Here is a 111,312-nt window from a genome sequence, read left to right on the forward strand (position 1 = left end):
GCACCAACGCCACCGCGTCGGCCTTAAACTCGGGCGGGTAGTTCTTCATCACCATCAGGGACATCTCTTCCCCTGGACCTCAAGATCCAGTCTCCGAGGTGTCCACGTTCAAGGGGAAAGACCCGACTGCCCGAACGAGGCCGTCTTGCGCCAGCGCCTGGCACAGGCGCTGGCCGAGCACCCCGGCGCGATCGTCCCCTCTCGCGTGATCGACGATGCCGCAGAGGCGGCCCGGTGGGGGATGCACGGCTCCCCGACCCTGCTGATCAACGGCGTCGACGTGTTCACCGCGCCGGGCTCCGCCGGCGGCGCGCCCTCGGTGGCGGCGCTGCGCGAGGCGCTGCGCCGCACGACCGGGCCCGCCTGACAACGGAGAGGGATTCCCGACGTCCCCGGTGAAGGCCCTCTGCAGGTCAGGACCGGGGCGCCGCGGTGAGCGTGTCGATGCCGGGGGCGTAGGCGGTCATCCAGTGCGGATGCAGCCGGTAGTAGACCACGTCGTTGTCCCAGTCGAAGAAGTCGTCGCCGTAGAAGTCCTTGAAGTAGGCGAGCAGGTACGGCCAGTCGGCGGCCGGTTGGCCGTTGTGGGGGTTGAGGATTTCCACCGTGCCGTGCGTGAACACGCCCAGGTCCTCACCGCGCATGTGCGCGACGCTGATGGCGGGGCGGGCGGCGAGATGGCGGGCCTTGGCGGCGCTGCGTGCCGTGCCGAAGTGCCACTTTCCGTGCAGGAAGTGCCCGTCCGCACCGCTGATCCGCGGCTCGCCCTTCGCCGTCACGGTGGACAGGGCGAGGGTGCACATGCCGGTCAGGATTCGGGTGACCTGGTCCGCGGTCAGCGTGTTCGCGCTGACGATCGAGCGGAGGTGCGAGGTGGAGCGGGAGAGGGAGGCATCGAGGAGAGTCTGAAGCTCCTTGAGCTCTTCGGGCGTTTCGCGCATTGAGTTCCTTGTCCATCTGTGAGGATCCCGGTCCACGCCCACGTCGGCGCCGGCCGGTGAGCCGATGATCGCGCTGAAACCCGACGCCCTGTGTCATGTTTTCGGGACTTCCGGACGCAGCGCTTTGACACCTCCTACGGATAACCGCTATCTATTGGCTAACCGTTAGGGGGCAATCGTGCAAGACGCGGTGCTGGCGATGCTCGCCAAGGAGCCGTCGCATGGGTACGGCCTGCGTGCCCGGCTGCGCCAGAGCCTGGGCCCGCTGGGCGAGTCCATGAACCCCGGCCAGATCTACGTGACCCTGTCCCGCCTGGAGAAGGCCGGGCTGGTGGTCTGCGAGCGCGCGGACGGCCTGCCCGAGCGGCCGGACCGCAAGGTCTACGCGCTGACGCCGGCCGGGCAGCAGCGGGTGGCCACGTGGCTGGCCGAGGTGGGCTGGCCCAAGCCGGACATGGCGGAGTTCCATCTCAAGCTCGTCGCGGCGGCCGCGGCCTGGCTCGCCGACCCGGTCGAGCTGATCGCGGCGCAGCGCCGCGAGCTGCTGCGCCGCCTGCGTGAGGCGCAGCAGGCGATCCTGGCCGAGCCGGCGGGTTCGAAGGCCACGCTGCTGCTGGAAGGGGTGGTGCTGCGGCTGCAGGCGGACCTGCGCTGGCTGGAAGTTTGCGAGCGGGCCTGGTCCAGGGGCGGCGCCTCGCGGGCCGATGACAGAGTTGAGGGTGTGTGAGCGAGTCGAGTGCCGTGGTCCAGGTCCGCGACCTGGTGAAGGAGCACGGTCACGGGGAGAGCCGGGTCCGCGCGGTCGACGAGGTCGACCTGGTGGTGCCCGAGGGGCAGACGCTGGCGGTGATGGGCCCGAGCGGCTGCGGGAAGTCGACCCTGCTGCACCTCATGGGCGGCCTGGAGCGACCGTCCCGAGGGGAGGTGTGGCTGGCCGGGCAGCGCATCGACGGCTTGAGCGAGCGAGCTCTGGCGCGCATGCGGCGCCGGTCGGTGGGGTTCGTCTTCCAGGCGTTCCACCTGGTGGAGGAGCTGTCGGCGGTGGAGAACGTGGAGCTGCCCGCGCTGCTGGCAGGCCGTTCGCCGCGCCAGGCCAGGCGGCGCGCGGGCGCCCTGCTCGAACGGGTGGGGCTCACGGCGCGCGCCCGGCACCTGCCTTCCCAGCTGTCCGGCGGGCAACGGCAGCGGGTCGCCATCGCCCGCGCGCTGGCCAACGAGCCACTGGTGGTCCTGGCCGACGAGCCGACGGGCAACCTTGACAGCGCGGCGACCCTCGACGTGCTGCGGATCTTCGAGGAGCTGCGTTCCGCGGGGCAGACCCTGGTGATCGTCACGCACGACGAGCGGGTCGCGGCCACCGCGGACCGGCTGGTCTCGATGCGCGACGGGATGTTCGTCGACGACACCAGGCTGGCCGGTTTCCACCCGCGCGGGCTCGGCGGGCTGATCGGGCTGGAGGGCTGACCGGCATGGGCTCCATCGTGCTCGTCGTCCGCCTGGTGCTCGCCGACGTGCGCCGGCATCCGTCCCAGGTCGCGATGCTCTTGTTCGCGGTGACCGTCGCCACCGCCACTCTGGCTCTGGGCCTGTCCCTGGGCGGGACGAGCCGGACGCTGTACGAGCAGACCCGCGCGGCCACCGCCGGGCCGGACGTGGTGGCGCTCTCCGGCGACACGGGCCCTGCCGTGACCTCGGCCCTGGCCGAACTGGCGGCCGACCCCGACGTGGTCGCCCACCATGGCCCGTACCGCATCGTCTACGCCGATCTCACCACCCGCGGCTCCGTGACGTCCCCGGTGGTGGTGCACGGCTTCGCCGAGAAGCCCGGCGCGCTCAACCGTCCGCTGGTGACTTCCGGCCAGTGGGTGCGCTCGGGCGGCGCCGTCGTCGAACGCGGCTTCGCCACCGCGCTGGGCGTCGGCGTCGGCGACCGCGTCACCATCGCCGGCCGGCCGTACCCCGTCGTCGGGATCGCCGTGACCGCGGCCACCTCCATCTACCCCTGGGCCGCCCAGATCGGCCCCGGCGGCGGCCCCAGCGACTACACCGGCCTGGCCTGGATGACCCGATCGGACGCCCGCGAGCTCGCGTCGTCCGAGGATCTCCCGGTGACGACGGCCGTGGACGTCAAGCTGCGCGACCCCGCCGCCACCGAGGCGTTCCGCGAGGCCCACCGCGGCTCCGACGTCACGGTCGACTTCCACTCCTGGCAGCGCAAGGCCGAGCAGGACGCCGTCATCCTCCGGGGCACCCAGCCGATCCTGGTCCTCGGAAGCTGGCTGCTCAGCTTCCTGGTCGTCGCCGGGGTGGCGGCGCTGGCCGCGGGCCGCGCCGTCCAGCAAACCCGGCGGGCCGGGCTGCTCAAGGCCGTCGGCGCCACCCCCGGCCTGATCGCCGCCGTCCTGCTCACGGAGTACCTGGCCGTGGCGCTGCTGGCCGACGTACTGGGGCTGGTGATCGCGCGCCTGACCGTGCCCGTCATCGCCAGCCCCACCGCCAGCAGGATCGGCGACATCGGCGGCCCGACCGGCCCCGTCATCGCCGCGGCGACCGTTCTGGCCGTGGCGGTGGCGGTGCTGTCGGCGCTGCGTCCCACGCTGCGGGCCCTGCGCACCGCGACCGTCACGGCGCTGGCCGACACCGCCCACCGGCCCCGCCACCGTCCCCGGCTGACCGCGCTGTCCGCGCGGTTGCCCACGCCGTTCCTGCTCGGCCTCAGGCTGACCGCCCGCCGGCCGGGCCGGGTGGTGCTGCAGGCGTGCTCCACCGCCACCACGCTGATCGCGCTCACCGGCCTGCTGTCCCTGTCCGTCCAGACGTCGAGGGGCTACGGCCTGAACGGCTCCACCGCCCTGCCGAACCTGCGGGCCGAGAACACCGGCCACCTGCTGATCGCGGTCTCCGCCCTGCTGATCGCGCTTGCCGTGGTGAACATCATCGCGTTCACCTGGACCACGGCGATGGAAGCCCGGCCGAGCCTGGCCGTCGCCCGTGCGCTCGGCGCCACCCCCGGGCAGGTCTCCGCGGGGTTGTCCATCGCCCAGCTCCTGCCCTGCGTGCCCGGCGCCCTCATCGGCGTCCCCCTGGGCATCGGCGTGTTCTCCGTCCTCAGCCCCGGGAACGCGGCCCTCGCGCCGGTCTCCTCGATGCTCATCGCCGCGCTCGCGACCCTCCTGGTGACGGTGGCGCTCACCGCCCTGCCCGCTCACCTGGCGGCCCGCCGTCCCGTGGTACCTGTGCTCAGCGCCGACACACCGTGATCGGCCGGCAGCAGTTGAAATCGGCCGACGCAAAGGAATCTCGAAGTGGTATCTGACGCCGCCGGCACCCGGCGCCTCATAGCCGGCACGCAAGAGCCCCGCGTGTGGGTGTCTCCCCGGGCAGATCTGGTGACGGCGCTGCTCGGGGTATGGTTCGGGGTCGGCCTGATGATCGACGCCTGGGCGCACGCCAACCTGGCCGAGCTGGAGACGTTCTTCACTCCCTGGCACGCGGTGTTCTACTCCGGGTTCGTCGTGGTCTCCGGATGGATCATCTGGCAGGTGTGGCGCAACGTGCGCGCCGGACGGCACGGACTGGCAGCCGTCCCCATGGGCTATCTCGCCGGGCTGGTGGCGATCCCGGCGTTCGCCGCCTTCGGACTCGCCGACCTGCTGTGGCACACCGTCCTCGGCATCGAGACCACCCTGGACATCTTCTTCAGCCCGTCCCACCTCGGCCTCATCGTGACGATGACGCTCATCATCACGACACCGCTGCGCTCGGCGTGGAACGCCCCCGGCGTCACTGCCCGCCCGCGGCTCGGCCGGCTGCTGCCCGCCCTGATCGGGCTCGCGTTCGCGACCGCCCTGGTGTCGCTGTTCCTGTCGTACGGCGACGCCCTGCAGTACCGGCCGCAGGCGATCGTGCAGGCGTTGTCCATGGGACAAGGCTCGGGCGTCGCGCCACGGGGAGCCGGTCCCCGGCCTGTCGCCCTCGGCGCCGATCGAGTGGCTCTCGCTATGGTCGTCACCAACGTCGTCGTGCTCAGCCCGGTGCTGTTCCTGCTGCGCCGCTGGCCGTTGCCGTTCGGGTCGGTGACCATCATGTACGCCGTCATCGCGCTCATGCCGGGCGTCCGGACGAGCTTCGGCAACCCGCCGATCCTGCTGTCGTTCCTGGCCGCCGGGCTCGTGAGCGACCTGCTGATCCGCCGGCTGCGCCCGTCGGCCGGGCGGCGCGCCGCCTACTGGACCTTCGCCGGGTTGTCGGCGTTCGTCACCTGGTCGCTGTACATCGCGGTCGCCTCGGCCACCGGCGGAGGGCTGCCCGCCGTGCCCGAGCTGTGGACCGGCGCGCCGATCGTCGCCGGACTGATCGGACTGGCGCTCGGGGCGCTGTTCCTGCCGAACGCGGACACCGATTGAGCTTCTCAAACAGACAGAGTGTTTTCTTCGTTCCGGACCACAATCTGTAGCCCTGGGGCCGGCCCGTAAATCGCTCGCTAAAATTGCACGCCTTTCCCTATGGATCTCCACCAATGCTGTGACTAACATCAAGCCAGTAAACATCGACACCGAAGGAGGTAACTAATGGGCCGTATCAAGAAGTTCGGCGTTTCGGCGGCCGCGGTGGCCGCGATCGCCGCCGCGACAACCCTGATGTCACCGACCGTTGCCGCCCAGGCGGCGACCTGCAGCACCAACGCGCAGATCGGCACTGTCGGCGGCTCCGGCTGGGCGCTGTGCAGCGGCGCCGGAGTGACTCAGACGCGGGTCGTGCTCTTCTGTCAGAACAGCAGCGGCAGCTACTCCACGGTATACGGTCCATGGGTTGCTAATTCCGTTAAATCAAATGCCCGATGCAGCAGCACCTCATGGCCGATATCGGTCGGATATCAAACGATGTGAGCCGTCACAAGCTCATCCGATAGCGCCATCAATTCCGGCTCGATAGTGATCCGGATGTTCAAGTCTTCGTCTTCAGTTGTACGGTCCTGGCCGTGGGGGACACGGCCGGGCCGGACTCGGTGACCCGGCGGCGTTCATCGCCGATCCGGCCGCGCCGGCTCTTGCCGCACCCGGCCGGACACCCTCTGGCGGACCTAGCCGAAGTCGACCTCCTTGTAGTTGCCCACCTTGCGCTTGGTGTACAGGTAGGTGCCGCCGGCGGGCACGTTGCGCTCCTCGACGACCCCGGATTTGTTGAGCTCGGCCAGCACCTGCAGCTGCTTGGCGGTGTCGCCGCTCTGGGTGCCGAACCCGATGGGCAGGAACGGGTGCCGCCACCCCTGCTGGGAGGCGGCGTCGGTCACGGTGTCGCCGCCGCGCTGCGCGGGTCGGAAGCTGTAGTCGATCTTGTAGTGGTCGAGCACCACCTTGCAGAAGTCGCAGACCGGCGCGCAGCACTTCAGGTACTTGATGGACGACAGCTTCTCCTCGCCCACCGCGGCCAGGATGCACATCTCGGCGTGGTTGCTGACGTTGTCGCAGAACGCGCCCGCGACGCACACGAGCCGGTCGGTGTTGAGGCCCCGGGACTCGATCTCGTCGACGATGGCGCCAGGGCCCTCCCCGGTGACGCCGCCGAGGCCGTTGGACTTGGTGAACCACAGGTCGTCGCCGACGATGGCGAGCGTGTAGTTGGTGGTCGTGCCGAACTTCTTGCCCGCGATCCACTCGACCAGGGAGTCGATGTCGGACTTCTGAAGTGCCATGGGGGGCCTCCTCGTCGTGGCTGTCCACTGAGTCAGAGGGCGTACGAGCGCGGAAAATACCCCGGATCCACGGGATGCGACGGGACACAGGGCTCCGCGATCACGGTGTCGCAGGTCTCGCCGGCGCATCGCGGTGCGGGCGGTGGACGACCTTTTCCGCCGAGCGGCCGGGATAGACGACGAGCAGGTGCTCCTCCAGTGACAGCGTGCGGGCGTAGATGCGCAGGCGGTAGTGGCCGGGACCGGCGGCGGCCAGGTCTGGCAGCGGCCCGGCCGCCCCGCCGCCGCTCCCCTCGGGGTACGGCGGCACGACCAGGTGGCCGCTGCGGCTGGTGATGCCCACCTCGACCACCTGGTCCCAGCCGGTGAGCCGGAGCGGCGGAGCGCGGTTGAACACCTTGACCGTCAAGCACATCGCCGCATCCCCGTTGGTCACGATGGCGGCGCTGCTGCCCACGACGTCGATGAAGCCGTCCTCAGCGGCGTCGAAAATGTCGGCGACCTCATCGCCGTCGCCGTAGATGTTCCCAGGATCGCCCGCGCTGTCGTCCCGGTCGTCGAAGACGGCATAGCCGCCGCCCTCGGGCAGCATGTACGCGGCCGTGCCCTGCCGCCTGGCCCGCGCCCTGGGCCACGGGTCCGCGCACCGGGCGTTCGCCTCGGCCTTCCACGTGGCCTCCTGCAGATCGCGCTCGGCCTGACGGCGGCCGGCCTCGGCGTTCTGCCGGGCGACGATGCCGGGGCACACGTACTCCAGTGCCGCGGCCAGCTCGATGGTGTCCGCCGTGCCGCCCGCCCGCGAGTGCAGCGCGTTCCGTCCCTGGTCGCCGGGCAGCGCGCACAACTGCGCGCCGTGGATGAGGATGCGCTGGTCGGCCAGGTCCTCGGGGAACATCGCGTCCGCGGCCAAGGTCTCGCCCCTGGCCAGGCAGAGGAACGAGCGCCGCCGCTCCTCGGGCCCGAGGCCGGCCGCGGGCCGAAGCCGGTCGCGGCAGCCCTCATCGGCGACCGTGTAGGTGAGCCAGGCGTCCTTCTCGGCGCCGACGAGAACCATCGGCAGCACGAGCACGGCGGCGGCGGCGAGCAGTCGCGGGGTCCGGCCGGTTCCGGGTGCGGCGACGGCCCGGCCGGGGGCGGCGGCGAGCTCGTGCGCGGTGCGCGCTGCCCACACGACGATCAGCACGTCGAGCGCCTGCACGGCGAGCGACAGGCTGTCGAACGGCCCCTGGCCGACCCGGAGCAGCGGGTGGACCTGCGGGATGAGAAGGGCGATCCAGCCGATGGCGACCGTGGCGGCGCTGAACCGCTTGTCGCGTCCCTGCCCGGCGATGATCATCGCCTTGCAGCCGAGGGTCGCCATCGCCAGCAGGAGCCACCACGTCAGCAGCGGGGCCTCGGTGATCGGCCGCACTGCCGCGGCCAGGACACCGATCAGGCCGAGCGCGAGGGCGAAGATCCGGAACCGTGCCGACACCCCGGCCAGGGCCCGCACCAGCAGGATCATGGTGGCGGTCCACACGGCCCAGCTCGCGGAGTACTCCGCGACGTCGGACAGTGCGCCGAGAAGCTCCCAGAGCAGCAGTTCGCCGGCCACGTCCGCGTAGAGCAGGCGCCGTAGCCACACCACATCACGCGGCAGTGCCCCGCCGCGCGGCGACGCGGGGCCGCGCAGGATCTGCCACAGCGCCCAAGCGTTGAGCGCGCAGATCGCCATGGACAGGAGCCGCGTTCCGTCGTCCCACGGCCGGAGACCTGTCATCGCGACGACCGCGAGCCATCGCCCGCCGTCGTGCACGGCGGCGACGGCGGCGGCGGTCAGGTAGAGCGCGACGGCGACAGCGGCCGGACGCCCGAACCGGTGACGGGCGACAGCGGCCCGGAGTAAGGAGACGATGCGGATGATCTTATTGGACCGGCCGGGCCACCCCGCCGGTCATCTGCGCGAGGATGGCCCCGTGCGCTTGGTAACCGATGAGGAGCGCCGCGCCCGGCTGGGCGTGCGGCACGCTCTCGCACCCATGGCCAAGGCGGCTTCTGCCGAGGAGGCCGCCCGTGCCGTGGTGTGCCTGCACGCCACCGACCCGCCGAGCGTGCATCTGTCCTGTTGGGCGCGGGCCGACGCGCTCGGCATCGACGACGTCGAACGGGCGCTGTACGAGACACGTTCCCTCATGCGGCAGCAGTCGATGCGCGAGACCCTGTTCGTGTTCCCCCGCGATCTCGTGCCTGCGGTGTGGGGAAGTGCCTCGGCCCGGGTGGCCGCGGTCCATCGCAACCGGCTGGTCAGGGACCTCCAGCGCGGCGGGCCGGCCGCTGAGGGGCAGGGAGCCGCCTGGCTCGCGGCTGCGGAGGAGGCGGTGCTGGCGCACCTGGCCGACGGCGTGCCCCGGACGTCGAAGCGGATACGCGAGGAAGTGCCCGAGGCCACCGGCTTCATCGAGCAGGCTCCGGACAAGTCCTGGGGAGGACGGGTCGCGATCGCTCCGCGAGTGCTCACCCAGCTGAGCCTGGACGGCGCGGTGGCGCGCGCGGCCAACGCCGGAGCCTGGTACACGAGCCGCCCGACCTGGACGACGACACAGGTGTGGTGGGGGGACGAGGTGCCCGAGGCGCTGGCGATGCGGCAGGGCTATGCCGAGCTGGTGTCCCGGTGGCTGTGGTCCTACGGCCCCGGCACCGTCGACGACCTCGCTTGGTGGCTCGGCGGCACCAAGTCCGCGGTCCGCACCGCGCTGGAGGACATCGGCGCGCAGCGGGTGTCCCTGGAGGACGGTTCGGCCGGGTGGCTGCGTGCGGACGATCTCGCCCCGGTCGTCGCCGCCGAGCCGTGGGTCGCGCTCCTGCCGTTGCTCGATCCGACCGTGATGGGCTGGAAGTCACGCGCCTTCTACCTCGGTGCGCACGCACCTCAGCTGTTCGACAGTGCGGGCAACGCCGGGACCACCGCCTGGGTCGACGGACGCGTCGTCGGCGCGTGGGTGCAGGATCCCGACGGTGTGGTCGAGTTGCGCCTGCTTGATGACGATGTCACCCCGCGGGCCCGCGAGGCGTTGGTGGCCGAAGCGCGGCGGCTCACCACGTGGCTCGACGGCCAGCGGGTGTTCACCGTCTACCCCTCACCGGTCATGCAGCCCGGCTTCGGGCGTTGACGCGCATGTAGGCGATGGCTTCCGCTGCGGGTGGACCACAACGGGGGTGCGCGCGAGCGCGCGGTGCGGCCGACCCCATCGCGCCGGCGTTCCGGTCCTCCGCTCTTCGAAGCGGCCTCAGCGGCTCAGTCGTGCGCTGCCGGTGTCAGCGAAGCATTCCAGAAGTCGGCGTAGCGGCCGCCGCGGCGGAGCAGCTCGTCGTGGCGTCCTTCTTCCACGATCCGGCCGCCGTCGAGAAAGGCGATGCGGTCGGCGCGCTGGACGGTTCGCATCCGATGGGCGACCATCACGACCGTTCGGCCGGCCATCAGGCGTTCGATGCCCGCGTGGACGGCCGCCTCGTTCACCGGGTCCAGGGCGGAGGTCACCTCGTCCAGGAGCACGATGGGCGCGTCCTTCAGCAGAGCCCGCGCGATCGAGACGCGCTGGCGTTCGCCTCCCGACAGCAGCGTGCCCCCCTCGCCGACATCTGCCGCCCAGCCGCCGGGCAGCCGCTCGATCACCTCGTCCAGCCGCGCGGCGCTCGCCGCCGTCCGCAGCTCGGCCTCGGTGGCCTCGGGGCGGCCCAGCCGTACGTTGTCCTCGATCGTGCCGTCGAAGAGGTAGACGTCCTGGAAGACGATGGCGATCCGGGCCATCAGCTCCTCGGTGCCGATGGCGCGCACGTCCACGCCGCCCACGCGCACCGTGCCCGCGTCGACGTCGTGGAAGCGCGCGAGCAACTGCAGCAGTGTGCTCTTGCCCGCGCCCGAGGGGCCGACCACGGCGAGCCGCCGCCCCTCGGGAACGGACAGCGACAGGTCGTCGAACACCGTGCGGTCGCCATGCCGGAAGGCGACGGACTCCATGCGCAGGCCGTGGCCCGCCGGCTGGATCGGTTCCGGTGCTTCCGGCAGCGGCTCGGTGCGCAGCACCGCGTCGAGCCTGGCCAGCTCGGCGCGCGCGGCACGGAGTTTGCCGCCGATGTCGGCCAGCGACAGGACCGGATCGGCGCAGCGGGCGGCCAGCACCAGGATCGTCAGCACCTCCGCGACGCCGATGCCCCCGCCGAGCGCGAGGTAGGCGCCCAGAACCAGCAACACGGTGAACATCGCCTGCACCACGAGCGTCAAGCCGATCATGCCGGGCAACACCGACAACACGGTGCGGCGGGACGCGCGCTGGAGTTCCCGCAGCGAGTCGTCGAGAAGGGTGAAGCGTTGGCCGCTCCGGCCGCCGGCGCGCAGCACCGGCTGAGCCTGGAGGAACTCGATGACCCGCCCGGTGGCCTCGGTGTCGCGTTCGTGACGGTCGGCGTCGCCCGCGGTTATCGAGCGGCCGGTCCAGATCTGGATCGCCGCCACGAGCGGTACGGCGACCAGGGCGGCCAGCCCGAGCTGCCAGTTGAGGGCGAGCATCACGCCAACGATCGTCACAGGGGTGACGAAGGCGGAGATGTAGGGCGCCAGCAGATGCGCGATCACGCCCATCGTCTCCAGCACGCCCTGGCTGGCCAGGACGGACACCTCCCCGACCCGGCCGGTGCCGTACCAGCCGAGGGGCAGCCGGGCCAGATGATCGCCGAGGCGGTGGTACATGCCACGCAACAGCGTGGTTCCGGCACGGAAGCCGAACAGATCGCTGACATAGCGCAGCATCGCGTAGATCGCGACGGCGCCGCCGAACGCGATCAGCCAGGGCAGCGCGTCCGCGGGGTTGCCGCCGAACAGGGCCCGCAGCACGGGAACCAGCAGGGCGTAGGACAGACCTTCGACGATCGCGGTCATCGTCGTCAAGACCACGGTGCGACGCACCGGCCGGGCATGATCACGGCCCAGGACGCGCAGCAGCATGCGAATCATCGGTACTCCTCGGATTGCCAGAAGGCCGCGAACTTTCCGTTCTCTGCCAGGAGGTCGGCGGGCCTGCCCTGCTCGACGATCGACCCGTTGTCCAGCATCACGACGGTGTCGGCGTCGGCGACCGTCTCCAGGCGGTGGGCGATGACCAGGATCGTGCGATCGCCCTCCAACGCCGTCAGTGCCCGCCGTACCGCCTGCTCGGTCTGCGGGTCGGCGAACGCGGTCGCCTCATCCAGCACCAGCACAGGTGTGGCGGCGAGCAGGGCCCGGGCGAGGGAGATCCGCTGCGCCTCGCCACCCGACAGCCCGGCCTCCTGCCCGAGCACCGTGTCGTAGCCGCGTGGCAGATCGAGGATCCGGTCATGGATGTTCGCCGTCCGGGCGGCGTGCATCACCGCGTCGAGGTCGGCATGCGGTACGGCAAGCGCGATGTTGTCCGCGACCGATGCGCGCAGCAGGCGCACGTCCTGGAAGACGAAGGAGACCATCCGGTAGAGGTCACGGCCGCTGAGGTCGCGCAGATCGACGCCGCCCAGGGTGACCGAACCGTGAGTCGGGTCGAAGAAGCGCGGCAGCAACTGGACCAGCGTGGACTTGCCGCTGCCCGAGGGCCCGACGATCGCGGTGACCGTACCCGGTTCGAGCGTCAGGTCGATCCCGCGCAGCACCTCGCGACCGTCTTCGTAGCCGAAGCGGACGTCACGCAGTTCCACCCGGTGGCCCTGCGGCGCGATCGGGTGCGCGGGCTCCGGCAGCGGCGCCACCTCGAGCACGTCCCGGATCCGGCCGACCGCGCGCCGGGCGGCCTGCAGGTCGTCGAAACTGTGGGCGATGAGGGCTTCGACCGGAGCGGTCAGGCCCAGTCCCAGCAGCAGGAAGGGCAGCAGGTCGGCCGGGGGCAGGCCGCCGGCCGTGATCAGGATGGTGCCGCCGATCAGGACGGTCAGCAGCACGAACGGCGGTGACAGCACCAGTTGCATCCCGGCGGCGATCACCGAGAGGCCGCGCACGAAGCGGTGGTAGATGCCGACGAAGTCGTCGGTGGCCGTGCGGAACTTGCGGTGGGCGCGCCTGGAACCGCCGAAGACCTTGACCACCGAGATGCCCTGGACGAACTCGACGACGGAATCGGCGATCTGCCCCATGGCCGCATCGAACTGCTTCTCCTCACGCAGCCGGGTCGGGGTCATCATCAGCGGGACGTGCGCCAGGGCCAGCACCACCGGGATCAGCGTGATCAACGTGAGCCGCCAGTCGATGGCGAACAGGTAGACCAGCGAGAGCACCGGCACCACGAAAGCGGCGATGAGCTCGCCGGGGGCGTGGGCGATGAACGGGTGCACGGCACTGACGTCCTGGCCCACCACCTTGGTCAGCTCGCCGGTCCGGCGCCGGGAGAACCAGCCGATCGGCACGCGTCCCAGCCGCGCGGCCAGGTGCCGGCGAAGGGCCAGTTGCACCCGGCCGTCGAGCAGGTGCCCGAGCCCGGATGACGTGGCCGTGAACAGCAGCCGGACGAGCAGGCCGACCGCCCCGGCGATCACGACGAACCAGACGTGATCGTGATCGATCGGGCGAGGCGCCAGCAGGCCGCGCCCCAGTTCGACGACCGCCAGCAGTGGTGCCAGACCCGCGACGGCGCCGATCACCTGCGAGCCGACAACGGCGGCGAAGCTCCACCGGTAGGGGCGCAGCAGCCCTGCCACGGACTGTCCCGCCGCGTCATCGGCGTCCGGTGAGGGCGGGGACTGCTCCCTCGTCGGCGCGAAGTCGGTCGTGGTCATCGCTCTCCTGTCTTCGTGGCGGGGATCTTCTCCGGCACGGTCAGCCGTGCATCGCCATGCCGTACAGAGCCGTGAGCGCTTCGTCGATGGGATGGGGCTGCGGCCTGCCCGAGGAGTCGAGCCTGTTCCACCTCTGCATGTTCACCGCGACGGCCATCTGCCGCTTGCCGTCGGCGCTGGTCATGGCCAGTGCTCCGGCGCCCCAGACGGTGCCGCCATGCCCCCAGAAGGTGCCGCCGGGCATCTCCATCGGGTACAGGCCCAGCCCGTAGTCGATGATCTTGCTTTCCTGGGAGACGACGCGGACGGTGCGCCGCATCTCCGCCAGCGACGACGGGCTGACGATCTCACCGGCGAACAACAGGCCGAAGAACCGGTTGAGATCCGCGACGGTCGAGATCAGCGAAGCCGCCGGCCCCGCGAAGGACATGTCGAAGACGCTGAAGTCGCGCGGCGGCTCGATCATGCCGAACCACGCCTCGTAGATCTGCGACTGCGGCCCGCTGAACGTCGGTCCATCGGGAAGCTCGGTGTCCCGCAGCCCGGCGCGCTCGATGACGTTCCGGGTGATGTACGTCTCGGCCTTCGTGCCGGTGACCTGCTCCAGAAGCCGGCCGAGCAGGAGGTAGTTGGTGTTGGAGTACAACCCCGGAGTGCCGCCGGGCGCGCTGAAGGCGGGTGCGGAGACGCCCTTCTCGATCAGCTCGATGGCGTCGAACCGGGTGAGCCGGTGGTCGTCCAGGCTCTGCGGCCTCGTGTCGGCCACGGCCGGGAAGGCCTTGAGCGAGGGATAGACGTACGGAAGGTATTCGGCGAGACCGCTCGTGTGGTTGATCAACATCCGGACGGTGATCGCGTCGCCGCGTTCTCCGGGAACCAGCTTCGGCAGGTAGCGGCCGATCGGCGCGTCGAGGCCGATCTGACCGCCTTCGACCAGTTGCATCACCGCGGCGGCGGTGAAGGTCTTGGTGATGCTGCCGACGCGGTGCCGCATGCCGGCGGAGACAGGGCGGCCGGTGGCGAGGTCGGCGACCCCGGCGGCGCCGCGCCAGACCTCGTCGCCCTCACGTACCTCGGCGAACAGGCCCGGCATTCCGGCGCGGTGGACGTTCTCCAGGGCGGTGTTCAGATCTTCGGGGCTTCTCATGACATGCGGCCTTCCATCGGCGCCGGGGCTGATGCACCCATTATGCACGCGGTGCGTGCAACACCAAGTGCATCGGTATGCTGATCTCCGACGAGAGGGATGAGATGGCAGGTAGAAGGCGCTGGTCGACCGAAGAGATCCTCGACACGGCCGAGGAGTTGCTGCGCACGAGCGACGCCGAGTCGTTCAGCGTGCGCAAGCTCGCGGCAGTGCTCGGCACCGATTCCTCCAGCCTCTACCGGCACTTCCGCAACAAGACCGAGCTGCTGCGCGCGGTCGCCGACCGAATCATCCTGGCCGCCATGGACGGCTACAGGCCCGAAGGCGACTGGAAGCAGCGCATCACCACCCTGGCCCTGCGCGTGAGAGAGGCCTTCGGCCAGCACCCCCAGCTCGCCGCGGTCTGGGGACGCTACGCGTCAGGCGGCACCGGTTCGCGGCTGGTCATGGAGGAGGTGCTGCAGGCCCTGCGCGCGTCGGGACTGCCTGACGCGCAGATCCCCGCGCACCTCCACCGGATCACGGTCCTCGTCGCCGCGTTGATCGCCTCCGAGGCCGGGATCAGCACCCTCACTCCCGAAGAGTACGAACAGGGCATGGAACTGTTCCGCGTCGCGGTACTCGGCGCCGACCCCGAACGCTTCCCCGCTCTGACCCACTTCGCCCGCGACGTCCGCCCTCTCGGGGCGGACCGCCGTGCCGCGTTCGAAGAGATCCTCGCCGTCCAGCTCGCCCACGTCGAGGCCGTCATCCACTGAGCCGGCCGCCGGGCCGGGCTCGCGGCAGCCTGGATCAGGCGAGCAGCCGGTCGACCAGCCGGTCGAGGTAGTCGGGAGTGAGCGGGTCCGCGCCGAACAGGACGCGCATGTAGATCGGCGCCAGGAGGTGGTCCAGCACCTCCAGCACGTCGGGCGGGTTCTCGCCGCGGTCGCGGGCGCGGTCGAGCATGGCCTGCAACTGCTTGGTGCGGTCGGCCAGGAGTTCGTCGCGCGCCCGGAGGCCCTGCTGCCCCTCGCCCGACAGCGCGATGGTCAGCCGCACCAGCGCCAGGCCGTCGGGTCCGGTGACCTCGCGGGCCACGTTGGCGGCGTGGGTCCGCAGGTCGCCGGCCAGGCTGCCGGTGTCAGGCATCGGCGACCGCGTGTTGAGCCGGGTCAGCAGCACATCGCTGAGCAGGGCCTGGAGGTTGCCCCACCGGCGGTAGAGGCTGGTGTCGGCCACGCCCGCGCGGGCCGCGATGTCGCCGACGGTGAAGTTCCCGTAGCCGCGCTCGCTGACCAGGTCGGTAACGGCCTGGTGCACCGCGGCGCGGACCCGGGCGCTGCGCCCGCCGGGCCGCCTGGCCCGCCCCTGCTCGTCCATACCCCATCTTAACGCAGTCGCGACCTGCGTTAGACTCTCCGCTAAACGCAGTGAATGACTGCTTTTAGGAGGATGTGCGTGAGAGCGTTGCTCACCCTGACCTGCGCAGGTCAGTTCATGGTGCTGCTCGACAACACGATCGTCGGCGCCGCCCTGCCCGACATGCAGCAGCGGCTCCACACCGACATGGCCGGCCTGCAATGGATCGTCGACGCCTACGTGCTGCTGGTGGCCATGCTGTTGCTGTCGGGCGGCGTCTTCGCCGACCGGTTCGGCCGCAAGCGGGTGTTCCTGGCCGGGGTGGTGGTGTTCACGGCCGCGTCGGTGGTGTGTGCGCTCGCGCCCTCGATCGGCTGGCTGATCGCCGGGCGGGTGCTGCAGGGCGTCGGGGCCGCGGCGCTGAGCCCCGCCTCACTGGCGCTGCTCGCCGCCGCGTACCCCGTCCCGCAGGAACGGGTCAAGGCGATCGGGTTGTGGGCCGGGTTCAGCGGAATCGGCCTGGCCGCCGGACCGCTGGCGGGCGGCCTTCTGGTGGAGTCCTTCGGCTGGCCCGCCATCTTCCTCGTCAACGTGCCCATCGGGGCGGTCCTGCTGCTGGCCGGCCTGCGCGTGCTGGGGGAGTCCCGCAATCCCGGCGCGCCGGCGATCGACGTCCCGGGGACGGTCCTGTCCGTCCTGGGGGTGGGAGCGCTGACGTACGGGCTGATCGAGGGCGGTTCCCGTGGCTGGACCTCACCGGTGATCCTGGGCAGCTTCGCCGCCGGAGCGGTGCTCGTGGCCGCGTTCGTCGTGGTCGAGGGGCGTGTGCCGACGCCGATGCTGCCGCTGCGGCTGTTTCGTCAGCGGCTGTTCACGGTGTCCAACACGGCGATGGTCGTGGTCGGGTTCGCGCTGATGGGGTCGTCGTTCTTCTTCTCCCAGTTCTTCGTCCACGTCCAGGGCACCTCGATCCTGGTGGCCGGCCTGCAGACCCTGCCCGTCTCGCTCGGCATGGTGATCGTCAGCCCGTACGCGGGCCGGCTCGCGGCCAGGTACGGCTTCCGCGTCGTCGTCGGCACCGGCCTGGCGCTGGCCGGGCTGGGGCTGCTGACGCTCGGCCTCGTCCACGCCGACACCGGCTACGGGAACGTGTGGTGGCGGCTGGCGGTCGCCGGCATCGGGTTCGCCCTCACCATGTCGCCGCTGACCGGGGCCGCCATCCAGGCGGTCAGCCCGCAGGAGGGCGGCCTCGCCTCGGGCGTCAGCAGCACCACCCGGCAGATCGGCGCGGTGCTCGGCGTGGCGGTGCTCGGAGCGATCGTCCACACCCGGGAGTCCGGCGGCGCCTCCTTCGAGTCCGGCCTCAACAGCGCCTTCCTCACGGCGGGTGCCGTGACGCTGGCCTGCGCCGTGTTCACCGGCCTGTGGCTGACTCCGGGCCGGACGCCGAGGGGCCTCCGGGCCGAACGGCCGGGAGGCCAGGCAGTCAGTGAGCCGCCGCTGACAGTCCCTCCCGGCCGGCCCACGTCCTGAGCCGCCCGGCGTAGGCGCGAGGGCCGGGAATGGCGACCGGTGGGGAACCGGCGAGGTACGCCATCGGCATGATCTGCTGCCCCAACCGGCATCTCACGCACCCGTGCCCTACCGGCAGGAGGTGACATCTACCAGGAACGGAAGGCCCGCTGAACGTCGCCCTCCGATACGGGAGAGAACATGATCAGCACAGCGGTCAGTCTCGGCCTATTCGTCGCCGTGGGTGGGGACGATATCGAGCTTGCGCATGCGGCGCTCGCCCCATTCCCCCAGAGTGCCGAGCGCTGTGTAGAGTGCAACGCCTTCGTCGGTCAGCTCATACTCGACCCGGGGCGGTGTCTCCTCGAACACGGTTCGCCGGATGATTTCGTCCGCCTCGAGCTCGCGTAGTTGCTGGGCGAGCACTTTCTCGCTGATGCCAGGGAGGCTGCGGCGCAATTGTCCGAATCGATGGAGCCGCTCGTCCAGTGCCCAGAGGATCAGCGCTTTCCACTTGCCTTCGACGACGTCCATCGCGGCGTCGAGGGCACAGATGTAGGGCGGGTTGCGCATCTGCCTCATGATAGCCGGGACGCCCTGCCTCACTCGTGGATGCCCTGGTGCGGGGCTCAGCCGGCGGCGATGGCGCGCCGCATCCGCCACAGCGAGGCGCGCAGGTGCCCGGCCAGATCCGCGGGCACACCCGCCTCACCGGAAGCGGAGAGGATGTTCTCCAGGCCGGTCGCCTGCATCGCGGGGTTGTACTCGTCCGGGACGGATTCGCTCACGTCGGCGCCGGCGACTGTGATCGGGAGCACCTGCTCCATCCATGGCTGGAGCACCTCGCGCTTGAACGTCTCCACGTCCCCGCCTTCCGCGTGGACCAATGCCACGGCGTGGTCCGCCCCGGCGCCCATGCCGTACATGCCGCTGAGGGCGGCCATGTCATACAGCGCCGCGAACCCTGGGTCCTCGCCCACCCAATGAGGACGCCCAATGGGGGCGAGCACAGGGGCGACACGGTCGAACACGTCACGCGCACCGCTGTAGAGGATGAAGGCCCCCTCGGTCCCCACCGTCGGGGGCACGGCCATGATCCCGCCCGCGAGGAAACGCGCCCCGGACTCCTTCAGCCATCCGGCGAGCTCGCGCGCTTGCCGTACGGAGCCGCTGGTCAGGTTGACAATCGTCTCATCCGCTAGCTTCCGCGCGACCGGTGCGAGCGTGTCACGGACGCTGGCGTCGTCCAGCAGGCATGCGACCGTCAGGTCACCCACGCCGATCGCCTCTTCCACGCTCGATGCCTCCTGCGCGCCGCGCGCGAGGAGCTCGCTCGCCCTCCCGGGGGTACGGTTCCACACTGTCACCTCACGACCGGCACCGAGGAGCGCGCTCGCGAGCGCGCGTCCCATGGCTCCCAGACCGAGGATGCTGATTCGTTCATTGCGCGTATTCATGCGCAACACTGTTCACCCACGCGGTTCCTGCCACAAGAACGCACTTCGAAGTGTGTGATTACCTGAAGGTTAGTCACCTGGCCCGCCTGGACGGTGGCACGCCGATCGTCCGCGCCAGACGATCAGCGAGAAGGGGCGGCCGCATGGTCGGAGGAGCGCGGCGGCCGGTAGCCGGTGGCCGATCGCTCGTCTTCAAGTCGGTCACCTAACCAACCATAGACAGCAACGGGTTTGGCTGGCTATGGTTGCTCTCAGTTAGTCAACTAACTTTATCGGGAGAAAGCTCTCGGCATGACTAACCACAATCGATGGGAAAAGTTCATGATCGTAGTAACAGGAGCCACCGGCAACGTTGGCCGACCGCTCGTGCAGGCACTCGCGGCAGCCGGCGAGCAGGTGACGGCGGTGTCCCGAGGAGTCTCGGAGGTGGCGGTGCCAGAGGGTGTCCGGTACCGCCAGGTGGACCTGGCCGCCCCTGAGAGCCTTCGGTCCGTTTTCGACGGCGCTGACGCGGTGTTCCTCCACGACGGCGGTGCCGGCGAGCACCTGCTGAGCCCCCAGGGCATCCTGGACGTCGCGAAAGCCGGTGGCGTTCGACGGGTCGTCCTGCTGTCCTCCCAGGGAGTCGCAACCCGACCGCAGTCGTCCTCCCATGGGCAGATGGGACGGTCCATCGAGGACGTCATCCGGCAGTCGGGCATGGACTGGACGATCCTGCGGCCCGGTGGCTTCGCCTCCAACGCCTTCGCATGGGCCGAGACGATCCGCACGGGGCGCACGGCCGCCGCACCGTTCGGGGATACCGGGCTGCCGTGGATCGACCCGGCCGACATCGGCGAGGTCGCCGCAGCAGCCCTGCGCGAGGACGGTCACGCCGGGCAGGTCTACGAGTTGACCGGGCCCGCCCTCATCACGCCCCGGCAACGAGCAGAGGTGATCGGCGACGCGCTCGGCGAGCCGATCCGGTTCATCGAGCAGACCCGCGACGAGGCCCGCGCGCAGATGCTGCAGTTCATGCCCGAGCCCGTGGTCGAGACCACCCTTGACATCATCGGCAATCCCACCCCCGCTGAGCTGCGAATCAGCCCCGACGTCGAACAGGTCCTCGGCCGCGCGCCCCGCACGTTCGCCGAATGGGCGATCCGCAACATCGCCGCCTTCAGATGACCCACCCGGGGTGACCGTTCCGCCAACGCAGACAAAGCCCCCAGCTCAGTTGGCTTTGGCGACCGGTGTCACGTTGGTTGACGGCAGCGCAACTCGCCGGCCACCACGATCATGGTCACCCCGGGCAAGGGCTGGTGGGTCAGGGCAGACCTCCCGGCCCCGCCAGCCGAGTAACGCCAGCAGCCACCACAGCGCGGCCATGAAGCGGACATGGTTACGGCTACCCGTTGTGATCACCCCTGTCCCGACGCCTCGCGCTGCCGGGCACGCCAGGCCCGGACGCGGCACCGCGCCGAGCAGAACCTCGCGTCCGCGCCGTCGCACCCCCGCCCACACCCCCACCCCGCACCCGGGACAGCGCGCCCACGCCGACATGCGCGCCCACCGCGCGGACGCCTGTTCGAACAACGCTGCGGCCTCCGCCGAGATCACCGCGGCCGACAAGCCCGCATCCCGCATGCCGCCGAGCAGTAACGCCGTCGCCCGGTCGATTCGGTCGACAACCGTCCACCACACACCACTCACCGTCGGGAACCACTCACTCCTGGAATATGCCTCGTGGTGCGCCGAGGAGTTGCCGGCGTTGGTCGGCGGTGAGCAAGACGCGCAGGGCGACAAGCAGCGCGGCCACGCTGAACACGAACGCCAGCCAGTCCAGAATGTCCCCCGACCCTGCTGCGCCGGCGCGCTAGCTGTCCGCCGTCTGGTTGATCGGGCCGGGTCACGGTGTCGTACGGAATGGACCTGCTGGGCTGGTTCCGCTCAACCAGCAGGTTCAGGCAGTGCGCCTCGAACGCCCTTCAGGACACGATCAAGTGCCGCCCGGCCCGCGGGCCCCCAGTGCGGCTTGCCGCCGGGAAGGCCCCGATCTCCGTTCTGCCCCATGAGCATCAGGAAGAGGCTCTTCAAAGCGGCCAGCCCTCGTGCCCGCCGGATCGCCGCCTCGTCCGCATGCCCGTACCTGTCGAAGAACCGTGCGGCCGTGCCCGCCGGCAGCAGCACCCATGCGGCGGCGAGGTCCCACGCCGGATCGCCGGCGAACATGTCACCGAAGTCGACGACGCCCGAGAGCGTTCCGTCCGTGACGACGACGTTCGCGGGATGGAGGTCGCCGTGCACCCACACCGGCGGGCCCTCCCACGCGCGGGCCGCGACGGCGTCGTCCCAGACGGCCCGCACACCGGCAGCGACGTCGTCGGGGGCAACGGCCCGGAAGAAGTACTCGAAGCCTTCGGCGCAGTCCCTGGGATGGGCGCCGCGGTCCGTGGTGGTCGGCGCGTCGGCGGGCGCCTCCACATGGAGCGCCCGGAGGAAATCCGCCAGCGTGTCGGCCGCGTGGGCGCCGCGGCTGATCGAGCCATGGTCCAGCGGCTCACCGGGAACCCACGTCATCACCGTCCAGTACTTGGGGAAGCGCTCGGACGGTTCGCCGAACCGCACCGGGGTCGGCACCGGGAGCGGCAGGCGCGGGGCCAGCACCGGTAGCCACCGCCGCTCCTTGAGCTGGAGCTCCGGGGAGGGGTCCATGCGCTGCATGCGTACGGCCAACTCGTCCCCGAGGCGCCACATCTGGTTGCCCCAGCCGCCCGCCACCTCGCGGACGGCCAGCCCCGCGAGGTCTGGATGTTGCTCCTGCAGCAAGTCGCGGACCAGGTCTGCGGTGATCTCGAGCTCAGTGTCGGTCATGTGAAATCACAGTACTGAGGCGGCAGGCGTGGCGGCTCTCGCTCTCCGGCACCCGGGGCGCACCCGAAATGGGCCCGTACGGGCGGTGCTGGTCACCAGGCCACGCGCGGCGAGTCCCCCTCACCCGGCCGCTCATCGACGGTGATCGGCACCGAGGTGACCGCGCCGTCGGCGAGGCCGGCCCGGTAGGCGCGCCACCGGTGCGCGTACAGGAGGTACGCGCCCGTCCCGTCGACGCTGAAGCGCAGGCTCAGAGAGGCGTCGGACGGCAGCTCCGGCCGGGCCAGGACCCGCACGGGCCCGCCCGCCACAGGGATGCGTTCGACGGTGTGCCCGAGCGCGTAGATCAGCGCGCTGCCGTCGGCGGTGTAGGCCACCGACTCCATCGGCAGGGCGCCCGTGGCGGCCTTGATGATCCGGGACGCGGCGCCGTCCGGGGCGGTGCCCAGGCGGGCGAGGTCGAGCAGGGCGATGGCGCGGCCACCCAGCACGCACGCGAGCGAGCGGCCGTCCGGAGACCAGGACAGGCCGCTCACCACCGCGTGCGTCATCGTCTTCCAGTCCCGGCGCCGACCTGTGGCCACGTCGAGCACGGAGATCTTGGCGCCGCCTCCGATGAGCGGTGTGGAGTAGGCCAGCCGGGTGCCGTCGGCGCTGAGGGCGAGGTCGTGAACCAGCGTCAGGTCGTCGGGGTCGGTTGGCGTGACGGCCACCGGCTGCTCGGGCCGCCCGTTCTCGTCGAGGCGTACCAGGAAGAAGCGGATGGACGGGTTCGCCGACTCGGTCCAGCCGGCGATGGCGAACGTGCGGTTGTCCCGGGCGGCGGCCACGAGATGCCAGGAACTGGCGATGCCGGGCGGCAGCGGGATGTCGGCGATGAAGGCCCCGGTCTCGGCGTTGTGCACGGCGGGCGGTACGGGGGTGAAGACAGCCGTCTTGGACTTGCCGGGGAAACGGGCGAGCGGAGTACGCGCGGAGACGAAGAACCGCGGCGGGCCCGTCGCCCGCAGGGGTGCCCCGACCGCCATGGGATCGGCCAGGGAGGTCGCCATCGGGAACGGGTGCTTCACGGGCCCCGAGGACAGCGACGGTGACGGCGATGCCGGGGGCTGGGTCGCGCTGACGAGAGACACCCGGCCGGCGGCCGGATCGGCGCATCCGGCGGCCAGGACGGCCAGGGCCAAGCCCGCCAGCGCGGCGGACGTACGGGACGACATGCAGAGATCATCGTACGGGACGGGCTTCTTGACCAGAGCCGGCAGCGTCAGGAGGGGGCCTCGGCGCCACCGTCCCTGCCCCCCGACGCCCTACCTTGGTCACGTGGTTCGCTCGTGCTGAACCGCGGAAGCTAACGCCGGGCGGCCAGGAACACCGCCAGCACACCGTAGGCGCACAGCACGCCGAAGCCGGCCCACGGCGCCAGCGGGAAGTACCCGAGGAAGGGCGTGTAGAAGGCGTCAATGTGGTCGTATTCGGGCAGGCTCTGCTGGATCGAGAATCCCGCGGCCGGGGTGACCCGCAGCAGCCACTGCGACACGTCCATCGGCAGGGAAGCGGTGACGGCCAGCAGCAAGGGCACCATGGTCACCGCGACCGCCACGGAGACCGCCACCGCGCCACGCCGCAGGAGCGCGCCCAGCCCCAGGGCGAGCACCGCCACCGCGGCGAACAGCAGGCCGGTGCCGACGATCACCCGCAGCTGCGTCGGCAGGCCGACGGGAAGCGGGTAGACGGCGTTGCCGCGCAGGAGCGCCGAGCCGATCGGCAGGGTGATCGCGGCGGACACCAGCCCGGTCGCGAAGGCCGCAGCACCGATGACCACCGACCTGGCGCCGAGCACCGCGAGAGCCCGCCTGCCATCCGCGGTGGCGAACGAGACCGCCACCATGATGAGCGGGATGAGCCCGACGTACTGCCCCAGCAGGCTCCTCTCCACGGCCAGGCCCACCCAGTTGGGCCCGATGTCGCCCGCTCCCGTCAGGACGAACTCGTCACCGGATCGAGCGAAGGCGCCCGGGTGGTGGACGGTCACGCCGTCGTCCTCCACGCGTGCGCCGATGTCGTCGAAGGTCCAGTCGGCGCCCGCCGGGACGCCTTGCAGGCTGACCTGGTCGAAGACCGCGGTGGCCTCGGCGAATCTCGTCGCCTGACCGGCCCCGCCGTCCTCCACCGTGACGTCGCCCGGCGACGCGGCGAACAGCCCGACGTTCACGGTGTACGGCAGGCCGGTCAGGTGTGCCGTACCGACCTCCGACCACTGCTTGCCGTCGGCGGACTCGGAACCGGTCAGCGTGTCACCCGTGCGGGTCAGCCGCAGCCAGCGCGGGAAGCCTCCGGCGGAGCCCGCCGTGTCCTCGGTGAAGTCGTGCTGCATGCGGACGCCGTGCCGGGCGGTGACCATGATCGCCGCGTACTGCGATCCCTCCCGGATGCCGTCCTTGACCAGGACGCCCGCCTTCGCCCACGGCACGAGCCCGGGAACGGGCGGCGGGCCGCCGCCCGTGCCGGGAGGCGGGGGCTCCTTGATCCGTCCCGTCATCGAGTTCACCCGGACGGTGATGCTTCCGTCGCCTCTCAGCGGCAGGTGCACGTAGGTGAAATCGTCCACCACCGCCTGGCCGCCGGGGCCGGAGATCGGGGCCTGGCACGGCTCTTCGACGGGGCCGTTGCTGCACGTCACGCTGACGGTCCCGGCGACCGCCAGGCTCAGCAGCACGGTGGCGAGCGGGGCGGTCAGCAGGCCGGCGACCCGGCCGCGAGCGCCGGTGAGCCCGCGCCACTCGGCGGCGATGAGCGCGCGGTCCACCGGGGTACGAATGGAATTCATGCCGACGGTTGTACGCGGTCCGCGGTCCCGGCACCGTCGCAGCGGCCGCGACCCAGCTGCGACCGGGGATCAGGACGCAACGCATCTCGACGGCCCGCAGCCTCGCGTGCGTCAGTGGATTCCGAGGCCGGCGGCGATCGCCTCGGCCGTCGGGGCCTCCATGACGTTCACCACCTGGCCGTCGCTGAGGAAGAGCACCCGATCGGCGTGGGCGGCGACGGCCGGGTCGTGGGTGACCATGATGACCGTCTGCTCCAGGTCGTCGACCACGCGCCGCAGCAGGCCCAGGATCTCCCGTCCTGATCTGGCGTCGAGGTTTCCGGTCGGCTCGTCGGCGAACACCACCTCCGGCCCGGCCACCAGCGCCCGGCAGATGGCCACCCGCTGCTGCTGCCCGCCGGACAGCTCGTGCGGGCGGCGGTGTACGTGCTCGGCGATCCCGGCCCGGCCGACCAGTTCCTCCACCCGGCCGGGCACCGGCCGGCGTCGCGCGAGCCGCAGCGGCAGCTCGATGTTCTCCCTGCCCGTCAGCGCGGGCAGCAGGTTGAACGCCTGGAACACGAAGCCGATCCGGTGCCTGCGCAGGCCGGACAGCTCGGCCTCGCTCAGCCGCGTGATGTCGGCGCCGCCCACGCTGACGGAACCCGACGTGGGCCGGGTCAGCCCGGCCGCGCACTGCAGCAACGTGGTCTTGCCCGAGCCGGACGGCCCCATCACCGCGGTGAACGACCCGCGGGTGAAGGCGTGGCTGACGTCGCGCAGAGCGGCGACCGCCGAGACGCCCGTGCCGTAGACCTTGCCGACGCCGTCGAGACGCACCGTGGGTTCGATACCGCCGTTCATGCGGTGACCTGCCTTTCGTTTCGCAGTGCCGCGCGTACGACCAGCAGCGATCCCGCCGGCGCGCCGGTGAGCGCGGCCGCGCCGAGCGGGACCAGCCAGCCGAAGGGGATGAGGGACAACGTGACGGCCAGGCCGCCGGGCTCGCTCGCGGCGTGCACGAGCGTCACCCAGGCGGTCGCGGCCAGGGCCAGCACGAGGACGGGCACCACGGTGAACAGGCTCTCCCAGCAGGCCATCCTCATCACCTGGCCGCGGCGCATGCCAAGGTGCCGCATGCCGGCGAACTCCCTCCGACGGTCGAGCAGCCCCAGGCACAGGCTGTTGATCGCGGCCACGAGGCAGAGCAGCGCGACCAGCAGGGAGACGTACGGCATCGTGCGGTTCCGTTCGGCGTTCTCCCGGCTCTTCTGCCAGACGTACTCCTGTTTGGTGAAGGACTCCACCGGCACGCGCGGATCCGCGAGCCGGCCGGGGTCCACTCCGCGCACGTATATCCGCTCGTGCTGCCGCGACGGCAGGTGGGTGCCGGCGATCGCGTGGGCGGGCAGCAGCACCGACCCCAGTTCGCCGGTGTCGGCGTAGACCGTGGTCACGGTGTAGAGGGCGTCCTCGGCCTCGCCGGGGAACCGGACCCGTAGCCGCGACCCGAGCCCGGCCCCGAGCGAGTCGCTGACGGCGACCTCTCCTTCGCCCAGGTCGCCGGGCGACCGGCCGCGCAAGGTGAGATTGACGACCCGCGTGACGTCTCCGGTGATCAGGGTTGCGTGGGTGGGCGGCGGGTCCTGGGCAGACGGCCGTCCATCCACCGACACGGCGACCGGCATCGTCACGATCCCGACCGCGGCGGACGTGTCGCCGCGAGCCAGGACGCGGCGCCGCAACTCCTCCGACAGCGCGCCCTGTCCTGTCGACGGCCGCAGCACGTGGTCGGCGCGGACGTCCCTGACGGCGTACGCGGCCAGCCGCCAGTCGTAGAAGAGCTGCGTGCCCACGACCACGCCGACCAGCGTCACACCGAGCGCCAGCGACCCCACCGCCCCGGCGAACCTACGGTGGTTGAAGATCACGTTGGCTGCGGCCAGGAACCCGTCCACCCGCGACACCCGGGCGGCCAGGCCCCGGACCAGCTTGCCGGAGGCCAGCACGATCCACGGGGCCACCAGCCCGACCGCGGCCACGGTCAGGCACACCGTGCCCAGTTGCAGGCCCAGCAGGGCGGCCCCGTGCAGCCCGATCAGCCCCCACAACTGCACGGCCGACAGGACGCCGGCTCCGGCGAGCAGCGTCAGCCCCGCCACCAGCCGTCCCCTGCCGAGCCGCCTGCCCTCCGCGGGGGCTTCGCCCAGCGCGTCCCCCGGACGGATCCGCAGCGCTCGTCGTACCGAGGCCAGGCTCGCCACCAGGGCGATGGCCAGGGTCAGCACGAACGTCCACAGCACCGGAAGCGGGTGATGGCCGACCTCGAACGCCACGCTCACCGTACCGAAGTCCCGGAACCGCGCCGCGACGGCGGGCGCGAGGAGCATGGCGAGCGGGACCGCCACCGCCGCGGCGACCACCACGAGCAACACCGTCTCCACCAGCAGCATCCGCCGGATCTGCCCGGGGCGGGCTCCCACAGCACGCAGAACGGCGATCTCCAGGCCGCGGCGGCGGACCGACAGCCCCATGGCCGCCGCCACCATGCCCGTCGAGACCAGCGCGGTGACCCACACCAGGAACCACAGGGTGTTGAAGCCCGCACTGGAGACGATGTTGTTCTCCTGCCCGCCGCGGTCCGCGCCGACGGCGACGCGCGCGATCCGCAGCCCGGCGTTGTTGTACGGCTCCACCGCCCGGGTCACGGCCGCCCGCAGCGCCTCCGTGCCGACGCCCGGCCGGGGGTAGACCCCTAGCGCGTCGGCCCGCTCACCGCGTCCCGACAACCTGGCGGCGTGGCCGTCGGCGAAGAACAGCGCCGATTGGTGCCGCCAGGCCGAGCGGGGCGCCGCCACGCCGACCACCTTGTGGACGTGGACGGTTCCCGACACGGCGACCTCGACCCGGTCCCCGATTCCGGTCCTGGCCACCGCGGCCAGCCGTGCGTCCACAACCACCTCGCCCGGCGCCCGCGGCGGGCGGCCCTCCGTGAGCTGGAAGGGCGTCAGCCGCGCGCTCGACCAGCCGTGCCCCCACGGCCAGAGGCACTGGTCCCCGGGCACCTCCAGCCGAGCCCCGCGGACGAACAGCACGGCCGGGAAACTGAGATCACGAACCGTCGCCCCCACCTCGGGGAGCGCGTCCACGGCCGCCGCCAGTGCGGGCGAGATGCCGCCTCCGCTCGTGCCGACGACCAGCGGAACCCCGGCGTACCGCTCCACCGGGACCTCCTGCCGGTCCGCGGAGTCGACGACGAACCACAAGGCCCCGACCGCGGTCGCCGAGACGACCAGCGTAGCCAGCATGCCTATCAGGCTGCCCGGATGCCACCGCAGCGTCCGCCATGCCAGCCACGTCACCTCACCACCTCCGACCCGGGCCCCGGAAGCGACCGGGCCCGCGTTCCAGCACGATTCCTTGGGCTTTCCTCCAGCGTGCCGGTCATGGCGGTCCCGTTCCTCGGCCGCCGGACGGATTCCGCCTCGGTACCGCGGTCCTGCCGGACGGCATGGCCGGGACCCCGGTACCGGGGTGGTGAGGGACCCGCCGAGGGTAGCTCGGCCCGCCTCAGATTCCGACCGGATCGCGATCTTCCCGGGCGGCGGCCAGCGTGGGGTAGTCGGTGTATCCGACCTCGCCGCCCCCGTACCAGTGCTCCGGTCGCACCGGGTTGAGCGGCGTGCCGCGACGGAACCGTTCGACCAGGTCGGGGTTGGCCAGGAACGCCCGGCCGAGCGAGATCAGGTCGGCGCCCGCCGTGAGCAGCCGCTCGCCCTCGTGCCGGCCGCCGCCGGCAGGGAACGGAGTCGGCCAGGGCAGCGCCGGATTGGCGATCAGCGTGGCCGGCCAGTCGCCGCGGATGCGGTGGAACAGGGGTTGGGTAGGGTCGGCGAACACGACGTGCAGGTAGGCCAGGCCCTTGTCGGCCAGCGCGCCGACGAGCGCGGGATAGACGCGCTCGATGTCGTGCTCGCGCATGGCGTTGGCCGTGACACCGGGTGCGATGCGCAGGCCCACCCGCGCGGGACCGACCGCGTCGGCGACGGCCTCGACCACCTCGACCGCGAAGCGGATGCGGCCGGCCGCCGAGCCGCCATAGGCGTCGGCCCGGTGGTTGGTGGCCTCCGAGAGGAACTGGTGGATGAGGTAGCCGTTGCCGCCGTGCACCTCCACGCCCTCGAACCCGGCGTCGATGGCGCGCCGGGCGGCGGCGGCGAAGTCGGCCACGGTGGAACGGATCTCCGCGACGGTCATCTCGCGGGGCACGACCCCGGGCTTGGACCCGCCGGGGGTGTGGATCGGGTCGGGGAACGCCACCGGCGAGGGCGCGAGCGGCATCAGCCCGGTGGTGTCCGGGTGGCCGATCCGGCCGCCGTGCTGCAACTGCAGGAACATCGTGCCGCCCGCGGCGCGCACCGCGCCGGTGACGCGCCGCCAGCCCGCCACGTGCGCGTCGTTATATATGGCGGGAATGTCGGGATAGGTCTGCCCGACCGCGTTCGGGGTGCTGGCCTCGGCGACGATCAGCCCGGCGGACGCGCGCTGCGCGTAGTACGTCGCCATGATCGGCTCAGGGACTCCGTCGGCCGACGCGCGGTTGCGCGTCAGGGGCGCCATCACCAGCCGGTTGGGCAGGTGCAGAGCGCCGAGCCTGGCGGGTTCGAACAGGCGGGAGGTCAACGCTGCGCTTGACATGGTCATGGTCCGATCTCTCATGTTCTGTGGCTGTGACGACTGTGCTCCTGAGCGCTTCGGGGTTCCTGATGGTCCGCTGACGGTCCGCCGCCCGGCCCTGTGTACGGTGACCACTGTGCGGTTCGGAGTGCTTGGTCCACTGCTGGTGCAGGACGACGGGGGCCGGCCGGTCAAGGTCCTCGAAGCCAAGGTCAGGGCGCTGCTCGCCGATCTGCTCGTGCACGAGGGGCGGCCGGTCGCCGCCGACCGGCTCATCGACGACCTGTGGGGCGCGGAGCCGCCGGGCAACCCCGCCAACGCCCTGCAGGCCAAGGTCTCCCAGCTGCGCCGGGCCGTCGGCCGCGACCGCGTGGCCTACCAGGCGCCCGGCTACCTGCTGCGCCTCGGCCCGGCCGACGAGGTGGACGCGGACCGGTTCCTGGCCCTGGTGGCCGGGGCCCGCTCCGCCGACCCTGCCACGCGGGCCGCGCGGCTCACCGAGGCGCTCGGACTCTGGCGCGGGCCGGCGTACGCCGATTTCGCCGACGAGGAGTTCGTCCGCGCGGCGGCGCACCGCCTGACCGAGCAGCGCCTCGCGGTCGTGGAGGAGCAGGCCGAGACCCGCCTGGCCATGGGCGACCATCTCCTGCTCACCGGGGAACTCGCCGATCTGGTGGCCCGCCATCCGCTGCGCGAACGGCTGCGCGCCGTCCAGCTCCGGGCCCTCTACCTGGCCGGTCGCCAGAGCGAGGCGCTGGCCTCGTACGCGGAGCTGCGCCACCGGCTGGCGGACGAACTCGGCGTCGATCCCAGCCCGGAGCTGGTCGCGCTGCACCAGGCGATCCTGCGCCAGGACACGTCGCTCGGCCCGCCTCCTGGCGTCCCCGATCGCCCCCGGACGAATCTTCCCGCCCAGCTCACCGCCCTGATCGGGCACCGGCAGGCTCTGGAGGAGATCGGCAGGCTTCTCGCTCGTGTCCGCCTCGTCACGCTGATCGGGCCGGGTGGAGTGGGCAAGACGCGGGTCGCGGTGGAGGCCGCGTCGCGAGCGCCGTCGGAGGGGTCGCCGAACGGCCCGTGCTTTCCCGATGGGGTTTGGCTGGTCGAGCTCGCCGACCAGCGCGGAGGCGTGGCCGACATCGCGCAGGCGGTCGCGGCCACGCTCGGCCTCACCGGCGACGTCCCGGCGGGTCCGCCGGGGCCCGGTACGCCCCGGCCGCCCGCCGACCGGCTCGCCGCCGCCCTGCGCGAGAGCCGGATCCTGCTCGTACTCGACAACTGCGAACAGGTCATCGAGCCGGCCGCCGAGCTCGCGGACCTGCTGCTGCGCGCCGCGCCGGGGGTGAAGGTCCTGGCCACCAGCCGCGAGCCGCTCGGCCTGACGGGCGAGACCGTGTACCCGGTCGAGCCGCTTCAACCGGCCGACGCGATCCGGCTGTTCGCCGAGCGGGCCACCGCGTCCGCCCCGGGCTTCGCTCTCGACGGCGGGACGCGCGAGGCGGTGGCCGAGATCTGCCGCCGCCTCGACGGCATCCCGCTCGCACTCGAACTGGCGGCGACCCGGGTACGGGGCCTCGGGGTGCGGGAGCTGGCGGCGCGGCTCGAGAACCGGTTCCGGGTGCTCACGGCCGGGCAGCGGGGCGCGCCGGCCCGGCAGCAGACCCTGCGGGCGATGATCGACTGGAGCTGGGAGCTGCTCAGCGAGCCGGAGCGGGTGGTGCTGCGCCGCCTGGCCGTACCCGCCGGCGGCTGCACCCTGGACGCGGTCGAGGCGGTGTGCGCCGGGACCGGGGTACACCACGACGAGGTGCTCGACCTGGTGACGCGCCTGGTCGACCGGTCCTTGGTCGTCATGGCCGACAGTCCGGCGGGGCCGCGCTACCGGCTGCTCGAATCGGTGGCCGCGTACGCGGCGGAGCGCCTGCGCGAGGCGGACGAACTCGCGGGGGTTCGCGAGCGGCATCTGCGTCACTACCTGGACCTCGCCGAACAGGCCGAGCCTCAGCTCCGCGGTCCGCGGCAGCAGGAGTGGCTCAGCCGGCTCGACGCGGAAGCCGCCAACTTCCGTTCGGCGCTGCAAGGGGCGGTCCTCCCGGATGCGGCAGCCCGGCTGGCCACCGCCCTCTGCTGGTGGTGGCTGCTGCGCGGCAGGCTGAGCGAGGGCCGCCGTGCCCTGTCGGCGGTGCTCGCCGTCGCCCCCGAGGCCGCCGAACTACGCGTGCTGGAAGGCGCGTTCACGCTGCTGAGCGGCGACCGCTCCAGCCCGCGCCCGTCGCCGCACTCCGGGATCGACGCCCCGGAACGGCGCGGCCGGGCGGTGTGGTTGTACGCGTACGGCCTCTTCCACGCCGGGCTCCCGGCGGCCGGCGAGGAGCTCAACGCCCAGGCGCACGACCTCCTGGCCGCCGACGAATGGGGCACCGCGGCCGTACTCGGGCTGCGGGCGATGACCGCGCTGGCCCGTGGCGACCTCGACGCCGTCGCCCGGGACGGCCTGCGCAGCGCCGCGCTCTTCCGCGAGCTCGGGGACCGCTGGGGCGAGTTGCAGACCGTGTCACCGCTCTCCACGCTCGCCGAGATCAAGGGTGACTACGCCGAGGCCGCCCGCCGCCAGACCGAAGGGCTGCGCATCGCCCGGGAGCTGGGCCTGGCGGCGGAGGTCGCCGCCCGCCACTCGGGGCTCGGCCGGCTGGCGCTGCTCTCCCAGGACTGGGATCGTGCCCGCGAACTGCACGAACGGGCCCGGCGGCTGGCCGTGGAGCAGGGCTACGTCTACGGCGAGGTGCACGCGGTCATGGGGCTCGCCCTCGGGGCCCGCCGTTCCGGCGACCTCGACGCGGCGGAGGCGTACCTGATCCGGCTCCGCGACGAGCTCGTGTCCTCGGCGGCCGGCGAGCACCTGCTGCTCGTCGAGCTGGGCTTCACCGCCGAGCTGCGCGGCGACGCGGCGCGGGCCGCGGACTGTCAGCTGCGCGGGCTGGAGGTCGCCCGTTCGATCGGAGAGCCGAGGGCCGTGGCGCTGTCCTTGGAAGGGCTGGCGGGCGCGGCGGCGCTGTCCGGGGACGCGGGCCGGGCCGAGAGCGCGGCGCTCCTGCTCGGCGCGGCGGACGCGGCCCGGCGAAGCGTGGGCGCGCCGCTGCCGCCCGCCGAACGTGGTGACGTGGATCGGATCATGGCGGTGACGAGGGCCGTCCTGGGCGAGGCCGCGCATGCCGACGCCTTCCTGCGTGGCACGGAACTCCCCCCGCACGAGGCCGCGCACGTCGCCCGGACGACACTGTCCGACGCGTCCTGACTGCCGTGCTCCAAGGCCTGAGCGGGGTTCGCGCTGCAGGTCCCGCCTGTGGCCGGGCAGTCCCGCGGCGGTGCGGGTGCGGGTGCGGGTGCGGGGCGAGTTTCATCGGGCCTCCTTCGAGTGCGGGCTGAGGTCTTCAGCCGGAGCGGGAGGCGTACGCGCGGGCCGGTGCCGTGGCAGCAGCGTGCTGACCAGCGCGATGGCCACCGAGAGCGCGGCCGCGATGAGGAAGACCCGGTCGTAGCCGGCGGCGAGCGCGTCGGCCGGGGACCCGCCACCGGCCGCCGTGGTGGCGCCGGCGGCGGTGACGAGCACGGCCAGGCCGATCGACCCGCCCGCCTGGCCGGCGGTCTGGGCCAGGCCGCCGATCGTGCCCGCGTCACCCTCCGGGACGTCGGCGGTCGTCGCGGCCATGAGGGTGGGGAAGGTCAGCCCGATCCCGACCGCGATGAGCAGCGTGGGCCCGAGGAAGCCGGTGAGGTAGGCGCTGCCGGCATCGGCCTGGGCGAGCCAGCCGAACCCGGCCAGGAAGCAGGCGCCACCGGCCAGGATGAGGGGCCGTACGCCGGTGCGCGGCAGCAGTCCGGCGGCGAAGCGCGCGACCACCATGAAGGTCACCGCCGCGGGGGTCTGCCCGAGCCCGGCCTGAAGCGCGCCGAAGCCGAGCACGTTCTGCAGGAACAGCGAGGTGAAGTACCACATGGCGATGGTGATCCCGCCGAACATCAGCAGCATGCCGCTGCCGGCCGCCACCCCCCGGATCCTGAACAGCCTCAGGGGCACCATCGGCCGGGCGGCGAACCGCGCCTCCACGACGAGGAAGGCGGCGAGCAGGAGCAGCCCGGCCACGACTGGCACGACGACCACCGCCGACGTCCAGGCGTGGTCGGTGCCGTGCATGACGCCGTAGATGAGCGCGGCCAGACCCGCGGTTCCGGTGACCGCGCCGGCCAGGTCGAGCGGTTCGCGCCGCCCTGGCCGGCGGCCGGGCAGCGCCATCATGGCCAGCACGACCAGCGCCGCGCCGATCGGCACGTTGATCAGGAAGACCCACCGCCACGACAGGCCGGTGGTGAGGGCGCCACCGGCGAGGGCGCCCGCCATGCCGCCGATCCCGCCGGCGGCCGACCACGCGCCGAACGCGCGGGCCCGCTCGCGGCCCTCGGCGAAGCCGGTGTTGATCACCGCCAGGGTCGCCGGGGCCATCATGGCGGCTCCGGCGCCCTGCGCGACGCGGGCCGCCACCAGGATTTCCGGCGCGGTCGCCAGGCCACCGACCAGGCTGGTGGCGGAGAACAGCGCCAGCCCTGCGATCAGTATCCGGCGCGGGCCGAACAGGTCGGCGGCCCGGCCGCCCAGCAGCATGAAACCGGCGAAGGCGAGCAGGTAGCCGTTCACCACCCAGGCCAGGCCGGTGGAGGTGAAACCGAGGTCGCCGCGGATGGAGGGCAGGGCGACGTTGATGATGGACGAGTCCAGGATGACCATGAACTGGCAGGCGCAGGCCAGCGCGAGGACCAGCCAGGAGGTGCCGGCGCGTGATCTGGCCGGCTGCGTCACGGTGCTGGTGGTGCCCATGATTCTCTCCTCTCCGGCTCGCCGCTCACACGCCCTGGGAGGCCGTGGCGGCGACGGGCTCGCCGGCGTCGGTCCGGCCGCCTGCCAGCAGCCGGATGGTGATCTGGGCCAGTCGCTGTCCCTGGTGCCTGGCCGCGGCCAGCGTCGCGGTGTCCTGGTCGTCCCCGGTCGGGCCGGCCACGAGCGACGTGCCGTAGGGGTTGCCGCCGGCGGCGTACACGGCCGGGTCGGTGTATCCGGGCGGGACGATGAGCGCGCCCCAGTGGTAGAAGACGTTGCCCAGCGACAGGATCGTGGCCTCACTGCCGCCGTGCCGGTTGTAGGCCGAGGTGAAGGCCGTCACCGGCTTGCCGGCCAGCTCGCCTTCCCGCCACAGTCCGCCGGTCTGGTCGATGAACTGCTTGAGCTGCGCGGCAGGCGTGCCGAACCGGGTCGGCGTCCCGAACGCGAACGCGTCGGCCCACGCCAGGTCCTCGACCGCGGCCTGGGCGATCGAAGCTGTGGCGTCGGCGTGCTGCCGCCACAGCGGGTTCTCGTCGATGGCGCTGTCGGGCGCCAGCTCGGGCACCCGCAGCAGCCGCACCTCGGCGCCGGTCGACGCGGCGCCCTCGGCGACGGCCTGAGCAAGCTTGTGCACGGCGCCGGTGGCGCTGTAGTAGATGACGGCGATCTTCGCGGTCATGTCGGCTCCCTGGGTTGCCCAAAATTGGTTATGCAGATAATGTTATCCGCATAATAGTTATTCGCATAATGATCCTGTCAAGGAGTGCCCCGTGGACTTCGATCAAGCCGACGCCCTGAACCAGGCCGTCCGCACGCTGACCCTGCGGCACCGGGCCAGGGCCGCCGCGCTGCTGGCCCCGCTGGGCCTGCATCCCGGGCAGGAGGCACTCCTGCTCGAACTCGCCCGGACCGGCCCGATGATCCAGGCCAAGCTCAGCGAGGTGCTCGGCGTCGAGCCGCCCAGTGTCACGCTCATGGCCCGCAAACTCGAAGCCGCCGGCTACATCCGCCGCACGCCCGCCCCAGGTGACCAGCGCGCCACCGTCGCCGAGCTCACCGACAGCGGCAGGGACCTCGTCGGCCAGGTCCGGCAGCTGTGGTGCGCCCTGGCGGAGGAGACCGTGGCAGGTCTGCCCGATCAGACCGTTGCGGAGCTGCCCGGCCTGCTGCACACTCTGGCCGGCAACGTCGACACCAAGCGCCGATCGGTGCCCTGCCGGGAGGGCTGAACGGCTCCCGATCCGCCGGCAGCCGCTCGCTCCCTGTCGTAGACCCGCTGAAGATGTCGCTGGTCAGGGCCGGCAGGCCGGAGGGTCCGTTGAGGTTCATCCCGGCTGCGGATCAAGGTCCCCCTTCATCCCGCCGCTACTTGATGTCTCCATCGGGAGCATGCGCCCGAGCTGTGGAGTCGTCGCCGCCCTGTTACCGGCTGCCGCCGTAGTCGCGGTCCTGGTCTGGTTGCCGGGCTGGGGGCGGGCGCTCGGCATCGCGGGCGGGTGGCTGGTCAGGGCCTTCACCGCCGGCCGCCTCACGTTCGCCGTCCGCACCTACCTGCAGGACGGGCTCCATCGGGACATCGAATACGGGTACCCCTCCGACATCGGCCGTCGCCTCCGGATGCACTCCCTTGGGCGGCGAGCCCGCGAGCATGCCGAGGCAGGCGAGGGGGAGGAGGCCGTCGGCTTCTTCGAGAGACTCGTGGACCTGCGCCGTAAGCAGGCCGCCGGCGGGCACAAGAAGGGCGCGCACTTGCTCGGCAGTGCCCTGCACAACTGCGGCGCCACGCGGCTGCTGCAGCGGGTGGGCCCTAGCGCTCTGGCCCGGACCGAGCTGGAGGAGGCCGTGTCCGTACGCCGTACTCTGCCCGGTCGTGCTCACTCAACTGCCCGGGCCTGCTGCACCTGACGACGGGCACGCACGCGGAGGGAATCCCTTCGCCCGCGAAGCCATCCAGAGTCCTCCCGGACCTGGCCCTGACGCTGAGCACGCTGTGCACCCTGTGCCAGGGGCACACGAGCGATCATGCTGTGGAGAAGTGTCCACGCCATGCGGGACATCTCCTCCACGAGGCGCGGAGCCTGGTGCGCCAGGATCGCCGTGCCTTCCTGCCGCAAGGCGAGGCCGGACGCTGACGCTCACCCCAGGATGATCGTGAGCTCGAACTCTGCCCGGGGGGCAGGCCGTCCCGTGGTTCAGGCCCTGTTCGACGGCGCGTTCGGCGCCCCCACGACCGCGACGAGGTCCGGGCGCACCGCGCGCCGCAGCCGCCCGGCCATAGACCGAACAGTCGCTCCTTCAGCATGTGAAGCGGCACGACACATGCTGAAGGTGCAGATCACGTGGTCAAGGACGCGATCAATTGCACATCGTGACCGTGCGGTAGCCGCAGTTGGTGTTGTAGCACCGCATCTTGTAGCAGCCGGTGTTCGGGTCGTAGCTGATCTGCACGCACCTCGGGGTGCACGCCGCGTCGGCCTTGGCCGTGGGGACCAACCGGTCGATGAGCTTGTCCAGCATTCTGTCTTCACCTCCTTCGATGCCTCGGGCGGAAGAGGCGCGCACAGGCGCCGCCAGCCTCGGCTTCGGGATCGAGACCGGAACGCGGCTCATCGAGGATCATCAGAGCCGCGCGGGAGATCCACGTTCTGAATGTTGTCCGGTTCCGCTAGCTCGACCCTGGCGTGCCACTGGCCCGGCCCAGTGAGGGCTACCGGAAGTCGACGCGGTGGCTCCCGCACCACCCTGTGCTACGTCGAACCCGGCCCGAAGCCATCACAAGGTCACAACGCCCGGACCGCACCCGGAGTCGGAGGAGTTCCGGCGTATCCGCGAGACGTACGTGCATTCCTCCTCATACGCGGTATGCGTTCTCCCAGCGGCGCGCAGCGCGACTGGGCGGCTGGGCCGAGAACGTGAACGCGGTCGCGTGGGCGAAGCACCGGATGCCTGTCATCACGGTCACCGGCGTAAGCGGGTGCCTGGAGCTGTTCGGGATTCGGCCCGACGAACTCGACTCGTCCGGCTCGGGGTTCACCTGCTCGATCACCTCGAACGGCCGCACCGGCTCGTCGTCCGCGCACCCTCGGCCGGCGGCGCAGGCTGTGGTCCTGCTGCGTGCGCCGCGGGGGGGCAGGTCGTAGCCCGCGGCCTCGAGGAAGATCGCGCGGATCAGGTCGAGGGCTTCGTCGGCACAGTCAGCAGCGCCCAGCTGAAGGCCACCAGCGAGCCGGTGCCGGCCACCGCCCGCACCACGTTCCAGGTGTTCCAGGGGCCCTCGAACCCGGACCGCGTCACCCTGCCCGCGGCGAGCGCGTCGTTGAGCGGCACGTTCGCCGCCATGGTGACCAGCAGCATCACCACCGACAGCGCGAACCCGACCGCAACCGCCCAGCGGCGCTCCAGGATGAGCGCCACCAGGCCGAGCACCGGCCCGGCCAGGAACACCAGCAGGAACAGCGGATTCACGATGGCGATGTTGATCTGGTTCATCGCCTCGACGAACGTCGCATCACCGGCCCCGGCCAGCCCCGGCATCACCGCGTAGGCGAACCCGGCAAACAGGCCGGCCATCAGGCCAGCAGCCAGGGTCGCCGCGAGCAGCAGCGCTGATCTCATCACAAGCTCCAGATTCCTGCCGCCGCGCTCTCCCGGGCGAAGTCGGCGAAGTCGCGCGGTTCGCGGCCCAGCGCGCGCTGGACCCCGTCGCCGAGCGAGGCGTTGCGGCCGTCGAGCACCGTCGTGAACAGGTAGGTCAGGAAACCGGCGGCGTCCTCGGGCACGTGCTGCACGTACGCCTCGACCGGGATCTGCGTGTAGCTGATCTCGCGCCCGGCGGCCGCGGCGATCTCGGCGGTGGCTTGGGCGAACGTCAGCAGCCTGGGCCCGGTCAGCTCGTAGACCTCCCCCGCGTGCCCGTCCCGGGTGAGCGCGGCGACCGCCACGTCGGCGATGTCGTCGGCGTCCACGAACGGCTCGGGCACCTCACCCGCCGGGAGGTGGACGTCTCCCTCCTGGAGGGGCTCGAGCATGTAGCCCTCGCTGAAGTTCTGGTTGAACCAGCTGCAGCGCACCACGGTCCACTCGGCCGCGGAGGCGGCCAGGATCTTCTCGCACTGCTGCGCCTCCTCCTCGCCGCGGCCCGACAGCAGCACCAGCCGCCGCGAGCCGGCCAGCTCGGTGAAGGCCGCGATGTCGTCGGCCGCGCCGGGCACGGCCAGGTCGGGGTAGTAGGAGACGTACGCGCTGCGGGTCCCCTCGAGCGCGGGCGCCCAGGTCGAGCGGTCCGCCCAGTCGAAGGGGACGCCGCCCGAGCGGGTGCCGATCCGGACCGGCACGTTCATCGCAGTCAGCCGCTCGACCACACGCCACCCGGTCTTGCCGGTTCCGCCAAGAACAAGAGTCATGTTTGTCATGCCTCCACGATGCTGTTTGCCCGGATCGGCAACAATGAGAGTGTCGGCAACGATCGTTAATACGGAGGTTCACGAAGTGGAGCGGCGGGACTTGGAGATCTTCCTCATGCTCGCCGAGGAACTGCACTTCGGACGCACCGCGGAGCGGCTGCACGTCTCCACCGCTCGCGTCAGCCAGACGATCAAGAAGATCGAGCGCCGCATCGGCGTCCCGCTGTTCGAACGCACCAGCCGTCAGGTCGCGCTCACCCCCGTCGGTCAGCGTCTCTTCGACGACGTACGGCCGGCCTTCCAGCAGATCGAGGAGGGCATCGCCCGGGCCGTCGCCGCGGGCAGGGGCATCGACGGCGTGCTGCGGGTGGGGTTCGTCGGCACCGCGGTCGGCCAGTTCGTGATCGAGGTCTCCGATCTCTTCCACGGTCGCTACCCCGAGTGCGAGGTGCAGATCACCGAGAGCCGCTACGCCGAGGGCACCTCGCTCCTGCACGGCGACCAGATCGACGTCCTGCTGGTCGGCGCGCCGTCGCTGGAGCCGGCGGTGGCCGAGGGGCCGATCCTGTTCCGCGAGCAGCCGGTGCTGGCGGTCTCCTCGCGGCACCCGTTCGCGCGCCGTGAGTCGGTCTCGATGGAGGACCTGGCCCGCGACAGGGTGCTGCGGCCCAGGGAGTTCGCCGACGAGGTGGACGCGCTGGTGGTGCCGCGCACCACGCCTGGCGGTCTGCCGATCCCGCGCGGCCCCACGTTCGGGACCATCCAGGAGATGCTCGCGCTCGTCGGGGCGGGCAAGGGCGTCTTCGTCGTGCCCGCACACGCGCGCCGCTACGACTCACGGCCGGACGTCACCTACGTGCCGATCCAGGATGGCCGGCCGTTCGAGTGGCGGCTGGTCTGGTTGACCTCCGCCGAGAGCGCCAGAGTGCGCGCGTTCACGCAGGCGGCGGCCGACTACGTGCGCCTGCATCCGGACCCGCTGATCGGTTCTTGAGCATCGTCGCCACGAGTTCCACTCCTGTTGTCCAGCGGACAATAGGCTGCCGGTCATGGCACCCAGACGCAGGCGCAGCCCCGAGGAATCCCGCGCCGAACTGCTGACGGCGGCGGCCGGGCTGATCAGGGAACGAGGTCCGGACAATGTGAGCTTGAGGCAGATCGCCGAAAGTGCCGGTGTCGCCCATGGGCTGGTGTCCCATTATTTCGGCACGTACGCCGCACTGGTGCGGGAAGTGCTGCGGGTTGAGAACGATCACATCGAGGCTCGGGTACGCGATCGCATCCGCGCCGAGGGCGACGTGCCCACCGCGGCAGGGATCATGGACGTGCTGTTCACCACCCTGGCGGACGAGCGCTACCTACGCCTGTTCGTCTGGGCCGAGCTCCACGCCGACTACCAAGGCGCCGTGCGACCGGAACTGGTGGGGCTGATCGACACGATGGAGGCCGGGATTCGCGGTGCGCTCGCGGGGCACCCCGTTCCGGGTCGGGGGCGTATCGAGGCTGTCGTCCTGATGGGACTGTCGGCCGCCTACGGGTTCGCCATCGGCGGCCGGACATGGCTGGCGGGCCTGGGGCATGATCCCGACGACCCCGCGCACGAAGCGGAGTTCCGCGCCCAGCTCACGCGGATGCTGGGCGCCCACATGGTGGAGGAGTCCGGCTGGGAGGGTGCGGACTGACTTGTTCTCCAATTGGAGAATAGGATGGCGTGGTCACGCTGACCGCACAGACGGGATTGGGCACATGAACGAGCATCCCCCCGACCTCATCACAGGCCGGCAGGTGCGCCCCTCGGACCAGGAACGCGAACGTTCGGCGCAACGCCTCCAGGAGGCCGTCGCCGCGGGCCGGGTCGAGTTGGGCGAACTGGACCAGCGACTGACCGAGATCTACCAGGCCAAGACCCAGGACGAGCTCGCATACGCGGGGCGCGGCCTTCCCGAACCCACTCGTGCGGATCTGCTGGTGGTGCGGGACGAGCCCACCTCCCGCTTCGCGATGAGCGTGTTCGGCTGGTTCAGCCGCAAGGGCCGCTGGGTCGCCCCGCGCGAGTTCACCTCGTTGTCGATGTTCGGCGGCGGCGTGATCGACCTGCGCGACGCCCGCTTCGCGAGCCCGGAGATCCGGGTACGCGCCTTCGCCCTGTGGGGGCACACGGAAGTCATCGTGCCCGACGACGTGGAGGTCGAGGTCAAGGGACTCGGCCTGTTCGGCGCCTTCGGCAGGAGCGCCGTCCGCGCAGAGCGGGGAGCGCCACGCATTGTCATCAGCGGTCTCGCCTTGTTCGGCAGCGTCGGCACGAGGGCAAAGGCGGCCCCGAAAGAGCCCTTGGGTCGCAGTTGAGGCGTCTTCAAGTCCCAGGCCAGGCGCCGCCATCCCAACAAAGGCATCGCCAGGCCACTGCGATCGTCGAGTCCAGTCCTGTTGGCTGACCAGAGGCAGGGCACATCGTCAATCCGCCGATTCGTCACCCGCTACTGCGGGCCGCCCGGGGGCCTGACACCTGCGATCCAGCAGGCCGTGAACAGCGGCAGCCCGACAACCCGGCGAGGAGCCGGTGCCGGGGTGCTGTTCGCCCAGCCGGAGCCCGACCTCCCCCAGCCCGTTCGCCTGGATACCTGGTGAGTTCGCAGCGGGTGCTTGCCGGGGGCGCGTGCTTTGCTCGCTGAGCCAGTCCAGGGCCGCGGCGGCGGAGCTGAGGATCGAGATGTGCCCGTCGTCCGGGGTCAGCCTCAGCTCGGCCGGGGGACAGTGGCGCGCCGACCACTCGCCGTGTGAGCTGGGCACGACTCTGTCCTGAGCGCCGTGCACCACCGGGACCGGGGGGCGGTCACCTGGGCGACCTGATCGTCGAGCAGCCCGTCGGGGCCGTTCTGCGTCGCCGGGCCGACGACGTCGTGGAGCCAGGACCATTCACCGGCGAGCGCGGCATGGTCGGCCGGGGTGAAGCTCTCACGTCGAACTCCTCCACCATCTGACCAGCCAGGCTCTGCTCGGACCCGCCGAGCACGCAGGCGAAACGCTGGGTGCGGCGGCTGTCCTCATCGCGCACTTCCGGCAGGCTGGGAATGATCCTGAATGGCGCCCTCGTGAACGGGATCACGGCGCTCTGGTTCACCGGCCGGGGCGGCGGCACGCAGCGCCGCCTCCACCCGGCGATTGCTGGTCATGGTCGACGTGACTGCCGTCATGGCGAGGAGGAGGCCGGCGGCGGTGTAGATCGAGGTGCGTACGTCGTAGGCGGTGGCCAGCCAGCCGCCGAGGAAGGCGCCGAACGGGGCGGCGCACATGGCGAGCATGCGGGAGGTGGAGGCGACCCGGCCCATCAGGTGGGCGGGGACGATCGCCTGCCGGAGGGAGGGGGCGAGCACCATCGTGGCGCCCATGCCCGCACCGCAGACGGCGAGCGCGAGGCCGGCGACGTACGGGTTCGGGGCCGCGGCAAGGCCCAGGATGGCGAGCCCCTCGACTGCGGCCGTGCAGGTCAGTGCGGTGCCGGTGCCGAGTCGCCGGCCGAGGGAGGAGGCGATGGCCGCGCCGAGCAGTCCGCCGGTGGCCTCCGCCGTGAGGAGCAGGCCGAAGCCGAAGGTGTCGATGCCGAGACGATCGTGTGCGAAAAGGGCGAGTACGGTCTCCACGGCCATGAAGGCGATGTTCCCGACCGCCGGACGCAGCGCGAGCCCCAGCAGCAACTGATCCTTGAACACGTACGAGGCGCCGGCCCGCGCCTGCCGCAGCAGCGACTCACGGGCCTGGGGTACGGGCCGGGGGATGGCAGGCAGCGACCGTACGAGCAGTGCGGAGATCGCGAACGACACCGCGTCGGCGAGCAGCGGGACCGCCCGCCCGAGTGCGAGCAGGGCACTGCCCGCAGGCGGCCCCGCGAAGCCGGACGCGGCGGTCTGGGTGCCGCGCAGGCGGGAGTTGGCGCGCTCCAGGAGCGCGGGGTCGCGGCCGAGCAGATCCGGCAGATAGGCCGTGGCGGCCGTGTCGAAGAAGAGTCCGCCGAGGCCGAGCAGGAAGGCGGCGGCCGCGAGCAGCGGAATGCTCAGCACGTCGAGCGCGGCCGCCGCCGCCGGTATCGCGAGCAGCAGCGCACGCGCCGCATCCGTGACCCACATCGTGCGCCGACGGTCCCAGCGGTCCACCAGCGCACCGCCGAGCACCCCGAAGAGCAGCCACGGCAGCGTCCCGGCCGCCGTGACAACGGCCAGCGCCATCGGATCCCGCGTCAACGTCAACGCGAGCAGCGGCAGCGCGGCATGCGACACCCCGTCACCGAGCGAGGACACCGTCTGCGCAGTCCACAGCCGCCCGAACCCGGTCGGCAACTTTCGAACGTCTGAGGTCACTTGGCGTCCCCTTCGGCCTGCGCGCGCGGTGCCGGGTGGAACAGCGCGAAGACGAGCGACGCGTCCGGCAGCGACGGATCGGCCAGTTCCTGGTACTCGTCCGCGAGTGCCTCCAGCCGCGCCCCCAACTCCGCGAACTGCTCGTCGGTGAGGCGCAGATGTGCCATCCGTACGTGCCGCGCGCCATCCACCGGCGCCGCCTCCAGATCCGCCACCGCATGCCGCATCAGCACATCCGGCCCTCCCTGGCCCGGATCCGGCAGCGCGATCGCCCTCGCGGCCATGGCGTAGTACCGCTCGGTGACCCCGCGGACCTTCCGTGTCCGTACCACCTTCACCAGGCCGGCCCGTTCGAGCAGCCGTACGTGGTAGCTGGAACTTCCCTTCGCAAGACCTACTCGCTCGGCGATCTGTGTGATCGTCGCGGGCTCGAAGCGGAGCACGGCCATGATCCGGTGGCGCGTGAGATTGGAGACGGCGCGTAGCTGCTCCTCAGTGGTGACGTGGAACGTCTCGGGAGGATCCTCAGTAGTCATGCGCTCAATGGTCAAGGATTCTTGACCATTAGGCAAGGGGTTTTCCGGATCAGCTGTCCAGCGCCGTCGCCACCACCGGTCAGAACCTTCGCTGTGACCGGAAGCGGTCGCCGGTGCCACCAGCTGCATGAGCGGCGGGGTCGCAGGATCTCTGGTAGACACGCGTCCATGAACCCGATCACGACCCAGCGGCTGCGAATCGTCTCGCCAGAGTTCGTCCTTGAGCAATTGCCGCATGCGGCGTCCCCCGAGGACGACTGGATCGTGCTTGTGCGCGCGCCCGAAGGGCTGACCGTTGTCCGTGCGGTCCGGCCTCTGGAGTCCGGGGAACGGTGGATCGGTTTCTACAGTGGTGACACAGCCCACGACCTGGACGTTCCCGGGATGCTGGCGGCGATCGTCAGGCCGCTGGCAGAGGCGGCGATCCCGGTGTTCGTCGCCTCGACGTTCGACGCCGACCTGGTTCTGGTTCCCGTGCAGAGAAAACAGCAGGCCGTCGTCGTCCTGGAGGAAGCCGGGCACCAGGTGCAAAGCGAGGACGGGGCACCTTTCCGCTCACCGCACTAGACAGCTCGCGAGATCGGGCGTCACATTGCCGGCGCCGCGTGCCGAGATGCTTCGTGAGAACCGGAGCCCGTTCACCCTCCGTCCAACCCGAGCCGGGTGCGAGTGCGCGAACTGCCGATGAGCGCGCCCCCTGGCTGCCGGAGCGACGTCACGTGGCGAGCACGGCGGTGAGCATCGAGAGATACGGCTCATGGGCGAGACGCAGGCTGCCAAGGTCGGACGCCTCGAACCACGCCACAGCGTCGTGCTCGTCCGGCGCGGCGTTGACGGGTGTTCCGGCCCACCGGTCGACCAGCCAGATCTGCATGTCGAACGTCGTGGTCCGGAGCCCATGCATCGGCGGGCTGGACGGCTCCGATACCGTGATTCCCAACTCCTCACGAAGCTCACGGACAAGGCTCTCTTTCGGATCCTCCCCCTCCTCGACATGACCGCCCGGCAGGTCCCACACGTCGGGATACCAACGGCGTCCGGCGCTTCGATGACACAGCAACACCCGATCGCCGTCGAGAAGAACGGCCGTCACAATCCGGACCGGACCGGAGTCGTCAGCGGAGATCGTCATCGGCACATTCTGACCCACCGAGGCGAGGCCGGCCCCGGACGGGTGCGCCGGCACGGCCACCCGGCTCCTCGCGGCGGTCGCCGATCGATGGGCCCCGGGCGGGCGGGAAGACGATTCCGGCTTGCGGCGAAGGATGGGTGAACATGACCACCGCCCGGAAGGCAGGCATATGCCGGAGACAAGAACGTGATCGCCGACGTGGGCGAACAGGTGACGGACGCCGAACTGGCCGCCCGGTTCAGGCGCGATCCCGAGCAGTTCACCGCCGTGCACGACCGCTACTACCGCGACATCTACCTGTACGTGGCCGGCCGCCTGGACACGCAGAACGCCGAGGACATCACCGCCGATGCCTTCCTGCTGGCTTTCGACCAGCGTGGCCGCTTCGACCCGGCACGCGGGAACCTGCGGCCCTGGCTGTTCGGCATCGCCACCAACCTGATCGCCAGGCACCGGCGCAAGGAGACCCGCCACTACAGGGCGCTGGCCCGGCTGGATCCCGAGACGGTCGCGGAAGGGCACGAGAACCGGGTCGTCACCGCGGTCGCCACCCAGCGCATGCAGCCGCGCCTGGCCGAGGCGCTGGCCGCGCTGTCCAGCGGCGAGCGCGATGTGCTGCTGCTCGTCGCCCTGGGCGAGCTCAGCTACGACGAGGTGGCCCAGGCCCTCGGCATCTCCACCGGCACGGTCGGCTCCCGGCTCAGCCGGGCCCGCGCGAAGATCCACCATCTCATCGACAAGGAGACCGTCCATGGATGACCTGGACACCAGCCTCGCCACCCTGCTGGCCAAGCCCGAGCCGTCCGCCGAGGCGATCGCTCGCAGCAGAGGCCGGCTCCAGACCCGGACGACGCGCGGGCGCGGGCGACGGCGGATCGGGTGGCTGGCGCCGGGGCTCGGCCTGGTGGCCGCCGCTGCGGCGGCCGTCGTCCTGGTCGGCACGGGCGTGACCAGCCCCACCGCCCCGGCCTCGGGCCGGGAGGTCCTGCTCATGGCGGCCGTCAGCGCGGAACGTACGCCCGAGGCTTCCGGGGACTACTGGCACGTCACCCGCAGGTGGAGCGATCCGGAGATGCCGCTGGAGGAGAGCTGGACCACCCGCGACGGCCGGCGCTGGTCCAGGAACGGGCCGGGCGACCCTCCCGGTACCGTCGTCGCCGGCCGGGGTCCGCTCACGCTCAAGGCCGCGGAGCTGGACTTCGAGGACCTGGAAGCGCTGCCGGCGGACCCGGAGGCGCTGCGGGCGCGGATCGCCGAACTTCCGGAGCACGACCGCGACCCGGACGTCCCCGAGGAGCGAAGCCCTCAGGCCCTCCCCCTGATCTCGCTGATCACGGAGCTGCCGGCGCCCGCGGAGGTGCGTTCGGCGGCGTTCCGGGCCCTGGCCGCGATGCCGGAGGTCAGCAGGACGGGCACGGTCGACGGCGGAGAGGAACTGCTGATCACCGACACCGACGGGGAGCGGCAGATCAGGCTGGTCGTCGATCCCGGCACCGCCCGGGTGACACGCACCAACTACCTCCACACCTACGACGGCGACGTGGCAGGAACCCCTGACGGATTCATCGCGATCAGCACCGGCTGGACGGACCAGCCGCCCAGGTAGGAGCGGCTCAGGTCGCCAGGCCCCCGCGGCAGGCGTGGACCACCGCCTGGACGCGGTCGCGCCGAACCGGCCGGTTCGTCCTCGGCGGGACGGATTTCATGACCGCGACGCCCTTCATCACCGCAGCCGACGGCGCGCTGTCCATGAGCGATCAACGGCTGTTCGGGCCGGTGGCCTGCCACCTGAGTTCCCACGAGGTGATCACCACCGGCCTGCTCTGCGACTACCAGGTCGTGGTCATGGCCGAGCGAGCCGGCGTCGGGGCCGATGCCACAGACCTCGAGCGTCTTCCCGTTGCCCAGCATCTCCAGGACCCCCGCGTGCAGGCCACCTCGCCCTGTCGTCCTGCGGGAAGAGTCCGCGGACCCCAGATGACGATGGCGGCCGGTGCACCGCGTCCCACCGGCCATATGCCTCAAGGAAGAAGATCCCGGCTTGCGGCGAAGCATGAGCGTGAGTTGCTACTTCGACCGATAGGTAGATCATGATTTTAGGTAAGGCGCTTCTCGCCGTCGCCCTGGCGGGAACGATCGTGGGCGGCACGCCGACGCCGACGCCGACGCCGGCACCGGAAGCGCGAGCTGCCGCCCAACAGGCGAACGGAGTGACTCTGATCACCGGTGACCGTGTCGTCGTCGCCGGCCGCGGGCACCGGGTGGATCCCGGACCCGGCCGGCAGGATGTCGGTTTCACGAGCCAGGTACGCGACGGGCACCTGTATGTGATTCCGTCCGACGCCCAGACCCTGGTCACGCAGGGGGTGCTCGACGAGCGGCTGTTCGACGTCACCCAGTTGCTGCAGTGGAGATACGGCGACGCCGACACCCGTGACATTCCGCTGATCATGCAGTCGGCATCGGGCCCGGCCTCTGCGCTCCGGGGCGCACAGGGTACGCGGCGGCTCGCCGGCCTGGGCATGACCACGCTTCGCCTGCCCAAGGCCGGCGCGGCTCAGACGTGGAAGGAACTGGCCGGTGGCGCCCGCGCCCTGGCGGCGGGGCGTACCAAGCTGTGGCTGGACGGCCGCAGGTCGTTCTCGCTGGACCGCAGCGTCGAGCAGATCGGCGCCCCGCAGGCGTGGCAGCAGGGCATGACGGGCAAGGGCGTCACCGTCGCGGTCCTCGACTCCGGCTACGACCCCGACCATCCGGACCTGAAGGACGCGGTAGTGCAGGAGCGCAACTTCAGCGACGATCCTGACATCCGCGACACTATTGGTCACGGCACCCATGTCGCCTCGATCGTGGCGGGCAGGGATGGGAAGTACCGGGGTGTGGCGCCGGAGGCGAAGCTGGCCATCGGGAAGGTGGGCGGCGCCGCGGGTCCGACCGATTCGGCCATCCTCGCCGGCATGGAGTGGGCGGCCGTCGAGGTCAAGGCCAAGGTCGTGAACATGAGCTTCGGCGACACGGACGGCTCCGATCTGGACCCGCCGGAGCAGGCGGTGAACACGCTGTCGGAGCGTACCGGCACGCTGTTCGTCGCGGCGGCGGGGAACGACGGACCCGGCGGCAGGGTGCTGAGCCCCGGTAGCGCCGAGGCGGCGCTGACCGTGGGCGCCGTGGACAAACAGGGGCGGCAGGCCGAGTTCTCCAGTCCGGGGCCGCGAGTGAGCGACCACGCGATCAAACCCGAGGTGACCGCGCCGGGCGTGGACATCGTGGCCGCGGCCGCCGCGGGCACCGCCGACGGCCTCCACCGGGCGTTCAGCGGCACGTCGATGGCCAGCCCGCACGTGGCGGGGGCGGCGGCGATCCTGGCCCAGCGCCATCCGGAGTGGACGGGCGCGCAGCTCAAGGCCGCGCTGATCGGCAGCGCCGCGCCCGCTCAGGGTGCGACGCTCTATCAGCAGGGAGCCGGTCTGATCGACCTGGTACGCGTGCTGAAGCAGCAGGTCGTGGCCGCACAGGGCAACGTCTGGGCGGCCTTCCCGTGGAATGCCACCGGCGAGCGGGTGACGACCAGGACGATCACGTACGCCAATGCGAGCGACGCTCCGATCACCCTGGACCTGTCGGCTGAGGGCGAGGTGCTGAAGCTGCCGGCCGGCCAGGTCACGGTTCCGGCCATGAGCGAGTCCTCGATCACGCTCATCATCGACGCCACCGGCAAGGCGCCGGGCGACTACCCGGGAACGGTCACCGCCCGTTCGGGCGAGACGGTGGTCCGCACCCTGGCCGGCGCCTACGTCGAGCCCGAGTCCTACGAGGTCACCATCACGGTCCTCGGCAGGCAGGGCCGGCCGATCAACCCCATCCAAGGTCAGATCTACGACGCGAAGACCGGCATCATCCACCAGCCGCCCTTCCGGGACGGCGTGGCCAAGACACGACTGCCCGAGGGCGATTGGAACTTCTACACCGAGGCGTTGGAGAAGATCGACGGGAGCTGGGTCATGACGATCGCCGACTCCAACCTGAAGATCGACGGCGGCGACCAGCAGCTCACAGTGGACATGCGCCAGGGCAATGCGGCCAAGATCGCGGTTGACGATCCGAGCGCCGAACTTCAGCGCGGTTACGGCCTCACCCTGGCCCACGGCGCCTGGAACTCCACGTGGTCGATAGGCGGCGACGTCAACACCGACTTCTTCGTCGTTCCCAGCCATCGGCCCGGTCTGACCTACAGCCTGGAGACCATGTGGCTCCACAAGGACGTCTCTCCCAGCCCGTACGTCTACAGCCTCGTCGACCGCCGCACCGACGGCCTGCCCGAGAATCCCGCCTACAACGTCAGGCGGACGGATCTGGCGAAGGTCACCGCGACCTACCGGGCCTCAGGAGTGGCGGCCACGGGCACTCCGCTGGCCGGACTGCACGACCCTGATTTCCCCGGCTCGACCCTGTGGCGGCTGGTCGGCGACATCGCGTTGCCCGGCACGCTCATCCACTACCGCAGCCCGGGGCTGACGTACGAGAGCGGGCTGGAGGTCGGCACCTCGCTGATGTTCGACGGCGGCAGGCTCATGAGGCGCGGGCAGACGCGCGAGGTCTGGAACACCGCGGTGACCGGGCCGTCGTTCCTGCTGCCGGGCGGCGACCGTACCGGCGACAAGCTGACCTTCTCCGGAGTCGGCCTGTTCTCCGACGGAGGCGCGAATCGGACGGGATCGGACACCGCCGCCACCGGCACCGCCACCCTCGCCAAGGACGGTCAGGTGCTGGCCACCGCCGGCCTCGCCGGCTGCTCGATCTACGAGCCGGCAGGCTGCGAACTGCGCGCCGACCTCCCCGCCGGGCGAGGCTCGTACACGCTGACCGCATCGATGGGCAGGCAGGTCCCGCATTCGGCGCTGTCCACCGGCGTGGAGTCCGTGTGGACGTTCCCGTCCGCCACCACCACCGAGACGCGGCCGCTGCCGCTGACCGCGGTCCGCTACAGCCCCCAGGGCCTGGACGACTCCAACCGCGCCAAACCCGGCAGCGTGACCCGCCTGCCCGTCCGGATCGAACGCAACCCCGGCACCGCGCCGCTACGGGCGGCATCGGTCCGGCTGGAGATGTCCGTGGACGACGGCGCGAGCTGGCGCAAGATTCCGGTCGTGCGCACCGGCTCGGGCTGGTCCGCCATGGTGCCGAACCCGGGTACGGCCGGGTTCGTCTCGCTCCGCGCGGTGGTGACCGACGCGGCGGGCCTCGGACTGACCCAGACGATCACCCGCGCCTGGGCCGTCGGCTGACAGCGATGCGGTGCGGCGCCGCGCATGTGGGGCCGCACCGCATCAGGCGTCGTCGCAAATCTGCCCCGTATTAGAGGTTTTCGGACATATTTGACCATCAGATAGATTCGCTCGTTAGAGTGGCGCGGTGCACATCACAAGATCGAAATATCACCGTAAAAGCCTGGCCGGTCTCGCCGCTGCGGCAGTGCTGGTGGGCGGCCTCGTCACGGCTCCGCCGGCGGTAGCGGCACCGGCGGAAACCGCTGCGGCGGAGACGGGCGGCACCGGTCTCGCGAGCCATCTGCAGCGAACCCTCGACCGGTTGAGGTTCGAGCAGGTTCTGGACACCAACCCGCCCGCGAGCACGGCCGATTTGAACGCCCTGCGGCAGCGGAGCGCCGACGAGAATGAGGAGAAGGCGGCAGTGCGGCCGCCGAAGCAGGCGGAGCTGCGCGCGGCGGCCACGGCCGCCGCGCCGATCTCGCAGCAGCCGCAGATCGACCTGACCGTCATAGAGCTGGACAGGCTCGGCCGCGCCGTCTCCTCCGGCACCGTGCTGATGAGCCCGCAGTACCCGGACGGGGAGATCGTGCCGGTGGACCGCAACCTGCGCACCACCCAGGTGCGCTGGCGGCAGTGGGACGACGCCGGTTGGTACGCCAACAAGGGCCAGGGGACCATCGACGTGGTGCCCGGTCGTGAGAACGCCCCCATCGACTTCATGTCCCCCTACCCGGCGTCCGTACTGAAGCTGATGGTGGCCTTCGGCGTGCTGCGCCTGGTGGACCAGGGGGAGATCGCGCTCGACGACACCTACGCCTACGAGCCGACGACGATCAGCTCGCTCTGTGGCGGGGCCGGCAGCGACACGGTCCGCGACTATCTGGACGCCTCGCTGACCTGGTCGTCCAACGGCGCCACCTGCGCGCTGGTGAAGCTGCTGCACGACCGTGGCGCGGTCGAAGGGCTCAACCAGACCTTCCAGGATCTGGGTCTGGAGACGATGCAGCTGAAGAACACGAACCCGGCGAACGGTGCCCGCTGGGGCAACCCTGTCACCATGAACTCGCTCGACACGGCCAAGCTGCTGATGCTGGTCAACGGCGGCTGGGGTGTCCTGTGGACGGCTCCCGACGGGAAGCAGGTCACCAGGGGCGTGCTCAGCGACGCCTCCCGCGAGTTCTTCAAGGGCAAGCTGGCCGATCAGGGCATGAACATCGCCCTTTCGACCACCAGCTGGTGCGGCGCGGCCTACCCCGCCCAGGGCATCCCGCAGGTCACGCCGGAGCGCTGGATCGAGGCCGACGGCACCGTGACGATTCCCGGCCAGGGCATCTCGTACGGCCACGACGTCCGGCCCTGCAACGACGCGGCCGAGGTCACGTACGCGCACAAGAACGGCTGGGTGAACAACTCCGGCGCGGAGGCGGGTATCGTCAAGGCGCTGCCCGGCAAGGGCGGCCGTACCTACATCGTCGCGATGTTCTCCAACCTCGGCTACCAGTACGTCGACGCGAACCGTCCTTCGACGGGCGTCGAGAACGTCTGGTTCACCGAGAAGTTCGCCCAGTTGGGCAAGGCCATCGACGTGTACGAGAAGCAGCGCCGGCAGTGACGACCGGCAGGTGACCGGTGCACGCCCGCTGACGCGAGCAGCCGCCGGTGGAGCCGTCACGGGCCACAGCGGAGCATCCCCGTTACCCGCGGCGGACGCCGAGCAGTGCATTGACCAGGGCCGGAATCATGATCAGTGCGGCATCAGGACAGTCCTCACCACAGGGTTCGCCATCCAGGCCGCGGCCACCGCGTCCCTGTTCCTGCTGGGCGACGATCGCGGCTCCCTCGCCCTGCTCCTGGTCGCGACCTTCATCGGCGGCGTCGGCAACATGCTGGCCATCGTCGGGTTCATGGTCGCGGCGACCTCGGGACTGGCCGACAGTGAGCAGGGCCTCGCCACCGGCCTCGCCACCATGACCCAGCAGATCGGCATCACCATGGGCATCCCCATCATGAGCGCGGTCACCACCGCCGGGATGGCAGGCGGCGGCACCGTCCTGGAAGGGGTCAGTGCCGCGATCCTGGTCAACGCGGCACTCGTACTCACCGGCGCCGTGCTGGCGTGGCTCTTCCTGCGCCGCCCGGCGAACTGACACGGCATGCGCGGCAGCGGTGGTCGCTCGCTCGGCCTGACACACCCGAAGGCCGTCCTACTCGTTCGGGTCCCAGGCGCTGAGCTGGTCGAAGAGACGTCGGTCGCCGTCGAGCTCCAGGGAGTCGAACGGGATACGGCCGTGCAGGATGAGGACCAGCTCGCTGGCCGTGCCCCGAGCGGAGGCAGCGGTGGCCGGCATGGTGCCGGGCCCGGAGAGGCGGGCGGTCCGTGCGCCATCGGCGGAGAGCGAGAGGCGCCAGGAGCGGCCCTCGGAGGCGTGGAAGTCGATGGCAGCGGGCTTGTGCGGCCAGGCACTCGTCGTCGCGACGCAGGTGGACAGGAACTCGTCGACACCGTCGAGCGCCACCTCGTCCGGCAGCGGCTGCGGAGCACCCACGGTGATCTCGGCGTCGTAGGTGTGCACCGCCATCTGCTGGAGCTGGTGCCGAGCCACGGCACCGGAGGTCTGCGGCGACTGCGACGTCTCCCACCACGTCCAGCAACCGCGATCCGGGCCGGCCTTGCGCAGGGCGTCCAGCAGTTGCTCCGTGGACTCCGCCAACCAGGCCGGCAGCGCCTCGCGCTCCCGAGGCGCCGCCGGGGCGCCCGCCGCTGCGGACTTGGCCGGAGCAGGCCCTGCGGCGACGGTGGCGGCCCAGTCGCGGCGTCCCTCGCCGATGTGCTGCGCCAGATCGAACAGCGTCCACTCGGGGCAGGTCGGCACCTGTACGTCGAGGCTGGGCGCGGAGGCGACCGCGGCGCGGAAGGCGGTCGAGCGTTCGTCGATCAGTCGCAGCAGAAGGGGGAACTCGAGTGTCATTGTCACCCTGAATCCTTATCGTCGCACGCTCGACCACGTCCTCCGGCCGGTTCGCTACCAGGGCAGTGGGCCGTCCTCGCTGAAGAACCCGCCGGTCGGGCCGTCCTCGCCGAGGGTGGCCAGGCGCACCACCACGGCCGCGCCCTGCGCCGGGGTGAGGAAGCCGCTGTGGCCGTTGATGTCGGTGTCGACGTAGCCGGGGGCGGCGGCGTTGACCAGGATGTTCTCTTTGCGTAGCTCGTTGGCGTACTGCAGGGTCAGCGCGTTCAGCGCGGTCTTGGACGGAGAATAGGCCGCCGACGTCAGCCCCGACATGGGCCCGTCGACCTCGGCCGTCATCGCCAGCGAAGCGGCGTGGCTGGAGAGGTTGACGATCCGCGCGGCGGGGGATCGCCGCAGCAGCGGGAGCACCGCGTTGGTCACGGTGATCACTCCGAGGACGTTGGTGTCGAACACCTCGCGGACCAGTTCCACGTCGACAGTGCTGGGGACGCGGTCGAGGGCGTCCTGGGGCGCGGCCTGACCGGATCCGGTGATACCGGCGTTGTTGACCAGCACGTCCAGACGGCCGAAGCGGTCGTCGATCCAGGAGGCGGCCGCCTGGGCGGTGGACGGGCTGGTGACGTCCAGTTCGATCGCGTGGGCGTCGCCGCCCGTGGCGCGAATCGCCGCCGCGGTTTCCTCGCCGCGGCGCGGGTCACGGGCGCCGACCAGGACGGTCACCCCCTGTGCGGCCAGCAGTTCGGCGACCGCGCGGCCGATTCCCTTGTTCGCGCCGGTGATCAGGGCCACCTTCGGCTGTGACGCGTACTCGTTCATGGGTTGAAGTCCCTTTCGTTCTGGGCGTGTGATGTGTCGCCGCCCTGCCCATGAAGATCCCGCCCCCGTGGCTCCTGTGACGGGGTGACCATGTGGTGTGCGTCACCCCCCGTGTGAGTCAGGGCCGCACCCCTTCTTGTCGTTCCTTGGGCGCCGTTGACATCTTAGAGCATCTATGTTTCCTTAATGCTTCTAAGTAATCTAGAGGCAATAAGGAGGGCTTCGTGGAACCTCAGTGGTGGATCGTTCTCGCGGTTGTGGGGCTGGTCGCGGCGGTGTGGTGGCGGATGTCCAGATCCGCCTACCTCCGGCGGCGTAAGGACTCCTGACATGGCCGCCACGCTGCGCGACCGCTTGTTCGGCAAGTACGCCATGGAGGCGACCGTCACCGTCGCCGAGCAGGTCACCCCCGCCATGCGCCGGATCCGGCTGGAAACCGACCAACCCATCGCGTTCCCCTACACACCCGGGCAGCACATCAGGATCCAGTTGAAGGATCCGCTGTCGATGGCGGGCATCCTGCGCCCGGCCGAGACCATGCGCACCTACACGATCTGGGACCTCGCCCCCGGCAGGACGGCGATCGAACTGCGCGTCCACCTGTATGCGGGCGACGGCATCGGCCTGACGTGGGCGCGGGCGGCCCAGCCCGGGGACCGGACGACCTTCTGGTGGCCGCAGGGCGACTTCTTCACCCGCGAAGCGGCCTACCACGTCTTCATCGGGGAGGAGACCGCCAGCGCCGCCTTCGGCCCGATGATCAGAGCGTTGGAAACCTCGGCCCAGGTGTTCGGCGTCCTGGAGAGCGAGACCCCGGAGCACGACCTGCCCCTGCCCGGGTCGCCGCCACTGCGCCGCGTTCACCGCCACGGCGCCCCCGCCATCGCCTCCCGGGTCCTGCTCGCAGCCGCGGCCGAGCTCGACCTGCCGGGCAACGCCGGCGCCGCCTACGTGGCCGGCGAGGCCAGAACCTGCCAGCTGGTGCGCGACTTCCTGGTACGCGAGCGCAACTGGCCACGGACCGCGATCAAGACCAAACCGTTCTGGGCCCTGGGCAAGCGGGGCCTGCACTAACCGTCACGGAGACCTGAACATGAAAGTGATCATCGTGGGGGGCGGCATCGGCGGACTCGCCACGGCCGTCGCCTTTCACCAGCGTGGCTGGCAGGTGGAAGTCCTCGAACGCGCCGCCGAGTTCACCGAGGTGGGCGCCGGGCTGACCATCCAGCCCAACGGCCTGCGCGCGCTGGACGCCCTCGGCCTGGGCGAGCGGCTGCGCGCCGGTGGACTGGCCGACCCGCTCGCGGGCATCCGCAGCAGGCGCGGGGACTGGCTGATCCGCAACGACGTCGCCAACCTCAAGCGCCGCTTCGGCTCGTGGGTGACCGTGCACCGGGCCGCCCTGGTCGACCTGCTGAGAGCGGCCGTGCCGGCCGAGGCTCTGCGGCCCGGCACCGACGTACAGCACGTGCAACCCGACGGCGTCGTCCACCACAGCGACGGCGCCTCCACCGCGGATCTCGTAGTGGGGGCCGACGGAGTGCACAGCGTGACCCGGCGTTCGCTCTGGCCCGACCTCCCCGGGCCGCGCTACGTCGGCTACACCACCTGGCGTCTCATCGCCCCACCTCACCCTGTCGAGGGGAGCGTGGAAACGTGGGGCAGGGGCGAACGGTTCGGGCACGTGCCGATGCCCGACGGTCGAATCTACTGCTATCTGATGGCCAACGCCCCGGCCGGCTCCCGCGTCGGCCTGGATGAGCTGCGCGAACGCTTCGCCCGCTGGCACCGGCCCATCCCCGCGCTGCTCGACTCCGCGCACGAGGAGGCGGTGCTGCAACACGACACCCACGAACTGCCGATGCTGCCCACATACGTCTCCGGGAACGTGGCCGTTCTCGGAGACGCGGCCCACGCCATGACCCCCAACCTGGGGCAGGGAGCCTGCCAGGCACTCGAGGACGCGGTCACGCTCGCGCACACCGTGGACACGCTCGGCCTACACGCGGGACTTCATGCCTACGATCGCGCCCGCAGGCCGCGCACCCAGCTGATCGTCCGCCGTTCCCGCCAGGCCGGAGCCGCCGCGCACTGGGCCTCCACGTCGCTGACCACCCTGCGGGACGCGGTTCTTCCCCTCCTGCCCAACAGGTTCTTCGACCGCTCACTCACCCCCGCCTACACCTGGACGATCTGATGCTTCTCCCACGAATCCTCATCGTCGCCGTCGCAGCGATCACGACGGTCGGCGCCGTGCTCGCCGACCTGGTCATCCCCGACCTGGCGGCACAGCACGCCTTCAACCCCGCCTGGCCGCCCCATGCCAAATTCCACGATGCCCAATACATGGTGATGACAGTGCTCCTCGGCCTCACCGGCCTGGCCCTCGCGCTACGCCCAGGCCGCGACCCGCTGCTGCGCGCAGCCGCCGTCCTGGCCATCCCGTGGCTCGGCATGATCGGTGCGCTCCTGTTCCCCGGCACCGCCACCTACGACCCGGAGTTCGCCGACCGGACGGTCTTCGTCCTCGGACTGCACGGGCAGGTCCTTTTGGCGATCGTCCTGCTGGTGGCCCTGCTCGTAGCGACAGCGGCGGCACTGCGCATGCCCATGGCCGCGCAGTTCGCGAGCGAGACTCGTTCAGCAACCCCAGCGATCCAACAGCCTCGGAACACCGTTCGTTGAACGGATGACGGGCGTGACCGGCGCCCCGCAGCCGCCTCCCCATCCACCGCAGCGAGATCCGCATTGAGCGCAGGGTCTGGTGGGGCCGGGACACCGTGAACGACGACGGCTGGTACGCCCCCCACGCCCCCCACGCCAGCGTTTCCCTGCCGGCCAAGTGCAGCGGTACTCACACCTGGCGGGTGTGGATGGACCGGCCTCACCAAGTAGATCACCTGCTGGACGGGCGGGTCCTTGCGGATCTGGATGGCCCACCGGGGGGTTTGCCGTAGTACTCGGGGAAGATCGGCGGATAGAGCCGTGACCCGCGGTCGGGCCGTCAGGGACGGAGCAGGGTCTTGATGGCGCGGCGTTCGTCCATCGCCCGATAGCCCTCGGCGGCCTGCTCCAGCGGGAGGTCGAGGTCGAAGACCTTGCCGGGGTCGATCGTCCGGTCCCAGATCAGGCCGATGAGCTCGGGCAGGAAGCGGCGTACCGGTGCCGGGCCGCCGTGCAGGTGCACGGCGGAGAAGAACAGCTCCTCACCCGGCAGTTCGACGCCGTGGGAGACGCCGACGTAGCCGACGTGCCCGCCGGGACGGGTGGCGCGGATGGCCTGCAACATCGACTCCTGGGTGCCTACGGCCTCGATGAAGGGCTACCGAGTCCGTTACACCCTGGCTACCAAGCTCGTGAACGAACTCGTCGAGGCCGCTGACGACAAGCAACTCGCCAAGACCGTTGCCCGCTACGGCACGTCGACCTGCTCTGCATCGACGAGCTTGGATACATGGAACTCGATCGTCACGGCGCCGAACTCCTCTTCCAGGTCCTTACCGAGCGCGAAGAGAAGAACAGCGTCGCCATCGCCTCCAACGAGTCCTTCTCTGGCTGGACCAAAACCTTCACCGACCCGCGTCTTTGTGCTGCCATCGTTGACCGCATCACCTTCGCCGGCAACATCATCGAGACCGGCACCGATTCCTACCGTCTGGCCCAGACCCGTGCACGCACCGACGCCAACACCGGCTGACCGGCAACCTCGATCACCCGAGGGCTTCTCCCGAACGTGTCCCAGCCGCCGAGTAGCTCTGCGATAGATCTCGGTCGTGGTTCCGGGCGGACTTCAGGAGTCGCGGCGTAGGGAGGGCAGTGCCCACAGTTCAGCGATACGCCCGTCGCGCACCCGGAAGATCTCCAGCATGGTCGGTTGCTGCTGGCCGGGAACGCCCCGCACGCTCGTGCGGACAGCGGCGGTGTTCCCCTCGACGACCATGTCCTCGACGATGACCTGCGCGTCAGGGACGGTCTCATGGAACTGTTGCCATGCCCGGGTGACGCTTTCGGGCCCGTGGGCGGCAAGATGATCGCTATCGACTTTCCGCGTTCCACGAGGGGCTAGGGAGCCCAGACCCCCTCGGCGGTGCCGTCCTCGATGTGGCGGCGGTAGGTGACGACCTTGCCGTGGATGATCTCCAGGCTGGCGGTCAGTCCGACGATCCGGTCACGGACGGCGCGCTCGTGTTCCTCCAGGAGGGCGAGACGCTCATTCTCGTTGCCCGGTCCTGACCGGACCAGCGCGGCGAAGCGCTTCAGCGTGGCGATCGGCATGCCGGAGTCACGGAGCCGGTTGCACAGAAGCAGCCATTCCACGTCTGCACGTGAGTAAAGGCGCTGGCCGCCGGCGGTGCGGGGGATCTCGCGGAGGAAGATTTCCTCGCGCTCGAAGAAGCGGAGGGCGTGGACGCCAAGCCCGGTCGCCTTGGCGACGTCGCCGATGGAGAGTCCGTCGGTTCGCATGCCGTACCACCACAGCTTGACCTAGATTGCACTCTACATCTTACGGTCGACCGCATGGCAATCGCGCAACACAAGCTCGGTTCGGGATTCGGCGCCCACAGTACGGCGGGAGATGTCCTGACCGGTCATGATATGTCCGGCAAGAATGTGCTGATCACTGGCGGCTACTCCGGCCTCGGACTGGAGGCCACACGAGCACTGGCCCGTGCTGGAGCGCACGTCATCGTGCCCGCCCGCCGCCCCGGCGTGGCGAGCGAGGCGCTGGCCGGGATACCCGGGACAGAGGTCCGCGAACTCGACCTGGCGGACCCGGGCAGCATCCGGGCGTTCGCCGAGACCTTCCTTGAAACCGGCCGGACCCTGGACATCCTCATCGGCAACGCGGGCGTCATGGCCTACCCGGACACGCTCGTCGGCCCGGGCTGGGAGGCCCATCTCGCCATCAACCACCTCGGCCACTACGTGCTGGTCAACCACCTGCGCCCGGCCCTGCTGATGCCCGACGCGCGGGTGGTGTCCGTCGCCTCGTCCGGGCACTTCCTGTCGGACATCCGCTGGGACGACCCCCACTTCCGCCACGGCTACGACCACTGGCTCGCCTACGGGCAGTCGAAGACGGCCAACGCCCTGTTCGCCGTCCATCTGAACACCCTCGGCGTGCGCGCCTTCGCGGTCCACCCCGGCAGCATCCTCACCCCGCTGCAACGCCGCATCCCCCACGCACAGCAGATCGCCCAGGGCTGGATCTCCTCCGACGGCCAGCACGCCGACGGCTTCAAAACCCCGGCCCAGGGCGCCGCCACCGCCGTCTGGGCGGCCACCTCACCCCTGCTCGATTCGTACGGCGGGGCATACTGCCAGGACTGCGACCTCGCGGAACCCGCCACCACCGACGACATGCTCATCGGCGGCGTCAAGCCCTGGGCCCTCGACCCGGGCTCGGCGGCCCGTCTGTGGACCCTGTCGGCCGAACTGACAGGGCTGGACACCTTCAGCGGCCGCCTTCCAGTCGACAGCTGAGGGCCGTGACCTGCACAAACCCGGAGACGCATCCGAACGGAAAGTCACGGCAAGCGGCTCAACTCCGCTCTGCTAACGGGGACTTTTCGTTCGGATGCCCGGCTGGAGTAGAGTGACTTTAGACCTAAACTTAGGATGAGATCGAGATGACGCGGACAGTAGTGGTGACCGGCGGCGGCACCGGCATCGGCAAAGCGGTAGCGGCGCGTTTCGCGGCCGGCGGCGACCGCGTGATACTCATCGGCCGGCGTGCCGACGTGCTGGAAAGGGCGGCCGATGAACTCGGCGGCATCGCGCTGCCGGCCGACCTGGGCGAGCCCGCCGAGGTCGAGCGGGTGCGCGCCGACCTGGCCGAGCGTTTCGGCACGATCGACGTGCTGGTCAACAACGCGGGCGGCAACGTCGAGGGGGCCGGCGCCGGCGAGGACGTCGCGGAGCGCTGGTCGGGGAACTTCCGGGCCAATGTGCTGACGGCGGTGCTGCCGACCGAGGCGTTCCGCGATCTGCTGAACGCGTCCGGGCGAGTCGTGTTCGTCAGCTCGATCGCGGCCTTGCGAGGCTCGGGCGGCAGCTCGTACGGCCCTATGAAGGCGGCTCTGCACCCGTACGCGTTCGACCTCGCCGCCGCCCTGGGACCGCGCGGCATCACGGTCAACGTCGTCGCCCCGGGCTTCATCGAGGACACCGAGTTCTTCGGCGGCGGTCTGAACGATGAGCGCCGTGCGACGCTCATCGCACAGACCGACACCGGCCGGGCCGGAACGCCGCAGGATATCGCCGAGACCGTGCACTGGCTCGCCTCGCCTGGCGCTGGACACGTCACCGCGCAGATCATGCAGGTGAACGGCGGCGCCGAACGTGGCCGATGAGCCGCTCCCCGACCGGGCCGACGCGATCCAGGACGCCTGGCGGCGCGAGCTGCCGGGCGTCCCGGTGGAGTCGATCGGAATCATCACCCGCATCTGGTGGGCCGCCAAGGCCTTCGGCGACGAGCGCCGCCGTATCCTCGCCGACTTGGGCGTGGACGTCGCGACCTTGGACCTGCTGTCGACGCTGCGGCGCGCCGGCCCGCCGTACCGGATGAGCCCAGGCGACTTGGCCGACGCGTGCATGGTGACGCGCGGCGCGATCACCCAGCGCGTGGAACGCGCGGTCAGGGCAGGGCTGGTCGAACGCACCACCGCCGGATCGGGCTACCACGCGCGCGCGGTCACCCTCACCGACGCCGGCAACGCCCTGCTCGACCACGTCGTCGCTGACCTGCTCTCGGCCGAGGCCCACCTCGTCAGCCACCTCGTACCCGAACGCCGCGAGCAACTCGCCGGGCTGTTGCGCGAACTGCTCGCCGGACTCGGCGGCCCGAGCCCGACCGGCCAGGTCGGGGATTGAGCGGTGGCCGTCCTCTCCTGTACGGCCGCCACCAGTAAGCGCCGGCGTCTGATCGTCAGGTCGCGACGAGGGCGTCCGCCAGTCGCTGGAAAGCCTTGCTCTCACCGGTGACCGCCAGCCGGTCGCCGAGCTCGCTGACGGGATGCCCGACGATCACCAGCTCCTTGACCGTGGCGGCGTCGGTGCGGACGGTCGCATCACATCGTGCCGGCTCGCCCCCGGATGGTGAGCTCGCCCTCGGCGATGTGGACGGCGAAGACGTCCTCGCCGAGGTCCATCAGGAACGTGGCGTCCAGGCCGGCCAGCCGGGCGGGGGCGAGGTGACTCTCCATGGCGAGCATCAGGGAGTCGGGGCCCAGCGTCATCGTCGTTCGCCTGATGGGGACGCGGCGGCCCCAGCGGCCGAGGTGCCCGAGCAGGTCATCTACGTAGTCTCGCTTCTTGTCACTGGAGCGACCGGGCTCAGCGGTTCGGCGATCATCCGCGAGTTCGTCCGGCAGGATGCCCCCGTCCGAGCACTGTTCAGGAACCCCGACAACTCACGACCCGGAAAAGGGCAAAGCCCGTCGATCTTGCCGTGGACCGGAATGAGGCGCGGCGTTTTGAGGAGGGCGTACGCGCTGTGGCCCAGTTCGCCCTCCTGTGAAGCCCTGGGGAAGATGCTGCCACGGGATGCCGGCCTCCCTTCCCCGCAAGATCGATGAGGGCCACCTGGCACGGCAGCGAACGCGCGGCAGGTGGTCGCGAGCCGTGAGGAACGTGAGGTCCGGCACCAGGATCTGGCCTCGGCTCTCGTAGACTCCGCGGTCATGACAGAACGATGGCCCTTCATCCACCATGTGACCTTCATCGCCTCGGACCTCGAGGCGAGCACGCGCTTCTACACCGCCGCGCTGAAGCCCCTCGGCGTCGTTGGAGTAGCGGCCGACGGCGGAGCGGAGTTCTGGGAAGAGGAGCTGGACACCCCGTCATTCGGCCTGTATCCCGCGGGCGACGCCGTGGTGACACGGGGCGCGCACATCGCGTTCACCGCTCGCGACCGGGCCGCGGTCGATGCTTTCCACGCGGCCGCACTCTCGGCCGGTGGCACATCCCGGCACGAGCCCCGGCTGTGGCCGGAGTATGGCGCCTATTGCGCGTTCGTGGATGACCCGGACGGCAACAACGTCGAGGCGGTGTGCAAGGAGGCCCGCCGGTAAGAATCGCGCCACAGAGCCCGAACGAGCAGCATCGCCGCAGGTCACGGTGTGCGACTGTGCGACCGAAGGCCGGGGCTTCGCGGCGTTCTGGGACCTTCGTGCAATCCAGCGAGCCGTCCAGACGATCACACGGTGGCTGATCGTTACCGGAGAAGGCTCATTGTCAGGGTGTTGGCGCGTCCTCGACGGTCCACTGGATCCCGTACGGGATAAGGAAGTCGAGGAAGGCGCTCGCCTGGAACGCCTGGGCGGGTGCGAGTACTCCCGGCTTGGCGCGGGATGGCGATGAGACGGCGGGCACTCTCGACGGCGATCACCGCAGTCGTGCCGTGGGTGTCGGGGCCCTGGACGAAGCCGCGGGCGCGGCGGCCGTCGGTACTGGTGACGTCGAGCACGTAGGTGAAGTGCTGGGTGCGTCGGCTGTCCTCCAAGGGTCTTTCAGGCAGGCATTGGATGATCTCTGGTGTGAGGGCATGCCCGCCCGCCAGTCGTCGTAGTAGTACGTGATGCCTCCCGCTTTGATGGCGTCGATCGTCTCGGCCAGCGAACGCAGCGAGCCACGTGACATGCCGCCACCCCCGACATTGCCGAGGCCTTGGACATCAGGGTGAGCACCTCGTGTTCTCGCCTGCTAAGTGTGTCGATGGTGCTCGCTGGCCCGTCCGATCTTGTGCTGCCCTCATACGGCTGTGAACTTTCTCGTGCGATTCCGAGAGCTCATGGCGTGCAGGGGTTCCGATTGCCGCCGGTACCCGGAACCCCGGCCCACTGTGGGGGCGAGACTTCCCCCGCTGTCTAGCCCTCACGGCTATGCCCGCTGTTAGCCGAGCAGTTGCAGAACCCTCTCCGCCTGCCGTTTCAGGGTGCCGACCGGGTTGTGGGGTGTCGCCGGCCCGTGGGGGCCGAGCTGCAGAAACCAGCCCAGTGCGATCAGGCGGCGGAAGTCGCGCACCCGCTCGCCTTCTCCCGGGGCCAGATCGAGGTGGGGTAGTAGCTGGTCGGCGTCCAAGGTGCCGTCGTGGCGAGAGACGTGTTCAAGGACTTCGCCGAGTTCGAAGGCGCGGTCGCTGCGCCCGGAGTCCTCCCAGTCGATCAGCCGCACATGGTGCTCGTGGTCGTCCCACATGTAGTTCGCTCGGTTGCCGTCCGCCAGCCCGAGGACGGGCGGCAGTGGGTTCGTGGTGAGCTCGTCGGGGGCCGCAGATGCGAGCCAGGCCGCCCCTGCGCGGAACGCCTCCTGCACCAGGGGGTCATTGCCGAGGTCGGGTTGCTTGTCGGCCCAGGCGCGGGTCTTGTTCAAGGCCGCTGCCGGCCCCCAGGGGGCGGGCTCAAGCCTCTCCACCACCTGGAACGGGATCTGGTGCAACCGGGTCAGCGCGGCAGCCATCGCCTTGATCTGCTCGTCGGTGGCGTGCTGGCCGCGCAGGACCGTGCCAGGCAGCCTGCTCATCACGATCATGGGCGGGTCGCCGTCGAGCGCGGCTTCCACAGGGGCCGGGGCCAGGCCGGGCGTGTGTTCGGCGAGCAGAGTGAGCGCCAGCCATTCCCGGTGAGGCTCCCCGCGCCCCCATGATGCATAGCGCTTGACCACGACCTCATCGCGGAATTCCAGGCTGTGGGTGCACCGGCCAACCGTCATGCTCGCTTCGCCCTTTCTGTCCCTTTCGGCCGAAGGTGGCGGTCCTTCGGCCGCGTCCCGCGTCGGGGAAAAGGAAAGGGTCGAGACTACCTCAGGTCGGGACCTGGAACCCGGGCAGGCGGAGTTCCATCGCCGAGGTCAGTGCCGGCGGCGCTGCTCAGTGTCGGATGCGAATCGGGCGCGACCCAACGCGGTGTCCCGCAGATCCGACAAGCGCGGCACCAGGGCAAGCGTCAGCTCCTCAACGGGATGGAGCAGCCCCTGCTCACAGGACTCGGCGGTCCAGACACGGGCGCCGGCGGGCCAGGCCATGTTGAGGCCGATCTCCCCTTTGGGGATCACCCCGTTGAAGGGGGCGGGGATGCCGTGGGTGTTCCAGAAGGCGGTCGCGCCGTTGGCCTTGGGCTGCTCGAAGGCCGGATACAGCTGCGGATAGCGCGGGTTGGTGCGGAGCATCCGGAACAGCATTTGCCCCAGCAATCCGGGTGCCCTGCGGGCCAGCGTGTCGAACGTGGCCTGGCCGAAGGTGACGGCGCTGGCGTCCTGGGAAGGGTCCAGCGCCACGCTGGCGAACAGGTGCGAGAGGCGGCGGCGGGTGTACTCGGCCGCGCCGTCGACCAGACCCGGCTCGATCTGGTCGATCAGTTCGCACAACCGCGCATGGCGGGGCCGGAACAGCGCCAGGTCGAACAGCTCGCCCATCGTGTCGACCGCGGCAAACGCCAGGTCCTTGGACAGGAGGGTGTTCATCTCTCCGGCCTCGGCACAGGCCCGGCTCTGCGGGCCGGTCGAGTGCAGCATCAGGTACTCCGCCACCGTCTCGAAGTACAAGTAGCCCAGGAACGGCACCAGCGGTACCCCGTCGGCGAGCTGGTCCAGGAACCGGTCAGGCGGCACAACGGCCCCGCACGCGCTGGCGAGCAGCATGTCCAGGACGCCGGCAGCCTGCCGTACCCGCTGCACGGCTGCGCTGCGGAGCTGGTCGTCCTCGGCTGGGGTGAGGAAGGCGCGATGGCCGTGGTAGGCGGCCAGATGCACGTTACCCAGGCGCAGGTAGTCGATCCCCTTGGCCGGTACTGGCCCATCGGGAGTGACCTCGAAGACCAGGACGTTCCGGTGGGATTTGTTCGCCAGCAGCCAGGCCCCCAGGTTGTGAGGCCGCAGCCCGCCGGAGGGGGCCGGGGTCAGCAGGGCGCAGTACAAGGCCCCGACCAGGCATCCGGGGGCTTGGTAGAGCTGGCCGCTGGCTCGGATGGCCTCCAGGTAGGCGGTGGTGTGCATGAGGTAGATCGGTCGGCCGCCGGCCAGCGTCTCCAGCAGCGAGCCGGCGCGCAGCAGCCAGCCGTTGGAGGTGTGCTGCTCCAGGTAGGACCGCCATTCGGTGTCGTCGGCGGCCAAGCCGCCGGGGACCGGGCGCGGGCGATGGCCGGGGCTGTAGTCGGTGTGGGCGCTCTCCCATACCGGGTCGGCAGCGACAGGTGTGACCAGGGTCGAGACCTCACGGTCCATAGCGGGGCTCCTATGACAGGTGGAAGACGATGCGGCGGGCGTGGGTGAGGGCATCGTGGTGCGAAGCGCCGTCCAGGCGGGCCTGCTCGCTGGCGATCACCAGATCGAAGGCGACGCCGTACACCCAGGCGGGCACATCTACGCGCAGACGGGCGGGGTCGGGCCACCAGCGGTCCAGGGGCAGCCGGTAGCGGTCCAGGCAGTCGGCGGCCTTGAGCAGGTCGGTCAGGCGCGGGGCCCGCGCGTACGCCTCGCACTGGGCGGCCGAGAAGTCGGCGTAGTCGACGTTGTGCAGACTGATGGCGATGCAGGCGGTCGGCACCGCCTCGGCCGGCAGGTGCAGGCCGAACGAGGCGGTGACGGTCCGGTGGTGGCGGGCGAGCCAGTAGGCGGCCCGCTGCCCATGCTCGGGATCGGTCCGGTCGTCGTGGCGGCGACAGTCGTGGACGGCCGCCGCCACCCGCAGGGCGGCACTCTGCTCGGCGTCCAGGCCGTGGTGGCGCGCCAGCAGATCGGCCAGGAGACAGACTCGCGCGTTGTGCAGTACGCCGTGGATGCCATCGGCGGCCTGCTCGCGGGTGAACCAGCCGAGCTCGGGCGTCAGGAAAATGGGCGGATCGAGGACGGCCTCCGTGCGCGCGGTTGCGGCGGGCCGGTTGGCCGCGATCCAGGTCAAGGTGGGCTGGTCCATGGCCTGGTGTGGCGGCAGGCGGCGCTGCAGGGCCGACTCCCGGAGGCTCGCGGCAGGTTGCGGGCGTGCTGACATGGGCTTGTCTCCCAGACAGGGGCCACCCCCGGGTGGCCGCGACGAAGGGGGGCGGGCGTCAGGCGGCGGCCGGCTGGTGCAGCCAGGCGGGGATGGCCGAGGGGGTTGCCTTCAGCCACTCCGCGTATCGGGCGACGCCCTCAGCGACCGTGATGCCGGGCTGCCAGCCCAGCAGCTCGGCCATGTGGCCGGTGCAGGCGTATCCGCCAAGCGGGTCGCCGGGCGGCCGCGGGGTGCCGATGACAGTGGCGTCCGGGTAGTGGTGGCGGACCAGCTCGGCGACCTGCCGGATGGTGGTCCCGGTCCCGGTGCCGATGTTGAGGGTCTGGTTGTGTGCGGCCGGCGCGATGAGGGCGTGCAGGGTGCCGGTGGCGATGTCGTCCACGTGCACCAGGTCACGCACCTGGTGCCCGCCACCGTTGAGATGCAGCGGAAGCCCGAGCGCGGCGCGCATGCAGAACCACGCCACCACCCAGCTGTGGCTGTTCTCCTTGACGACCTGCGGCTCCCCGTAGACCGAGAAGTAGCGGACGATCGCGTACGACCTCCCGGCCTCGCCCAGGACCGTGGCGGTCTGGAACTCCCCGCACGCTTTGGTGGTGCCGTAGACCGACACCGGCTGCAGCGGCGTGTCCTCGGCGAACCGGGCGAGCCCGGCGTCGCACGGTAGCTGGTTGCCGTACACGCTCGCGGAGGATACGAACACCACCCGGCGCAAGCTCGGCGTCGCGGCGGCGGCTTCCAGCACGCGTTGCGTGCCGATGATGTTGGTCTTGATGGCGTCCACGGAGCGTCGGGTGCAGGCGGCGACGTCGGCCAGGGCGGCGGCGTGGATGACGTAGTCGCAGCCGTCGATGAGCTTGTCCACCACGCCGGGCTCGGCGATGTCGCCGACGTGGAAGTCGGGATCGTCCAGGCTGATCCCGAAGTGGTCGTGGTACACCTGCCGGGGGTAGGCGTCGATCTTGCACAGGGACACGGGACGCGCGCCGATCCGGCGCAACTGAGCCGTCAGGCGGCTCCCGATCAGCCCTCCGGCTCCTGTGACGAGCACGGTCATACCCGCAAGCTGGTGCAGGGACATGTGCGCTCACCTCCTCGCTTGTGGCGCCGCCCGATCGACGTCGGGCCGGCTGGTGCTTCCACGGAACCCGACGGAGGGGAGGCCCGGGAGGGCACATGAGGGGGCACACAAATCGCATGGCAGGTTCACCATCAGCCCCGGCAGCGTTACCGTAAGTGCACGTTCGTGGGACCGCACCGCCGAGCCTCCAGGAGGCGTCGTGGCCGCACACACCACCAGCGTGCCCCGCACATCCGGGCACCCCCCGAACCTCGCATTGGAGAAGTTGATCGCCGCCTCCGGTGCCAGCCACAAGGCGCTGGCAGCTCGGGTGAATCAGCACTGCCAGGCCCAGGGCAAGCCGACTCACTACACGCACACCTCGGTCGCCAACTGGATCTCCGGGATGCTGCCCCGCTGGCCCACCCCGCAGGCGATCGCCACGGTGCTGTCGGAGCGGCTCGGCAGGCCCGTCAGCGTGGCCGAAATCGGCATGCCGCAACCGGCGACAACCTCCCCCGAGATCGGGTTGGATTTCCCTCGTGAGCTTCCCCGCGCCATCGACACCGCCATCGCCTGGTGGACATCGGGAGATCAGGTGAACCGCCGCGCGTTCGGCCGCCTCGCCTTCGCCGCCGCGGCTTTCACCACACCCAGCACCCGGTGGCTGATCCAGCCCGCCGACCCGGACGCCGCCACCCACCACCATGCCCCCGGCCGGCGTGTTGGAGCCGCTGACATCGCCGAACTCCACGACGCGGCCGAGCACGCCCGCCACATCGACTCCAAGTACGGCGGCGGCTCCTCCGGCTCCTCCCTGGTGGCCGCGTGCCTGCGCGACCGCGCCGCCCCGCTGCTGAAGGGCACCTACACCGACGCCGTGGGCCGCGAGCTGTTCTCCGCCACCGCCCAGCTCGGCCGCCTGGCCGGGTACGCCGCCTGGGACGTCGGTGACCAGACCGCCGCCCAACGGCACTACATTCAGGCCCTGCGCCTGGCTCGCGCCGCCGGCGACGTCCCCCTAGGCGGTTATGTCCTGGCGTCGATGTCGCTGCAGGCCGGACTCAACGACCACGTCGACGACGCCATCGACATGGCCCAAGGCGCCTACGAGCGTGCCCGCGACCACGCAACGCCCCGCACGTTGGCGTTCTTCAAACTGGTCGAGTCCCGCGCACACGCCCGCGCTGCCCGGCTGCAGGGACACGCATACGCTCGTCGCGCGGCCGGGCTGGCGCTTGCCCAGTCCGAAACCTTGCTCGGCCAGGCCCATCCCGACGACCCCGACCCCACCTGGATCGACTTCTTCAATCACGCACGGCTGGCCGCTGACGCCACCGAGATCCACCGCGACCTTGAGATGCCGCACATGGTGATGCGCTTCGAAGAATTGGCCACCATGCCCGCCCTCACCTACACCCGCTCCTGCGGCATGCGCAACGCCATCGTCGGCAGCGCCCTCCTGCACGCGCGCCGTCTCGACGAAGGGCTGGAACACGGCCACCGCGCCGTGGACATCCTCGGGCGCGTCGCCTCCATCCGATCCCTCACCTACATGAAGGACTTCCTCGACGCACTGACTCCGTGGAACGCCGAGCCGAGGGTGCGCGAGCTTCGCCACCGGACGCGCCAGGAGCTCCGCGTTCCTGCATAAGGATGACCCTTTTGATGCGTCGCGACTGGGCGCCGCAACGCCGACGCTTCCAGCTTCGCGCCACCACTGACACGCTCACGGATTTCACCGCGCAGATCATCTGGCCGGCCCAACGCCGGAATCCGTCGCCGGGCAAACCGAGTACGTGTGTGCGTTCATGACGCCATCAACCATGTCGAAAGCCTCGCAGTAGACCAGGAAAGCACCCGCTAGCTGGTTCACGATTACGTCCTGTAACCGGAGGCACGACACGGCCGAAAGAGAGCAAAGGCCGATGCGGGGCGTATGGCTCGCCTGAAAGTATCCGGCGAGCGACACATGAGGGGTCGATAAAATCACACACTGCCCAAGCGGGGTAGACGCTCCGGCCTCATGTACAGTGCTGGCGCCGCCCGGCCTTCGCCAGCTGGCTCGTCTTCCCAGGTGGGAGGGTCCTGGCAGCATGCTGACTGCTGGGGCACTTGATCGGGAGTGGGCGCGGCCCCTTCGCCATGGGCATCGCCCTACATCGAGAAGAGATGAAGTCGGAGGCCGCCCGAGCAGTCCGACCACTTCTGCGAACCCAGTCTGCATGGCCGTACCCTCGCACGCTGGCCTCTGACTGGTGGAGAAGACGGGATGGCGGGCCACGCCTGCTACCGACTGGGGCCTGCTGCTTTCAGTCGCTCAGTGCAGCGGACGGGCGAGGCAAGAGCGGATCACATCCGAACCTGTGGCTCAGTGTCTCCTTCAGGTGTCTTATTTGAGGGGATCGTGGCCCCAGTTCATCAACGAATAGCGCCATCTGGTCTCCTGGATATCGCCGGAAGGGCGTTGTGCCAGATGCCGGTGAATGTAGCCGATCACCTTGCGCATGTGTGAGTAGTCCTGCTCGGTGAGAGACTCTTTCTTGGCGTGGAGCAGGTCAACGATTCTGCGTCCGGATTCGTGACCGGTGGATTCGCCGGCGTCGCTCTTCTGGCCCACTGCCTTGGACTCGTCCGTGGCCAGCCAGCTCTCCAATTCCTTGGCGGTCATGTTCACCGCCTGACCGAACTCGGCTGCGGTCGCCCGCTCCTCCTCGGTCATCGCGAGCCTTTGTCCTTGCGCAGGGCAGACGGTTTGTGCACGGCCTTCTTGCCGCTCTTCTCGCTGCGCACCACGTACTGGGGCTCGTCGGGCGAGGCGGCCACGGTGCGGCCGGCTTCCTTCTGCCGGCCGGTGATCTTCTTCTCGACTTTGCCGTGGGCGGTGGATCCATGGCTTCGCCAGGTGACGTCGTCGCCTGGCGACGGGTCGTCCTTCCGCTTTTTGGTCATGAGCTGCGCACTACCCCGGCACGGGCTCGCACGCCGCACTGCGGTCATGGATACGCCCATCTCCGGGTCAAGACGCGGTGGCGTAGGTCGTGGGCAGGGGTGGGCCCTGTGAAGACGGCTTTCGCGGTGACCGCCGCTGCCGTCGCCGGAGCGCTCGTCCCCGACGCTCGCTCCGCCTGGTGCCGGCGCCTCGGAAGGCCGTCCTGGCAGCTGCCGCCATTGGCGTTCGGCCCAGGTCGGAGGCCTTTTGACGGCGTCATCGTCTGTGAGGGCGCCCGGGCTCCCTTCCCGGGGCGACCACGACGATGGCGTACGTCTTCATGGGCTCGGGTGGATGTGCGCGCGTCGAATACGAGATCAGCGAGCTCGGCCGCAGCCTCGCCCCCCTCCTCGCCCACCTCGCCGAGTGGGCCACACCAACCTCGAGCACGTCGAGCGGGCCCGGCGACACCACGACGCCGCAGGGGTGCCCCGCGGCCGACTCCAGCCGCAGATCGTCATTCTCACGCCTGTTTCGCGGCCTGTCGGGTAATGGGCCGCTCGTGCCCGGGCCTGCCGGGAACTCGCAGCTGTTCTTGGCCAGTCCTCCAGCGCCACGTTGATCAGGTCGGCCGGATGGTCCTTGGTCCTGGCCGCCAGCCGGATCGCCTGCTCGGCCGGCGCGCGGTTCTGGCCGTACCTCGGTTGGACCCGTCCTTGGGGCGCTTCCGGAACCGGTGGGTCGCCTCACGCGGCCCCGGCCGCTCGGTGTGTCAGCGTGTGAGAACCTGGGCGAGCACGACACGAAAGATCGGACATCCATATGCGTATCGGCGTTTACCTCGCCCACCCCCGGCCAGGAAGCTTCAACGGAGCGTTGTTCGAGGCGGTGATCGACCAGCTGAGGGACCTGGATGTCGACGTCCGCGCGCACGATCTGTACGCCGAGGGCTTCGACCCGGCCCTGCCCGCCGCCGAGACCGAGACCGTGGCGGACGTGATGCCCTCTGTTGACGAGTTGGTCCAAGCGCATCGGGCCGAGGTCGCCGACCTGGACGCGCTGGTGTTCGTGCATCCCAACTGGTGGGGCATGCCGCCTGCGGTGCTGACCGGATGGGTGCAGCGTGTGCTCGTCCCCGGCGTCGCCTACAAACTCGCCACCGCCGACGGCGAGCCCGCTGGGATGCTGAAGGCCGGGCGGGCCTTGGTGCTCAACACTTCCGACACCCCGGCGGACCGCGAGCGAAACGAGTTCGGCGACCCCTTGCAGCAGATCTGGGGCGCCTGCGTGCTGCCCTACGTTGGGGTTACCGACCTGCGCAGGGTCGTCTTCCGTACCGTGACGGACTCGAGCGCACGGGAGCGAGCGGACTGGCTGCGAGAAGCGCGCGAGCACGCGGCCGCCCTGCTCGACCCGCGCAACGCCGATACGTAGAGCATGGCGGGACGACTGCAACGACGTACACACGCGTGACCGGCCAGCACACCACCTACGGCACGAATGTCCGGGCGTGCAGGCGGCGAGCCCCCCACGCAGCCGTAGGACCAGCGCCGACCGCCGCTCCTGGGCGCGGAAGTGGTTGGCGCGCGACGTTGTCGTTCTCTCCGGGGCACGAACTGCCCCACCGGACTGCGTTTCAGCGCCGACCGGCTCTCCACCGACGCAGCCTCCTTCACCGGCGCCGACAGCGTGGGCTCCCGGAGAGCCCGAATGACGTACGTCTTAGGCGACGGCTGCGCCGAGCAGCCTCCGCTGTCAGGAGCCGGTCTCGACCTTGTGCTCTCCCTATGCTGAGGGCGTTCCGAACCATGCGGAGAGTGCCTCACGCAGCGGAGGCATGGCGCTGTCCGCGGGTTCGTCGAGGCCGGCGGCCCAGGCGATGTGGGCGTCCGGGCGGATGAGCAGGGCGTCGGCCGGCCGATCGTCGGTTTTGGCGGTGTGGACGTCGACGTGATCCCGCCAGTCCCGTGCGGTCTGGCGGAGGTCGGGGCGGCCGGCGAGGTCGAGGAGGATGGGCCGGGCGGTGTGCATGAGGTCGGCGACGCTGGTGGTGCCCTGGTCGGTGTGCAGGGTGAGGTCGGGGGCGAAGGTGCCGGTCAGCGGGTGGCCGGTGCCGGGCATCGGGTAGCGGATGTCGGTGCCGGCGACGAGGGCTCCCATCCGGCGCAGCGGCTGCTCGTCGGCGAGCAGTTCCTGGAACACCTGCCGGAGTGCTTCGGCGGCCGGGTCGTGCCCGCGTCGCAGTGCCACCTGGGCGCGGGTGTGGAGCGTGGTGCGGGCGCCGGCGAGGTGGCGTTCGTCGTGGTAGGTGTCGAGGAGATCGGCCGGTGCCCGGCCGTGGACGTCGGCGGCCAGCTTCCAGGCGAGGTTGACCGCGTCCAGCATGCCGGCGTTGAGCGCCACGCCGGTGGCGGGGAACAGGTGCGCCGCGTCACCCGCGAGCAGGATCCGCCCGTTCCGGTAGCGGTCGGCCTGGCGGGCTTTGAAGGTGAAGCGCGACAGCCGGCTCGCTTCCTTCACGGGCAGGGTCACGCCGAGTACGCGGCGGATGCTGTCCTGGAGTTCGGTGATGGTCATCGGGGTGTCGTCGTCGTACTCGGTGCTCTCGTCCTCGATGGTGTAGAGGGAGACGACCTGGGAGCCGGGCGACGAGCCGATGCCGAAGAGACCGTGGTCGGTCCGGGTGAAACCGGCCTGGACGGTGCCGGCCCCCGGGACGTCGAGGCCGCCGTCGCCGAGCACGGTCACCGTGTCGGGCAGGGTGACCTGGGCCAGCCGGTTGACCTCTGGATAGACGGTGCCGGGGAAGCCGATGCCGGCCCAGTCCCGGACCCGGCTGCGGGCTCCGTCGCAGCCCACCAGGTAGCGGGCGCTCACCTGGTACGGCCCGTCGGGGCCCTGCACGTCCACGGTCACCGCCGCCTCGTCCTGTACCGCCCCGGTCACCTGGTGGCCGCGGCGGATGTCGGCGCCGAGTTCGCTTGCGCGTTCGTCGAGCAACTGCTCAAGCTGCGGTTGCGGGAGCGGCAGGGCGTGCAGCGGGGGATCCGTCAGCTGGGTGAAGTCCAGATGCACCCCGCCGAACGGGAAACGGGGAGCCGGGACGGGACCCGTGCAGGCCGCCTCGAAGCGTTCCAGCAAACCCCGGTAGCGCAGCAGTTCCAGGATCTGCCCGCCAAGACCACCGGCCTTCGGCGTGTTTCGGCGTTGTGGCTGCCGCTCCAGCACCAGCGGCCGCACACCGGCCAGCCGCAGTTCGGCGGCCAGCATCAGGCCGGCCGGGCCGGCACCCACAATGATCACGTCGGCGTTCGTCACTGGTCACTCTCCTCGTAGTCGCGTCCACGCGACCTGGGCGTCAACAACATTGCTTGAGCCCGTCTCCGGCGACGGGCGGTCCGAGGCACCCGCAGGCACAGACCCCACCCGCTCCGGCCGCCCGTACACGCCCTACCCGCAAGGCGCGGTAGGCGGCGGCGGAGCGGGCGGGACCCTAAGCGGCGTCCAGAGCGGCGTTGATCTTGCGGGCCATCTCCGCCATGGCAGGGCTGGGCTCGCCCTGCTGCGGCCGGGTGGACGCTTCGACGGCGACCTGGACGGTGCGCCGGAAGTTGTCGGCCTCCTCCGGGGCCTGCTGCTTGAGCAGGATCATGGCGGCGGTCAGGGCGGGCAGCACCTGGTCGGCGAGGTCGGCCACGGTCTTGCCGTACTTGACGCCCTTGGGCGCCTTGGCGAGCACGTGCCCGATCGGCCCGGTCGCCGACGTCAGGGCGATTGAGCCTTCGGTGGCGGCCTTGTGCGCGGAGCCGGCGGCGCCGGCGGCGGACATGAGCGAGACGGCGCCCCAGGCGGCGGTGCGCAGGGTGAGCCGGTCCTGGTCGGTCAGGGTGATGGACATGATCGTGTGCTCCTCGGAGGTATCGCTGGGAGGGAGGTCAGTCGTCGATGGCCTGGTAGAGGGTGGTCCAGAAGTCGTTCATCAGGTGCGCCGGGCTCGGCACGGAGTAGCCGACCTGGGTGAGCAGGATGCCGGTCAGCTGGTTGGCCGGATCGGCGTAGGCCGAGGTGCCGGCCCCGCCGTCCCAGCCGAACTGGCCGATGGGCGCGTAGTCGCCTCGGTAGGTGCGCACCGCCATGCCGTAACCCCAGCCGCCCTGCTGCCCCTGGCCGAAGGAGATGTGCACGTTGTTGACGGCCAGGGCGGTGCGGGCGGCGTTCTGCTCGGGCGACAGGCGGTTGGTGGTCATCAGCTCGACGGCGGCCCGCGACAGGATCCTCCTGCCCTGGTGGGTGCCGCCGTTGAGGAGCATCCGGAAGTAGGCGTGGTAGTCGTCGGCGGTGGAGACCAGCCCGCCGCCGCCGCCCGGGAACGCCGGAGCCTCGCTCCACCGCCCGCCCTCGGCCTCGTCCCAGACCAGGAACTCGCCGGTGGCCGGGTCCGGCGCGTACAGGTCCGGCAGCCGGTCGATCTGGTCGGCGGGCACGTGGAAGCCGGTGTCGGTCATCCCGAGGGGTTCGAAGACGCGCTCGCGCAGGAACTCCTCGAACGGCCGGCCGGTGACCCGGGAGACGAGCACCCCGACGAGATCGCTGCTGATCTGGTACTGCCAGTGCTCGCCGGGCTGGTGCATCAGCGGCAGCTCGCCCAGACGGCGCATCCACTCATCCGGCCCGGGCATCGGCACCGGCAGGTTGGGTGTGAGTCCCCGCTCGAAGATCGCGTTCAGGATCGGCGTGCCCAGCGCCATCATGTCCATGCCCAGCCCGAACGTGGAGGCCAGCACGTCGCGCACGGTGATCGGCCGCCGCGCCGGCACGGTCTCGTCCAGCGGACCGTCGATCCGCTTCAGCACCCGCCGGTCGGCCAGCTCCGGCAGCCACGCGTCCACCACGTCGTCCAGCCGCAGCCGGCACTCGTCCAGCAACACCATCGCCGCCGCGATGGTGACCGGCTTGGACGTGGAAGCCATCCGGAAGACGGTGTCCCGGCCCATCGGCGCGCCACCGTCATGACGCATCGTCCCCATCGCTTCCACATGCGTCCGGTCGCCGCGGCTGACCAGAGCGACAACTCCGGGGATCTTCCCCGACTCGACATGCCGCGCCAGCACCTCACGCAGCCTGCGCAGCCCCGCCGGGGTGAAGTCGCCGTTGCCGTGTCCCATGATGAATCTCCTCTGTCTACAGTGTTCGGTCGTGCGAAATCCGGTCCGGTGCGGCATCCATCGGCGACGCGCGAGGCCGGTGGCGACGCCGGTCAGCCGGCGGTTGCGGGAGCGGGCACGGCGTGTTCGGCGGCGCGGCTGACCTGCTCCCAGGCGGCCCAGGTGTCCATCCGCCGCCGGGAGATGTCGAAGGCCAGGTCGTAGACCATGCTGCCGAGCAGCAGCCGCAGCGGCGGGTCCTCGCTGTCGACCAGCTTCAGCAGTGCCTCGGCGGCCAGCCCCGGCTCGCTGTCGATCGAGCCGTCGGCCCACTGCTTCTCCAGCTCGGCGCGCAACGGGCCGTACTCCGGGGACGGCGACGTCGTCGTCATGCTGGTGTACAGGTCGGTCCAGTAGCCGCCGGGCTGGACGATGCTGAGCTTGACGCCGAACGACGCGGCCTCCATCGCCAGCGCCTCGCTCATGCCCTCCAGCGCGAACTTGCTCGCGCTGTACATGCCGGTGCTCGGGAAGCCGCCCAGGGCGGCGATGCTGGAGACCTGCACGATGTGGCCGGAGCCCTGGCCGCGCAGATGCGGCAGGACGGCCTGGCAGACCCACATCGCCCCGAAGAGGTTGACGTCCAGCTGGGCGCGCGCCTCAGCCTCGGTGAACTCCTCGACCATGCCCGAGGACATGGTTCCGGCGTTGTTCACCACGATGTCGAGCCGGCCGAAGTGCTCGGCGGCGGTGTTCACGCCGGCGAACACCGCGTCGCGGTCGGTCACGTCCAAGGGGAGAGCGAGCAGCCGATCTCCGTACCGGTCGCCGAAGTCCTGTCGCCTGATGGCGCGGGCGGCGGCGACCACGTGGTCGCCGCGCTCCAGCGCGGCGAGGGCGAACGCACGGCCGAGGCCGCGGCTGGCTCCCGTGATGAACCAGATGCGAGAGGAGGCGGTATTCGGGATGTGCATATATAGGACTCCGATCGGTTGCATTCTCAGAGGTAACCGCTGCCGCCGGCACGACGCCGGGCCGGCGTCCATGAGCGCCGGTGGGGATCGAGCCTTCATGGTTGCCGTCGGTCACGGCCATTGGGCGGCGAAGCGGGGAGCGTAATCCTTCAGCCTGACGATCTGCGCGCAGGCCGCAGCCTCCGGCGCGTTGGCCGCGACCAGGCCGAGTTCTTCCTGAATGGGCGTGCCCATGAAGAACCGGTCGGCCCCTTCGCGTCCCATCTGCTGATGCTCGGCGACGAAGCCGCGCATCTCCCGCTCATAGGCGGCGAACGCCACCGCGTGGTCGCCGCCGGCCACGGCCAGCTCGCCGGCCAGGACGTAGGCGCCGATCAGCGCCTGGGAGGCGCCCAGGCCCGAGGCCGGCGCCGCGCAGCAGCCGGCGTCCCCGACCAGCACCACCCGGCCCGAGGACCAGCAGTCCATCTCCACCTGGGCGTTGACGTCGAAGAAGAAGCCCTCCGCCCCGCTCATCTCCTCCAGCAGGCGCGGGACCTGCCCGCTTTCGCCGGCGAACTGCCCGGCCACGATGCGCTTGTGCTGCCCGACGTCGTCGTGGTCATAGGCCAATGGCCCGGAGGCGAAGTGGAGCGCAACGCGCGCCCCGGGCTTGCCGGGGGTGCTGGAGATGTCGGCCTCCTTGCCCGGCCCGCTGTGGAGCCGGCCGGCGTCGCACAGGCCGGGGCAGTCGGGCAGGCCGAAAGTGGCCGTGTAGAGGCCCAGGTGCCGCACGAACCGCTCGTGCGGCCCGAAGACCAGCGAGCGGGTGCGCGAGTGCAGCCCGTCGGCGCCGGTCACCAGGGCGAAGCGGCGCGGCCGGCCGCGTTCGAAGGTGACCCGCACGCCGTCGGCGTCCTGCTCCAGGGCGTCGATCGAGTCGCCGAAGACGTACTCCACCTCTTGGCAGGTGGCCTCGTGGAGCAGGCCGATCAGCTCGCCCCTGAGGATCTGCGGGTTCAGCGCTTTGACCCGCTCCAACAGGGCCATGCGGTCCAGGACGTCCAGCGCCTCGCCGCGAAAGCCCACCGCGCCCCCGCCTGCCCGCACCCGCGGGGCCCGCTCGACCACGGTGGGGGTGAAACCGTGGTGGCGCAACCAGTACGCCAAAGCGTGCCCGGCAACGCCGGCGCCGGAAATGAGGACGTCCATCACCATGCTCCATCGAACGAACGGTTCGTGCGATTCGAGGATCAAGTACGGTGAGCACCCAGAACAACGACGAATCCCGAAAGATCACCTTCAGTGGGAGTAAACGGAGCAGGCCCGGCGTGGAATTACGCGACATCGAGATCTTTCTGACTCTGGCCGAGGAGCTGCACTTCGGCCGCACCGCCGCCCGGCTGTGCCTGTCGCCCGCCCGCGTCACCCAGGCCATCCAGAAGCAGGAGCGGCAGATCGGCGCCCCGCTGTTCGAGCGCACCAGCCGCACCGTACGGCTGACGCCGGTCGGGCAGCAGCTCCGCGACGACCTCCGGCCCCTGTACGCCGGGCTGAAGGACAGCATGGAGCGCGCCCAGCTCGCCGGCCAGGGCATCACCGGCACCCTGCGCGTCGGCATGCTGCCCACCAACGTTCACGACCTACGCCCTTACTGGGACGTCTTCCGTCTCCGGCACCCGCAGTGGAAGCTGCGCGTCCAGAAAACCCAGTTCAGCGACGCCTTCGCCACGCTACGCCGCGGGGACGTCGACGTCCTGCTCACCTGGCTGCCCGTTGACGAGCCCGACCTCACCGTGGGGCCGGTCCTGTTCGCCGAACCCCGGGTGCTGGCCGTCTCCGTCGGGCACGAGCTGGCCCGGCGCACGTCGGTCTCGCTGGAGATCACCGCCGACTTCCAGCATCCGCAGTCCGACACCCGGCCCGAGTACTGGTACGACGCCTACATTCCGCGCGAAACCCGCCGCGGCCGCCCGATCGAGCGTGGCCCCGTGGTGCAGGACACCGAAGAGGCCATCACCCTCGCCAGCATGGCCGAGATCGTCGTGCTCTTCCCCTCGCACATGACCCGCTACTGGGTACGGCCGGACATCACCTACCTGCCGGTCACCGACATGGGACCGCTGCCGTACGCGCTGGTATGGCGCAGCGAGACGGACAACGAGCCCATCCGCGCCCTGGCCAAGGTCGTCCGCGATCTCGGCCCCCTCCCGCCGGAGAGCTGAGCGCCGAACAACTGGCAGCGCATTGCAGCAGATCGACGGCCACGGCGCGGCCGTACCTGTTCAGCCGTCGGGCCCCTGCCCGTTCTCAGCCATGGAAGAAGCCCCGCAGGCGTTGCGCGACGAGGTCCGGTTTGCCGCCGTTGTCGGCGGCCAGGTGGCCCAGGTGGGGCAGTTCCACGCGTCGGGCATGCGGGATGGCGGCGTGCAGGGCGCTCAGCGCGTCCTTGAAGGGCTGTGCGCTCCTGCTGCCGCCGAGCAGAAGGACCTCAGCCCGTATGGCGGTGGCCGCGGGGATCAGGCCGGTGGCGTCGAGGACGAGGCGGGCTTCCTGGTGCATGGTGGGGATGAGGTCGTTGAGGGTGACCTCGCCGTCGGCCTGCCGGGCCTGGGCGCGCATCCCCAGGCTCATGAGCGGTGCCAGGACGGCGCGGGGCAGCATCCTGATCGCCCGGGAGTCGTCGTTGGTGCCCTTGGCGACGGTCACCAGCGCTGCCGCCGGTCGTCCTTGGGACATTTCCCGCTCGTAGCGGGGCAGCCAGGCCACCGGTGAGTGGTCGCCGACCGGCAGCGGCGGTTCGTACAGAGCGATCTTGTATTCTTCGGGGCAGGTCAGCGCCCACCGCAGGATCGGGATCGCGCCGGCGCTGAGCCCGAAGACGTTGCGCGCGCCGGTCTGCTCCATCAGGGCCTGCACGTCGTCGGCGGCGTGCTGCAGGGTGAAGCCGGGCCCGTACGGGCCGCTCATTCCGCGGCCCCGGCGATCGGGCAGGTGGACGGTGAAATCGCCGCTGAGCGCCGCGCCCAGCCGCATGAAGTTGTGGGCGGCCATCATCGAACCGTGCATCAGCACGACCCCCGGCCCCGTCCCGAACCGGCGATAGCCGATGACGGTGCCGTCGCGGGAGGTCACCGACCCGGTCTCGTAGGAAACCGTTGTTGCCTCACCCATCGGATCTCAGCCCCTTTCCCATCGCGCGCGGATGGTGCCGCGATCAACGCCGAGCGTGTCGAGCAGCACCGCTGCCGGATCGGGGCGCTGGTGGGACAGCAGGCTGAGCAGCACGTGATGGGTGCCGATCCGCTCCCGGCCGGCCTGTTTGCCCAGGCCGGTGAAGATCGCCTTGGCGGCCGGGGTCAGCGGGAGGCGATCACGGTCGCGGCCCGGCAGGACCGGTCCGGGGGATGTCGCCTGGACGCCCATGGACGCCAGCGCGTCCTGGTCGAGGCTCTGCAGTGCCTCGCGCGCGGCGTCCAGTCTCACCCCCAGAGCCTGGGCGGTGCTCGAATCGGGGTCGATCAGCAGTGCCAGGAGCACGTGCTCGGTGCTCACCTTGCGGTCGCCCCTGCGCAGGGCCTCGGCGTTGGCGTCCAGGTAGACCTGGCCCATGCCGGCCGGCGGCTTCAGTCTCACCACGGCTGCCTCATTTCCCGTACTTGGTGTGAATGGATTGGCGGGTGACGCCCAGGGCGTCGCCGATCTGCTGCCAGGACCAGCCCGCGCGACGGGCGGCGGCCACCTGGTTGGCCTCCATCCGTTCGGCTAGCCGGCGCAGGGCCAGCACCGCCCACAGCCCCTTCGCAGGGTCATCGGACGTCAGCGCGGAGGACAGACGATTCACGGACATGGCGTCAGTTTGATTTGACAGCCACCGAGATGTCAAATCAAACTGACATCATGAACCGAGGGACACGCTTGAGAATCAGGCCGATGGCGCGCTGCCGACCGGTCTTGCCGGGCAGCATGGCCGCCGCCTCGTCGCTGACGGCGTCTCGGTCACCGAAGCCACCCGCAAGCCCCAGAACCGGCCGCTCCACCGCACGCGCCGCGCCTGATCGCCTACCGCGACGTGCAGCGTGGTGGCCTCGGAGGAGGCGTTCGGCACCCCGGCCCGCAGGTTGCGTGCCGTCCTCCAGCCCCCTCGTGAAGACGGTGTCGCGGGTTCCGGCGCGACGCTGTTGGCACGTACTGATGAGTCCAGCGGGTGGTGGTGGACCCCAACCTGCCACCCGGCTGCGGCCGTGATACGGGGCTTCGATGATGACTGCATCGCATGAGCATCCGGCGTTCTGCTGGCCGCGGCTGCAGGTGGGCGATCACGTTGCCCTCGTCTCACCGGCCAGCTTCCCCGACGCCACCACGATCGCAGACCTCACCCGGCTTCTGAGCAGCTGGGGGTTGACGGTCAAGCTGGGAAGACATGTCCTGGACCAGCGCGGTTACCTGGCCGGGCACGACGCGGACCGGCTCGCTGACCTCAACGCCGCCTTCGCGGACCCCGACATCCGAGCGGTCATCACCACCCGAGGCGGGGCGGGTGCCTACCGCATCCTTGACGGGCTTGACTTCGATGCCATCCGCGCAGACCCGAAACCGCTGGTGGGATTCAGCGATATCACCTACCTGCACATGGCCATCTGGCGTCAGTGCCGGGTTCCCGGCATCCACGGCTGCCTGGTCGGCCCCAACGCAACCGCAACCGTCCGCCGGCTGCTGACGAGCACCGAATCCGCAACGCATCATCGCAATCCTCTTATGCTCTCGGTCGCCGCCGAGGTGTCAGGCCACGCCCGCGGATACCTGCTGGGCGGATGGCTGAGCGCGCTGGCCGGCATGGTCGGCGCCGGACTGCCCGACCTGACCGGGGCGATCCTGCTGATCGAGGCCGAACGGACGATCGGGCTCGGACAGATCGACAGGCAGCTCACGCAGCTCATCCGCTCCCGCGCCCTCGACGGTCTCCGGGGAATCGTCCTGGGACGGTTCCCCGGTTTCGAGGACTACACCGACCGCGGCTGGAACCTCATCGACGTTCTTCGCGATCGGCTCATCCCGCTCGGGATTCCCATACTCGGCGGGCTTGAATTCGGGCATGGCCCAGATCCCCACGCCGTTCCCCTCGGCACGATGGCCGAACTCGACACCGAAAGTGGCACCCTCACTCTTCGACCGCCCGCACAGTGACGGGTTGCGGCGTCCTGTTCCCGGCCGGGCCGTCAATAAATGTCAGCGTTCGGTAGCAGGCAGCCGCTACCGTGCCTTGTCATGGTGAATGCGTACGAGCGATTTGTGCCCTCCGGGCCGTTGCGGATTTGGACTGAGCGGGTCGGGGATCCTGGGCTGCCCGCTGTTCTGATGGTCATGGGGTCGGCAGCTCAGGGCGTGAGTTGTCCTGACGCGCTGGTCGGCAGGCTTGTCGAGCGTGGGGTGCAGGTGATCCGGTTCGATCATCGGGACACCGGCCGGTCCAGCGTCGTCGACTTCGACGCTCATCCGTACACGATCGGGGACATGGCTCGCGACTGCCTGGCCGTGCTGGACGGTTATGAACTGGATTCAGCCCATGTGGCCGGGACTTCCCTGGGCGGCATGATCGCGCAGTGGCTGGGGGTGCACGCGCCGGACCGGGTCCGGTCCTTGACGGTGATGTCCAGTTCGCCGATGGGGCATGATCCGAGTTCGGTGTGGGCACGGGCGCGGGCGGGGGAGCCGGCCGATCCGGACGATCTGCCGCCTCCGGCGCCGGCGTTTCTCGCGCACATGGCCGCCGGGCTGCCGCCGGATCTGGAGTCGGACATGGCCTTGTTCCGGGTCTTCAACGGGCCGGTCCGGCCGTTCGACGAGCCGGCCGCCCGGGCGATGCTGGAGCTGGCGCAGTCGCGGGCCATCGACCCTGCGGCCGCGGCCAACCATGGCCGGGCCGTGTGGATGGACGCCCCTGACCTGCTCGCCCCGCTGTCCTCGATCACCGCGCCGACCTCGATCGTGCACGGCGACCAGGATCCGGTCTATCCGCTCGCTCACGGCGAGGCCCTGGCTGCCGCGATCCCGGGCGCGGTGCTGCACGTGGTGCCCGGGATGGGGCATGCCCTGACTTCGCCCGGCCTGCCCGAGGAGGTCGCCGACCTGATCCGGCTGTGACCCGCCTTGCGGGGCGAGACCGCGGCGATGAACGGCCGCGTGGTGAAGCGCCGCTCGATGCCGGGACCGCCACGAACGCACCGGCGTGGCGCTGCGGATGCCATCGTGGCGGCCCCTGACGGCTATCGGTCGCTGTGCTGCCACCGGCGCATTACGTACGCACAAGCTGCCGGCATCCCGCGCTCCAGATGTGAAGATCGGCCGCATGCCGAGACGCTCGGGACCTGACCGCCCCGGGCCACGCCCGAGGTCGTGGACAACCGGCTCATGGACCTGAACTCGACGACAGGACATCGAGGCACATCATGGAGATCACGCAGGACGGCCTCCTCCTCAGCGTCGAGCGCGACCGGTTCGTCGCCCGTTTCCCGGCCGGCCACGACGACGACCTGGAACAACTTCAGGACCAGGACGTGTACGTCACCGTCACCGGGGCCCGACCTACTACGTGACCCTCATGACTCTCGATGCCATCGACGCCGTGCCGCGCCGATGGGAACAGAGCGGCGAGGCCGCAAGAGGCCGGTACTTCTACACGACGGACCTCGTCATCACGCCCCGGCCCGGCATCACGGCGATGATCGAAGCGATCGACGGACTCGTTCGTGAGGGAAAGACCGCCCCTTTCAGTCGCTTGAGTCGCTCGCAATACGGGGTCCCGGTGGCGGTGGCCCAGTGCACGTACTCGATGGCGCCGCCCTTGGAGACGACCCGGGCGCGGCGGAACTCCAGGTCGAGGTCCTCGACATCGAGGCTGAGGAGTTCCTCGGCGCGGGCGGCCGTGTCGTACAGGAGCCGCCACAGCACCCGTTCGCGCAGGGCGTGCGCGGGGTCGGTGAACAGTTTGTCCAGGCGGCTGGCCGGGTTGGCGCGGTCACCGCGCCGGGCCGCCCAGCGCTCCACCACTGTGGCGTACTGCCCGGGCGTCAGCGCGGCGATCGGACACTGCGGCCCGGCCGGTCAGGCTCGGCGTAGCCGGCACGGGTGGTGGCCGTGCCGAGGGCCGGTACGACAGATAATGCAAGTTCTGTGGCACATCTGGCTGATGGCGGCGACGAGCCTGATCTGCTGGTCCGGGTGCCACGCCGTCGGATCGCGGGCCCGCTCCGATCGGTTCAGTCGTTCCTGCCTGGCCTGAAATTCTGCCGTCGGCCGCGGACACGTAGGAAGTGAAAGCCCGCAGCGTTCGAAAGGCCTGACGAGGATGACACGTGAGTGAACAAGACGATAGGTCCCGGTTCGAGGCGGTGTACCGGCGAACCTATGAGCAGATCCTCGGATATGCCATGCGACGGTGTTCCTCACCCGAGGACGCCGCCGATGTCGTGGCCGAGACCTATGTGATCGCCTGGCGGCGGATGACCGAGCTTCCCGACGGTGAGGCCGGCAAGCTCTGGCTGTACGGGGTGGCCCGCCGGGTCCTTGCCAACCACCGCCGCAGCGAGCGGCGCAGGCTCACCCGGCACACCGAGCTCACCGACGAGATCGAACGCCTCTACGCCGCCCCCGCCCACCCCGGTGAGCAGGACGGCGTGGGCGAAGCCATGGACCTGCTCGCCGACAGCGATCGGGAACTGCTGGCGCTGAACCTCTGGGAGGGGCTCGACCCCGGCGAGATCGCCACAGTGCTGGATTGTTCCCGCAACGCTGCCCGTATCCGCCTGCACCGGGCCCGCAAGCGCTTCGCCAAGGCTCTGGAGAAGACCCGCCCATCGGTCGCTGGTTTCTTGTCACGGCCGCTCATCGAGAAGGAGTCAGGGTGAACAACGACCAGATCTTCAAGGACCGGGCGCGAGTGCTGGATGAGGACCTGGCCGGCCGGGCGTCCACCGCGGGGGCGGACGCGCTGCTGGCGGAGATCGTCTCGCTGGAGCGTGTCCCGGCCCGGCGGCGGCTCCTGCCCGCTCCTGGCCGCGTCCTGCTCGGCCTGGCCGCGACCGCCGCCGTAGCGGTTGCCGTCCCTGTGATGCTGTCTGGCGGCACGGTCTCCGTCGTGCCTCAGCCGGGCACGTCGGCGTCCGCGACGGCCGAACCGACCGCCCGGCAGATCCTGCTCGCCGCTGCCGTCGCCGTGGAGAAGGCCCCTGCGAGCGGCGACTACTGGCGCACCGCGACCGTCCACCAGTGGATGCTGACCGACCCCACCCGCAGCTATGTGCTGGAGGGCAGCCGGTCCCTTGAGACGTGGCTTGCCAAGCGGCCGGACCTGCAGTACTGGCGCATCAGGCAGGATCTCGGCGTCAAGCCCGCGACCCCGCAGGACGAGGCCGCCTGGCGGGCAGCGGGGGCGCCCACCAGCTGGCGCTACCCCAAGGACATGAAGACGGAGAACCTGTTCTCCGTCCCGTCCAGGCCGCTGGAGGCGGCGGCAGGCGAGCGAACCGCCGAACGGCTCTACGGCAAGTGGCAGGGCTCGGCCGGTGACCTGGCAGGGGAGGACATGACCTGGAAGGAGGTGCGCGCGATCCCGAGCGAGCCCGACAAGCTCCGGAGCTACCTGGAAGAGCGCGTCGGCCGGCTGGACCTGGCCGGATCCGGGATGGACGTGGAGGAGGCGAGGGCGTACATCCTGCTGCGGAACTGTGTGGGCATCATCAGTGGCCTCCCGGCCTCGCCCGAGGTCCGGGCATCCGCGTACCGGATCCTCGCGTCCCTGCCCGGCATCCGGGCCGAGGGGGAGATGACCGATCCGCTGGGCCGACGCGGGCAGACACTCAGCTATCAGGAGGAGATAGAGCCGGGCCTGTTCACCCAGGTTCAGCTCGTGGTCGATCCCAGCACCGGCCTGCTGCTCGCCGAGGTGAGGACGAACACCACCAAGCTCGCGAACGGGCGCGAGGCGGAGCTGCGTCTGTCCACCTCGTTCCGGGAGATCGGCTGGACCGACGACCGCCCAGAACTGCCCGCGCACCAGAACTGAGACGCCCACCAATTCGCGCGAGGGCCGGAAGAGGGGGCGGCGTCGCATCCTGGCGCGGATGTGGCCGTGGTGGCCCGCGTACGGCGCGGGCCACCACGGCCTGCTCCACCGCTTCCTTCAGGATCGCCTCCAGCCGCTGGTGTCGAGCTTGGCCAAATACCTCCAGTCCGGCCTCCCCTGAAATCGTCCGCAACACCCTGCCGGTCGACGACGTGTCCGCCGTACTACGACCAACCGCCCGCCTCTGGAACCCGCCTTTGGGCACCGGCGAAGACGAGGCCGAGTTCGTAGGCCAGGACGGCCGCCTGGGTGCGGTCTCGGGCGCCGAGCTTGCCCAGGACATTGCCGACGTGTGTCTTGACCGTCTCTTTGGTGACGTGCAGGGCGGCCGCGATTTCCGCGTTGTTCTGCCCGAGCGCGATGTGCCGCAGGACGTCCAGTTCGCGAGGGGACAGCGCGACCGGCACGCGAGGCGTGGCCGTACCGACGTGCGGGGAGGCGATGCGGCGCAGCGCGTCGGGGAAGAGCAGCGCGTCGCGTGAGTGCACTAGCCGGACGGCCTCCACCAGTTCGTCGGCGGGCGCGCGCTTGAGCACGTAGCCCGCAGCGCCGGCGCGCAAAGCGCCCCAGACCAGCTGGTCGTTCTCGAACGTGGTGACCACGATGACGCGCGTCGCCGGGGAGCGGCGGGCGAGCTCCTGGGTCGCGGCCAGGCCGTCCATGCGCGGCATGCGGATGTCCATCAGCACGACATCCGCGCCGATGCCGGCCTCGACGGCTTCGCGGCCGTCGCCCGCCTCGCCCACCACCGCGATGTCGTCGTGGAGGGACAGCATGGTCGTCCAGCCCGAACGGATCAGCTTCTCGTCGTCGGCCAGGACGAGCCGGATCACAGCGGCAGCCTCGCCTGAACGCGCCACGTCCCGCCCGCCTCCTCCCAGGTACACGTGCCGCCGGCCAGGCGGGCCCGCATGCGCATGCCGGTCAGGCCGCGCCCCTGGCCGCCGGGGCTGCCCGCGAACGCATTGTCCACCGTCAGGACCAGGTCGGCGCCGACGGCGACATCCAGCGTGACCGGGCCGCGCCCGTGACGCAGGGCGTTGGTGAGCGCCTCCCGCGCGAGGGCGAAGGCCGTACGCGAGGCAGCTGCCGGGACCTTGTCGAGGTGTTCGATGACGTTCATGTGCACGTCGAGGCCGCGAGTGAGTGTGTAGACGGCCTCCAGGGTGGGGGTCTCGGTGGTGCCGCCGTCGTCGAGCACGCTCAACAGTACGTCCAAGTCCTGCTGAGCGTGGCGGGCGGTGGCCGTCAGGTGCTCCAGCGACTGTGCGGCGAGCGCGGGTCTGGTGCGCTGCAGTGCCGCCTGGGCGGCCATCGCCTGCACGAGGACGACGCTGAGGGCGTGGCCGACGGAGTCGTGCAGTTCCAGGGCGAGGCTCTGGCGGCGGCCGAGTTCGTCGATCACACGCGATGGCTCGGTGCGCAGCAGCCGGCGCGCCGCCCAGCGCTGGCCGAGTCCCGCGGCGACCATCACGGTCAGCACGGTGGCGGCGATCAGGAGCACTTCGGCAGGCTCGCCGAGCCCCGCCCGCGCCAGTTCGGGCAGCGACACCAGTCCGGGCGTCAGCGCCAGGATGCCCGCGCTGAGTGTGCCACCGACGTATAGGTGCAGGCTGGTCAGCACCACCAGGTAGACGCGGTCCGCCCGCTTGGGCACCTCAACGTCGAGCAACTCCGACAACGCGGCCGCCTCCAGACGCCGCATCAGCGGCGTCAGGGCAAGCAGCACGGAGGCCGGCAGGCACGCCGCCCATAACACCAGCACGCGCCCCGGCGTCCACTCGGCCAGGATGGGCAGGCCGAGCACCACGGCGACCGGAGTCAGCAGCGCGGCGCCCAGCAGTTGGTAGGTCCCGGCCCGCACGGCCCGAACGATCTGGTGCTTCACGACGATCGACGTTAGCCGACGGCTCTTCTGGCGTACTCCCTCGCCAGGGGGAGGCGGCCGGGTCCGGTCGTTCGTAGCGTGATCGGCATGACGAGAACTGATCGGATCCTCGGCGCGCCGCTGCCGGCTGCCATGACCACCGGAACAGCAGAATTGACCATGGACGCGCCGGTGGCCACGGGACGAGTGCGTTACGCGTGGAGAGCCGCCCATGCCCCGGTGGCCGGGGTTCCCCGCTGGGCACGGATCGCCGCCTACGCCGTCCCGTTCACCGTGTTGCCGTCCAGCCTCTGGCGGCTGCCGGCCGCGTTCGGCGACGGGCTCCCGTTCGGCGAGCGGGCCTACATCGTCTTGCTGTCGATCCTGTCGGAGCTGGTGGCCTTCGCGGCCGTCGGACTGGTGGCCGTCTGGGGGGAACGATTTCCGCGCTGGGTTCCCGGACTTGGTGGCCGCAGAGTGCCGACGCCGGTCGCCGTCATCCCCGCCGGTCTCGGCGCCATCGCTTCGACGGTCTTGTGGACAGCCGCCATCGTCACCGAGCTCGTCGGAGTGACCCTGCGAGGCGAGCCGACTCCCGCCGACTTCCCCACCCAAGCAGGCGGTTGGGAGTCGGCGATCTACTACCTCTGCTACCTCCCGCTGCTGCTGTGGGGACCCCTGCTCGCCGCCGTCACCTACGCCTACTACCGACGCCGCCGGAACAACTGACCCGATCGGCACGGCACAGGCGCACTGCTGCGGTACGGGGGTCCAGTCAGTCGAGAGCTGCTCGACCGTGCCGTTCTTGACCCGGTCGTCGCTGTTCGTCAGGCGCATCGTGCTCGGCCGCTTGCGCGGCAGCAACCAGAACGTCCCGCCAGCCCCGTTTTCCGCGCTCGGGTGATCTTCAACGAAGGCCTCATGGATCGATGTCGAGCAGGTCCAGGAGATGGCGGAACTGACGTTCGATCATGGATCACTTTGCCGTCTGCTGAGAGGCCGCGATCCCGGTGAGGATGCGGCGCAAGCCGTGCGAGAACTGTTCGGCCGGGCTCAGGTCGGCGGACGCGGTCATGCGCGAAACCTGGGGATATGCGCCGCTCTCGAGGACCTGGCGCATGTAGGGGGCGACGTCGGCGCGCCACTCGTCCTCGGTCTGACCGGTGCGCCGCTGGGTCTCCTTCTCGGCGAGTTCACGCATGACCGCGCCGCGCACGTAGTCCCTGATCAGTCCGACGGCAGAGCCCGCGTCGGCGATGTCGGAGGTCAGCGGGGCGGCGGCGGTGAGGGCGTGCTCCAGGCCGCGCAGCCAGTTGGGGCCGAGCGACGGCCGGGTCGCCAGGAGCGGGGCCAGCCAGGGGTGCCGCAGCCACAGCTCGCGCTCGTGGTTCGCGTACGCCTCGAGGTCGGCGCGCCAGTCTCCCGTCAGCGGCACGTGCTCGTCGTGCACCGCGTCGGCCATGAGGTCGAGCAGGTCGTCGCGGCTGTCCACATAGCGGTAGAGCGAGGTCGTACCGGTCGACAGTTCGGCGGCGACGCGGCGCATCGACAGCGCGTCGAGCCCCTCGGCGTCGGCGATGGCGACGGACACGTCCACGATGCGCTCCACGCTCAGGGCCTGCCTTTTCGGCCGGTACGGCTCGCGCTCCCAGACAAGTGGCATGGACACGAGTCTATCGAAGTGGCTACGGTGTTCCCATGAATGGGCACACTGTAACCACTGATGTTCTGATCGCCGGCGGTGGATCTGTCGGGCTGATGCTCGCGGTGCTGCTGCGCCACCACGGCGTCGAACCCCTCGTCGTCGAGCAGAAACCGCAGCTGTCGCCCCATCCCAGGGCCACCGGCATCGGGGCGCGGACCGTGGAGATCCTGCGCGAGGTCGGCCTGGAGCAAGCGGTCAACGAGGCCGCTGTCGATCTGCGGGCGGGGAAGATCAGGGGGCGCACGCTCGCCGAGGCCGACTTCACCGAAGGCATGGCGTGGAAGACGAGGGGCACGCCCGAGCTCACCTACACCCCGGCCCGGATCCGCGGCACCTGCGCACAGAACCGGTTCGACCGCGTACTGATCACCAAGGCGGGCGACGTGGAGTTCGGCGTGGCGCTCGACTCGTTCGAGCAGGACGCGGACGGCGTCACGGTGACCCTGTCCGACGGGCGTGCCGTGCGGGCGCGCTATCTGGTGGCGGCCGACGGTGTGCGCAGCCGGGTCCGGCAGATCCTCGGCATCGGCCTCACCGGTCCCGGTGCGATCGGCCGGGAGACGACGAGCGTCCTGTTCCGCGCCGAGCTGCGTCCGCGCCAGCCGTTCGCGATGTGCAACATCGAGCATCCGGACGCGACGGGCCTCCTGGTGACCGTCGACGGCGAACGCGAATGGGTCTTCCTCACCACCATGGAAACGAAGCCGACTCCGGAGCTCATCCGCACCGCGCTCGGCGACCCGTCGATCGAGGTGGAGATCCGCAGCGTGCTGACGTTCCGGGGGCGCGGCCAGGTGGCCGACCGCCTCTCCGCCGGGCGAGTCTTCCTGGTGGGCGACGCGGCGCACGCCATCCCCCCGCTGGGCGCGTTCGGCCTGAACACCGGCATCGCCGACGCGCACAATCTCGCGTGGAAGCTCGCGCACGTGCTGCGCGGTGAGGCCGGGCCCGAGCTGCTGGAGACTTATCACGCGGAGCGCCATCCGGTGGCTCTCATGACGATGGAGCAGGCGCGTCTGCGGTTCGACGATCCGTCCCTGCACTGGGGGAAGGACATGGCGGAGGCGCGCAAGGCAGCGGGGGCGATCAACGCGCCGGTGGTGCACATGGGCTACCGGTACGGCAGCTCGGCGCTCCCCTCCACCGAGGACGTCGCCCTCGACCTCGACGGGTCGCCGGGATCCCGCCTGCCGCACATGTGGTTGGCCGACGGGGTGTCCACGCTGGATCTCGTCCGATCACAGTGGTGCGTGCTCACGGCCGATCCCGGCGTGGAGGCCGACGTTCCGGTGCACGTCGTAGACGGCTGGCCGTACGGGACGGTGCTGGTCCGCCCTGACGGTTTCGTGAGCCGTTCGTACGGCTAGCTGCCCTTCTCCGCATGTGATCTTCAGCGGAGGTCTCGTGGATCGATGTCGAGCAGGTCCATGAGATGGAGTTGGAGGCCGGTGGTCGGGATGAGTCGGATGCCGGCCAGTGCGTCGAGAATGAGCTTGCCGGTGGGAACAGCGGGGCGGCGTACAGGCCGTTGACCTTGGTCTTGTCCTGGGGGCGAGGCTGTGGCGGACTTGGCGTTCGATCAGGCAGAAGATGAGCGGAGCGAGTGGATCGGCCAGGCGATCGATACCGGCGACCTGTCCTTGGACGAGGGCCAGGCGGACGGGGGCAGCGGGACGGACTGCCGACGAGCGTGTGTGGTGAGCGCGTCCGGCCGGGCTGATGAACGATCACGTATCCTCGGGTTCGATGCCCAGAGATCGGACGAGCTGGGCGAGCTCTTCCTGGAAGAGCTTGCCGGGGCTGACCGTCTGGGTGCGCAGGTGCCCGTAGATCTCCAGTGACACCAGGCCGTGCAGGCGGCCCCAGATGCGCAGCGCGAGCGCGACCCCGGCCGGCGGCAGGCCGGGGAAGGCCGGGCGGATCTCGTCGAGGAGCGCGCCGTCGAAGTCGGACCACTCGAAGGCGCTGTGCGCGTAAAGGTGCTCGGCATGCGGCCAGGCGGCGTCCGCGAGGCCGGCGATGCCGGTGCAGACGCGGTGCGCCGCGTCCGGGGCGGCGCCACCCTCGGGAGCCAGGTAGCCGGGTACGGGGTCGCCGTAGATGAGGCGAAAGCCCTCAGGGTTGGCCAGGGCCCAGTCCCGGAAGGCGTGCGCCCAGGTCTGGATCCGCTCTGCCGGAGGCGCGGCGGGGGTGCCGGCCCACGCGGTGTCCACCGCGTCGGCCAGCGCGGTGTACACCTCCTTGATCAGCGTGGTGACCAGGTCGTCGCGGGTGGCGAAATAGCCGTAGATCGCGTTGGCGGTCATGCCCATCTCGCGGGCGATGGCCCGCAGCGTGATCGCGTCGGGTCCGTCGGAGGCCATCAGCTTGAGCGCGACCTGCTTGATCTCCGCCGTCGTCTCGGCTCGCAGCCGTTCGCGGCGTCCACCTGTACTTCCCACATCCTGACTCTACAGTGTCACTATTCCTGGATGGCGTATAGAAACTTCACGGCGTATAGTTTGCTCACGCATCGCACTGAATAGGGAGACCCATGCACATCGGCATCATCGGAGCCACGGGCGGCATCGGCAGCCGCGTCGTCACCGAAGCCCTCCACCGGGGGCACCACGTCACCGCGCTGACCCGCGACGCCACCCGGATCAGCGAAGATCGTACGAACATCGTCTGGAAGAGCGTCGACGTCCTGGACGCCGCGAGCATCGCCGCGATCCTTCCCGGGCTGGACGTCCTGGTCAGCGGCTACCAGCCGGGGAACGCCGCCCGTGACTTCGCCGACACCGTGTCGCGCTCGATCGCCGATCCCACGGTCTACGCCACCGCCGCCCGGGCGCTGCTCAAGGCGCTGGAGAGCCACCCCCGGACCCGGCTGATCGTGATCGGCGGCGCCGGCAGCCTGGAGATCGAACCCGGTCTCCAGGCTGCCGACGCGGACGAACTGGGGGAGGGCCTCGACCAGCTGGGACTGCCCCGAGAGTACGCCGTCGCCGTACGAGGGCATCGGGACGCCCTGAACGTCCTGCGCATGTCCGACCGGCTCTGGACCTACTTCAGCCCAGCCGAGGAGATCGCCCCCGGCCCGCGCACCGGCCGCTTCCGGATCGGCGGCGACCAGCCGGTCCGCGACGCCGACGGACGCAGCCGCATCTCCTCCGAGGACGCCGCCATCGCCCTCGTCGACGAGGCGGAACTTCCGCGCTTCGTGCAGCGACGCTTCACCATCGGCTACTGAAGCGACGCCTCACCCTCCGCGGCAGGCACGCTTTCCTGCGCGACGATGGCCGCCTGGACCCGGGAGCGCAGCTGCAGTTTCGACAGCACCTTCGACACGTGCGTCTTCACCGTGGTCTCGCTGATGAAGAGCTTGGCCGCGATCTGCGCGTTGGACAGGCCCTGGCCGAGGCAGACGAACACCTCACGTTCTCGATCGGTGAGCTCGTCAAGGCTCACCGACGGCTTGGCCGGGGGCGGCTTCAGCGAGGCGAACGCGCCGATCAGCTTGCGGGTGACCTGGGGGTCGAGGACCCCCTCTCCCGCGGCGACCAGACGCACCGCCTCCACCAGGCGGCCGGCCTCCACGGTCTTGAGCAGGAAGCCCGCGGCGCCCGCGCGCAGCGCCGCGTAAACGTACTCGTCGAGGTCGAACGTGGTGAGCACGAGCACCTGACACAGCTGCTCCGCGACCAGCGCGCGGGTGGCGGCGATGCCGTCCATACCGGGCATCCGCAGGTCCATCAGCACCACGTCCGGTTTCAGCGCCCTCGTCTGGCGGATGGCGGACGCGCCGTCGGCGACCTCGCCCACCACGTCGATGCCGGGTGCGTTGTCCAGGAGCAGCACCAGTCCGGCGCGTATCGCGGCATGGTCGTCAGCTATCAGAACCTTGACTGTCATGACCTCGCCTGCATGATGGGCAGAACCGCGCGTACGAGCCAGCCCGTCTCCGACGGGCCGGCGGCGAAGGACCCCCCGACCGCGGCCGCGCGCTCCCGCATGTTGAGCAGCCCGGTGCCGGTGCCGGTGCCGGTGCCGTCGCCGCTCGCGGACGCGGCGGGCAGATCGTTCACCACCTCGACGGTGAGCGAGCCGTCGACGAGCCGGATCTCCACCCGCGCCCGCGTCTGCGGCGCGTGCTTCATCGCGTTGGTCAGCGCCTCCTGGGCGATTCGGTACGCCGTGAGGTTGGCCGCCGCCGGCAGGGTCACCGACTCGTCGATATCCGAATGCACCTCGATGTCCATCCCGGCCGCTCGCGCCGAGTCCACCAGCACGGACAGCTCGGAGAGCCCCGCCGGGGCCAGGGTCTCGCCCCGGCCGCTCCCGTCGGCACGCAGCAACTCGATCATCGCTCGCATCTCCTCCAGCGCGCGCACGCTGTTCTCCCGTACCGAGGTCAGCACCGACCGCGAGGCCTCGGGGGAGGCGTCGCCGATCGACAGGACGGCTTCGGACTGAAGGGCGATCGCGGAAAGATGCCCGGCGATCACATCGTGCAGGTCGCGCGCCATCCTCGCGCGCTCCGCGGCGACCGCGGCCCGCTGACCCAGCTCGCTGATCCTCGTCAGCTGCGACGCGCTCCTGCGCTCGGCGCCGGCGATCTCCTTGTGCTGCCGCAGGTTCGTCGCCCACCACATGGGGATGACGAGGAACGGCAACACCGCCAGCCCCGTCACCAGGGCCGTCCGTACGTCCGGCGTGAGCACCATCATGACCCCGGCCGAGGCGATCGTGATGGCCGAGGTGATCGGGACCATGTCCCGGCTGAGCCGCCGCGGGCCGTACAAGGTCGCCGCGTAGAGCAGATCGGCGAACACGATCAGCACTGCCATGCTCGCGCCGAAGACGCTGTCGGCGGCCAGCAGCGCGAACCCGATGATGAGCGCCGCGACGGGTGCCCGGCGCCGGAACAACTCCACGACACAGATGCATCCGAACAGGACGGGATGTAGCCACGGCGGCGGTGTGAGGCCGGTCTCGAACAGCGGGGACCAGCCGACCACCAGGAGGAGAACGCCGATTCCGACCGAGCTTACGGTGATGGCCAGATCCTGCTGCCATTCCGGCAGGTTCCGCAACCGCGGGGTCGTGAGCGTGGTCCGGGGGAGCACACGTACATCCCAGCACAGCCGGCCTGACGGGCACATCATACGAAGTGATGAGGGGCTCTCGTCCGGATCGCCGATAGGCGCCGTCCGCCGGCGCGGCCATATTCGGACAAGGCACTGAACGCATGTGGGCAGGTGGTGGCGCGCCGTCGACGGGGACCGCCCGGCTGGAGAAGAGAATGAGCGGGAACAACGAAGAGCGCGGCGCGGGGAACGACCGTAGATGGGCGCCCTGGTACATCTACGTGGTGCTCATCGTCGGCGGCAACTATGTCAAGCAGAGTTTTCTCGAGGACGCGCCGGTGGTCGTCAACGTGATCGCGACCGTGATCGTCGCGGCCGCCGTCTTCGTCCTCGTCACCGCGGTCTACCGGAGCGTGTTCGCGGGCCGGCGGGAGCGGCCTTGACGACTGTCCTGGTCCCACCGCGCTCACGTCTGGGCGGTGAGGAGCGCATCCGCCAGACCCGTGCGGGCATAGAGCACCGACCTGCCCGCTCGGTGGCTGCTGACCAGGCCGGCTGCCCGCAGGGCGGTGAGGTGCTGGGACACGCCCGCCGCCGACAGGCCCGATCGGGCAGCGAGTTCGGTGGTCGAGACGGGCGACTCCAGCTCGGACAGCATCAGGGCGCGGGATCGGCCGATCACCGCGGCGAGGGCTTCCAGATGCTCATAGGTACGGCGCTCCCACAACGTCCCGATTCCGCGCGCCGGGTAGGCGAGCTGAGGCGGTTCCGGCACGACGGACCGGGTCAGCACCCGCGGCCACGCGAACGCCGACGGGACCAGCAAGAGCCCGGCGCCCGTCTCGATCCTGGTGACGGCACAGTGCCGATCTTCGAGGTGAAGACTGCCCGACGCCCAGCGCACCGTGTGGTGCAGTCCGTCCAGCGCATGGGACGTGCCATGCTCGGCGACCTGGCGGCCCCGATGGAAGATGTCCGCTTCCAGCACCGAGCGGATCCGGTCCCAGTACGGTGCGATCGCGAGCCGCCAGTAGACCTCGATCTCCGCGACGATTCGCGGCAGGTGGGCCGACGGCGCCCGGTGAAGGCTTCGCAACCGGGGGGACAACCGGTCGTCGCGCTCGGCGGCCAGCCAGTCGAGGTCCCGCCGTACCTGCTCGGGCCCGGTGGCCGCGATGGCGGCCAACTCGGCGGAAAGGCCGGGGGACGGGGTCGCCGGTGCCGGGTTGAGGAAGTCGGGCAGGTGGCCGGCGGGCGGGATCATGTCGGCCAGCCAGCCGTGATCGAGACCCGCCGCGGCGAGCCGAGGTCGTACCTGCTCGGCCCAGCCGCGGTGCGGATCCGGTGTCACGGCGGCCGCGAGCGCTCTGAAGCTGGTGACGACCTCCCACATGGGCGAGACGGCGAACCGGGTCGCGGCCAGATCGTGCACGGAGAAGGTCAGTCGCGCCTTCATGCCACCTCCACCGCTCCGATGATTCGGTCTGAGCTTAATGAGTGGACGCTTCCGTCCCTGCCGGGCAGCATCCCGGAGCGAGCGCCCGCGACGCGGGGCCGAGAAGCAGAACGACGCGAACGAGGTCACGCACATGCCTGTTGACAGCTCCACCTCCTCTGAGGCCGTAATCGAGAAGCAGGCCCGGTTGTTCCGCACGATGAGCAGCGAGTCCGTGCTGGTGCTGCCCAACGCCTGGGACGCCGCCAGCGCGGCTGTGATCGCCGCCGCCGGCGCCACGGCGATCGCCACGACCAGCGGCGGCGTGGCCTGGTCGCTGGGCCACGGGGACGGGCAACGACTCAGCCGCGGGGAGATGGCCGAGGCCGCCCGGCGCATCGTGGACTCCGTCGACCTGCCGGTGACGGTCGACATCGAGGGAGGGTACGGGCCTGCCCGGGCGGATGTCGCAGCGACCGTGCGGGCGGTGGTCGAGGCCGGCGCGGTCGGCGTCAATCTGGAGGACTCCACGGCCGTCGGCGGTCCGCTGTTCGAGGCCGCCGAGCAGAGCGCCAGGTTGAGCGCCGCCAGGAACGCCGCGACGGAGGCGAGTCTTCCCGAACTGTTCGTCAACGCGCGTACTGACGTCTTCCTGTTCGCGATCGGCGCGCCTGGTGATCGGCTGGGCGAGGTGCTGGCACGCGCGGAGGCCTACGCCGAGGCGGGAGCCGACGGCCTCTTCGTTCCGGGGCTGCTGGATCTGGACGTGCTGCACAGCCTTTGCGCCGCGTCACCGCTGCCGGTGAACGCGATGGCCGTGGCCGGTGGGCCGAGCGTCGGCGACCTCGCGCAGGCCGGCGTGCGCAGGATCAGCCTGGGCACCGGACTGGCCCAGGCGGCCTACGCCGCGGTCAGCAGAGCCGCCGCGGAAGTGCTCGGCACGGGAGGTCTCACGGCGCTGGACGGCTCCCTGGAGTTCGGCGAGCTCAATACCCTTTTCCATCACTGAGGGGGACAGATCATCGTGACGTCCGACGGTATCGCCCGGGAGTGCGGCGTATGGTCAGGTGGCTGACCACGGCGCGTGGCGTGGTGGACGCGGCGTTCGTACGTGACGGATCCGGGTCATGGCTGCGGCACGGCCGGCATCTCCTCGGCGGCCAGCCGTTCCCGCGCGTACAGCCGCAGCAGCGGACTGATGTGGAACCGGCCCGGGATCTGCCTGCGCACCAGATGCGCCGCACCGAGCAGCTCGAGCAGGAACTCGGCCTCGTGAGGCGGCACCTCGAGCATGGCCGCGACGCTCTCCGGAGTGCAGTCGCCGTCCGGCACGAAGGCCAGCAGGCGGAAGAGCCGCTGCGCGGGAGCGGGCAGCGTGAGATAGGTGCGGTCGAAGGACGTACGTAGCGCCGCCGTCCGATCGCCCGTCACCGCGAGCAGGGAGAGCCGCGCGCGCGAGCGCAGCCCGGCCAGATAGCGCGCCCTCTCGGCGGGGGAGCGGCCCATCATGTTGGCCCCGGCCAGGCGCAGGGCCAACGGCAGGTCGTCGCAGAGCCTGGCGATCTCGGCCAGCAGGCCGTGAGGCGTCGTCCGGCCGATCAAGCCGGCCAGCAGGAGCGTGGCCTCGTCACGCCGCAGCGGCTCCAGCATCAGAACGCGGGCGTCCTCCAGCGCGGCCAGCCCCCAGAGGTTCGCTCCCGAGGTGACCAGGACCGCGCACTCGGTCGTCCCTGGCAACAGGGATCTGACCTGGGTCGCGTCGAAGGCATCATCCAGCACCAGCAGCACCGAGCGGTCGGCCAGCAGCGCGCGCAGCCGCCCCGCACGCGCGCCGAGGCCGTCCGGGATGTCCGCCCGGTCGAGCCCGGCCGAGATCAGCATCTCCGCCAGCACCTCCGCGGGGTCGCGAGGGCTTCCATCAGGGGTTCTCAGCCGGACGAACCACTGCCCGTCCGGGAAGGCGGTGCGCACCCGGTGCGCGACGTGGACGGCGAAGGCCGTCTTGCCCGTTCCGGGTCCGCCGCCCACGACCACGATCGGCACCACGCCCACATCCCGGTGCAGCAGCCGTGCCGTGGCCTCGGAAACCATCTCGGACCGTCCCACGTAGGTCCCCACGCCGAGCGGCAACTGGCATGCCGCGACCCACGACGGAGAGGAACCGTCGCCGTCCGGCTCACCGTCCGACAACGGCTCCCCACTGAGCACCTGCCGGTGAAGCCGCTGGAGACTCTCACCCGGTTCGATGCCGAGCTCATCGTGCAGCACCCGGCGCAGCCGCCGGAACGCGTCCAGGGCCTCCGCGTGCCGGCCGCTTCGATGCAGTGCCGTCATCAGCCAGCCCCACAGGCGCTCGTGCAGCGGGTGTTCCGCGGTGAGCGCGCGCAACTCCGCCAGCATCTGCCGATGCCGTCCGAGGGACAGTTCGGCGTCGATGCGACGTTCCACCGCGCTGAGCCGCTCCTCACCGAGGCTCTGCGCGGCCAAGCTCCGCAACCTCTCCGAAGGCACGTTCGCCAGGGCCGGACCTCGCCACAGGGCCAGGGCCTGGCGCAGCAGCGCTGCCTGAGTGGCCGGGCCGCTGCGCGTGAGCGACTCCGCCCGGACGACCAGATCACGGAAGCGGTGCAGGTCCAGGGCGAACCCGGGCACCTCGATCGAATAGCCGTCGCGCCGGGTGACGATCAGATCGGACACCTGGAGAGACGTGCGCAGCCGGGCCACATAGGTCTGCACCGTGCCACGTGCGTTGGCAGGCGGCGCACCGCTCCAGATGTAGTCGAACAGCTCCTCCATGGATACCGGGTAATTGGCCTTCAACAGGAGCGCGGCGAGCAGGATACGGTGCTTTCCCGCGGGTATCGGAACCTCCTTGCCCGCGAGCGTGACCTCCAGCGGTCCCAAAATGCGAAAGGTCACCTGGCCCTTCTCCGGCACGGATTCTCCTACAGCGTGGGTTCCGCGATTCTTGCGCGGATTCTATTGACGCATAGGACGCTAGCCACTGTTCTCCGCAGGTGACCTTGATCGATCGCGAATGGCTAGAAAAAGAGGCAAGAATGGCGTGAACGGCACGGATATGGGACGAGCCGCAGACAGGGACTGCTGTGGCTGTCCCGGCATCGTCGCGCACGGCACCGACCAAAAGATCTTACTGTGGTATTAGGATGCGACCATGGCCGCCAAAGACACCGTGAGCGTCACTCTGGATCACGAGCTGGTCGAGTACGCCAAGACCCAGACCGGCTCCCTGTCCGCCTACGTCAACGAGGCCCTGGCCGCCAAGGTCCGCGAGGATCGCCGCCGCCGGGCGATCCTGCAGGCCCACCGCGACCGCGCGCACGCCAGCGCCGATCATCCGCTCGTGGAGCGCAGGATGGCCCACGTCGCCCAGCAGCTCGCCGCCCTCGCCGCAGAAGGGGCAAAGTGACCCTGCCACCTCTCATCCTCGACACCGGCGTCCTGGTGGAGCTGGCGCGCGGCGACCTCAACCTCATGGAGATGGTCGCCCGCTGGGACGAGCAGGGCCAGCCGATGGTCATGTCCGTCGTCGCCATCGCCGCCGCCGCGCGGGATTCCGGCTCCAAGGACTCCACGGACCTTCTGCTCGGCATCGCCACCATGGACCGGATCACGGTGGCGGGGCTCCGCGAACCCGAGCACGGCATCACCCTGGCGTCCGTACTCAGCCGGACCGACCTCGACTGGGGCGACGCCCACATCGCCGCGCTGGCCGACACCTCCGTCTGCCCGATCCTCACCCTCGACGGCTCACACTGGACCGCCGCCGTCCGGGCGTTCGAGGAGCCGCTGCACGTCATCGAGATCTCCGACCCCCCCGAGTGAACGCCTGGCGGCGTGGAGATCGGCTCGCCCGGCGCCCTCCTACGCGGCCACTCCGGCCAGTAGCTCGTCGGTGAGGCGGGACAGCCGTCCGGCGTCCCTGGAGGAGAAGAGCTTGCCGCGCACATTCAGCTCGGTGAACAGGTTGAACGCGGTCAGGGGCGGCGTCGGCGGATCATCGAGCACCCGCAGGAGCGGCGGGACCACGTCGGTCGCGGGTTTCGCCCTCAAGCGCTGCTGCCGGAGATGGGCGGCGGTCTGCGGGTCGAACTCACCCGCGTAACTGGTCGCCGTGGTGCTGGGATGGAAGAGGACGTACCGCACCGGCCCGTCGCCGTGCCGTTCGGCGAAGCTCACGCCGAGCAGATCGTTCAGGCGCCCGGTCATGAACATCGCGTGCACCAGGTCGTACCGGCGGGCGCTCTGCAGATCGTCCCAGGAGATCGGCGTGTCATGGCCGGGACCGGCGACATTGACGATCACCGGCCGCTCCGCCTTCTCCAGCTGGCCGAGCAGCCCGTAGCTGAACAGCAGGCGGCTCAGGTAGAACAGGGCGAAGTTGTCCTCGAACCCCTCGGCGGTCACCGACCGCCTGGACCGCATGAACCGTGCGCACAGCACCACGCCGTCGATGACCGGAAACGCCTCGGCGAGCCTGCCCATGGTGTGGCGGGTGCTGGAGACCAGGCTGAGGTCGGCCTTGACGAACTCCGCACTCCCCGGCGCCGAGGCGGCCTCGGCCACGAGACGCTCGCCCTTCGCCGGATCGGTCCCGATCACCACGGCCCTGTCGCCTCGTGAGAACAGCGTGCGGGCCAGCGCCGCACCGATGCCGTCGGTGCCGCCGGTGATCACATACGTCTTCATCATCCCAGCCCTCCAGGGCGTCGTGAGTCCATCAAACCATACTGGTAAGTCTAGTTAGGTAGTCATACGAGTCAAGCCGCATGGCAGGAATATGGCGGTGTTCGGCAGCGCAGCCGCTGGCCACGACGGTTCAGTACTGCCAGCCTCCTCTGAGCACGGCCAGCAGTGTTGATCAACGATTGAAGGCGATGACGTGGCACAACCGCCCTACGGCCCGCCCCCGCGAGGAGCGTACCCACCGCCGAAGCGCCGGCGGCGCAGCGGACCGGTCGCCTGGATCATCGCCGCAGGGCTGGCGGGCGTCCTCGTCATCGCTCTCGTCATCGTCGCGGGCGTCCTGGTGAAGGGATACACCGCGCGGAAGCTCGTGGCTCCATCCGCCACGAAGACGCAGGAGGCCAAGCCGGCCGACACCAAGCTGCGGACGGTTCCCCGCAAGGGCTACCGCGACCTTTCCGACGGGACAGCCGATCCCGCGCCGCTGGTGGAGAGAACAAGCCACGCGCCCGTGCGATACGGCGGCACGCCGGTGATCCCGGCCTGCGCGCTCCTGACGCTCGCCGACCTGACCAAGCACGAATTGCTCCTCAGCCCCAATCCGCTGGGAGCCTCCTATCGCCGGTCCGTTTTCGACGGCCAAGGACGGGGGGCCGTGGACAAAGGCAGTCAGCTCTTCTTCCCCGTCACGCCGCCCAACTCCTGCCGATACCTGATCGAGCCGAAAGGGCAGGTGGAGATCGAGGTATTCCAGGAGGCGTACACGACGCCCTCGGCGATGGTGCACGAATTCAAAAGATTCAGCCCCCGCCCGGCCATCGGGGGAGTCTCGGTACGGCAAGGCAAGACCTACGGGACCGACGAGGCGACCGCCTATGGCAAATACGGGCTACGGCTGGGCAGGACGGCGGTGCGGCTGACGACGATGCTGCCCCGCGGTGCCGATGTGGGCAGCATCGAACAGGCCGTGCTGGCCACGGTCGCGAGCAATCTGAGACGAGTGTCGCGCAGCCCCACGGGGACCCCTGCCGTGATCTACGACAGCCCGCTGCTCACGTCCGAGCCTGCCCCGCCCTGCGCCGCGCTCCGGGCCGAAGACATCCAGGCACACTTCGGCCGGCCGTCAGCGCCTTTCGCGGAGGAACTGTACGGGTCTGCGGTAGGCCGTACGGACTTCAGCAGCGGAATGACGGGCATCGCCGACGATACGGAATACGCCTACACCTACACCGAATGCAAGAGGTTCACCGGCGCGGACGCGGGGGACCCGCACACGCTCACGATGGCCATCACCAGCTACACCGCCGATACGGCCGCCGATCACGCCATGACCATCGGCCGGCGAGTGGAGGCGGGAAAGCCGTTGAAGGCCGCCCTGGCCGCGGACGCCTACTGCGTGACCAGGAGATACGCACGACCGGCAGGCGCACTGGTGATCCGGCAAGGCCGGTTCGTGGTGATCTTCTCCGTGACCGACCCCGGCCTGCCCTCGGCCGGCGTCGAGCCCGGCAAGCAGTGCGAAAGCATGCGAGACCTGGCCGAGCGGGCGGCGAGCCGGCTGAAGGGCTAGAGGGTACCGCGCGGCATGCTCACTCGACAGGCCGCGACCCGGCGACCGCGAACGCCCGCAGGAAAGTGTGGACCGCGGCGCGAGAGAGATCGCGCAGCTCGGCGATGGGGACGTGCCGAGTGCCGAGGCGCGCCCGTCTGTCCATCGGGCCGGTCAGCAGGGCGAAGAACTGCTCGGCGGCCAGGAGCGGATCGGGGGTGCGCAGGCGCCCGGCGACGGTGAGGCGCGCGAGCCGATCGGCCAGGGCTTCGGCGATGCGGTCGGCCGCGCGGGTGTGGATGATGTCGAGAAGATCGGGGAACTGGTTGAGCTCGGCGGACAGCAGCCGGCGCAGCGCCCAAGATCGGTCGTCGCAGTAGCACTGGAGCAGGCGGAGGCCGACGCCTTCGAGGGTGGCGCGGAGGTCGTGACCACGATCGGTCAGCCGGTCGACCGCGGTCAGATTGTCGGCCAGTGCCTGGTCGGCGGAGGCGGCGACGGCCTCACGAAGCAGGGTCTCCTTGTCGCCGAAGTGGCTGTACACGGTGGCCTTGGCCACTCCCGCCTCCGCCGCGATCACGTCCACGCCGGCCTGGGCGTATCCCGCGCGGGCGAAGACAGCGAACGCGGCGTCGAGGATCGCCTGCCGCTTGTCGATCCGGCCCCGGGCGGCGACGGCTGCACACATGGCCGCCAGCATACGCGCCGGCCCGCCGTACCAGACTCACGAGTCCTGCCCTATACCAGACAGAACATCAATTCTGTCTGGTATAGGGCAGGAGCGCCGCATCTGCTACGGAGGCGTCATGTGCAGTCGCGGATGTCGTTGCCGTTGTTGTCCTTGGCCTGGTCGTTGCCCCAGCGCGACAGGTAGTAGGCCGACACCCACTGGTTCTGCCACGGGTTGCCCGAGTCCAGATCGGTTTTCAGCCACCAGTGGTTGTAGTCGCCGCCGACCTGGACGAGAGGTCCCCAGACGCGGCAGTAGACATAGTTGGTCCCCCGCAGCAGGGTCCCGGTCCGGGCGCCGCCCGGCGTGGCGTGCCCGGGGGCGTCGGCGAAGGTGTCCACCCAGTAGCGGCCGGGCGTGCCCCCGCCGCAGTTGTTGCTGGTCTCGAAGTGCTGGTTGTACGACCAGGTCACGGGAATGGCGTGCCCGTTGACCGCCGCCTGCACGACGGCGCCGTTCAGCCGTTGTTCGAAGTGCAGGTGAGCGCCGGTCGTGGCGCTACCGGTGTTCCCGACGGCGCCGATCTGCTGGCCCTGGCTGACCGCGGCGCCGACGCCGACCGCCCGGCTCGCCAGATGAAGGTAGCGAGTCACCCAGCCGCCTCCGTGGTCGACGACGATGGTGTTGCCCGCGTCGGCGAAGAAGGTCGACGTCACCACGGTGCCGGCGGCGGAGGCCAGGGCGGGGGTGCCCCACGTCGCGCCGCTGACCGAGATCATGTCGACCATGAACTGGCTGGCGTGCCCGCTGTGGGTGGAGGTCGTCCATCGCTCACCGCAGGGCACGGGAAGCTGGAACGGCGGAGCGGCGAAGGTCGCGCCGTCGTCCGCCTGCTGGGCGTACGCGCCGGCCGGGGCGAGGAGAAGGGCGGCGGAGAGCGCCGCGAGGATCGTAACGAGGCGGGATAAGAGCTGACGGGTACGGGTTGTCACGGTGGTTCCTCCGATGGGGGGTGAGGGACGTGCCGGAATCTTCAGGACCCTGGCGAACCTACGTACAGCATCAGATCGGGGGCCCCGCGCGAAGGGTTGCGGATCAGGCCGGGTGTGGCGTTGTCCACCAGGGCTCGGTGGACTTGGGCGGGGGTCCAGGTCGGCTGTTCGGACAGGATGAGAGCGGCGGCTCCGGCTGCCAGGCCGGCCGAGTTGAGTGTGGGGGCGTATTCGTCGCTGCCGCCGCCGACGGCCATGGTGGAGAACCAGGCGAAGAGGTCGACGTTGGGTCCGGTGCGGGTGATGCTCGACTCGATGGTGTCTCCCCAGGTCCGCCCTACGGTGATGGCTTCGGGGAGGCGGGCGGGTGACACCTTGGTCGAGTCCCGGTCGCCGGTCGGGCCGACCGCACCGGAGTCGGTGACCAGCGTGACACCGCTGTCGATGAGGCGGAGCGCGGCCGCGTCCACGGCGGGATCCGCGTCGAGGGTGACGTTGAGGACGGCCACCGCTGGTTTGACGGCGTTCGCCCGCACCCAGTCCAGGCCCTGGACGAGGCGTTGCGGGGTGGTCGTGGGCGCGCACGCCATGATGCGCACCCCGACGATCCGCACCTCCTTGGCCACCCCGTGCCTGGTGCCGCCCACGGCGCTGGCCAGGCCGGTGCCCCAGTTGTCGTAGGAGGGGCAGGAGGAGTCGGTGAAGTCGGGGCCGTTGACGGCTCGGCCACCGAACGTGGTGTGCGTCGTGGCGATCCTGTCCCCCAGGACGTAGGCGTGCACGTCATGCGCGGTCGTCCGCCACGAGAACGATCCGGAAGGCTGAAGGTCGCGCTGGTCCAGGACATCCAACGCCCTGGGAGGGGCGGTCTGGGTACCGGCGGAACGCGGCCCGGGAACGACCAGCCCGCTGCAGAGCAGCCCAATCAGGGCCTGCGCCCGGATGCGGCGTCGTGTCCTCATCATGGTCTCCTTGTCACAGTGATCGTTTGAAGATCTGTCCAGGAGCGGAGGTGGAACGACTTGGTGGAAGGCCGCGGTGAGGCTCGCCCCGGCCCGGTCGACGTGTGCCGCGAGCTGATTCAGGGAGTTATGGCCGAAACAGGTGCCACCGGAGAAGGCAGGGCTGCCATGACACGGCGGCGTGGGTCTCCAGGGTTCGACACGCCCGAACGTTGGGCGATCGCGGCAATCGTATGCGGCGCCTCAGCTGGATGACAGCTCATCTTCTGCCATTAATCGACGCATGACTGCCAGTTCGAGGTGGTCGGGGGCGCCCCTATGTGTGGTCCAGGTGCTCCAGCAGGTCATCACGCAGGTCGACGACGTGTTCGCGGGCGGACTGCTCGGCCCGGCCGAGGTCCCCGGAAGCGAGCGCGTCGAAGAACTGACGGTGCGTCCGGTAGACCTGCGCGCCGGACTCGTAGAACTGCCGGTGCATGCGGAATGTCTGCAGGAGCGGTACGCGGAGACCCTCCCAGGTCCGCATGAGCAGGGGGCTCCCGGCCAGCCGGAAGATGGTCTCGTGGAACTCCATGTCGATGGTGACGAGAGCGGCCCAGTCGTCGTCCCTGGAGGCCTTGTCCATCTCGCGCAGGATGTCGTTCAGGGCGGCGAGGTGTCCGGGGTCACGATGGGCCAGGAGGAAGCGCACGGCCACCGGCTCCAGCGCCTGCCTGATCTCGATGACGTGGGCCGCGTCGGTCTTGGACAGCGTGGCGACGCGGGCGCCGCGGCGGGGAATGAGGTGAACGAGCCCTTCACCCTGCAACTGCCGGAGCGCGTCGCGGATGGGGCCGCGGCTGAGACCGAACTTCTCGGCCAGATCGCGTTCCGTCAGATGATCGCCGTCCCTGTAGCGGCCGGCCAGGATGTCCTCGCGCAGGCGGCCGGTCACCTCTCCGCCGAGTCCGGTGAAGGTGATCCGGGAGGTGTCACTCACGGCTCCTCCCCCGGTTCGCAGGCGAACTCGACCAGGCAGCCGTCCGGATCGCGGAAGTAGACGCTGGTGCGCCACTCGCGGGCGCACTCCTCCCTCGCCGGTCCGTGCACGATGGGCACATTCGCGGTGGTGAGCAGCTCGATCGCCTCCGCGACAGGTCGCGGGAACCGCAAGCAGAAGTCTGCCGCCCCGGCGCGGGGCGAGGCGGCTCGTGGCGCGGCGGGCGTCTCGGCCGGGTGAATGTTGATCTTCCAGGGGCCGAACAGCACCGACGGGTAGAGGGCCGAGCCGGCACGCCACTCCGCGAGCCGATGAGGCGTGCCCCCCAGGACGTCGGTGTAGAACGCCACGGTGCGCTCGACGTCTTGAGCAACCAGGACGATGTGATCGAGCTCGAGTTCGAGCCGGGGCGGAGTCGCTGCCGCCGCTTCGCTGTCTAGGGTCACAACGCCATGGTAATTGGTTAACCATTGACAGTTGACCAAATTGCCGGGCGCTGCGGCTGGGGCAGGAAGGCGGGCGGCAGGCGTGCGATCACCGCCCACGTCGCCTCATGAGTGCTCGCCTGGGCACGATCTTGTTGGTGCGTCGGGCACCGGCAAGACCCCTGCACTCCCCCAGTTCGGCCACCGGCACCTCGCCGCGCGCGGCCGGCGTCAACAGCGCGTCGGTGGCGGACACCGCACGCGGCGCTTGCGCGAGGCTGCCGCCGTGCTCGGGCGGCTCTTCGGACAGCGTCCGGCCGTCCTGCGGGGAGGCGAATGCCAGGAAGGTGCGCCGCAGACCACGTCCGTGGATGTGGTTGCTGAGCAGGCCACCGCTCCCCGCATGGCGTTTCGGGTCTACGTGAGCAGTGGCCTGGCGACGCGAGCTCGAATGGCCGGCGCGTTCGCGGGTGCTACATGTCGCGGTTGTCGGGCGTGTCACCCGTCACGGTGGACACGGTGCCCGCGCTCGCCGGTGCGGCGACCGCCGCGGCGACCCCGCCGACCAGGAGCGCAGCCGCGATAGTGGTCATGAAGATGCGCTTCATGAGTCCCTCCGATTCCTCGTAGTAATGACACAAAGAATCTTCGCCGTGTACGGGTGTCCCGGCGAGGACATTGACTGCCGATTTGCGCCAGGATCCTGCCATTCGGCATCGTCCTCGCTCCTACGGCTCGTCGGACGCGCGATGCTCGTGTGTCGTCGGCTCGGGCGGCGAGGGGTCTGCATTCGCCGGGCGCCGCCCGAGCTTACCGGCCGGCTGGTGAGCGCACCCGACCGGCGCTTTTCCGCTGCCGCCAATCCTGCGCGGAACTCACGAGCGAGGCAGCTCGTGGACGACGTCGGCGCCTGCGGCCGTGCGGCACCCGATACGCAGCAAATGAATTCCCACTCCACGGTCAGATGACAGCCTTTTTGTGGCAAGGACCTGAACTCGCCGACTGCCTTTACATCGCAGCGCGCGATACGGTAGTAAAAAGGCCCGACCGAGCCCGGAGTACATCATGGCCAAGCGAATCATCGAATCCTTCATCGACGACATCGACGGCAAGGAAGCGACCGGGACGGCGCGGTTCGCCCTCGACGGCCTGGCCTACGAGATCGACCTGTCGGACCAGAACAGGCAAAAGCTGGAGAAGGCCCTTGCGCCCTTCATCACCAAAGCCCGTCCCGTGCGGACGCCGCGCAACCCCCGTCGCGTACGAGCTTCGAGCGGGAATGCGCCCGCGCTGAGCCGAGAGAAGTCCGCCGAAATCCGGCAGTGGGCCAAGTCGCAGAATCTCGAGATCAACGAGCGCGGCCGGATCCCGGCCGGCGTCGTGCAGAAGTACGAGGCCGCTCACTGACGTCTCCACTGGTCGTCGCGGCGGGCGCCCATGCCGCGTGATCCCATCGAAGACGGCAGAAGACATTGAAGAGGATCGCCGGCTTTTCGAATGCGATCGAGAGATCGCCGGATGCCGGTCGGGTCCGGCGGGATCGCATGGCCACATTCTCCAGAGCCATGGTCATGGGGTCAGCGTAGTGCCGATGTGGCCATGGCTGTCCGGCTGAAGCCGAGGTACGCCTGCACGACCTCCCGGCCCTCGTGTCGGCTGCTCAAGCGAGGTCCGGTTTCAGGAAATCTACACTGTAAAGGCGGCCGGTGAGCTCGCCATCGCGGACCCTGCCGCTCTGTGGAGAGGTCGCGGATTCACCTGCGCGATGCCGGCCGGGCCTGGTACGGCCCCGGGTCCGGCGGGTAGCCGGTCGAGGGAGCGGAGTCCGCTACATTGGCCTCTCTCAGCGGGCCGGACGGGCCAACGAAGAGGGGAAGTTCCCATGACACTGGAATCCATAAATCCTGAGGAGATGGAGCCGCCGGTGACGTACAGTCACGTTATCGTTGCCACCGGCACTCGAATGGTTTTCGTCGCAGGTCAGGTGGCCGAGGACAAGGAAGGCAACATCGTCGGACACGGCGACATGACGGCTCAGGCCCACCAGGTGTTCGCAAACATCGGCCACGCGCTCGCCGCAGCCGGTGCCCGACCCGACCAGGTGACCAAGCTGACGATCTTCGTCGCCAACTACAAACGTGAACACCTCGCGAACATCGAGCAGGGGAGAGTCGCGTTGTTCGGTGACCACAAGCCGACCGACACGCTGGTGGGAGTTGCCGCGCTGTCCAGGCCGGAGTATCTCCTCGAAGTCGACGCTGTTGCGGTCATCGACGCAGTTTGACCGATCCTCGTCTGCGAGACGGGCGTGGCACATTGTCCGGTGAATGCGCATTCCGGTCCGGTTGACTCACGACTCCCCGTACCACGGCTGAATCGCGGAACACTCCTGGTGCAGCACGATCGGATCAGGGATGAGCCCGTATCGGGCGTCGCCCGGGTACATCACCGCTCTGTGCGGTGTGTCGCCCGCGAATCGGCGGATGGACGCCCAGTCCTCCCAGTAACTTTGCAGGAAGACGTGAGCATAATCATCCTGTGTCGCGCACCGGAAGAATACGCCGAGGTTTCCGGGAAGTGCCTTGATCTCGTCGATGACCACGTCCTGAAAGTGCTGCTCGAACGCTCTGCTGGACTCGATCGGCACGACGCCGTGCCATGAACGAAGAATCATCGGGGCATTCTAAGGCCTGGATCAGGAGGCTTCGAATCCATAAATGGCCCCTGTAGGTGCGGCTTGCGGTTGGCCGCCTGATCGGACTTCTCCGGGTTGACCGCCTTGATGCCGCACCCGACCGGGTGCGTGGCCGGCCCACCGGCGTGCGGCCTGCCGCCGCGGATCACGTACGGCGAATCCCTCTGATGCCAACTTCGTACAGGCCCTGGTGCGGAGAACGAAGCCGCGACCCCGGGCCGGGCAATGTTGGCAGCAATCCAGCGAAAAGAAGTAATTTTCCACCTTGTGTGCGGCAAATGCTGCGTCTGATGCTTATGTTCGCATTACGTGGTTCGTTCTGAACCGCTTCGTGCACCAAGCGGGGCGGCCGAACCACGCGTGACCGCCTCCGCGTCTCTGCGAGCGGGGAGAACGAATGTTGCGACAAGGGCTGGTCGTGGCAACTGCGGTGATCATACTGGCAGGGGGCGTCGCCCAGCCCGCAGACGCCGCCGCGGCTACGGGCACGACGGCGCTGGTCCCTGACTGCCGGCCCTCAACAGTTGAGGCGGACGCCGCGCGCGCCATCGCGGAGGCGTGCGGCGAGCCGGTGGAGGTCGAATCCTTACGGACGCCGACCACTCAGGTTCTCGCCAACCGTGACGGCACCAGCACGGTGGAGATCTACGCCCACCCGCGCTGGGCCCGGCGGGCCGACGGCTCATGGGCACGGCCGGACGCCGGTCTTGAGGCGCGGGAGGACGGCTCGGTGGCGCCGCGGGCGTCGGCGCTGGGCCTGGTGCTGTCGGGCGGCGGCGCCGGGCCGCTGCTGCGCGCCAGGCACGAGGGCCGGGACGTGGCGCTGTCGTGGCCCGATCCGCTGCCCGAGCCGGTGCTGGAGGGCGCCCGCGCCACCTACCCCGAGGTGCTGGCCGGCGTGGGCCTGGTGGTCACCGCGCGTGACACCGGATTCTCCTTCGTGCTGGTCGTCAAGGACCGGAAGGCGGCGCAGAATCCGCGGCTGCGCGGCCTGGCGCTGGGCAGTTCCCTGTCAGGGCTGACCTGGCAGAAGGGCGATGACGGCGGCCTGCGGGCAGTGGACGCCAAGGGCAGGACTGTTCTCGGGGCGCCGGCACCGCGCATGTGGGACTCCGCGGGCACGCGCTCGGCCGGGACGGGGATCGAGGCGGTGGAGCAGCCGGCGCGGGGCGCCGCCGTCGCGGCGGTGAAGGTGGACCTGGGGGCCGACGGGCGGTTGACGCTCGTGCCGGACCGAGGGCTGCTGACCGACCCGGCGGCGCGCTTCCCGCTGATCGTGGACCCGGACATCGGCTACGCCTCCTGGACGATGATCAACGAGTACTCCGGTAACCAGTCGTACTGGAACTATGACCGGCGGGACTGCTCGGGTGCGGCCAACAGCGAGTGCGGCAAGGTCGGGTACTACGTCGACCCGGTGCGCTACCGGTCGATGTTCTCCTTCCCGCCCGTCGCGGTGCACGGCAAGGACATCATCGGGGCGTCGATGTGGATCGACCTGGTGCACTCGGCGTCGTGCACGGCGAGCACGACGGAGATGCGGGTGGTGCACACCGATCTGGGGCCGGGTACCACCTGGGACAACACGTGGGCCTCCTGGGAGGGCGGCAACGTCGACACGGTGGTCAACAGCTCCTGCCGCCAGGTGCGGACGCCCACGGAGTTCGATGCGACCTCGGCGGTGAAGCGTGCGGCGTCGGAGCGGTGGAGCCGTCTCGTCCTGGGGTTGAAGGCGTACGAGGAGGGCTCCGCGGCCGGGTGGAAGAAGTTCGACGCGGTCACGGCCAAGCTGGCGGTCACGATGAACTCGCCGCCGGACGCTCCTGGGCCGCTGTTCGTGGACGGCAAGCCGTGTGCCGTCGGCGCGGGACGGCCGTTCGTCGCGACGCGGTCACCGACGCTTCGCGCGGGGGTGCGGGACGCCGACGGCAACTCGCTCAAGGCGTCGTTCTACTGGCGGCGTGTCCGCGAGGACGGCTCCCTGTCGCCGGCCCCGCAGGCGCCGAGCAAGGCCGAGCCGGAGGTGCCGTCGGGCAGTACGGCGCAGGTGAACGGCTACCCGGGCGTGCTGGAGCCGGGCGAGCAGATGGTGGCCACGGGGGACGTCACCCGTGACGGCCGGGCGGACGTGCTCATCCGGGACGGTGACGGCTATCTGTACGCGCTGCCCGGTTGGAGCAGGCAACTGGCTGAGCGTGTCCCGCTGGGCACCGGGTGGGGCGGGTTCACCGTCGCCGGCGTGACGGACTGGGACAAGGACGGTCGCCCGGACCTTGTGGCGCGCAACGACGCGACCGGTGAGCTGCGTCTGTATCCGGGGGGCGCGGCGAAGTACACCTTCGACGCTCCGGTGACCATCGGTGTGGGATGGGGTGGTTACACGCTGGCGGGGCTGGCGGACTGGGATCGTGACGGGCATGTCGACGTGATCGCCAGGGACGGCGGCGGGGGGCTGTGGCTGTATCCCGGGGAGAGCAAGCGGGTCGCCTCGACGCAGCCGCGGGTGACCCTTGGGTCCGGCTGGAACGGGTTCACCTACTTCGGCACGATCGACTGGGATCGTGACGGCGCGCCTGATGTGCTGGCTCGGGATCCTTCGAACGGCGTCCTGTGGCTGTATCCGGGTTCGGGGGGAAGATCGGCCTATTCCGGGAGTCCGGGGCGGTTCGAGGTCGGTTCGGGCTGGTACGGCTACCAGGCGTTCACGACGCCTGACATCGACGACGACGGCAAGGCCGACATTGTGGCCGATCCTCCGGACACCACGACGTGGTACGGCTACCAGGGCAGCGGCACGCGCTCGGGTGGCGGGTCCCGGTGGCCGATGGCCGCGATCGGTCTCTCGCCGAACAGCACGTACCAGTGGTGGGTCACGGCGGCCGACTCGCGTGTCAGCGGGCCGGCCTCGCAGACCTGCGAGTTCACCGTCGACGTCGCCAAGCCCGTCACGCCGCGTGTGACATCGGACGTGTACAAGGAGGGTACCGACGTCTGCGACGGCGGTGCCTGCGGCTCGGTGGGACAGACGGGCAGGTTCACCTTCGCCAGCGCCTCGCCGGACGTCGTGCTCTACAAGTGGGGGTTCGACGACCCGCCGGCGGCGGACGCCGTCCCGGCGGCGTCGGGCGGCAGCGTGTCGGTGGAGTGGGTGCCGGCACAGGGCGGCCAGACGACCCTGTACGTCGCCGCGGTGGACCGCGCGGGCAACGCGAGCCGCAAGGAGTACCGGTTCGTGGTGGGCTCGCCGGCACCTCCGCGGGCGCGGTGGAAGCTGTCGGACCCGGCAGGGTCGAGCGTGCTGGCCGACGCGACCGGCAACGGACGGGACCTTACGGTCATGGGCACTCCGGTGCTGGGTGAGCCCGGCCGGTTGGTCCCGGGTTTCGACGGTGAGCCGCAGACCGCGATGCGGGTGGACGCGACGAGCGGTTACGCCTCCAGTCCGGATCTGCTTGATACCAGCAGGAGTTTCTCGGTGTCGGCGTGGGCGAT

110 protein-coding genes and 2 pseudogenes (1 of these 112 only partly in view) are annotated in these 111,312 nt (G+C 70.3%); 52 read left to right on the forward strand and 60 right to left on the reverse strand.

Annotation, left to right across the window (positions count from 1 at the left end):
- Positions 1-145 precede the first annotated feature (145 nt).
- Positions 146-367, forward strand: a complete 222-nt coding sequence (locus tag ADY59_RS03210) for a hypothetical protein (RefSeq protein WP_049557354.1) — start codon at positions 146-148, stop codon at positions 365-367.
- Between the two features lie 46 nt (positions 368-413).
- Here ADY59_RS03210 and ADY59_RS03215 read toward each other — a convergent pair whose 3' ends face one another.
- Positions 414-941, reverse strand: a complete 528-nt coding sequence (locus tag ADY59_RS03215) for a pyridoxamine 5'-phosphate oxidase family protein (RefSeq protein ID WP_049557356.1) — start codon at positions 939-941, stop codon at positions 414-416.
- 178 nt (positions 942-1,119) lie between these two features.
- Here ADY59_RS03215 and ADY59_RS03220 point away from each other — a divergent pair, with 178 nt between their 5' ends.
- The 5 genes from ADY59_RS03220 to ADY59_RS49550 all read left to right on the forward strand — a co-directional run bounded on the left by ADY59_RS03220 (position 1,120) and on the right by ADY59_RS49550 (position 5,830).
- Entirely contained in the window at positions 1,120-1,668 is a 549-nt protein-coding gene (locus ADY59_RS03220) for a PadR family transcriptional regulator (RefSeq protein WP_049557358.1), read from the forward strand.
- The gene (locus tag ADY59_RS03225; RefSeq protein WP_049557361.1) at positions 1,665-2,405 is read left to right on the forward strand and encodes an ABC transporter ATP-binding protein; all 741 of its coding nucleotides are present in this window, start codon (positions 1,665-1,667) and stop codon (positions 2,403-2,405) included. The genes ADY59_RS03220 and ADY59_RS03225 overlap by 4 nt, the downstream gene beginning before the upstream one ends.
- A gap of 5 nt (positions 2,406-2,410) precedes the next feature.
- Positions 2,411-4,201 (forward strand): ABC transporter permease, encoded by a 1,791-nt coding sequence (locus tag ADY59_RS03230; RefSeq protein WP_049557364.1) that lies wholly within the window; start codon positions 2,411-2,413, stop codon positions 4,199-4,201.
- A gap of 102 nt (positions 4,202-4,303) precedes the next feature.
- Complete coding sequence (locus ADY59_RS03235) at positions 4,304-5,347, forward strand: hypothetical protein (RefSeq protein WP_231618514.1); 1,044 nt, start codon at positions 4,304-4,306, stop codon at positions 5,345-5,347.
- 165 nt (positions 5,348-5,512) lie between these two features.
- The gene (locus ADY59_RS49550) at positions 5,513-5,830 is read left to right on the forward strand and encodes a hypothetical protein (protein ID WP_156325263.1); all 318 of its coding nucleotides are present in this window, start codon (positions 5,513-5,515) and stop codon (positions 5,828-5,830) included.
- 194 nt (positions 5,831-6,024) lie between these two features.
- On the opposite strand, the gene ADY59_RS03240 is transcribed toward ADY59_RS49550, so the two are convergent.
- Complete coding sequence (locus tag ADY59_RS03240) at positions 6,025-6,636, reverse strand: hypothetical protein (protein WP_049557366.1); 612 nt, start codon at positions 6,634-6,636, stop codon at positions 6,025-6,027.
- Between the two features lie 100 nt (positions 6,637-6,736).
- Positions 6,737-8,395: a hypothetical protein gene (locus ADY59_RS03245; protein ID WP_156325264.1), complete on the reverse strand. Its 1,659-nt coding sequence runs from the start codon at positions 8,393-8,395 to the stop codon at positions 6,737-6,739.
- A gap of 196 nt (positions 8,396-8,591) precedes the next feature.
- On the opposite strand from ADY59_RS03245, the gene ADY59_RS03250 reads away from it, so the two are divergent.
- Complete coding sequence (locus ADY59_RS03250; RefSeq protein ID WP_049557370.1) at positions 8,592-9,785, forward strand: winged helix DNA-binding domain-containing protein; 1,194 nt, start codon at positions 8,592-8,594, stop codon at positions 9,783-9,785.
- Positions 9,786-9,910: 125 nt separating this feature from the next.
- On the opposite strand, the gene ADY59_RS03255 is transcribed toward ADY59_RS03250, so the two are convergent.
- Genes ADY59_RS03255 through ADY59_RS03265 form a run of 3 tightly spaced genes read right to left on the reverse strand, consistent with a single transcriptional unit; the run spans position 9,911 to position 14,557 of the window.
- A complete protein-coding gene (locus ADY59_RS03255) occupies positions 9,911-11,626 on the reverse strand; it encodes an ABC transporter ATP-binding protein (RefSeq protein WP_049557372.1) in 1,716 nt (571 codons plus the stop codon).
- On the reverse strand, positions 11,623-13,410 hold the full coding sequence (locus ADY59_RS03260; RefSeq protein WP_049557375.1) for an ABC transporter ATP-binding protein: 1,788 nt from the start codon (positions 13,408-13,410) through the stop codon (positions 11,623-11,625). Before ADY59_RS03260 ends, ADY59_RS03255 begins: the two co-directional genes overlap by 4 nt.
- Positions 13,411-13,450: 40 nt before the next feature.
- Complete coding sequence (locus ADY59_RS03265) at positions 13,451-14,557, reverse strand: serine hydrolase domain-containing protein (protein ID WP_049557378.1); 1,107 nt, start codon at positions 14,555-14,557, stop codon at positions 13,451-13,453.
- Positions 14,558-14,661: 104 nt separating this feature from the next.
- Between ADY59_RS03265 and ADY59_RS03270 the strand changes: the two genes are divergently transcribed.
- Positions 14,662-15,315: a TetR/AcrR family transcriptional regulator gene (locus ADY59_RS03270; protein WP_049557654.1), complete on the forward strand. Its 654-nt coding sequence runs from the start codon at positions 14,662-14,664 to the stop codon at positions 15,313-15,315.
- 34 nt (positions 15,316-15,349) lie between these two features.
- Here the strand turns inward: ADY59_RS03270 and ADY59_RS03275 are convergent, their stop codons facing one another.
- On the reverse strand, positions 15,350-15,919 hold the full coding sequence (locus tag ADY59_RS03275; RefSeq protein WP_049557381.1) for a TetR/AcrR family transcriptional regulator: 570 nt from the start codon (positions 15,917-15,919) through the stop codon (positions 15,350-15,352).
- Positions 15,920-15,997: 78 nt separating this feature from the next.
- Here ADY59_RS03275 and ADY59_RS03280 point away from each other — a divergent pair, with 78 nt between their 5' ends.
- Entirely contained in the window at positions 15,998-17,431 is a 1,434-nt protein-coding gene (locus ADY59_RS03280) for an MFS transporter (protein ID WP_197093407.1), read from the forward strand.
- 207 nt (positions 17,432-17,638) lie between these two features.
- On the opposite strand, the gene ADY59_RS03285 is transcribed toward ADY59_RS03280, so the two are convergent.
- Positions 17,639-17,983 carry a winged helix-turn-helix transcriptional regulator gene (locus ADY59_RS03285; RefSeq protein WP_053174416.1) on the reverse strand — a complete coding sequence of 115 codons (345 nt, stop codon included), beginning with the start codon at positions 17,981-17,983 and terminating at the stop codon, positions 17,639-17,641.
- Positions 17,984-18,039: 56 nt separating this feature from the next.
- Positions 18,040-18,867 (reverse strand): NAD(P)-dependent oxidoreductase, encoded by an 828-nt coding sequence (locus ADY59_RS03290; protein ID WP_049557660.1) that lies wholly within the window; start codon positions 18,865-18,867, stop codon positions 18,040-18,042.
- Between the two features lie 291 nt (positions 18,868-19,158).
- On the opposite strand from ADY59_RS03290, the gene ADY59_RS03295 reads away from it, so the two are divergent.
- On the forward strand, positions 19,159-20,034 hold the full coding sequence (locus ADY59_RS03295; protein WP_331459460.1) for an NAD(P)H-binding protein: 876 nt from the start codon (positions 19,159-19,161) through the stop codon (positions 20,032-20,034).
- Positions 20,035-20,796: 762 nt separating this feature from the next.
- Here the strand turns inward: ADY59_RS03295 and ADY59_RS03300 are convergent.
- The 6 genes from ADY59_RS03300 to ADY59_RS03325 all read right to left on the reverse strand — a co-directional run bounded on the left by ADY59_RS03300 (position 20,797) and on the right by ADY59_RS03325 (position 29,230).
- Entirely contained in the window at positions 20,797-21,720 is a 924-nt protein-coding gene (locus tag ADY59_RS03300; protein WP_049557387.1) for an aminoglycoside phosphotransferase family protein, read from the reverse strand.
- Positions 21,721-21,812: 92 nt separating this feature from the next.
- Positions 21,813-22,937, reverse strand: a complete 1,125-nt coding sequence (locus tag ADY59_RS03305; RefSeq protein WP_049557388.1) for a WD40 repeat domain-containing protein — start codon at positions 22,935-22,937, stop codon at positions 21,813-21,815.
- 131 nt (positions 22,938-23,068) lie between these two features.
- Positions 23,069-24,547 (reverse strand): hypothetical protein, encoded by a 1,479-nt coding sequence (locus ADY59_RS03310; protein WP_049557391.1) that lies wholly within the window; start codon positions 24,545-24,547, stop codon positions 23,069-23,071.
- Between the two features lie 111 nt (positions 24,548-24,658).
- Complete coding sequence (locus tag ADY59_RS03315) at positions 24,659-25,390, reverse strand: ABC transporter ATP-binding protein (protein ID WP_049557393.1); 732 nt, start codon at positions 25,388-25,390, stop codon at positions 24,659-24,661.
- Positions 25,387-27,888 carry an ABC transporter permease gene (locus ADY59_RS03320; protein ID WP_156325265.1) on the reverse strand — a complete coding sequence of 834 codons (2,502 nt, stop codon included), beginning with the start codon at positions 27,886-27,888 and terminating at the stop codon, positions 25,387-25,389. The genes ADY59_RS03315 and ADY59_RS03320 overlap by 4 nt, the downstream gene beginning before the upstream one ends.
- A gap of 208 nt (positions 27,889-28,096) precedes the next feature.
- Positions 28,097-29,230: an alkene reductase gene (locus tag ADY59_RS03325; RefSeq protein ID WP_049557397.1), complete on the reverse strand. Its 1,134-nt coding sequence runs from the start codon at positions 29,228-29,230 to the stop codon at positions 28,097-28,099.
- 109 nt (positions 29,231-29,339) lie between these two features.
- Here ADY59_RS03325 and ADY59_RS03330 point away from each other — a divergent pair, with 109 nt between their 5' ends.
- The gene (locus ADY59_RS03330; RefSeq protein ID WP_049557398.1) at positions 29,340-32,498 is read left to right on the forward strand and encodes a BTAD domain-containing putative transcriptional regulator; all 3,159 of its coding nucleotides are present in this window, start codon (positions 29,340-29,342) and stop codon (positions 32,496-32,498) included.
- A gap of 102 nt (positions 32,499-32,600) precedes the next feature.
- Here the strand turns inward: ADY59_RS03330 and ADY59_RS03335 are convergent, their stop codons facing one another.
- Together ADY59_RS03335 and wrbA are read right to left on the reverse strand one after the other, a co-directional pair.
- Positions 32,601-34,076 carry an MFS transporter gene (locus ADY59_RS03335; RefSeq protein ID WP_049557399.1) on the reverse strand — a complete coding sequence of 492 codons (1,476 nt, stop codon included), beginning with the start codon at positions 34,074-34,076 and terminating at the stop codon, positions 32,601-32,603.
- A 25-nt stretch (positions 34,077-34,101) separates the two neighbouring features.
- Positions 34,102-34,758, reverse strand: coding sequence for an NAD(P)H:quinone oxidoreductase (wrbA, locus tag ADY59_RS03340; protein ID WP_049557400.1), 657 nt, complete (start codon positions 34,756-34,758; stop codon positions 34,102-34,104).
- A gap of 91 nt (positions 34,759-34,849) precedes the next feature.
- Here wrbA and ADY59_RS03345 point away from each other — a divergent pair, with 91 nt between their 5' ends.
- Complete coding sequence (locus ADY59_RS03345) at positions 34,850-35,308, forward strand: MarR family winged helix-turn-helix transcriptional regulator (RefSeq protein WP_049557401.1); 459 nt, start codon at positions 34,850-34,852, stop codon at positions 35,306-35,308.
- Between the two features lie 160 nt (positions 35,309-35,468).
- Complete coding sequence (locus tag ADY59_RS03350; RefSeq protein ID WP_049557402.1) at positions 35,469-35,984, forward strand: hypothetical protein; 516 nt, start codon at positions 35,469-35,471, stop codon at positions 35,982-35,984.
- Positions 35,985-36,434: 450 nt separating this feature from the next.
- Here ADY59_RS03350 and ADY59_RS49555 read toward each other — a convergent pair whose 3' ends face one another.
- Positions 36,435-36,596 carry a hypothetical protein gene (locus tag ADY59_RS49555; RefSeq protein WP_156325266.1) on the reverse strand — a complete coding sequence of 54 codons (162 nt, stop codon included), beginning with the start codon at positions 36,594-36,596 and terminating at the stop codon, positions 36,435-36,437.
- Positions 36,597-37,021: 425 nt separating this feature from the next.
- Here ADY59_RS49555 and ADY59_RS03355 point away from each other — a divergent pair, with 425 nt between their 5' ends.
- A complete protein-coding gene (locus ADY59_RS03355) occupies positions 37,022-37,219 on the forward strand; it encodes a hypothetical protein (protein WP_049557404.1) in 198 nt (65 codons plus the stop codon).
- A gap of 28 nt (positions 37,220-37,247) precedes the next feature.
- Here ADY59_RS03355 and ADY59_RS03360 read toward each other — a convergent pair whose 3' ends face one another.
- The gene (locus tag ADY59_RS03360) at positions 37,248-37,694 is read right to left on the reverse strand and encodes an anthrone oxygenase family protein (RefSeq protein WP_049557406.1); all 447 of its coding nucleotides are present in this window, start codon (positions 37,692-37,694) and stop codon (positions 37,248-37,250) included.
- Positions 37,694-38,482 (reverse strand): NmrA family NAD(P)-binding protein, encoded by a 789-nt coding sequence (locus tag ADY59_RS03365; RefSeq protein WP_231618515.1) that lies wholly within the window; start codon positions 38,480-38,482, stop codon positions 37,694-37,696. Before ADY59_RS03365 ends, ADY59_RS03360 begins: the two co-directional genes overlap by 1 nt.
- Before the next feature lie 85 nt (positions 38,483-38,567).
- Here ADY59_RS03365 and ADY59_RS03370 point away from each other — a divergent pair, with 85 nt between their 5' ends.
- The 3 genes from ADY59_RS03370 (at position 38,568) to ADY59_RS03380 (ending at position 40,828) form a co-directional block, all read left to right on the forward strand.
- Positions 38,568-39,476: a LysR family transcriptional regulator gene (locus ADY59_RS03370; protein WP_082309814.1), complete on the forward strand. Its 909-nt coding sequence runs from the start codon at positions 38,568-38,570 to the stop codon at positions 39,474-39,476.
- Positions 39,477-39,531: 55 nt separating this feature from the next.
- Positions 39,532-40,164: a TetR/AcrR family transcriptional regulator gene (locus tag ADY59_RS03375; RefSeq protein WP_231618516.1), complete on the forward strand. Its 633-nt coding sequence runs from the start codon at positions 39,532-39,534 to the stop codon at positions 40,162-40,164.
- A 64-nt stretch (positions 40,165-40,228) separates the two neighbouring features.
- Positions 40,229-40,828 carry a DUF1707 SHOCT-like domain-containing protein gene (locus tag ADY59_RS03380; protein ID WP_049557413.1) on the forward strand — a complete coding sequence of 200 codons (600 nt, stop codon included), beginning with the start codon at positions 40,229-40,231 and terminating at the stop codon, positions 40,826-40,828.
- A 698-nt stretch (positions 40,829-41,526) separates the two neighbouring features.
- On the opposite strand, the gene ADY59_RS03385 is transcribed toward ADY59_RS03380, so the two are convergent.
- Positions 41,527-42,816 carry an MFS transporter gene (locus tag ADY59_RS03385; protein WP_231618517.1) on the reverse strand — a complete coding sequence of 430 codons (1,290 nt, stop codon included), beginning with the start codon at positions 42,814-42,816 and terminating at the stop codon, positions 41,527-41,529.
- A gap of 17 nt (positions 42,817-42,833) precedes the next feature.
- The gene (locus ADY59_RS03390; protein ID WP_049557419.1) at positions 42,834-43,373 is read right to left on the reverse strand and encodes an ArsR/SmtB family transcription factor; all 540 of its coding nucleotides are present in this window, start codon (positions 43,371-43,373) and stop codon (positions 42,834-42,836) included.
- A 168-nt stretch (positions 43,374-43,541) separates the two neighbouring features.
- On the opposite strand from ADY59_RS03390, the gene ADY59_RS03395 reads away from it, so the two are divergent.
- Positions 43,542-43,940, forward strand: a complete 399-nt coding sequence (locus ADY59_RS03395) for an ACT domain-containing protein (RefSeq protein ID WP_049557421.1) — start codon at positions 43,542-43,544, stop codon at positions 43,938-43,940.
- Between the two features lie 148 nt (positions 43,941-44,088).
- On the opposite strand, the gene ADY59_RS03400 is transcribed toward ADY59_RS03395, so the two are convergent.
- Positions 44,089-44,505, reverse strand: a complete 417-nt coding sequence (locus tag ADY59_RS03400; RefSeq protein ID WP_049557665.1) for an NUDIX domain-containing protein — start codon at positions 44,503-44,505, stop codon at positions 44,089-44,091.
- A gap of 186 nt (positions 44,506-44,691) precedes the next feature.
- On the opposite strand from ADY59_RS03400, the gene ADY59_RS03405 reads away from it, so the two are divergent.
- The 6 genes from ADY59_RS03405 to ADY59_RS03425 all read left to right on the forward strand — a co-directional run bounded on the left by ADY59_RS03405 (position 44,692) and on the right by ADY59_RS03425 (position 51,922).
- On the forward strand, positions 44,692-45,264 hold the full coding sequence (locus ADY59_RS03405) for an RNA polymerase sigma factor (protein WP_082309815.1): 573 nt from the start codon (positions 44,692-44,694) through the stop codon (positions 45,262-45,264).
- On the forward strand, positions 45,257-46,111 hold the full coding sequence (locus tag ADY59_RS03410) for a CU044_5270 family protein (RefSeq protein ID WP_049557424.1): 855 nt from the start codon (positions 45,257-45,259) through the stop codon (positions 46,109-46,111). The genes ADY59_RS03405 and ADY59_RS03410 overlap by 8 nt, the downstream gene beginning before the upstream one ends.
- Positions 46,112-46,209: 98 nt before the next feature.
- Positions 46,210-46,599, forward strand: coding sequence for a hypothetical protein (locus ADY59_RS49560; protein ID WP_156325267.1), 390 nt, complete (start codon positions 46,210-46,212; stop codon positions 46,597-46,599).
- A 116-nt stretch (positions 46,600-46,715) separates the two neighbouring features.
- Complete coding sequence (locus tag ADY59_RS03415) at positions 46,716-49,790, forward strand: S8 family serine peptidase (protein WP_049557426.1); 3,075 nt, start codon at positions 46,716-46,718, stop codon at positions 49,788-49,790.
- Between the two features lie 127 nt (positions 49,791-49,917).
- Positions 49,918-51,387: a serine hydrolase gene (locus ADY59_RS03420; RefSeq protein ID WP_197093408.1), complete on the forward strand. Its 1,470-nt coding sequence runs from the start codon at positions 49,918-49,920 to the stop codon at positions 51,385-51,387.
- A 10-nt stretch (positions 51,388-51,397) separates the two neighbouring features.
- Complete coding sequence (locus tag ADY59_RS03425) at positions 51,398-51,922, forward strand: MFS transporter (RefSeq protein ID WP_049557429.1); 525 nt, start codon at positions 51,398-51,400, stop codon at positions 51,920-51,922.
- A 57-nt stretch (positions 51,923-51,979) separates the two neighbouring features.
- Here ADY59_RS03425 and ADY59_RS03430 read toward each other — a convergent pair whose 3' ends face one another.
- Both ADY59_RS03430 and ADY59_RS03435 read right to left on the reverse strand, forming a co-directional pair.
- Positions 51,980-52,744, reverse strand: a complete 765-nt coding sequence (locus tag ADY59_RS03430; protein ID WP_049557431.1) for a maleylpyruvate isomerase family mycothiol-dependent enzyme — start codon at positions 52,742-52,744, stop codon at positions 51,980-51,982.
- Positions 52,745-52,798: 54 nt separating this feature from the next.
- Positions 52,799-53,563 carry an SDR family oxidoreductase gene (locus ADY59_RS03435; protein WP_049557434.1) on the reverse strand — a complete coding sequence of 255 codons (765 nt, stop codon included), beginning with the start codon at positions 53,561-53,563 and terminating at the stop codon, positions 52,799-52,801.
- Positions 53,564-53,893: 330 nt separating this feature from the next.
- Here ADY59_RS03435 and ADY59_RS03440 point away from each other — a divergent pair, with 330 nt between their 5' ends.
- The 3 genes from ADY59_RS03440 to ADY59_RS03450 are packed head-to-tail and all read left to right on the forward strand — an operon-like array spanning position 53,894 to position 56,248.
- Positions 53,894-54,637 carry a siderophore-interacting protein gene (locus ADY59_RS03440; RefSeq protein ID WP_049557438.1) on the forward strand — a complete coding sequence of 248 codons (744 nt, stop codon included), beginning with the start codon at positions 53,894-53,896 and terminating at the stop codon, positions 54,635-54,637.
- A 19-nt stretch (positions 54,638-54,656) separates the two neighbouring features.
- Complete coding sequence (locus ADY59_RS03445; RefSeq protein ID WP_049557440.1) at positions 54,657-55,760, forward strand: FAD-dependent monooxygenase; 1,104 nt, start codon at positions 54,657-54,659, stop codon at positions 55,758-55,760.
- Positions 55,760-56,248: a DUF6640 family protein gene (locus ADY59_RS03450; protein ID WP_063780545.1), complete on the forward strand. Its 489-nt coding sequence runs from the start codon at positions 55,760-55,762 to the stop codon at positions 56,246-56,248. Before ADY59_RS03445 ends, ADY59_RS03450 begins: the two co-directional genes overlap by 1 nt.
- 319 nt (positions 56,249-56,567) lie before the next feature.
- Here the strand turns inward: ADY59_RS03450 and ADY59_RS48275 are convergent.
- Positions 56,568-56,879: pseudogene (locus ADY59_RS48275) on the reverse strand (IMP dehydrogenase); the annotation flags it as partial.
- Between ADY59_RS48275 and ADY59_RS03460 the strand changes: the two are divergent.
- Positions 56,872-57,260, forward strand: a pseudogene (locus ADY59_RS03460) (ATP-binding protein); the annotation flags it as partial. The pseudogenes ADY59_RS48275 and ADY59_RS03460 sit on opposite strands and share 8 nt — an antisense overlap.
- A gap of 93 nt (positions 57,261-57,353) precedes the next feature.
- Here the strand turns inward: ADY59_RS03460 and ADY59_RS48280 are convergent.
- Positions 57,354-57,638, reverse strand: a complete 285-nt coding sequence (locus ADY59_RS48280; RefSeq protein WP_082309817.1) for a nuclear transport factor 2 family protein — start codon at positions 57,636-57,638, stop codon at positions 57,354-57,356.
- Positions 57,626-58,027, reverse strand: a complete 402-nt coding sequence (locus ADY59_RS03465) for a MerR family transcriptional regulator (RefSeq protein ID WP_049557445.1) — start codon at positions 58,025-58,027, stop codon at positions 57,626-57,628. Before ADY59_RS03465 ends, ADY59_RS48280 begins: the two co-directional genes overlap by 13 nt.
- 54 nt (positions 58,028-58,081) lie before the next feature.
- Between ADY59_RS03465 and ADY59_RS03470 the strand changes: the two genes are divergently transcribed.
- From ADY59_RS03470 to ADY59_RS03480, 3 genes are all read left to right on the forward strand, one after another.
- Complete coding sequence (locus ADY59_RS03470) at positions 58,082-59,047, forward strand: SDR family NAD(P)-dependent oxidoreductase (protein ID WP_049557448.1); 966 nt, start codon at positions 58,082-58,084, stop codon at positions 59,045-59,047.
- A 164-nt stretch (positions 59,048-59,211) separates the two neighbouring features.
- Entirely contained in the window at positions 59,212-59,916 is a 705-nt protein-coding gene (locus tag ADY59_RS03475; protein WP_331459461.1) for an SDR family NAD(P)-dependent oxidoreductase, read from the forward strand.
- Positions 59,906-60,436, forward strand: coding sequence for a MarR family winged helix-turn-helix transcriptional regulator (locus ADY59_RS03480; protein ID WP_049557452.1), 531 nt, complete (start codon positions 59,906-59,908; stop codon positions 60,434-60,436). The genes ADY59_RS03475 and ADY59_RS03480 overlap by 11 nt, the downstream gene beginning before the upstream one ends.
- A gap of 197 nt (positions 60,437-60,633) precedes the next feature.
- On the opposite strand, the gene ADY59_RS49565 is transcribed toward ADY59_RS03480, so the two are convergent.
- Positions 60,634-60,801, reverse strand: a complete 168-nt coding sequence (locus ADY59_RS49565) for a hypothetical protein (protein ID WP_156325268.1) — start codon at positions 60,799-60,801, stop codon at positions 60,634-60,636.
- Positions 60,802-61,275: 474 nt separating this feature from the next.
- On the opposite strand from ADY59_RS49565, the gene ADY59_RS03485 reads away from it, so the two are divergent.
- The gene (locus ADY59_RS03485) at positions 61,276-61,635 is read left to right on the forward strand and encodes a VOC family protein (RefSeq protein WP_231618519.1); all 360 of its coding nucleotides are present in this window, start codon (positions 61,276-61,278) and stop codon (positions 61,633-61,635) included.
- An 820-nt stretch (positions 61,636-62,455) separates the two neighbouring features.
- On the opposite strand, the gene ADY59_RS48290 is transcribed toward ADY59_RS03485, so the two are convergent.
- From ADY59_RS48290 to ADY59_RS03510, 4 genes are all read right to left on the reverse strand, one after another.
- Positions 62,456-63,274 carry an aminoglycoside phosphotransferase family protein gene (locus tag ADY59_RS48290; RefSeq protein ID WP_082309819.1) on the reverse strand — a complete coding sequence of 273 codons (819 nt, stop codon included), beginning with the start codon at positions 63,272-63,274 and terminating at the stop codon, positions 62,456-62,458.
- A 138-nt stretch (positions 63,275-63,412) separates the two neighbouring features.
- Positions 63,413-64,783, reverse strand: a complete 1,371-nt coding sequence (locus tag ADY59_RS03500; protein ID WP_049557458.1) for a hypothetical protein — start codon at positions 64,781-64,783, stop codon at positions 63,413-63,415.
- 10 nt (positions 64,784-64,793) lie between these two features.
- On the reverse strand, positions 64,794-65,549 hold the full coding sequence (locus ADY59_RS03505) for a hypothetical protein (protein ID WP_049557461.1): 756 nt from the start codon (positions 65,547-65,549) through the stop codon (positions 64,794-64,796).
- 58 nt (positions 65,550-65,607) lie between these two features.
- The gene (locus ADY59_RS03510) at positions 65,608-66,609 is read right to left on the reverse strand and encodes an NAD-dependent epimerase/dehydratase family protein (protein WP_197093411.1); all 1,002 of its coding nucleotides are present in this window, start codon (positions 66,607-66,609) and stop codon (positions 65,608-65,610) included.
- 223 nt (positions 66,610-66,832) lie between these two features.
- On the opposite strand from ADY59_RS03510, the gene ADY59_RS03515 reads away from it, so the two are divergent.
- Positions 66,833-68,266, forward strand: coding sequence for a hypothetical protein (locus ADY59_RS03515; RefSeq protein ID WP_231618520.1), 1,434 nt, complete (start codon positions 66,833-66,835; stop codon positions 68,264-68,266).
- A gap of 738 nt (positions 68,267-69,004) precedes the next feature.
- On the opposite strand, the gene ADY59_RS03520 is transcribed toward ADY59_RS03515, so the two are convergent.
- Complete coding sequence (locus tag ADY59_RS03520; RefSeq protein WP_049557465.1) at positions 69,005-69,334, reverse strand: DUF3140 domain-containing protein; 330 nt, start codon at positions 69,332-69,334, stop codon at positions 69,005-69,007.
- Complete coding sequence (locus ADY59_RS03525; RefSeq protein ID WP_049557468.1) at positions 69,331-69,564, reverse strand: DUF2945 domain-containing protein; 234 nt, start codon at positions 69,562-69,564, stop codon at positions 69,331-69,333. The genes ADY59_RS03520 and ADY59_RS03525 overlap by 4 nt, the downstream gene beginning before the upstream one ends.
- 320 nt (positions 69,565-69,884) lie before the next feature.
- Here ADY59_RS03525 and ADY59_RS53670 point away from each other — a divergent pair, with 320 nt between their 5' ends.
- Positions 69,885-70,166: a winged helix-turn-helix transcriptional regulator gene (locus ADY59_RS53670; protein ID WP_231618533.1), complete on the forward strand. Its 282-nt coding sequence runs from the start codon at positions 69,885-69,887 to the stop codon at positions 70,164-70,166.
- Positions 70,167-70,366: 200 nt separating this feature from the next.
- Positions 70,367-70,978, forward strand: coding sequence for an NAD(P)H-dependent oxidoreductase (locus ADY59_RS03530; RefSeq protein WP_049557470.1), 612 nt, complete (start codon positions 70,367-70,369; stop codon positions 70,976-70,978).
- A 351-nt stretch (positions 70,979-71,329) separates the two neighbouring features.
- On the opposite strand, the gene ADY59_RS03535 is transcribed toward ADY59_RS03530, so the two are convergent.
- The 5 genes from ADY59_RS03535 to ADY59_RS03555 form a co-directional block, all read right to left on the reverse strand.
- On the reverse strand, positions 71,330-72,862 hold the full coding sequence (locus ADY59_RS03535; protein ID WP_063780546.1) for an FAD-dependent monooxygenase: 1,533 nt from the start codon (positions 72,860-72,862) through the stop codon (positions 71,330-71,332).
- A 175-nt stretch (positions 72,863-73,037) separates the two neighbouring features.
- The gene (locus ADY59_RS03540; protein ID WP_049557472.1) at positions 73,038-73,442 is read right to left on the reverse strand and encodes a hypothetical protein; all 405 of its coding nucleotides are present in this window, start codon (positions 73,440-73,442) and stop codon (positions 73,038-73,040) included.
- A gap of 37 nt (positions 73,443-73,479) precedes the next feature.
- Positions 73,480-74,709, reverse strand: coding sequence for a serine hydrolase domain-containing protein (locus tag ADY59_RS03545; RefSeq protein WP_049557475.1), 1,230 nt, complete (start codon positions 74,707-74,709; stop codon positions 73,480-73,482).
- A 92-nt stretch (positions 74,710-74,801) separates the two neighbouring features.
- Positions 74,802-75,662, reverse strand: a complete 861-nt coding sequence (locus tag ADY59_RS03550) for an SDR family oxidoreductase (RefSeq protein WP_049557479.1) — start codon at positions 75,660-75,662, stop codon at positions 74,802-74,804.
- Between the two features lie 111 nt (positions 75,663-75,773).
- On the reverse strand, positions 75,774-76,853 hold the full coding sequence (locus ADY59_RS03555) for an FAD-dependent monooxygenase (RefSeq protein WP_197093413.1): 1,080 nt from the start codon (positions 76,851-76,853) through the stop codon (positions 75,774-75,776).
- 119 nt (positions 76,854-76,972) lie between these two features.
- On the opposite strand from ADY59_RS03555, the gene ADY59_RS03560 reads away from it, so the two are divergent.
- Positions 76,973-77,866, forward strand: a complete 894-nt coding sequence (locus tag ADY59_RS03560) for a LysR family transcriptional regulator (RefSeq protein ID WP_049557487.1) — start codon at positions 76,973-76,975, stop codon at positions 77,864-77,866.
- Positions 77,867-77,951: 85 nt separating this feature from the next.
- On the opposite strand, the gene ADY59_RS03565 is transcribed toward ADY59_RS03560, so the two are convergent.
- The 3 genes from ADY59_RS03565 to ADY59_RS03575 are packed head-to-tail and all read right to left on the reverse strand — an operon-like array spanning position 77,952 to position 79,491.
- Positions 77,952-78,815, reverse strand: a complete 864-nt coding sequence (locus tag ADY59_RS03565) for an alpha/beta fold hydrolase (protein ID WP_049557490.1) — start codon at positions 78,813-78,815, stop codon at positions 77,952-77,954.
- Between the two features lie 6 nt (positions 78,816-78,821).
- Entirely contained in the window at positions 78,822-79,280 is a 459-nt protein-coding gene (locus ADY59_RS03570; protein ID WP_231618522.1) for a Clp protease N-terminal domain-containing protein, read from the reverse strand.
- 7 nt (positions 79,281-79,287) lie between these two features.
- The gene (locus tag ADY59_RS03575; RefSeq protein WP_049557494.1) at positions 79,288-79,491 is read right to left on the reverse strand and encodes a hypothetical protein; all 204 of its coding nucleotides are present in this window, start codon (positions 79,489-79,491) and stop codon (positions 79,288-79,290) included.
- Positions 79,492-79,901: 410 nt separating this feature from the next.
- Between ADY59_RS03575 and ADY59_RS03580 the strand changes: the two genes are divergently transcribed.
- The 3 genes from ADY59_RS03580 to ADY59_RS49575 all read left to right on the forward strand — a co-directional run bounded on the left by ADY59_RS03580 (position 79,902) and on the right by ADY59_RS49575 (position 82,237).
- Entirely contained in the window at positions 79,902-80,828 is a 927-nt protein-coding gene (locus tag ADY59_RS03580) for a S66 peptidase family protein (protein WP_197093414.1), read from the forward strand.
- 39 nt (positions 80,829-80,867) lie between these two features.
- Positions 80,868-81,785 carry an alpha/beta fold hydrolase gene (locus tag ADY59_RS03585; protein WP_197093415.1) on the forward strand — a complete coding sequence of 306 codons (918 nt, stop codon included), beginning with the start codon at positions 80,868-80,870 and terminating at the stop codon, positions 81,783-81,785.
- Between the two features lie 305 nt (positions 81,786-82,090).
- Positions 82,091-82,237, forward strand: a complete 147-nt coding sequence (locus ADY59_RS49575) for a hypothetical protein (RefSeq protein WP_156325269.1) — start codon at positions 82,091-82,093, stop codon at positions 82,235-82,237.
- 79 nt (positions 82,238-82,316) lie between these two features.
- On the opposite strand, the gene ADY59_RS03590 is transcribed toward ADY59_RS49575, so the two are convergent.
- The gene (locus ADY59_RS03590) at positions 82,317-82,688 is read right to left on the reverse strand and encodes a site-specific integrase (RefSeq protein ID WP_231618523.1); all 372 of its coding nucleotides are present in this window, start codon (positions 82,686-82,688) and stop codon (positions 82,317-82,319) included.
- A gap of 308 nt (positions 82,689-82,996) precedes the next feature.
- Between ADY59_RS03590 and ADY59_RS03595 the strand changes: the two genes are divergently transcribed.
- Positions 82,997-83,548, forward strand: coding sequence for a sigma-70 family RNA polymerase sigma factor (locus ADY59_RS03595; protein WP_049557499.1), 552 nt, complete (start codon positions 82,997-82,999; stop codon positions 83,546-83,548).
- A complete protein-coding gene (locus ADY59_RS03600; RefSeq protein WP_049557502.1) occupies positions 83,545-84,705 on the forward strand; it encodes a CU044_5270 family protein in 1,161 nt (386 codons plus the stop codon). Before ADY59_RS03595 ends, ADY59_RS03600 begins: the two co-directional genes overlap by 4 nt.
- Positions 84,706-84,929: 224 nt before the next feature.
- Here ADY59_RS03600 and ADY59_RS03605 read toward each other — a convergent pair whose 3' ends face one another.
- Entirely contained in the window at positions 84,930-85,598 is a 669-nt protein-coding gene (locus ADY59_RS03605; RefSeq protein WP_049557505.1) for a response regulator transcription factor, read from the reverse strand.
- Positions 85,595-86,653, reverse strand: a complete 1,059-nt coding sequence (locus ADY59_RS03610; protein WP_049557508.1) for a sensor histidine kinase — start codon at positions 86,651-86,653, stop codon at positions 85,595-85,597. Before ADY59_RS03610 ends, ADY59_RS03605 begins: the two co-directional genes overlap by 4 nt.
- Before the next feature lie 87 nt (positions 86,654-86,740).
- Here ADY59_RS03610 and ADY59_RS03615 point away from each other — a divergent pair, with 87 nt between their 5' ends.
- Complete coding sequence (locus ADY59_RS03615) at positions 86,741-87,361, forward strand: hypothetical protein (RefSeq protein ID WP_231618525.1); 621 nt, start codon at positions 86,741-86,743, stop codon at positions 87,359-87,361.
- Positions 87,362-87,608: 247 nt separating this feature from the next.
- On the opposite strand, the gene ADY59_RS03620 is transcribed toward ADY59_RS03615, so the two are convergent.
- A complete protein-coding gene (locus ADY59_RS03620) occupies positions 87,609-88,295 on the reverse strand; it encodes a TetR/AcrR family transcriptional regulator (RefSeq protein WP_049557513.1) in 687 nt (228 codons plus the stop codon).
- Between the two features lie 35 nt (positions 88,296-88,330).
- On the opposite strand from ADY59_RS03620, the gene ADY59_RS03625 reads away from it, so the two are divergent.
- Positions 88,331-89,704, forward strand: a complete 1,374-nt coding sequence (locus ADY59_RS03625) for an FAD-dependent monooxygenase (protein ID WP_082309824.1) — start codon at positions 88,331-88,333, stop codon at positions 89,702-89,704.
- A gap of 360 nt (positions 89,705-90,064) precedes the next feature.
- Here the strand turns inward: ADY59_RS03625 and ADY59_RS03630 are convergent, their stop codons facing one another.
- Positions 90,065-90,778, reverse strand: coding sequence for a TetR/AcrR family transcriptional regulator (locus tag ADY59_RS03630; protein ID WP_049557516.1), 714 nt, complete (start codon positions 90,776-90,778; stop codon positions 90,065-90,067).
- Positions 90,779-90,870: 92 nt separating this feature from the next.
- On the opposite strand from ADY59_RS03630, the gene ADY59_RS03635 reads away from it, so the two are divergent.
- Positions 90,871-91,569: an NAD(P)-dependent oxidoreductase gene (locus ADY59_RS03635; RefSeq protein WP_049557519.1), complete on the forward strand. Its 699-nt coding sequence runs from the start codon at positions 90,871-90,873 to the stop codon at positions 91,567-91,569.
- Here ADY59_RS03635 and ADY59_RS03640 read toward each other — a convergent pair.
- Both ADY59_RS03640 and ADY59_RS03645 read right to left on the reverse strand, forming a co-directional pair.
- Entirely contained in the window at positions 91,563-92,231 is a 669-nt protein-coding gene (locus tag ADY59_RS03640; RefSeq protein WP_049557521.1) for a response regulator, read from the reverse strand. The genes ADY59_RS03635 and ADY59_RS03640 overlap by 7 nt on opposite strands.
- Complete coding sequence (locus tag ADY59_RS03645) at positions 92,228-93,445, reverse strand: sensor histidine kinase (RefSeq protein WP_049557524.1); 1,218 nt, start codon at positions 93,443-93,445, stop codon at positions 92,228-92,230. Before ADY59_RS03645 ends, ADY59_RS03640 begins: the two co-directional genes overlap by 4 nt.
- A 176-nt stretch (positions 93,446-93,621) precedes the next feature.
- On the opposite strand from ADY59_RS03645, the gene ADY59_RS03650 reads away from it, so the two are divergent.
- On the forward strand, positions 93,622-93,849 hold the full coding sequence (locus tag ADY59_RS03650; RefSeq protein WP_049557527.1) for a hypothetical protein: 228 nt from the start codon (positions 93,622-93,624) through the stop codon (positions 93,847-93,849).
- Between the two features lie 23 nt (positions 93,850-93,872).
- On the opposite strand, the gene ADY59_RS03655 is transcribed toward ADY59_RS03650, so the two are convergent.
- Positions 93,873-94,862, reverse strand: a complete 990-nt coding sequence (locus ADY59_RS03655; protein WP_049557529.1) for an ArsR/SmtB family transcription factor — start codon at positions 94,860-94,862, stop codon at positions 93,873-93,875.
- Between the two features lie 133 nt (positions 94,863-94,995).
- Here ADY59_RS03655 and ADY59_RS03660 point away from each other — a divergent pair, with 133 nt between their 5' ends.
- Entirely contained in the window at positions 94,996-95,850 is an 855-nt protein-coding gene (locus ADY59_RS03660; protein ID WP_049557531.1) for an isocitrate lyase/PEP mutase family protein, read from the forward strand.
- A gap of 116 nt (positions 95,851-95,966) precedes the next feature.
- On the opposite strand, the gene ADY59_RS03665 is transcribed toward ADY59_RS03660, so the two are convergent.
- Positions 95,967-97,778, reverse strand: coding sequence for an AfsR/SARP family transcriptional regulator (locus ADY59_RS03665; protein ID WP_082309825.1), 1,812 nt, complete (start codon positions 97,776-97,778; stop codon positions 95,967-95,969).
- A 238-nt stretch (positions 97,779-98,016) separates the two neighbouring features.
- Between ADY59_RS03665 and ADY59_RS03670 the strand changes: the two genes are divergently transcribed.
- Both ADY59_RS03670 and ADY59_RS03675 read left to right on the forward strand, forming a co-directional pair.
- Positions 98,017-98,271: a type II toxin-antitoxin system CcdA family antitoxin gene (locus ADY59_RS03670; protein ID WP_049557535.1), complete on the forward strand. Its 255-nt coding sequence runs from the start codon at positions 98,017-98,019 to the stop codon at positions 98,269-98,271.
- Positions 98,268-98,687, forward strand: a complete 420-nt coding sequence (locus tag ADY59_RS03675) for a PIN domain-containing protein (RefSeq protein ID WP_049557537.1) — start codon at positions 98,268-98,270, stop codon at positions 98,685-98,687. The genes ADY59_RS03670 and ADY59_RS03675 overlap by 4 nt, the downstream gene beginning before the upstream one ends.
- 39 nt (positions 98,688-98,726) lie before the next feature.
- On the opposite strand, the gene ADY59_RS03680 is transcribed toward ADY59_RS03675, so the two are convergent.
- Positions 98,727-99,554 (reverse strand): SDR family NAD(P)-dependent oxidoreductase, encoded by an 828-nt coding sequence (locus tag ADY59_RS03680; RefSeq protein ID WP_053174412.1) that lies wholly within the window; start codon positions 99,552-99,554, stop codon positions 98,727-98,729.
- Between the two features lie 190 nt (positions 99,555-99,744).
- Between ADY59_RS03680 and ADY59_RS03685 the strand changes: the two genes are divergently transcribed.
- Complete coding sequence (locus ADY59_RS03685) at positions 99,745-101,118, forward strand: hypothetical protein (RefSeq protein ID WP_049557540.1); 1,374 nt, start codon at positions 99,745-99,747, stop codon at positions 101,116-101,118.
- Positions 101,119-101,137: 19 nt separating this feature from the next.
- On the opposite strand, the gene ADY59_RS03690 is transcribed toward ADY59_RS03685, so the two are convergent.
- The 6 genes from ADY59_RS03690 to ADY59_RS53205 form a co-directional block, all read right to left on the reverse strand.
- The gene (locus ADY59_RS03690; protein WP_231618526.1) at positions 101,138-101,785 is read right to left on the reverse strand and encodes a TetR/AcrR family transcriptional regulator; all 648 of its coding nucleotides are present in this window, start codon (positions 101,783-101,785) and stop codon (positions 101,138-101,140) included.
- 116 nt (positions 101,786-101,901) lie between these two features.
- Positions 101,902-102,759: a M23 family metallopeptidase gene (locus ADY59_RS03695; protein WP_049557544.1), complete on the reverse strand. Its 858-nt coding sequence runs from the start codon at positions 102,757-102,759 to the stop codon at positions 101,902-101,904.
- 41 nt (positions 102,760-102,800) lie between these two features.
- On the reverse strand, positions 102,801-103,721 hold the full coding sequence (locus ADY59_RS03700) for a S8 family serine peptidase (RefSeq protein WP_197093417.1): 921 nt from the start codon (positions 103,719-103,721) through the stop codon (positions 102,801-102,803).
- Between the two features lie 316 nt (positions 103,722-104,037).
- Positions 104,038-104,700 (reverse strand): GntR family transcriptional regulator, encoded by a 663-nt coding sequence (locus ADY59_RS03705; RefSeq protein WP_049557550.1) that lies wholly within the window; start codon positions 104,698-104,700, stop codon positions 104,038-104,040.
- The gene (locus ADY59_RS03710; RefSeq protein ID WP_049557552.1) at positions 104,697-105,146 is read right to left on the reverse strand and encodes a VOC family protein; all 450 of its coding nucleotides are present in this window, start codon (positions 105,144-105,146) and stop codon (positions 104,697-104,699) included. Before ADY59_RS03710 ends, ADY59_RS03705 begins: the two co-directional genes overlap by 4 nt.
- A 452-nt stretch (positions 105,147-105,598) precedes the next feature.
- Positions 105,599-105,733 carry a hypothetical protein gene (locus ADY59_RS53205; RefSeq protein WP_269433544.1) on the reverse strand — a complete coding sequence of 45 codons (135 nt, stop codon included), beginning with the start codon at positions 105,731-105,733 and terminating at the stop codon, positions 105,599-105,601.
- Positions 105,734-106,190: 457 nt separating this feature from the next.
- Between ADY59_RS53205 and ADY59_RS03715 the strand changes: the two genes are divergently transcribed.
- Together ADY59_RS03715 and ADY59_RS03720 are read left to right on the forward strand one after the other, a co-directional pair.
- On the forward strand, positions 106,191-106,532 hold the full coding sequence (locus tag ADY59_RS03715) for a histone-like nucleoid-structuring protein Lsr2 (RefSeq protein ID WP_049557554.1): 342 nt from the start codon (positions 106,191-106,193) through the stop codon (positions 106,530-106,532).
- 475 nt (positions 106,533-107,007) lie between these two features.
- Positions 107,008-107,409 (forward strand): RidA family protein, encoded by a 402-nt coding sequence (locus ADY59_RS03720; RefSeq protein ID WP_049557557.1) that lies wholly within the window; start codon positions 107,008-107,010, stop codon positions 107,407-107,409.
- A gap of 66 nt (positions 107,410-107,475) precedes the next feature.
- Here ADY59_RS03720 and ADY59_RS03725 read toward each other — a convergent pair whose 3' ends face one another.
- The gene (locus tag ADY59_RS03725; protein ID WP_049557560.1) at positions 107,476-107,799 is read right to left on the reverse strand and encodes an antibiotic biosynthesis monooxygenase family protein; all 324 of its coding nucleotides are present in this window, start codon (positions 107,797-107,799) and stop codon (positions 107,476-107,478) included.
- 451 nt (positions 107,800-108,250) lie between these two features.
- Here ADY59_RS03725 and ADY59_RS03730 point away from each other — a divergent pair, with 451 nt between their 5' ends.
- Positions 108,251-111,312, forward strand: partial view of a LamG-like jellyroll fold domain-containing protein gene (locus tag ADY59_RS03730; RefSeq protein WP_156325270.1) — the 5' portion only. Its footprint extends 1,684 nt past the window's final position; the window shows 3,062 of its 4,746 coding nt (coding positions 1-3,062); the start codon lies at positions 108,251-108,253; its stop codon lies off the right edge, out of view.

Origin of the sequence: Nonomuraea sp. SBT364, assembly GCF_001083785.1 — a bacterium.
GTDB lineage: Bacteria > Actinomycetota > Actinomycetes > Streptosporangiales > Streptosporangiaceae > Nonomuraea.

Coding starts and splice junctions, on each gene's coding strand:
- ADY59_RS03215 (WP_049557356.1), bottom strand. CDS start 941: ATGCGCGAAACGCCCGAAGAGCTCAAGGAGCTTCAGACTCTCCTCGAT.
- ADY59_RS03230 (WP_049557364.1), top strand. CDS start 2,411: ATGGGCTCCATCGTGCTCGTCGTCCGCCTGGTGCTCGCCGACGTGCGC.
- ADY59_RS49550 (WP_156325263.1), top strand. CDS start 5,513: ATGGGCCGTATCAAGAAGTTCGGCGTTTCGGCGGCCGCGGTGGCCGCG.
- ADY59_RS03240 (WP_049557366.1), bottom strand. CDS start 6,636: ATGGCACTTCAGAAGTCCGACATCGACTCCCTGGTCGAGTGGATCGCG.
- ADY59_RS03245 (WP_156325264.1), bottom strand. CDS start 8,395: ATGACAGGTCTCCGGCCGTGGGACGACGGAACGCGGCTCCTGTCCATG.
- ADY59_RS03255 (WP_049557372.1), bottom strand. CDS start 11,626: ATGATTCGCATGCTGCTGCGCGTCCTGGGCCGTGATCATGCCCGGCCG.
- ADY59_RS03260 (WP_049557375.1), bottom strand. CDS start 13,410: ATGACCACGACCGACTTCGCGCCGACGAGGGAGCAGTCCCCGCCCTCA.
- ADY59_RS03265 (WP_049557378.1), bottom strand. CDS start 14,557: ATGAGAAGCCCCGAAGATCTGAACACCGCCCTGGAGAACGTCCACCGC.
- ADY59_RS03270 (WP_049557654.1), top strand. CDS start 14,662: ATGGCAGGTAGAAGGCGCTGGTCGACCGAAGAGATCCTCGACACGGCC.
- ADY59_RS03275 (WP_049557381.1), bottom strand. CDS start 15,919: ATGGACGAGCAGGGGCGGGCCAGGCGGCCCGGCGGGCGCAGCGCCCGG.
- ADY59_RS03285 (WP_053174416.1), bottom strand. CDS start 17,983: ATGCGCAACCCGCCCTACATCTGTGCCCTCGACGCCGCGATGGACGTC.
- ADY59_RS03290 (WP_049557660.1), bottom strand. CDS start 18,867: ATGAATACGCGCAATGAACGAATCAGCATCCTCGGTCTGGGAGCCATG.
- ADY59_RS03295 (WP_331459460.1), top strand. CDS start 19,159: ATGACTAACCACAATCGATGGGAAAAGTTCATGATCGTAGTAACAGGA.
- ADY59_RS03300 (WP_049557387.1), bottom strand. CDS start 21,720: ATGACCGACACTGAGCTCGAGATCACCGCAGACCTGGTCCGCGACTTG.
- ADY59_RS03305 (WP_049557388.1), bottom strand. CDS start 22,937: ATGTCGTCCCGTACGTCCGCCGCGCTGGCGGGCTTGGCCCTGGCCGTC.
- ADY59_RS03310 (WP_049557391.1), bottom strand. CDS start 24,547: ATGAATTCCATTCGTACCCCGGTGGACCGCGCGCTCATCGCCGCCGAG.
- ADY59_RS03315 (WP_049557393.1), bottom strand. CDS start 25,390: ATGAACGGCGGTATCGAACCCACGGTGCGTCTCGACGGCGTCGGCAAG.
- ADY59_RS03325 (WP_049557397.1), bottom strand. CDS start 29,230: ATGACCATGTCAAGCGCAGCGTTGACCTCCCGCCTGTTCGAACCCGCC.
- ADY59_RS03335 (WP_049557399.1), bottom strand. CDS start 34,076: ATGGGCACCACCAGCACCGTGACGCAGCCGGCCAGATCACGCGCCGGC.
- wrbA (WP_049557400.1), bottom strand. CDS start 34,758: ATGACCGCGAAGATCGCCGTCATCTACTACAGCGCCACCGGCGCCGTG.
- ADY59_RS03350 (WP_049557402.1), top strand. CDS start 35,469: ATGCGCCCGAGCTGTGGAGTCGTCGCCGCCCTGTTACCGGCTGCCGCC.
- ADY59_RS49555 (WP_156325266.1), bottom strand. CDS start 36,596: ATGCTGGACAAGCTCATCGACCGGTTGGTCCCCACGGCCAAGGCCGAC.
- ADY59_RS03355 (WP_049557404.1), top strand. CDS start 37,022: ATGCCTGTCATCACGGTCACCGGCGTAAGCGGGTGCCTGGAGCTGTTC.
- ADY59_RS03360 (WP_049557406.1), bottom strand. CDS start 37,694: ATGAGATCAGCGCTGCTGCTCGCGGCGACCCTGGCTGCTGGCCTGATG.
- ADY59_RS03365 (WP_231618515.1), bottom strand. CDS start 38,482: ATGACTCTTGTTCTTGGCGGAACCGGCAAGACCGGGTGGCGTGTGGTC.
- ADY59_RS03375 (WP_231618516.1), top strand. CDS start 39,532: ATGGCACCCAGACGCAGGCGCAGCCCCGAGGAATCCCGCGCCGAACTG.
- ADY59_RS03380 (WP_049557413.1), top strand. CDS start 40,229: ATGAACGAGCATCCCCCCGACCTCATCACAGGCCGGCAGGTGCGCCCC.
- ADY59_RS03390 (WP_049557419.1), bottom strand. CDS start 43,373: ATGACTACTGAGGATCCTCCCGAGACGTTCCACGTCACCACTGAGGAG.
- ADY59_RS03395 (WP_049557421.1), top strand. CDS start 43,542: ATGAACCCGATCACGACCCAGCGGCTGCGAATCGTCTCGCCAGAGTTC.
- ADY59_RS03400 (WP_049557665.1), bottom strand. CDS start 44,505: ATGACGATCTCCGCTGACGACTCCGGTCCGGTCCGGATTGTGACGGCC.
- ADY59_RS03410 (WP_049557424.1), top strand. CDS start 45,257: ATGGATGACCTGGACACCAGCCTCGCCACCCTGCTGGCCAAGCCCGAG.
- ADY59_RS49560 (WP_156325267.1), top strand. CDS start 46,210: ATGACCGCGACGCCCTTCATCACCGCAGCCGACGGCGCGCTGTCCATG.
- ADY59_RS03430 (WP_049557431.1), bottom strand. CDS start 52,744: ATGACACTCGAGTTCCCCCTTCTGCTGCGACTGATCGACGAACGCTCG.
- ADY59_RS03435 (WP_049557434.1), bottom strand. CDS start 53,563: ATGAACGAGTACGCGTCACAGCCGAAGGTGGCCCTGATCACCGGCGCG.
- ADY59_RS03440 (WP_049557438.1), top strand. CDS start 53,894: ATGGCCGCCACGCTGCGCGACCGCTTGTTCGGCAAGTACGCCATGGAG.
- ADY59_RS03445 (WP_049557440.1), top strand. CDS start 54,657: ATGAAAGTGATCATCGTGGGGGGCGGCATCGGCGGACTCGCCACGGCC.
- ADY59_RS03450 (WP_063780545.1), top strand. CDS start 55,760: ATGCTTCTCCCACGAATCCTCATCGTCGCCGTCGCAGCGATCACGACG.
- ADY59_RS03465 (WP_049557445.1), bottom strand. CDS start 58,027: ATGCGAACCGACGGACTCTCCATCGGCGACGTCGCCAAGGCGACCGGG.
- ADY59_RS03470 (WP_049557448.1), top strand. CDS start 58,082: ATGGCAATCGCGCAACACAAGCTCGGTTCGGGATTCGGCGCCCACAGT.
- ADY59_RS49565 (WP_156325268.1), bottom strand. CDS start 60,801: ATGACGCTGGGCCCCGACTCCCTGATGCTCGCCATGGAGAGTCACCTC.
- ADY59_RS48290 (WP_082309819.1), bottom strand. CDS start 63,274: ATGACGGTTGGCCGGTGCACCCACAGCCTGGAATTCCGCGATGAGGTC.
- ADY59_RS03500 (WP_049557458.1), bottom strand. CDS start 64,783: ATGGACCGTGAGGTCTCGACCCTGGTCACACCTGTCGCTGCCGACCCG.
- ADY59_RS03505 (WP_049557461.1), bottom strand. CDS start 65,549: ATGTCAGCACGCCCGCAACCTGCCGCGAGCCTCCGGGAGTCGGCCCTG.
- ADY59_RS03510 (WP_197093411.1), bottom strand. CDS start 66,609: ATGACCGTGCTCGTCACAGGAGCCGGAGGGCTGATCGGGAGCCGCCTG.
- ADY59_RS03520 (WP_049557465.1), bottom strand. CDS start 69,334: ATGACCGAGGAGGAGCGGGCGACCGCAGCCGAGTTCGGTCAGGCGGTG.
- ADY59_RS03525 (WP_049557468.1), bottom strand. CDS start 69,564: ATGACCAAAAAGCGGAAGGACGACCCGTCGCCAGGCGACGACGTCACC.
- ADY59_RS53670 (WP_231618533.1), top strand. CDS start 69,885: ATGGGCTCGGGTGGATGTGCGCGCGTCGAATACGAGATCAGCGAGCTC.
- ADY59_RS03530 (WP_049557470.1), top strand. CDS start 70,367: ATGCGTATCGGCGTTTACCTCGCCCACCCCCGGCCAGGAAGCTTCAAC.
- ADY59_RS03540 (WP_049557472.1), bottom strand. CDS start 73,442: ATGTCCATCACCCTGACCGACCAGGACCGGCTCACCCTGCGCACCGCC.
- ADY59_RS03545 (WP_049557475.1), bottom strand. CDS start 74,709: ATGGGACACGGCAACGGCGACTTCACCCCGGCGGGGCTGCGCAGGCTG.
- ADY59_RS03550 (WP_049557479.1), bottom strand. CDS start 75,662: ATGCACATCCCGAATACCGCCTCCTCTCGCATCTGGTTCATCACGGGA.
- ADY59_RS03555 (WP_197093413.1), bottom strand. CDS start 76,853: ATGGACGTCCTCATTTCCGGCGCCGGCGTTGCCGGGCACGCTTTGGCG.
- ADY59_RS03565 (WP_049557490.1), bottom strand. CDS start 78,815: ATGGGTGAGGCAACAACGGTTTCCTACGAGACCGGGTCGGTGACCTCC.
- ADY59_RS03575 (WP_049557494.1), bottom strand. CDS start 79,491: ATGTCCGTGAATCGTCTGTCCTCCGCGCTGACGTCCGATGACCCTGCG.
- ADY59_RS03580 (WP_197093414.1), top strand. CDS start 79,902: ATGATGACTGCATCGCATGAGCATCCGGCGTTCTGCTGGCCGCGGCTG.
- ADY59_RS03585 (WP_197093415.1), top strand. CDS start 80,868: ATGTCAGCGTTCGGTAGCAGGCAGCCGCTACCGTGCCTTGTCATGGTG.
- ADY59_RS49575 (WP_156325269.1), top strand. CDS start 82,091: ATGGAGATCACGCAGGACGGCCTCCTCCTCAGCGTCGAGCGCGACCGG.
- ADY59_RS03615 (WP_231618525.1), top strand. CDS start 86,741: ATGACGAGAACTGATCGGATCCTCGGCGCGCCGCTGCCGGCTGCCATG.
- ADY59_RS03620 (WP_049557513.1), bottom strand. CDS start 88,295: ATGCCACTTGTCTGGGAGCGCGAGCCGTACCGGCCGAAAAGGCAGGCC.
- ADY59_RS03625 (WP_082309824.1), top strand. CDS start 88,331: ATGAATGGGCACACTGTAACCACTGATGTTCTGATCGCCGGCGGTGGA.
- ADY59_RS03635 (WP_049557519.1), top strand. CDS start 90,871: ATGCACATCGGCATCATCGGAGCCACGGGCGGCATCGGCAGCCGCGTC.
- ADY59_RS03640 (WP_049557521.1), bottom strand. CDS start 92,231: ATGACAGTCAAGGTTCTGATAGCTGACGACCATGCCGCGATACGCGCC.
- ADY59_RS03650 (WP_049557527.1), top strand. CDS start 93,622: ATGAGCGGGAACAACGAAGAGCGCGGCGCGGGGAACGACCGTAGATGG.
- ADY59_RS03655 (WP_049557529.1), bottom strand. CDS start 94,862: ATGAAGGCGCGACTGACCTTCTCCGTGCACGATCTGGCCGCGACCCGG.
- ADY59_RS03660 (WP_049557531.1), top strand. CDS start 94,996: ATGCCTGTTGACAGCTCCACCTCCTCTGAGGCCGTAATCGAGAAGCAG.
- ADY59_RS03670 (WP_049557535.1), top strand. CDS start 98,017: ATGGCCGCCAAAGACACCGTGAGCGTCACTCTGGATCACGAGCTGGTC.
- ADY59_RS03680 (WP_053174412.1), bottom strand. CDS start 99,554: ATGATGAAGACGTATGTGATCACCGGCGGCACCGACGGCATCGGTGCG.
- ADY59_RS03690 (WP_231618526.1), bottom strand. CDS start 101,785: ATGTGTGCAGCCGTCGCCGCCCGGGGCCGGATCGACAAGCGGCAGGCG.
- ADY59_RS03700 (WP_197093417.1), bottom strand. CDS start 103,721: ATGAGGACACGACGCCGCATCCGGGCGCAGGCCCTGATTGGGCTGCTC.
- ADY59_RS53205 (WP_269433544.1), bottom strand. CDS start 105,733: ATGAAGCGCATCTTCATGACCACTATCGCGGCTGCGCTCCTGGTCGGC.
- ADY59_RS03715 (WP_049557554.1), top strand. CDS start 106,191: ATGGCCAAGCGAATCATCGAATCCTTCATCGACGACATCGACGGCAAG.
- ADY59_RS03720 (WP_049557557.1), top strand. CDS start 107,008: ATGACACTGGAATCCATAAATCCTGAGGAGATGGAGCCGCCGGTGACG.
- ADY59_RS03725 (WP_049557560.1), bottom strand. CDS start 107,799: ATGATTCTTCGTTCATGGCACGGCGTCGTGCCGATCGAGTCCAGCAGA.